This window comes from Pseudomonas sp. Au-Pse12, assembly GCF_021341665.1.
Classification (GTDB): Bacteria; Pseudomonadota; Gammaproteobacteria; order Pseudomonadales; family Pseudomonadaceae; genus Aquipseudomonas.
The window spans coordinates 112,747-224,856 of record NZ_JAJTTH010000005.1 but is presented as its reverse complement, the minus strand read 5'-3'; the positions used below and the strand labels follow the sequence as shown (position 1 = coordinate 224,856).

General features: G+C 62.8%; 108 protein-coding genes, 6 tRNA genes and 1 pseudogene (1 of these 115 only partly in view). 34 read left to right on the top strand and 81 right to left on the bottom strand.

What is annotated here, in order from left to right:
* The 6 genes from kdsB to LXM55_RS15970 all read right to left on the bottom strand — a co-directional run.
* A protein-coding gene (gene kdsB, locus LXM55_RS15995; RefSeq protein WP_233321272.1) for a 3-deoxy-manno-octulosonate cytidylyltransferase crosses the window boundary here: on the bottom strand, positions 1 to 16 show its beginning. Its footprint begins 749 nt before the window's first position; the window shows 16 of its 765 coding nt (coding positions 1-16); its start codon is at positions 14 to 16; the stop codon falls past the left edge of the window.
* On the bottom strand, positions 13 to 198 hold the full coding sequence (locus tag LXM55_RS15990; RefSeq protein WP_011060103.1) for a Trm112 family protein: 186 nt from the start codon (positions 196 to 198) through the stop codon (positions 13 to 15). Before LXM55_RS15990 ends, kdsB begins: the two co-directional genes overlap by 4 nt.
* A gap of 24 nt (positions 199 to 222) precedes the next feature.
* Positions 223 to 1,233 carry a tetraacyldisaccharide 4'-kinase gene (gene lpxK / locus LXM55_RS15985; protein ID WP_233321271.1) on the bottom strand — a complete coding sequence of 337 codons (1,011 nt, stop codon included), beginning with the start codon at positions 1,231 to 1,233 and terminating at the stop codon, positions 223 to 225.
* Positions 1,233 to 1,661, bottom strand: a complete 429-nt coding sequence (locus tag LXM55_RS15980) for an ExbD/TolR family protein (RefSeq protein ID WP_233321270.1) — start codon at positions 1,659 to 1,661, stop codon at positions 1,233 to 1,235. Before LXM55_RS15980 ends, lpxK begins: the two co-directional genes overlap by 1 nt.
* Positions 1,658 to 2,293 (bottom strand): MotA/TolQ/ExbB proton channel family protein, encoded by a 636-nt coding sequence (locus LXM55_RS15975; protein ID WP_011060100.1) that lies wholly within the window; start codon positions 2,291 to 2,293, stop codon positions 1,658 to 1,660. The genes LXM55_RS15980 and LXM55_RS15975 overlap by 4 nt, the downstream gene beginning before the upstream one ends.
* Positions 2,294 to 2,395: 102 nt before the next feature.
* Positions 2,396 to 4,627 carry a DNA internalization-related competence protein ComEC/Rec2 gene (locus LXM55_RS15970; RefSeq protein ID WP_233321269.1) on the bottom strand — a complete coding sequence of 744 codons (2,232 nt, stop codon included), beginning with the start codon at positions 4,625 to 4,627 and terminating at the stop codon, positions 2,396 to 2,398.
* A gap of 139 nt (positions 4,628 to 4,766) precedes the next feature.
* On the opposite strand from LXM55_RS15970, the gene LXM55_RS15965 reads away from it, so the two are divergent.
* On the top strand, positions 4,767 to 5,282 hold the full coding sequence (locus tag LXM55_RS15965) for a DUF2062 domain-containing protein (RefSeq protein WP_233321268.1): 516 nt from the start codon (positions 4,767 to 4,769) through the stop codon (positions 5,280 to 5,282).
* Between the two features lie 53 nt (positions 5,283 to 5,335).
* Here the strand turns inward: LXM55_RS15965 and LXM55_RS15960 are convergent, their stop codons facing one another.
* From LXM55_RS15960 to LXM55_RS15945, 4 genes are all read right to left on the bottom strand, one after another.
* Positions 5,336 to 6,115, bottom strand: a complete 780-nt coding sequence (locus LXM55_RS15960; RefSeq protein WP_233321267.1) for an ABC transporter permease — start codon at positions 6,113 to 6,115, stop codon at positions 5,336 to 5,338.
* Complete coding sequence (locus LXM55_RS15955) at positions 6,112 to 7,044, bottom strand: ABC transporter ATP-binding protein (RefSeq protein WP_233321266.1); 933 nt, start codon at positions 7,042 to 7,044, stop codon at positions 6,112 to 6,114. The genes LXM55_RS15960 and LXM55_RS15955 overlap by 4 nt, the downstream gene beginning before the upstream one ends.
* Before the next feature lie 132 nt (positions 7,045 to 7,176).
* On the bottom strand, positions 7,177 to 7,800 hold the full coding sequence (locus LXM55_RS15950) for a glutathione S-transferase family protein (protein ID WP_233321265.1): 624 nt from the start codon (positions 7,798 to 7,800) through the stop codon (positions 7,177 to 7,179).
* Between the two features lie 42 nt (positions 7,801 to 7,842).
* A complete protein-coding gene (locus tag LXM55_RS15945) occupies positions 7,843 to 8,502 on the bottom strand; it encodes a transglutaminase-like domain-containing protein (protein ID WP_233321264.1) in 660 nt (219 codons plus the stop codon).
* 214 nt (positions 8,503 to 8,716) lie between these two features.
* On the opposite strand from LXM55_RS15945, the gene LXM55_RS15940 reads away from it, so the two are divergent.
* Both LXM55_RS15940 and LXM55_RS15935 read left to right on the top strand, forming a co-directional pair.
* A complete protein-coding gene (locus LXM55_RS15940; protein ID WP_233321263.1) occupies positions 8,717 to 11,164 on the top strand; it encodes an acyl-CoA dehydrogenase in 2,448 nt (815 codons plus the stop codon).
* Positions 11,165 to 11,250: 86 nt separating this feature from the next.
* Positions 11,251 to 11,658, top strand: coding sequence for a PA2817 family protein (locus LXM55_RS15935; RefSeq protein WP_011060092.1), 408 nt, complete (start codon positions 11,251 to 11,253; stop codon positions 11,656 to 11,658).
* A 124-nt stretch (positions 11,659 to 11,782) separates the two neighbouring features.
* Here LXM55_RS15935 and LXM55_RS15930 read toward each other — a convergent pair whose 3' ends face one another.
* Positions 11,783 to 12,736, bottom strand: coding sequence for a LysR family transcriptional regulator (locus LXM55_RS15930; protein ID WP_233321262.1), 954 nt, complete (start codon positions 12,734 to 12,736; stop codon positions 11,783 to 11,785).
* Positions 12,737 to 12,825: 89 nt separating this feature from the next.
* Between LXM55_RS15930 and LXM55_RS15925 the strand changes: the two genes are divergently transcribed.
* Together LXM55_RS15925 and LXM55_RS15920 are read left to right on the top strand one after the other, a co-directional pair.
* On the top strand, positions 12,826 to 13,452 hold the full coding sequence (locus LXM55_RS15925) for an alanyl-tRNA editing protein (protein ID WP_233321261.1): 627 nt from the start codon (positions 12,826 to 12,828) through the stop codon (positions 13,450 to 13,452).
* Positions 13,453 to 13,493: 41 nt separating this feature from the next.
* On the top strand, positions 13,494 to 14,126 hold the full coding sequence (locus LXM55_RS15920) for a LysE family translocator (RefSeq protein ID WP_233321260.1): 633 nt from the start codon (positions 13,494 to 13,496) through the stop codon (positions 14,124 to 14,126).
* A gap of 121 nt (positions 14,127 to 14,247) precedes the next feature.
* On the opposite strand, the gene LXM55_RS15915 is transcribed toward LXM55_RS15920, so the two are convergent.
* From LXM55_RS15915 to LXM55_RS15890, 6 genes are all read right to left on the bottom strand, one after another.
* Positions 14,248 to 14,323: transfer RNA gene (locus LXM55_RS15915), tRNA-Gly, on the bottom strand.
* A 3-nt stretch (positions 14,324 to 14,326) separates the two neighbouring features.
* A tRNA-Glu gene (locus LXM55_RS15910) sits at positions 14,327 to 14,402 on the bottom strand.
* A gap of 104 nt (positions 14,403 to 14,506) precedes the next feature.
* Positions 14,507 to 14,582: transfer RNA gene (locus LXM55_RS15905), tRNA-Gly, on the bottom strand.
* A gap of 3 nt (positions 14,583 to 14,585) precedes the next feature.
* A tRNA-Glu gene (locus LXM55_RS15900) sits at positions 14,586 to 14,661 on the bottom strand.
* A gap of 104 nt (positions 14,662 to 14,765) precedes the next feature.
* A tRNA-Gly gene (locus LXM55_RS15895) sits at positions 14,766 to 14,841 on the bottom strand.
* A 2-nt stretch (positions 14,842 to 14,843) separates the two neighbouring features.
* Positions 14,844 to 14,919 (bottom strand) — tRNA-Glu (locus tag LXM55_RS15890).
* Positions 14,920 to 15,299: 380 nt separating this feature from the next.
* On the opposite strand from LXM55_RS15890, the gene LXM55_RS15885 reads away from it, so the two are divergent.
* Positions 15,300 to 16,058 (top strand): hypothetical protein, encoded by a 759-nt coding sequence (locus tag LXM55_RS15885; RefSeq protein WP_233321259.1) that lies wholly within the window; start codon positions 15,300 to 15,302, stop codon positions 16,056 to 16,058.
* A gap of 63 nt (positions 16,059 to 16,121) precedes the next feature.
* On the opposite strand, the gene LXM55_RS32695 is transcribed toward LXM55_RS15885, so the two are convergent.
* The 3 genes and pseudogenes from LXM55_RS32695 to LXM55_RS15875 form a co-directional block, all read right to left on the bottom strand.
* Positions 16,122 to 16,826, bottom strand: coding sequence for a methyl-accepting chemotaxis protein (locus LXM55_RS32695; protein ID WP_442799764.1), 705 nt, complete (start codon positions 16,824 to 16,826; stop codon positions 16,122 to 16,124).
* A gap of 204 nt (positions 16,827 to 17,030) precedes the next feature.
* Positions 17,031 to 17,084, bottom strand: a pseudogene (locus tag LXM55_RS32690) (hypothetical protein); the annotation flags it as partial.
* Positions 17,085 to 18,288: 1,204 nt separating this feature from the next.
* A complete protein-coding gene (locus LXM55_RS15875; protein WP_233321257.1) occupies positions 18,289 to 19,050 on the bottom strand; it encodes an SDR family oxidoreductase in 762 nt (253 codons plus the stop codon).
* A gap of 237 nt (positions 19,051 to 19,287) precedes the next feature.
* Here LXM55_RS15875 and LXM55_RS15870 point away from each other — a divergent pair, with 237 nt between their 5' ends.
* On the top strand, positions 19,288 to 20,292 hold the full coding sequence (locus tag LXM55_RS15870; RefSeq protein ID WP_233321256.1) for an NADP-dependent oxidoreductase: 1,005 nt from the start codon (positions 19,288 to 19,290) through the stop codon (positions 20,290 to 20,292).
* Positions 20,293 to 20,343: 51 nt separating this feature from the next.
* On the opposite strand, the gene pyrF is transcribed toward LXM55_RS15870, so the two are convergent.
* A complete protein-coding gene (gene pyrF, locus LXM55_RS15865; protein WP_233321255.1) occupies positions 20,344 to 21,045 on the bottom strand; it encodes an orotidine-5'-phosphate decarboxylase in 702 nt (233 codons plus the stop codon).
* A gap of 318 nt (positions 21,046 to 21,363) precedes the next feature.
* On the opposite strand from pyrF, the gene LXM55_RS15860 reads away from it, so the two are divergent.
* Entirely contained in the window at positions 21,364 to 22,128 is a 765-nt protein-coding gene (locus tag LXM55_RS15860) for a response regulator (RefSeq protein WP_233321254.1), read from the top strand.
* A complete protein-coding gene (locus tag LXM55_RS15855) occupies positions 22,128 to 23,180 on the top strand; it encodes a sensor histidine kinase (protein ID WP_233321253.1) in 1,053 nt (350 codons plus the stop codon). Before LXM55_RS15860 ends, LXM55_RS15855 begins: the two co-directional genes overlap by 1 nt.
* Positions 23,181 to 23,239: 59 nt before the next feature.
* On the opposite strand, the gene LXM55_RS15850 is transcribed toward LXM55_RS15855, so the two are convergent.
* The 10 genes from LXM55_RS15850 to LXM55_RS15805 all read right to left on the bottom strand — a co-directional run bounded on the left by LXM55_RS15850 (position 23,240) and on the right by LXM55_RS15805 (position 31,796).
* Positions 23,240 to 24,292 (bottom strand): AI-2E family transporter, encoded by a 1,053-nt coding sequence (locus LXM55_RS15850; RefSeq protein WP_233321252.1) that lies wholly within the window; start codon positions 24,290 to 24,292, stop codon positions 23,240 to 23,242.
* 70 nt (positions 24,293 to 24,362) lie between these two features.
* Complete coding sequence (locus tag LXM55_RS15845; protein ID WP_233321251.1) at positions 24,363 to 25,166, bottom strand: DUF4892 domain-containing protein; 804 nt, start codon at positions 25,164 to 25,166, stop codon at positions 24,363 to 24,365.
* 8 nt (positions 25,167 to 25,174) lie between these two features.
* A complete protein-coding gene (locus LXM55_RS15840) occupies positions 25,175 to 25,834 on the bottom strand; it encodes a glutathione S-transferase family protein (RefSeq protein ID WP_233321250.1) in 660 nt (219 codons plus the stop codon).
* Positions 25,835 to 25,884: 50 nt separating this feature from the next.
* Positions 25,885 to 26,739: an alpha/beta hydrolase gene (locus tag LXM55_RS15835; protein ID WP_233321249.1), complete on the bottom strand. Its 855-nt coding sequence runs from the start codon at positions 26,737 to 26,739 to the stop codon at positions 25,885 to 25,887.
* Entirely contained in the window at positions 26,736 to 27,530 is a 795-nt protein-coding gene (locus tag LXM55_RS15830) for an alpha/beta fold hydrolase (protein ID WP_233321248.1), read from the bottom strand. Before LXM55_RS15830 ends, LXM55_RS15835 begins: the two co-directional genes overlap by 4 nt.
* Positions 27,531 to 27,644: 114 nt before the next feature.
* Positions 27,645 to 28,088: a hotdog fold thioesterase gene (locus LXM55_RS15825; protein WP_233321247.1), complete on the bottom strand. Its 444-nt coding sequence runs from the start codon at positions 28,086 to 28,088 to the stop codon at positions 27,645 to 27,647.
* 31 nt (positions 28,089 to 28,119) lie between these two features.
* The gene (locus LXM55_RS15820; RefSeq protein ID WP_233321246.1) at positions 28,120 to 29,787 is read right to left on the bottom strand and encodes an AMP-binding protein; all 1,668 of its coding nucleotides are present in this window, start codon (positions 29,785 to 29,787) and stop codon (positions 28,120 to 28,122) included.
* Between the two features lie 171 nt (positions 29,788 to 29,958).
* Positions 29,959 to 30,408, bottom strand: coding sequence for a phosphohistidine phosphatase SixA (sixA, locus tag LXM55_RS15815; RefSeq protein ID WP_233321245.1), 450 nt, complete (start codon positions 30,406 to 30,408; stop codon positions 29,959 to 29,961).
* On the bottom strand, positions 30,405 to 30,752 hold the full coding sequence (locus LXM55_RS15810; RefSeq protein WP_233321244.1) for a DUF4389 domain-containing protein: 348 nt from the start codon (positions 30,750 to 30,752) through the stop codon (positions 30,405 to 30,407). Before LXM55_RS15810 ends, sixA begins: the two co-directional genes overlap by 4 nt.
* Positions 30,753 to 30,770: 18 nt before the next feature.
* A complete protein-coding gene (locus tag LXM55_RS15805; RefSeq protein ID WP_233321243.1) occupies positions 30,771 to 31,796 on the bottom strand; it encodes an NAD(P)H-dependent glycerol-3-phosphate dehydrogenase in 1,026 nt (341 codons plus the stop codon).
* A gap of 195 nt (positions 31,797 to 31,991) precedes the next feature.
* Between LXM55_RS15805 and LXM55_RS15800 the strand changes: the two genes are divergently transcribed.
* The 5 genes from LXM55_RS15800 to fabB all read left to right on the top strand — a co-directional run bounded on the left by LXM55_RS15800 (position 31,992) and on the right by fabB (position 38,934).
* On the top strand, positions 31,992 to 34,112 hold the full coding sequence (locus LXM55_RS15800) for a TonB-dependent receptor plug domain-containing protein (RefSeq protein WP_233321242.1): 2,121 nt from the start codon (positions 31,992 to 31,994) through the stop codon (positions 34,110 to 34,112).
* A 1-nt stretch (position 34,113) separates the two neighbouring features.
* A complete protein-coding gene (locus LXM55_RS15795) occupies positions 34,114 to 35,040 on the top strand; it encodes an ABC transporter substrate-binding protein (RefSeq protein ID WP_233321241.1) in 927 nt (308 codons plus the stop codon).
* Positions 35,037 to 36,938: an ATP-binding protein gene (locus LXM55_RS15790; RefSeq protein ID WP_233321240.1), complete on the top strand. Its 1,902-nt coding sequence runs from the start codon at positions 35,037 to 35,039 to the stop codon at positions 36,936 to 36,938. Before LXM55_RS15795 ends, LXM55_RS15790 begins: the two co-directional genes overlap by 4 nt.
* A 248-nt stretch (positions 36,939 to 37,186) precedes the next feature.
* Entirely contained in the window at positions 37,187 to 37,702 is a 516-nt protein-coding gene (gene fabA, locus LXM55_RS15785; RefSeq protein ID WP_011060067.1) for a 3-hydroxyacyl-[acyl-carrier-protein] dehydratase FabA, read from the top strand.
* An 11-nt stretch (positions 37,703 to 37,713) separates the two neighbouring features.
* Positions 37,714 to 38,934: a beta-ketoacyl-ACP synthase I gene (fabB, locus tag LXM55_RS15780; RefSeq protein WP_233321239.1), complete on the top strand. Its 1,221-nt coding sequence runs from the start codon at positions 37,714 to 37,716 to the stop codon at positions 38,932 to 38,934.
* A 120-nt stretch (positions 38,935 to 39,054) separates the two neighbouring features.
* Here fabB and LXM55_RS15775 read toward each other — a convergent pair whose 3' ends face one another.
* Positions 39,055 to 40,680: a methyl-accepting chemotaxis protein gene (locus tag LXM55_RS15775; protein WP_233321238.1), complete on the bottom strand. Its 1,626-nt coding sequence runs from the start codon at positions 40,678 to 40,680 to the stop codon at positions 39,055 to 39,057.
* A 364-nt stretch (positions 40,681 to 41,044) separates the two neighbouring features.
* On the opposite strand from LXM55_RS15775, the gene LXM55_RS15770 reads away from it, so the two are divergent.
* Entirely contained in the window at positions 41,045 to 41,461 is a 417-nt protein-coding gene (locus tag LXM55_RS15770) for an OsmC family protein (protein ID WP_233321237.1), read from the top strand.
* Between the two features lie 63 nt (positions 41,462 to 41,524).
* Positions 41,525 to 42,397: a pirin family protein gene (locus tag LXM55_RS15765; RefSeq protein ID WP_233321236.1), complete on the top strand. Its 873-nt coding sequence runs from the start codon at positions 41,525 to 41,527 to the stop codon at positions 42,395 to 42,397.
* A gap of 95 nt (positions 42,398 to 42,492) precedes the next feature.
* On the opposite strand, the gene LXM55_RS15760 is transcribed toward LXM55_RS15765, so the two are convergent.
* From LXM55_RS15760 to LXM55_RS15745, 4 genes are all read right to left on the bottom strand, one after another.
* Positions 42,493 to 43,221: a dienelactone hydrolase family protein gene (locus LXM55_RS15760; RefSeq protein ID WP_233321235.1), complete on the bottom strand. Its 729-nt coding sequence runs from the start codon at positions 43,219 to 43,221 to the stop codon at positions 42,493 to 42,495.
* Positions 43,222 to 43,292: 71 nt separating this feature from the next.
* Entirely contained in the window at positions 43,293 to 45,197 is a 1,905-nt protein-coding gene (htpG, locus tag LXM55_RS15755) for a molecular chaperone HtpG (protein ID WP_233321234.1), read from the bottom strand.
* 90 nt (positions 45,198 to 45,287) lie between these two features.
* A complete protein-coding gene (locus LXM55_RS15750) occupies positions 45,288 to 45,740 on the bottom strand; it encodes a PaaI family thioesterase (RefSeq protein ID WP_233321233.1) in 453 nt (150 codons plus the stop codon).
* The gene (locus LXM55_RS15745; RefSeq protein WP_233321232.1) at positions 45,737 to 46,213 is read right to left on the bottom strand and encodes a PaaI family thioesterase; all 477 of its coding nucleotides are present in this window, start codon (positions 46,211 to 46,213) and stop codon (positions 45,737 to 45,739) included. Before LXM55_RS15745 ends, LXM55_RS15750 begins: the two co-directional genes overlap by 4 nt.
* 158 nt (positions 46,214 to 46,371) lie before the next feature.
* Here LXM55_RS15745 and LXM55_RS15740 point away from each other — a divergent pair, with 158 nt between their 5' ends.
* Complete coding sequence (locus LXM55_RS15740; RefSeq protein WP_185700662.1) at positions 46,372 to 46,623, top strand: hypothetical protein; 252 nt, start codon at positions 46,372 to 46,374, stop codon at positions 46,621 to 46,623.
* Positions 46,624 to 46,737: 114 nt separating this feature from the next.
* Here the strand turns inward: LXM55_RS15740 and LXM55_RS15735 are convergent, their stop codons facing one another.
* From LXM55_RS15735 to sdhC, 12 genes are all read right to left on the bottom strand, one after another.
* Entirely contained in the window at positions 46,738 to 47,211 is a 474-nt protein-coding gene (locus LXM55_RS15735) for a hypothetical protein (RefSeq protein ID WP_233321231.1), read from the bottom strand.
* A 47-nt stretch (positions 47,212 to 47,258) separates the two neighbouring features.
* Positions 47,259 to 47,996 carry a DUF599 domain-containing protein gene (locus LXM55_RS15730; protein ID WP_233321230.1) on the bottom strand — a complete coding sequence of 246 codons (738 nt, stop codon included), beginning with the start codon at positions 47,994 to 47,996 and terminating at the stop codon, positions 47,259 to 47,261.
* A 165-nt stretch (positions 47,997 to 48,161) separates the two neighbouring features.
* Positions 48,162 to 49,475, bottom strand: a complete 1,314-nt coding sequence (gene brnQ, locus LXM55_RS15725; RefSeq protein WP_233321229.1) for a branched-chain amino acid transport system II carrier protein — start codon at positions 49,473 to 49,475, stop codon at positions 48,162 to 48,164.
* Between the two features lie 448 nt (positions 49,476 to 49,923).
* Positions 49,924 to 50,805, bottom strand: a complete 882-nt coding sequence (gene sucD / locus LXM55_RS15720) for a succinate--CoA ligase subunit alpha (protein WP_003223019.1) — start codon at positions 50,803 to 50,805, stop codon at positions 49,924 to 49,926.
* A complete protein-coding gene (gene sucC / locus LXM55_RS15715) occupies positions 50,805 to 51,971 on the bottom strand; it encodes an ADP-forming succinate--CoA ligase subunit beta (RefSeq protein WP_009047768.1) in 1,167 nt (388 codons plus the stop codon). The genes sucD and sucC overlap by 1 nt, the downstream gene beginning before the upstream one ends.
* Before the next feature lie 226 nt (positions 51,972 to 52,197).
* Positions 52,198 to 53,634, bottom strand: coding sequence for a dihydrolipoyl dehydrogenase (lpdA, locus tag LXM55_RS15710; protein ID WP_233321228.1), 1,437 nt, complete (start codon positions 53,632 to 53,634; stop codon positions 52,198 to 52,200).
* 103 nt (positions 53,635 to 53,737) lie between these two features.
* Positions 53,738 to 54,958, bottom strand: a complete 1,221-nt coding sequence (gene odhB, locus LXM55_RS15705) for a 2-oxoglutarate dehydrogenase complex dihydrolipoyllysine-residue succinyltransferase (protein ID WP_233321227.1) — start codon at positions 54,956 to 54,958, stop codon at positions 53,738 to 53,740.
* A 42-nt stretch (positions 54,959 to 55,000) separates the two neighbouring features.
* Positions 55,001 to 57,832 carry a 2-oxoglutarate dehydrogenase E1 component gene (locus LXM55_RS15700; protein WP_233321226.1) on the bottom strand — a complete coding sequence of 944 codons (2,832 nt, stop codon included), beginning with the start codon at positions 57,830 to 57,832 and terminating at the stop codon, positions 55,001 to 55,003.
* 263 nt (positions 57,833 to 58,095) lie between these two features.
* Positions 58,096 to 58,800, bottom strand: coding sequence for a succinate dehydrogenase iron-sulfur subunit (locus tag LXM55_RS15695; RefSeq protein ID WP_011060051.1), 705 nt, complete (start codon positions 58,798 to 58,800; stop codon positions 58,096 to 58,098).
* Positions 58,801 to 58,812: 12 nt separating this feature from the next.
* Complete coding sequence (sdhA, locus tag LXM55_RS15690; protein WP_102878886.1) at positions 58,813 to 60,585, bottom strand: succinate dehydrogenase flavoprotein subunit; 1,773 nt, start codon at positions 60,583 to 60,585, stop codon at positions 58,813 to 58,815.
* 3 nt (positions 60,586 to 60,588) lie between these two features.
* Positions 60,589 to 60,957 (bottom strand): succinate dehydrogenase, hydrophobic membrane anchor protein, encoded by a 369-nt coding sequence (sdhD, locus tag LXM55_RS15685; protein WP_011060049.1) that lies wholly within the window; start codon positions 60,955 to 60,957, stop codon positions 60,589 to 60,591.
* Positions 60,951 to 61,337 (bottom strand): succinate dehydrogenase, cytochrome b556 subunit, encoded by a 387-nt coding sequence (gene sdhC / locus LXM55_RS15680; protein WP_015634665.1) that lies wholly within the window; start codon positions 61,335 to 61,337, stop codon positions 60,951 to 60,953. Before sdhC ends, sdhD begins: the two co-directional genes overlap by 7 nt.
* A 350-nt stretch (positions 61,338 to 61,687) precedes the next feature.
* On the opposite strand from sdhC, the gene gltA reads away from it, so the two are divergent.
* The gene (gene gltA / locus LXM55_RS15675) at positions 61,688 to 62,977 is read left to right on the top strand and encodes a citrate synthase (RefSeq protein WP_011060047.1); all 1,290 of its coding nucleotides are present in this window, start codon (positions 61,688 to 61,690) and stop codon (positions 62,975 to 62,977) included.
* A 305-nt stretch (positions 62,978 to 63,282) separates the two neighbouring features.
* Here gltA and LXM55_RS15670 read toward each other — a convergent pair whose 3' ends face one another.
* The 3 genes from LXM55_RS15670 to LXM55_RS15660 form a co-directional block, all read right to left on the bottom strand.
* Complete coding sequence (locus tag LXM55_RS15670; RefSeq protein ID WP_233321225.1) at positions 63,283 to 64,941, bottom strand: cation acetate symporter; 1,659 nt, start codon at positions 64,939 to 64,941, stop codon at positions 63,283 to 63,285.
* Entirely contained in the window at positions 64,938 to 65,249 is a 312-nt protein-coding gene (locus LXM55_RS15665) for a DUF485 domain-containing protein (RefSeq protein WP_233321224.1), read from the bottom strand. The genes LXM55_RS15670 and LXM55_RS15665 overlap by 4 nt, the downstream gene beginning before the upstream one ends.
* A 191-nt stretch (positions 65,250 to 65,440) precedes the next feature.
* Positions 65,441 to 66,292, bottom strand: coding sequence for a glycine betaine ABC transporter substrate-binding protein (locus LXM55_RS15660; protein ID WP_233321223.1), 852 nt, complete (start codon positions 66,290 to 66,292; stop codon positions 65,441 to 65,443).
* 330 nt (positions 66,293 to 66,622) lie between these two features.
* On the opposite strand from LXM55_RS15660, the gene LXM55_RS15655 reads away from it, so the two are divergent.
* Positions 66,623 to 68,176, top strand: a complete 1,554-nt coding sequence (locus LXM55_RS15655) for a glycoside hydrolase family 17 protein (protein WP_233321222.1) — start codon at positions 66,623 to 66,625, stop codon at positions 68,174 to 68,176.
* Between the two features lie 32 nt (positions 68,177 to 68,208).
* Here LXM55_RS15655 and LXM55_RS15650 read toward each other — a convergent pair whose 3' ends face one another.
* Positions 68,209 to 68,574, bottom strand: a complete 366-nt coding sequence (locus tag LXM55_RS15650; RefSeq protein WP_233321221.1) for a hypothetical protein — start codon at positions 68,572 to 68,574, stop codon at positions 68,209 to 68,211.
* Between the two features lie 233 nt (positions 68,575 to 68,807).
* Between LXM55_RS15650 and LXM55_RS15645 the strand changes: the two genes are divergently transcribed.
* Both LXM55_RS15645 and LXM55_RS15640 read left to right on the top strand, forming a co-directional pair.
* Positions 68,808 to 70,106, top strand: coding sequence for a serine/threonine protein kinase (locus LXM55_RS15645; RefSeq protein WP_233321220.1), 1,299 nt, complete (start codon positions 68,808 to 68,810; stop codon positions 70,104 to 70,106).
* On the top strand, positions 70,099 to 70,887 hold the full coding sequence (locus tag LXM55_RS15640) for an MlaA family lipoprotein (RefSeq protein ID WP_233321219.1): 789 nt from the start codon (positions 70,099 to 70,101) through the stop codon (positions 70,885 to 70,887). Before LXM55_RS15645 ends, LXM55_RS15640 begins: the two co-directional genes overlap by 8 nt.
* Before the next feature lie 51 nt (positions 70,888 to 70,938).
* Here LXM55_RS15640 and LXM55_RS15635 read toward each other — a convergent pair whose 3' ends face one another.
* On the bottom strand, positions 70,939 to 71,862 hold the full coding sequence (locus tag LXM55_RS15635) for a DUF808 domain-containing protein (protein ID WP_233321218.1): 924 nt from the start codon (positions 71,860 to 71,862) through the stop codon (positions 70,939 to 70,941).
* 170 nt (positions 71,863 to 72,032) lie between these two features.
* Between LXM55_RS15635 and LXM55_RS15630 the strand changes: the two genes are divergently transcribed.
* Complete coding sequence (locus tag LXM55_RS15630) at positions 72,033 to 72,641, top strand: TetR/AcrR family transcriptional regulator (RefSeq protein ID WP_233321217.1); 609 nt, start codon at positions 72,033 to 72,035, stop codon at positions 72,639 to 72,641.
* Between the two features lie 150 nt (positions 72,642 to 72,791).
* Here LXM55_RS15630 and LXM55_RS15625 read toward each other — a convergent pair whose 3' ends face one another.
* On the bottom strand, positions 72,792 to 73,232 hold the full coding sequence (locus tag LXM55_RS15625; RefSeq protein ID WP_233321216.1) for a GlcG/HbpS family heme-binding protein: 441 nt from the start codon (positions 73,230 to 73,232) through the stop codon (positions 72,792 to 72,794).
* A gap of 269 nt (positions 73,233 to 73,501) precedes the next feature.
* Here LXM55_RS15625 and gcl point away from each other — a divergent pair, with 269 nt between their 5' ends.
* From gcl to LXM55_RS15585, 8 genes are all read left to right on the top strand, one after another.
* Positions 73,502 to 75,277 (top strand): glyoxylate carboligase, encoded by a 1,776-nt coding sequence (gcl, locus tag LXM55_RS15620; RefSeq protein WP_179597502.1) that lies wholly within the window; start codon positions 73,502 to 73,504, stop codon positions 75,275 to 75,277.
* 114 nt (positions 75,278 to 75,391) lie between these two features.
* Positions 75,392 to 76,174 carry a hydroxypyruvate isomerase gene (gene hyi, locus LXM55_RS15615; protein WP_233321215.1) on the top strand — a complete coding sequence of 261 codons (783 nt, stop codon included), beginning with the start codon at positions 75,392 to 75,394 and terminating at the stop codon, positions 76,172 to 76,174.
* 115 nt (positions 76,175 to 76,289) lie between these two features.
* Positions 76,290 to 77,183, top strand: coding sequence for a 2-hydroxy-3-oxopropionate reductase (locus LXM55_RS15610; RefSeq protein WP_233321214.1), 894 nt, complete (start codon positions 76,290 to 76,292; stop codon positions 77,181 to 77,183).
* Between the two features lie 153 nt (positions 77,184 to 77,336).
* Positions 77,337 to 78,617 (top strand): glycerate kinase type-2 family protein, encoded by a 1,281-nt coding sequence (locus LXM55_RS15605; RefSeq protein WP_233321213.1) that lies wholly within the window; start codon positions 77,337 to 77,339, stop codon positions 78,615 to 78,617.
* On the top strand, positions 78,607 to 80,022 hold the full coding sequence (gene pyk / locus LXM55_RS15600) for a pyruvate kinase (RefSeq protein WP_233321212.1): 1,416 nt from the start codon (positions 78,607 to 78,609) through the stop codon (positions 80,020 to 80,022). The genes LXM55_RS15605 and pyk overlap by 11 nt, the downstream gene beginning before the upstream one ends.
* A 111-nt stretch (positions 80,023 to 80,133) precedes the next feature.
* Positions 80,134 to 81,054 carry an urea transporter gene (locus LXM55_RS15595; protein ID WP_233321211.1) on the top strand — a complete coding sequence of 307 codons (921 nt, stop codon included), beginning with the start codon at positions 80,134 to 80,136 and terminating at the stop codon, positions 81,052 to 81,054.
* Between the two features lie 21 nt (positions 81,055 to 81,075).
* Entirely contained in the window at positions 81,076 to 81,900 is an 825-nt protein-coding gene (locus LXM55_RS15590; RefSeq protein WP_233321210.1) for an ion transporter, read from the top strand.
* A 90-nt stretch (positions 81,901 to 81,990) separates the two neighbouring features.
* Positions 81,991 to 82,992, top strand: a complete 1,002-nt coding sequence (locus LXM55_RS15585) for a sulfate ABC transporter substrate-binding protein (RefSeq protein ID WP_060838173.1) — start codon at positions 81,991 to 81,993, stop codon at positions 82,990 to 82,992.
* Between the two features lie 63 nt (positions 82,993 to 83,055).
* Here the strand turns inward: LXM55_RS15585 and LXM55_RS15580 are convergent, their stop codons facing one another.
* On the bottom strand, positions 83,056 to 83,505 hold the full coding sequence (locus LXM55_RS15580) for a RidA family protein (RefSeq protein ID WP_233321209.1): 450 nt from the start codon (positions 83,503 to 83,505) through the stop codon (positions 83,056 to 83,058).
* 147 nt (positions 83,506 to 83,652) lie between these two features.
* Positions 83,653 to 84,282 (bottom strand): DUF5666 domain-containing protein, encoded by a 630-nt coding sequence (locus LXM55_RS15575; protein WP_233321208.1) that lies wholly within the window; start codon positions 84,280 to 84,282, stop codon positions 83,653 to 83,655.
* 256 nt (positions 84,283 to 84,538) lie between these two features.
* Here LXM55_RS15575 and LXM55_RS15570 point away from each other — a divergent pair, with 256 nt between their 5' ends.
* Both LXM55_RS15570 and LXM55_RS15565 read left to right on the top strand, forming a co-directional pair.
* Positions 84,539 to 85,747: an MFS transporter gene (locus tag LXM55_RS15570; RefSeq protein ID WP_233321207.1), complete on the top strand. Its 1,209-nt coding sequence runs from the start codon at positions 84,539 to 84,541 to the stop codon at positions 85,745 to 85,747.
* Between the two features lie 72 nt (positions 85,748 to 85,819).
* Complete coding sequence (locus tag LXM55_RS15565; RefSeq protein WP_233321206.1) at positions 85,820 to 86,704, top strand: LysR family transcriptional regulator; 885 nt, start codon at positions 85,820 to 85,822, stop codon at positions 86,702 to 86,704.
* Between the two features lie 8 nt (positions 86,705 to 86,712).
* Here LXM55_RS15565 and LXM55_RS15560 read toward each other — a convergent pair whose 3' ends face one another.
* The 11 genes from LXM55_RS15560 to ccmA form a co-directional block, all read right to left on the bottom strand.
* Entirely contained in the window at positions 86,713 to 87,855 is a 1,143-nt protein-coding gene (locus LXM55_RS15560; RefSeq protein WP_233321205.1) for a hypothetical protein, read from the bottom strand.
* A gap of 126 nt (positions 87,856 to 87,981) precedes the next feature.
* Entirely contained in the window at positions 87,982 to 88,383 is a 402-nt protein-coding gene (locus LXM55_RS15555) for a hypothetical protein (protein ID WP_233321203.1), read from the bottom strand.
* A gap of 14 nt (positions 88,384 to 88,397) precedes the next feature.
* Positions 88,398 to 89,609, bottom strand: coding sequence for a c-type cytochrome biogenesis protein CcmI (ccmI, locus tag LXM55_RS15550; RefSeq protein WP_233321201.1), 1,212 nt, complete (start codon positions 89,607 to 89,609; stop codon positions 88,398 to 88,400).
* On the bottom strand, positions 89,606 to 90,076 hold the full coding sequence (locus LXM55_RS15545; protein WP_233321200.1) for a cytochrome c-type biogenesis protein: 471 nt from the start codon (positions 90,074 to 90,076) through the stop codon (positions 89,606 to 89,608). The genes ccmI and LXM55_RS15545 overlap by 4 nt, the downstream gene beginning before the upstream one ends.
* Complete coding sequence (locus tag LXM55_RS15540; RefSeq protein ID WP_011060021.1) at positions 90,073 to 90,609, bottom strand: DsbE family thiol:disulfide interchange protein; 537 nt, start codon at positions 90,607 to 90,609, stop codon at positions 90,073 to 90,075. Before LXM55_RS15540 ends, LXM55_RS15545 begins: the two co-directional genes overlap by 4 nt.
* Positions 90,606 to 92,594: a heme lyase CcmF/NrfE family subunit gene (locus LXM55_RS15535; protein WP_233321198.1), complete on the bottom strand. Its 1,989-nt coding sequence runs from the start codon at positions 92,592 to 92,594 to the stop codon at positions 90,606 to 90,608. Before LXM55_RS15535 ends, LXM55_RS15540 begins: the two co-directional genes overlap by 4 nt.
* Positions 92,595 to 92,597: 3 nt before the next feature.
* On the bottom strand, positions 92,598 to 93,053 hold the full coding sequence (gene ccmE, locus LXM55_RS15530) for a cytochrome c maturation protein CcmE (RefSeq protein ID WP_011060019.1): 456 nt from the start codon (positions 93,051 to 93,053) through the stop codon (positions 92,598 to 92,600).
* Entirely contained in the window at positions 93,050 to 93,226 is a 177-nt protein-coding gene (gene ccmD, locus LXM55_RS15525; RefSeq protein WP_016965418.1) for a heme exporter protein CcmD, read from the bottom strand. Before ccmD ends, ccmE begins: the two co-directional genes overlap by 4 nt.
* The gene (locus LXM55_RS15520; protein ID WP_233321196.1) at positions 93,223 to 93,978 is read right to left on the bottom strand and encodes a heme ABC transporter permease; all 756 of its coding nucleotides are present in this window, start codon (positions 93,976 to 93,978) and stop codon (positions 93,223 to 93,225) included. The genes ccmD and LXM55_RS15520 overlap by 4 nt, the downstream gene beginning before the upstream one ends.
* 90 nt (positions 93,979 to 94,068) lie before the next feature.
* A complete protein-coding gene (gene ccmB / locus LXM55_RS15515) occupies positions 94,069 to 94,737 on the bottom strand; it encodes a heme exporter protein CcmB (RefSeq protein WP_233321194.1) in 669 nt (222 codons plus the stop codon).
* The gene (gene ccmA, locus LXM55_RS15510; RefSeq protein WP_267924423.1) at positions 94,734 to 95,369 is read right to left on the bottom strand and encodes a cytochrome c biogenesis heme-transporting ATPase CcmA; all 636 of its coding nucleotides are present in this window, start codon (positions 95,367 to 95,369) and stop codon (positions 94,734 to 94,736) included. The genes ccmB and ccmA overlap by 4 nt, the downstream gene beginning before the upstream one ends.
* Positions 95,370 to 95,565: 196 nt before the next feature.
* Between ccmA and fliK the strand changes: the two genes are divergently transcribed.
* Together fliK and LXM55_RS15500 are read left to right on the top strand one after the other, a co-directional pair.
* Complete coding sequence (gene fliK, locus LXM55_RS15505; RefSeq protein WP_233321190.1) at positions 95,566 to 97,149, top strand: flagellar hook-length control protein FliK; 1,584 nt, start codon at positions 95,566 to 95,568, stop codon at positions 97,147 to 97,149.
* Positions 97,146 to 97,475, top strand: a complete 330-nt coding sequence (locus tag LXM55_RS15500) for an EscU/YscU/HrcU family type III secretion system export apparatus switch protein (protein ID WP_233321189.1) — start codon at positions 97,146 to 97,148, stop codon at positions 97,473 to 97,475. Before fliK ends, LXM55_RS15500 begins: the two co-directional genes overlap by 4 nt.
* A gap of 43 nt (positions 97,476 to 97,518) precedes the next feature.
* On the opposite strand, the gene LXM55_RS15495 is transcribed toward LXM55_RS15500, so the two are convergent.
* The 14 genes from LXM55_RS15495 to flhA form a co-directional block, all read right to left on the bottom strand.
* Positions 97,519 to 97,911, bottom strand: coding sequence for a DUF2802 domain-containing protein (locus LXM55_RS15495; protein ID WP_233321187.1), 393 nt, complete (start codon positions 97,909 to 97,911; stop codon positions 97,519 to 97,521).
* The gene (locus LXM55_RS15490; RefSeq protein WP_011060011.1) at positions 97,912 to 98,394 is read right to left on the bottom strand and encodes a chemotaxis protein CheW; all 483 of its coding nucleotides are present in this window, start codon (positions 98,392 to 98,394) and stop codon (positions 97,912 to 97,914) included.
* Between the two features lie 79 nt (positions 98,395 to 98,473).
* The gene (locus tag LXM55_RS15485; protein WP_233321186.1) at positions 98,474 to 99,349 is read right to left on the bottom strand and encodes a CheW domain-containing protein; all 876 of its coding nucleotides are present in this window, start codon (positions 99,347 to 99,349) and stop codon (positions 98,474 to 98,476) included.
* 84 nt (positions 99,350 to 99,433) lie between these two features.
* Positions 99,434 to 100,222 (bottom strand): ParA family protein, encoded by a 789-nt coding sequence (locus LXM55_RS15480; RefSeq protein WP_233321185.1) that lies wholly within the window; start codon positions 100,220 to 100,222, stop codon positions 99,434 to 99,436.
* Positions 100,223 to 100,272: 50 nt separating this feature from the next.
* On the bottom strand, positions 100,273 to 101,160 hold the full coding sequence (gene motD / locus LXM55_RS15475; RefSeq protein ID WP_442799763.1) for a flagellar motor protein MotD: 888 nt from the start codon (positions 101,158 to 101,160) through the stop codon (positions 100,273 to 100,275).
* Entirely contained in the window at positions 101,160 to 101,900 is a 741-nt protein-coding gene (locus LXM55_RS15470; RefSeq protein WP_016963185.1) for a flagellar motor protein, read from the bottom strand. Before LXM55_RS15470 ends, motD begins: the two co-directional genes overlap by 1 nt.
* Positions 101,900 to 103,015 (bottom strand): protein-glutamate methylesterase/protein-glutamine glutaminase, encoded by a 1,116-nt coding sequence (locus LXM55_RS15465; protein WP_233321183.1) that lies wholly within the window; start codon positions 103,013 to 103,015, stop codon positions 101,900 to 101,902. The genes LXM55_RS15470 and LXM55_RS15465 overlap by 1 nt, the downstream gene beginning before the upstream one ends.
* Before the next feature lie 47 nt (positions 103,016 to 103,062).
* On the bottom strand, positions 103,063 to 105,348 hold the full coding sequence (locus LXM55_RS15460; protein ID WP_233321182.1) for a chemotaxis protein CheA: 2,286 nt from the start codon (positions 105,346 to 105,348) through the stop codon (positions 103,063 to 103,065).
* 12 nt (positions 105,349 to 105,360) lie between these two features.
* Positions 105,361 to 106,149, bottom strand: a complete 789-nt coding sequence (locus LXM55_RS15455) for a protein phosphatase CheZ (protein WP_047284566.1) — start codon at positions 106,147 to 106,149, stop codon at positions 105,361 to 105,363.
* A gap of 30 nt (positions 106,150 to 106,179) precedes the next feature.
* Positions 106,180 to 106,551, bottom strand: a complete 372-nt coding sequence (locus LXM55_RS15450) for a chemotaxis response regulator CheY (protein WP_003183998.1) — start codon at positions 106,549 to 106,551, stop codon at positions 106,180 to 106,182.
* Between the two features lie 165 nt (positions 106,552 to 106,716).
* On the bottom strand, positions 106,717 to 107,457 hold the full coding sequence (fliA, locus tag LXM55_RS15445; RefSeq protein ID WP_011060003.1) for an RNA polymerase sigma factor FliA: 741 nt from the start codon (positions 107,455 to 107,457) through the stop codon (positions 106,717 to 106,719).
* Complete coding sequence (gene fleN / locus LXM55_RS15440; protein WP_016963180.1) at positions 107,454 to 108,284, bottom strand: flagellar synthesis regulator FleN; 831 nt, start codon at positions 108,282 to 108,284, stop codon at positions 107,454 to 107,456. The genes fliA and fleN overlap by 4 nt, the downstream gene beginning before the upstream one ends.
* Positions 108,285 to 108,402: 118 nt before the next feature.
* Positions 108,403 to 109,725, bottom strand: coding sequence for a flagellar biosynthesis protein FlhF (gene flhF / locus LXM55_RS15435; RefSeq protein ID WP_233321181.1), 1,323 nt, complete (start codon positions 109,723 to 109,725; stop codon positions 108,403 to 108,405).
* Positions 109,726 to 109,736: 11 nt separating this feature from the next.
* Positions 109,737 to 111,866: a flagellar biosynthesis protein FlhA gene (flhA, locus tag LXM55_RS15430; RefSeq protein WP_233321180.1), complete on the bottom strand. Its 2,130-nt coding sequence runs from the start codon at positions 111,864 to 111,866 to the stop codon at positions 109,737 to 109,739.
* Positions 111,867 to 112,110 lie beyond the last annotated feature (244 nt).

Here is a 112,110-nt window from a genome sequence, read left to right as displayed (position 1 = left end):
TAAAGGCGTTGCTCATTTGTCCAGACGCTCTTCGGTGGTCAGGGTGCGCGCCTCGCTTTCCAGCATCACCGGGATGCCGTCGCGAATCGGGTAGGCCAGGCCAGCGCCCTTGCTGATCAGCTCGGTCTTGTCGGCGCTGAGTTTGAGGGGACCTTTGCAGATCGGGCAGGCGAGGATGTCGAGCAGTTTGGTGTCCATGAGGAGTCCCTGGATAAAAGCGAATTAAGGCAACAGACGATCAGGCAGCAGGCGCATCAACTGGGTATCGAACCAGGCGACAAAGGCCGGCGAAGGCTGTGCATCGACCGCCAGGTACCACCAGTCGTCCGCAGCGAAGGCCCGACACTTGACCGCATCTTTCTCGGTCATCACCAGCGGCAGCGATGGGGTAAAGGCCAACGCCTGCGCACTGTATTGAGCGTGATCGGCAAATGCATGGGGAACAGGCCGCCAGTGTAGCGTTTCGAGGGTGTCGAAGAAACGCTGCGGGTTGCCGATGCCGGCCACCGCATGCAGCGCCTGACCGGAGGCAAAGTGCGCTACCGGACGACGCTCGCCACTGCGCAGGTTGACCAGCGCCGAAGGCTTGAGGTGAAAGGCAAAACCGTCGTCACGGTCGTCGAGGGCGCCGTTGTAGAGCACTGCGTCGACGCTTTGCAAACGCTCGGCCGGCTCGCGCAGAGGCCCGGCCGGCAGGCAGCGGCGATTACCCAGGCCACGGGCTGCATCGATCAGCACCAGCTCCAGATCACGGGCCAGGCGGTAATGCTGCAGGCCGTCGTCGGAAAGGATCAGGTCCAGCGGTTCAGCGGCCAGCAGGGCCTGCACCGCGCGGCTGCGATCCGGGTCGATCATCAGCGGCACGCCGCAGCGCTGAACGATCAGCAGCGGCTCATCGCCGGCCACTTCGGCAGAGTCCTCGGCACTGACGCGCCAGGGCAGGTGCGCCGGCTTGGCGCCGTAGCCGCGGCTGACCACCCCGACCCGCAGCCCGAGGCGCTGGCAATGTTGCACCAACCACAGGATCAACGGCGTCTTGCCGGTGCCACCGACGGTGATGTTGCCCACCACGATCAGCGGCACCGGGGGCTGATAGATCGCCCCCTCGCCCGCGAGAAAACGCTGGCGCTTGCTCATCACTACCCGGCGATACAGGTATTCCAGAGGCTGCAGCAGTTGCAGCGCGGGATGGCCGTTGTACCAGGCGGCGAGCAGGCGATCGGAAAGTGCCATCAGGGTGCCGGGTCCGCCTCGACGGTGGTCATGCGCAGGTGGCTGAAGCCGAGCTTGCCGGCCGCATCCATGGCAGTGATCACCGCTTGATGTTGAGTCTTGCCGTCGGCGCTGATGGACAGCGGCAGGTGGGTGTCGCCCGCCGATTCCTTCTGCAGGGCCTCGATCAGGCTCGCCAGGTCGCTCTTGGGCAGGACCTGGTTGTTCACCGAGAACACCCCGTCGGCGCTGATGGCGATGTCCAGTTGCTTGACCTGCTGATCCTCGGCCGGCGAGCCACTGACCGCTTCCGGCAGGTCGACCCGCAACTCGGTTTCCCGGGTGAAGGTGGTGGTGACGACGAAGAACAGCAGCAGGATGAACACCACGTCGATCAGTGACGCCAGGTTGATGTCCACGGTTTCCCGGGGCTTGCGACGGAATTTCACGCTTTGCCCTCGGCCAGGTCGACATCGCGGTCACCCTGGATCACTTCCACCAGCTTGATCGCCTCCTGTTCCATGCCGACCACCAACTCGTCAACCCGGCGTTGCAGGAAGCGGTGGAAGAACACCGAAGGAATGCCCACCATCAGGCCGGCAGCCGTGGTGATCAGGGCCTTGGAAATACCGCCCGCAAGGATGTGCGCGTTGGTGGTCATGCCCGAGCCCATGAACGAACTGAAGATGTCGATCATGCCCAGCACCGTGCCCAGCAGGCCCAGCAGCGGCGCCATGGCGGCGATGGTGCCAAGGGCGTTGAGGTAGCGCTCCAGCTCATGGATAACCCGGGCCGCGGCTTCTTCGATGCATTCCTTCATGATCTCGCGACCATGCTTGGAGTTGGCCAGGCCCGCCGCCAGAATCTCGCCCAGGGGCGAGTCGGCGCGCAGTTCCTTGAGCTTTTCCTTGTTCAGCTGTTTGTCCTTGATCCAGCGCCAGACCTGCCCCAGCAGGTGAGGCGGGGTAACGCGGCTGGCGCGCAGGGTCCACAAACGTTCGGCAATGATGCCCACCGCAGCGATGGAGCTCAGAATGATCGGCAACATCATCCAGCCGCCGGATTTGACCAATTCCCACACAGTGACAGCCCCCTCAAAAAAGTGCGCCACTCTAACATAGGGGCCGGACGCACCGAAGACCGTGATGTCGCATGCTCACAGGCTTTAATAACTCACGGTTATTTAAGGGCTTGCAGGCGGCTCACGCCAGAATCGCCGCTGCCCGCGCAGGCTTTGCACCGTCCCGAAAGCCCCCAGTTGCACCTTCAGCGCACCGTGTTCGGCGCTGTCATAAACCGCCATGTTCAGCCGCTGGTAACGTGCCAGCACCTGGGGATGAGGGTGGCCAAAGGCATTGCCCCGCCCACGGGAAATCAGCACCGCGCTGGGCGCCAGCCGTTGCAGCAAGGCCATCGACGAAGAGGTGCGGCTGCCGTGATGGGGCGCCTGCAGCCAGTGCGTTCGCACCGCCAGCGGGCTGTCGAGCAAGGCCCGTTCGGCGCGGGCGTCGATATCCCCGGTGAGCAGCAGGCGCTCGCCGGCAGCCTCGACCTGAAGCACGCAAGAGGCCTGGTTGCCATCCGTGGCCGCCGCCCATTGCCACTGGCGAAAGCGCACGCCATTCCAGGTCCAGCTCAGCCCACTTGCGCAGGGCCCGGCTTGCAGCGCTGCGGGCAACGCATCAGGCTCGCCACTGCGCACCTCGGCCACCGGCAACCCGCGCTGCACCGCCAGGGCCCCACCGGCGTGATCGTTGTCGGCATGGCTGAGCAACATCAGGTCCAGGCGACGGATGCCAAGCCGGTGCAAGGTCGGCAGCACCACCCGTTCTCCCAGGTCGAACTCGGCGGTCCGCGCTCCCGCGTCATACAGCATGGCGTGATCACGGGTACGCAGGACGAATGACAAACCCTGGCCGACATCCAGTTGCCAGACCTCCACCTCACCCTCCGGCACGCGGGTTTGTGGCGGCCAGACCACCAGCAGCAACAGAGGCCAACCCAGGACCCGCATCGGCATGCCCGCGGGCAACAGCAGCAACAGGCAGCCCAGGCCGCTCATGCCCCACAGCCAAGGGGATACCTGCGGCGCCAGCCACGCTGGCCACCCAACGGCAATCACCGCCAGCAAGCGAAACAGCCCGTCCAGCAGCCCGCCTGCCAACCACAGCAAGCCCTCCCCCACATGTGGCACGGGTAGCAGCAGGCTGCCGAGCAAGGCAGGCGGTAGCACCAGAAAGCTGACCCAGGGCACCGCCAACAGATTGGCCAGTGGCCCACTGAGGCTGACGGGCAAGCCCAGGGCCAGCAGCGGCGGCAACAGGCCAATGGCAATCAGCCATTGGGCCCGGGTCCAGCCCTGCCACCAGCGCCACGCCCCGAGGCGCCCGGCAAAGGTCAAGATCAGGATCGCCACCGCCGCAAACGACAGCCAGAACCCGGGCTGCAGGCTGGCCAGGGGCTCGGCCAGCAACACGGTGTTCAGAGCCAGCAACAAGGGCCACCAGGCCCGTAGAAAACGAAAGCGCAGGCGCCAGAACAGCACCAGCGCAACCATCACACAGGCCCGTTGCACCGGGACGTCGAACCCCGCCAGCAGGCCGTAGCCCAGCGCCCCGAGCCAGGCCAGGGCACAGGCCCAGGGTAACCATGGCAGGCGTGCAGGCCAGGCACCGTAGCGGGCCAGGCCGGCCACCGTGAAATAGATCAGCCCAGCCAACAAGCTGATGTGCTGCCCGGATATCACCATCAGGTGGACAGTGCCGGTGTCCTGCAACAGCTGCCAGTCTTGCCGCTTCAGGCCCGAACCGTCCCCCATCACCAAGGCCGCCAGCCCTGCGCCGCGGCCATGCGCCTCGACCTCCAGCAAGCGCTGGCGCAGCCCTTCGCGCCATGCCTGGCGAGACGGCGCCAGCCGCTCCCCGGCCTTGACCGTACCGGTCGCGCCAATGCGCCGCGCCAGCAGCCAGGCCGGGTAATCGAACCCCTGGATATTCAACAACCCCGCTGGCCGGCGAAGCGTGACCGCCAACCGCCAGCGCTCGCCGCTCTTGAGCGCCGGGCCATCGCGCCAGGCCAGGCGCATGCGCCGTGGCAGGCGCTCACGACGGGCCTGGGCATCTTCCAGCTCAAAGCGCACGACACCCGCGCCCTGCTCCGGCAAGCCGCTTACCCGCCCCTCCAGCCAGCGGGTCTGCGCGTCCAGGCGAGGGGCCAGGCGATCATCCAGGGCCGACTGTGCGGACACACAGGCCCAGCAGAAACCAAAGAGGAAAAATGCCACCGGATGTGTACGAAACGGCAACAGCATCAAGGCCAGTATCGCCATCGACAGCAGCAGCCAGCCGGGTGGCAAGGCCGGCAGAAAACCCAGCGCCAGCAGCCCCGCAGCCAGCGCCAGCATTGCGCTACGCATCAGCCTGCCCATCCTTGGAAGTTCATACCCTTGGCTTAGCCGAGGATCAGCGGTGCGGCTTTATCATTTGTCACAATGTCTGAATTTTCGCCGACTAGAATCCGGTCATAATCGTCGCCTGTCCCGACCGAGAAGCCTTATGCCCCGGCGCTTATTCAAACGTTACATGCCTGATCCGACCAGCATCCGGGAACACAAATCCTTACGCTTTCTCGGCACCTTGCTGCATGACGCCAACCTCTGGCACCTCAATCGGCACTCGGTGGCCCGAGCCATGGCCATCGGTCTGTTCGCCGCCTTTATTCCGATCCCGATGCAGATGCTGCTGGCGGCGGTACTGGCCATCTGGTTGCGCGGCAACATGCCCATCAGCGTCAGCCTGGTCTGGCTGACCAACCCGATCACCATGCCTCCGGTGTTCTTCTGCACCTACCAACTGGGGGCCTGGTTGATGAATGTGCCGCCGCGCGCACTGCCCGACGAATTGACCTGGGAATGGATCAGCGGCCAGCTGGCCACCCTGTGGCAGCCCTTCCTGCTCGGTTCGGTGGTGGCGGGGTTGGTGCTGGGCGCCACCGCCTACTGCCTGACCATGCTCTATTGGCGCTGGTGGGTCGCTCGCCAGTGGTCCCGGCGTAAGCTGCAACGGAGGTGACCAACGAAAACGGCCTCCCGAGGGAGGCCGTTTTCATTACGCACTAAAGGCTTCTACTGACGCATGCCGCGCCCACTCACCAGCAGCCGCACACAACCGATGTACAGCACCAGCGTGGCCACCAGCATGAAGGTAATGGCGATGCTGATCTTGATATCCGAAACCCCGAGGATGCCGAAACGGAAGGCATTGACCATATGCAGCACCGGGTTGGCCAGCGACACCGTCTGCCAGAACGGCGGCAGCAGGTTGATCGAGTAGAACACCCCGCCCAGGTAGGTCAGAGGCGTCAGCACGAACGTCGGGATGATCGAGATATCGTCGAAGTTGCGCGCGAACACCGCGTTGATGAAGCCCAGCAGCGAAAAGATCGTCGCGGTCAGCACCACCACCAGCACCGTCACCCCGAGGTGATGCACCTGCAGCGTGGTGAAGAACAGCGACAGCAGGGTCACGATGATCCCCACCATCAGGCCCCGCAGGACGCCGCCCAAGGTGTAGCCGATGAGAATGGTGTGGGGCGACAGCGGTGACACCATCAACTCCTCGATCGAGCGCTGGAACTTGCTGCCGAAGAAGCTCGACACCACGTTGCCGTAGGAGTTGGTGATCACCGACATCATGATCAGCCCCGGGACGATGTACTCCATGTAGGTGAAGCCACCCATGTCGCCGATCTGCCGGCCAATCAGGTTACCGAAGATGACGAAGTACAGAACCATGGTGATGGCCGGGGGCAGCAGGGTCTGCGGCCAGATCCGGGTGAAGCGCCGGACCTCGCGATAGACGATGGTGTTGAGCGCCACCAGGTTGGCTTTGAACTCCGAACTCATACCGCCACCTTCGACAGATTTTTCTCCACCAGGGACACGAACAACTCCTCAAGTCGGTTGGTTTTGTTACGCAGGCTCAGCACCTCGATGTTCTGCAGGGCCAACTGGCCGAACAGCGCGGTGATGCCCACGGCCTTGTCCACCTGGACTTCCAGGGTGTGGCTGTCCACCAGTCGGGTCGGGTAACCGGCCAGTTGCGGCGCCACGCTCAGGTCGTTTTTCAGGTCGAGGAGGAAGGTTTCCACATGCAGCTGGCCGAGCAGCTGACGCATGCTGGTGTTCTCGACAATGGTGCCGTGATCGATGATGCCGATGTTGCGGCACAGCTGTTCAGCCTCTTCCAGGTAGTGCGTGGTGAGGATGATGGTGATGCCTTTCTGGTTGAGCTCGGTGAGGAAGCTCCACATCGACCGGCGCAGCTCGATGTCGACCCCGGCGGTGGGTTCGTCGAGGATCAGCAGGCGCGGCTCGTGCACCAGCGCTCGGGCGATCATCAGGCGCCGCTTCATGCCCCCGGACAGCGAGCGCGAAGGCACATCGCGCTTGTCCCACAGGCCAAGCTGGGTCAGGTACTGTTCGGCGCGCTGCTTGGCGATCTTCGCCGGAATGCCGTAGTAGCCCGCCTGGGTCACCACGATGTCGAAGGTCTTCTCGAACTGGTTGAAGTTGAATTCCTGCGGCACCACGCCAATGCAGCGCTTGAGCGCCGCCGGCTCTCGATCCAGGTCGTGGCCGAAGACATTCACCGTGCCGCTGGTCTTGTTCACCAGGGTCGAGAGAATGCCGATGGTGGTGGATTTACCGGCCCCGTTAGGGCCGAGCAGGGCAAAAAAATCACCTTCGGCGACGTCCAGATCGATACCACTCAGGGCCTGGAAACCGTTGCCGTAGGTTTTGGTTAGCTGCCGGATGGACAGAGCGGAACTCATATCGGATTCATGCACCAAGAAGGGGGAATTTTATAAGTAAGGGCGGCCCGGCCGGATTGCAACGACGCTGGACGCCCGCCATGTTGCGTGCCGGCGTCGTGCAAGTACAGTCACGCATATCGATAGTGGTTATTAAGTCAACGCGGTCATCACCGCCCGGCGATAGGCCGGACGCTGTTTCAAGCGTTCATACCAGGCGTGCAGATGGGGCATCGCAGGGCGCTCGATGGGCATCTCGAACCAGGCGTAGATGAAACTCCCCAGGGGAATATCCCCCACGCCGATTTCCGGCCCGGACAGGTAAGGCTGGTCGGCCAGCGCCTGATCGACCCGAGCCAGCAGTTCGGCGCAGGTGGCCTTGGCGGCATTGATCTGCGCCCAGTCCTGCTGCTCGGTCGGGGTGCGCAACACGCCCCAGAACAGATGCCGGAAAGGCTCGGCAAAGGTCGAGGTGGTCCAGTCCATCCACTTCTCGGCACTGGCCCGGGCCTGCACATCGGCCGGGTACCAATGGGTGTTGGCGGCATGTCGGGCCGCCAGGTAACGGACGATGGTGTTGGATTCCCAGAGCACGAAATCGCCGTCTTCAATCAAAGGGATGCGGCCATTGGGGTTCAGCGCCCGGTATGCCGGGGTATCCACCACGCCAAAGGCGCCACCGGCGTCCAGGGACTCATAAGCGAGCCCCAACTCCTCCGCGCACCACAGTGCCTTCCTGACGTTCGACGAGTTCTTGCGACCCCAGATCTTCAGCATGACCATCCCTCAGTAATGAATGCCGGGGCAGTCTACGCCGGATCAGCGGCGACTCAAATCGCCGTGCGTGTCAGCCGGCAGCCCGGTTTGCTGCGCATGAAACAGATGCGGATAGGACTTTTCCAAATGGGCAAAGAAGAAGGCTTCCGGCACGTCGGCAAACTGCCCGTGGTCCACCAGGTATTCCATCGACTGTTCGCCCTGGCGATTGAACGGCTGGAACACGCTGTCCTCCAGGCCGTTGAAATCCAGGGGCGCCACATCGAACAATTCGCACAATTGCCGGTTGAACGCTGGCGTGGCCTTGACCCAACGCCCCTGCAGATGGAACTCGGTGTAGCCGTGCATGGCGAACACATCGCTGCGCAGCAGCTCCAGCAGCCTGGGGGTGGATAGATGATTGCGCACGTCGGCCAGGCCGATGCGCGCCGGAATCCCGCAGTGCCGGGCGCAGCCGGCGAGCAAGGTGGCCTTGGGCACGCAGTAGCTCTCGCCGGCGGCCAGGGCGTGGCTGCCGCGCAAGGTCAGGGGATCACGACTGAAGCTATAGAAGTTGTAGCGCACGGCTTCACGTACCGCGTAATACAGGCTGACAGCTTGCTGCAGAGGATCGCGGCTGGCACCGCGATGAGTTTCGGCGAACTCCACCACCGCCGGGTGGTCACTATCGATGAAGCGGCTGGGACGCAGGTACTCGTGCATGGGCATGACCTCCGAGAGGAAGCCTGAGTCTATCGAGGCGTCCAGCCCAGTGATAACGACATATTGGCCAAAGATCATGGCCTCACCGATCAACCGGGCCTGGCCCTCACCACAAAGACTTGCGCTGCATCCGCACGGCCCTGATCACCCGCACCGGCGAAGGCCGACTACGCTCTGAGGGTGGTTTCACCCCTGGCTTCATGGAGGATTGAATATGCTGTTGTTGTGGATACTGGTTCTGGTGCTCGGCATCGCCTACCTGGCTCACCGGCGCACCGCCCCCCTGCCCGCCCTGAGCGTGGTCGCCATCTACCTGCTGGCCATGGGGGCCTTCAGCCGCGCGCCCGGCTGGCTGCTGCTGGTTTTCTGGGTGCTGCTAGCGGCGGTTGCCGCGCCCCTGCTGCTGCCCGACCTGCGGCGCAAATACTTCAGCGCACCGCTGTTCAGCTGGTTCCAGAAGGTCTTGCCGCCGATGTCCCAGACCGAGCGCGATGCCATCGATGCCGGCACCGTCTGGTGGGACGGCGAACTGTTCAGCGGCCGTCCGGACTGGAACACCTTGCTGGCCTACCCCAAGGCGCAACTGACCGAGGAAGAACAGGCGTTCATCGACGGCCCCACCGAGGAACTCTGCGCCATGGTCAGCGACTGGCAGATAGGCCAGCACATGGACCTGCCCGCCGAGGCCTGGGCCCACATCAAGGAGCACGGTTTCTTCGCCCTGATCATTCCCAAGGAGTTCGGCGGCAAGGGTTTCTCCGCCTATGCCCACTCCCAGGTGGCGATGAAGCTCGCCACCCGCAGCGGCGACCTGGCCTCCACCGTGATGGTGCCCAACTCCCTCGGCCCGGCGGAACTGCTGCTGCACTACGGCACCGACGAGCAGCGCAATCACTACCTGCCGCGCCTGGCCCGCGGCGATGACATCCCCTGCTTCGCCCTCACCGGCCCCCTGGCCGGCTCCGACGCCGGCGCCATGCCCGACACCGGTGTGGTCTGCAAAGGCCAATGGGAAGGCAAGGAAACCCTCGGCCTGCGCCTGAACTGGGAAAAGCGCTACATCACCCTCGGCCCGGTCGCCACCCTGCTTGGCCTGGCGTTCAAGGCACACGACCCGGACCATCTGCTGGGCGAGCAGGAAGACCTGGGCATCAGCCTCGCGCTGATCCCGACCGATACCCCCGGCGTGGAAATCGGGCGCCGCCACCTGCCCCTGGGCGCCGCCTTCATGAACGGCCCGAACTCCGGCAAGGACGTGTTCATCCCCCTGGACTTCCTCATCGGCGGCCAGGAAATGCTCGGCAAGGGCTGGATGATGCTGATGAACTGCCTGTCGGTGGGCCGTTCGATTTCCCTGCCAGCCGTCGGCACCGGCGCCGCCAAGTTCACCAGCCTGGTGACCGGCCAGTACACCCAGGTGCGGGAACAGTTCAACGTGCCCCTCGCGGCCTTCGAGGGCATCCAGGAAGCCCTGGCCCGCATCGGTGGCAATGCCTGGCTGATGGACAGTGCGCGCATGCTCACCGCCAATGCCGTGGACCTGGGGGAAAAACCCTCGGTGCTGTCGGCGATCCTCAAGTACCACCTCACCGAGCGCGGCCGCGAGTGCATCAGCCACGCCATGGACGTGCACGGCGGCAAGGGCATCATCATGGGGCCCAACAACTACCTGGGTCGCAGTTGGCAAGGCGCCCCGATCTTCATCACCGTGGAAGGCGCCAACATCCTTTCGCGCAACCTGATGATCTTCGGCCAGGGGGCCATCCGCTGCCATCCGTTCGTACTCCAGGAAATGGCCCTGGCCGGCCGTGAAGACCACGGCCAGGCCCTGCAGGAATTCGACGCCCTGCTGCTCAAGCACATAGGTTTTGCCGTGAGCAACGCGGCCAGCACCCTGGTCCTGAACCTCGGCCTGGGCCACTTCGAGCAGGCTCCGGGAGACAAGCTCAGCCAGGGCTATTTCCGCGCCCTGAACCGCCAGGCCGCCGCCTTTGCCCTGCTGGCGGACTTCTCCATGATGCTGCTGGGTGGCGAGCTCAAGCGCCGCGAACGGCTGTCGGCGCGCCTGGGGGATGTCCTCAGTCATCTGTACCTGGGGTCGGCAGCGCTCAAGCGCTACCACGACCTGGACTCCCCGGAATACCTGCGGCCGCTGCTGACCTGGGCCCTGGAGGAAAGCCTCGGGCATGCCGAACGGGCCCTGGATGAATTGCTCAGCAACTTCCCCAACCGCGTCTTCGGCTGCCTGCTGCGGGCGCTGGTGTTCCCCTTCGGCCGTCGCCATACCGGGCCATCGGACCGGCTGGATGCCGAAGTGGCAGCCATCATCGGTCGCGCCCAGGGCGATCCGGCGCTGGAAGCGGTGCTCGCCGGCTGCTATCGCCCGCAATCCACAGACGATCCGGTGGGCGCCCTGCAACACGCCAGTAACCTGCTGAGTGCCGTGCATCCGCTGCACAAGAAGCTCCACGAAGCGCTGAAAAGCGGCCAGGTGAAGCCGGCTGCCGGTGAGTCGGCCATCGATGCGGCGCTGGAGGCTGGCGTGCTGCAAGCGGCTGAAGCACAAAGCCTGCACGAGGCTGAAGCGGCGCGGCGCAACGTCATCGACGTGGATGATTTCGCCAAGGAAGAACTGACCCTGAGCGAGGGCAAGACCCGCTAGACGACCGCCCTCGGGGCAGGTCGATTATGAAACCGGGCGCGGGAGCTATATACTCCCGCGCCCGTTTTGCTCTTGAGGACCCTGTCATGTCCAACATCGTCGCCGATCATCTCGTCCTGCTGGACCACCTGCGCAGCATCCTGGTCGCCGTAGGTGAAGCCGAACAGGTGCCCGAGGAAAGCCACGCGCTGTTCCTGGAGCGTTTCGACGAACTGCGCGCCTCGCTGCCGATCGATCCGATCGAAAGCCAGTACCTGGGCCAGGACCTGCTGTGCCAGATCATGCAGCGCTACCCGCAGATCGCCCACCTGGTGCCGCGCGACCTGCTGTGGTTCTTCGCCGGTGACTGCCTGCACTACATGCCCGATGAAGAAATCGACCTGTATCAGGCCCTGGAAGAGCGGCGCTTCGAAGCCGAGCAGAACGATGAGCCGTTCGACTGGAACCAGGAAAAGCAGCTGCTGGCGCTTTCCGCCCAGGACAGCAAGCACTGATCGCTGCGCCCGCCGCAGCCATGGCCCGCACGGTTCGCCCGGCGGGCTTTTTTTATGCGCGCCTTTTCGCTGCCTGTTGCCGGCGCAATCGCTCTGGCGGCCTCATTCGCCGGCAAGCCCGCGCCTACAGGGGACGCTCCACTTTGCCCGGGCGGTTGAGGGTCGGCTCCTTGGCCAGGCACTCCACCAGGTAGTCGATGAACACTCGCAGCTTGGGCGGCAGGTAGCGGGTCGGCGAGTGCAGCAGCCAGGCGCCACCGTGATAGGAGGCCAGGAAGGTCCATTCCGGCAGCACCTGGACGATCAACCCCTGCTCCAGGGCATGGCGCGCGGTGAAATACGGCAGGCTGCCGATTCCCAGGTGTTGCAGCACCGCATCCAGGCGCACCCCGGTGTGGTTGGCCGCGTAACGCCCACGCACCCCGACCGTCACCGCCTTGCTGCCCTGGGTGAACTTCCAGCGCGCATCGCTGGGGGTCTCCCCCAGATAGATACAGCTGTGCTGACGCAAGTCCTGGGGGTGGACCGGCGTACCGTGTTCCGCCAGGTACTGGGGGGTGGCGCAGAGCAGATGATCGATGCGCAGCAACTGCCGGCCAACCAGCCCGGGCGGCGGTCGATCGGTAATGCGGATCGCCAGGTCGACGTTGTCATCGATCAGGTCGACATCGCGGTCTTCGTGCAGCAGTTCGACATCGACCTGCGGATAGCGCCGCAAGAATTCCGGCATGTGCGGATGCACCACGAAACGCCCCACCGCCTTGGGCACGCTGACCCGCACCACGCCTTCGGCCTCATGAGTGAACTGGCCGCTGATCTCCATCACCGACCGGGCCGCGCTGACCATTTCACTGCAACGCTTGAAGACTTCCTCGCCACCGTCGCTCAATCGCAACTTGCGTGTGGTGCGCTGCAACAGGCGCGTGGCCAGGGCCTTCTCCAGACGCGAGATGCTGCGGCTCACCGCCGAAGGCGACGAACCCAGCTGGCGCGCCGCTTCGGAAAAGCTACCGGTCTCCACGACCCTGACGAAGATGGCCATTTCTGCCAGCAAAGGCAGGGGTAGATTTATGCTCATGACGCAATAGTCCATTGAGTTTCGAACGGATTATCACGCAATTACCCAGGCCGCATAATAAAAAAACACTGAATTCCAGGGTAAGAGAAATGACGCTGCGCCTGTATTACGACAACGCCCCACTACAGACCTCGGTCGAGGTCCTGAGCTGCATTGCCCACGAGCAGCAGTTCGCGGTCACCCTCAACGCCACGCCCTTTCACCCCCAGGGCGGCGGCCAACCCAGCGATATCGGCTGGATCGGCTCATCAGAAGTTCTGCGAGTGGCTCAGGAAGGCGAGCAGATCGTGCATTACCTAACCCAGCCCGTGGAGCCCGGGGTTGTGGAGGCCCGGGTCGATGAAGCCACTCGCCTGTTCAACAGTCGCATGCATTCCGCCGGGCACCTGATCGGCCACTTCGTGCAAAGCCAGGGCTGGATGCCGACCAAGGCCCATCATTGGCCGGGCGAAGGACGGGTGTCGTTCAAACCGGCGGAACAGCCCCGGGAGATCGACTGCGCCAGCGTGCAGGAGGCAATTGCGCAATGGATAGCGGCAGACCTTGAACGCAACACTTCGACGGTGGACAGCTTGCGCCAGATCAGCTTTGGCCATTTGCCGGCCTATGGCTGCGGCGGTACCCACGTCCCCCATCTGCGGCAGTTGGGCGCGGTACTGATCACCGCGGTCTCGCTCAAGAAAGGCACCCTAACGGTCAGCTACGACCTCGACTGAAAACGCCCTGTCCCTCAAACACCCTGATTTGCGGAGCCCGCATGCTGTCCAATTATCTCGGCGAGTTTCTCGCCCTGGCCCTGGTTCACTTTCTCGCGGTGGTCGCCCCCGGGCCGGACTTCGCCGTGACCATCCGCCAAAGCGTACGCTTCGGCCGCACGACCGGGGTCTGCACCGCGCTGGGCATCGGTGCCGGCATCTCGGTGCATGTGCTCTACACCCTGCTGGGCGTGGGCGCGCTGATGCACGCCACGCCCTGGTTGCTGAGCGCGGCCAAACTGCTGGGGGGCGCCTACATTCTCTACCTGGGCATCAGCCTGCTGCGCAGCAAGGCCAAGACCAGCATTCCCGGCGATGCGCCCACCGACGAGCCGCAACAGACCTTGCTGCGAGCCTTTACCACCGGCTTCCTGACCAACGCCACCAACCCCAAGGCGACTCTGTTTTTCCTGGCGATCTTCACCACCCTGGTCAGTGCCACCACCCCACTGGGCATCCAGGCCCTGTATGGCGCCTGGATGTGCCTGGTGAATGCGCTGTGGTTCGTTATCGTCGCGCTGTTTTTCTCCAGCACCCGGGTGCGTTTGCTGTTCATGCGCCTGGGGCACTGGTTCGAGCGCTGCATGGGGCTGATCCTGGTGCTGTTTGCCGGTCGGCTGTTGCTGTCGCTGTAGACCCGCCAACGACAATGGCCCGCACAGGTGAACTGGCGGGCTTTTGGGGCTTGGCGATACCGGCGGCCTTGAATCGCAGACAAACAAAAACGCCGCTCATTGAGCGGCGTTCTTGTGAATTTGGAGCGGGAAACGAGACTCGAACTCGCGACCCCGACCTTGGCAAGGTCGTGCTCTACCAACTGAGCTATTCCCGCAAATGGCGTCCCCTAGGGGACTCGAACCCCTGTTACCGCCGTGAAAGGGCGGTGTCCTAGGCCACTAGACGAAGGGGACACGCTACCCGGAACACATGGTGTGTGTTTCGGTGTCCAGCTCCGCATCCGAAGACTTGGTGCTGGTTTCACTCGGCTTCGCCCGAAAGCGCTGCCGTTTAAAATTGGAGCGGGAAACGAGACTCGAACTCGCGACCCCGACCTTGGCAAGGTCGTGCTCTACCAACTGAGCTATTCCCGCAAATGGCGTCCCCTAGGGGACTCGAACCCCTGTTACCGCCGTGAAAGGGCGGTGTCCTAGGCCACTAGACGAAGGGGACACGCTACCCGGAACACATGGTGTGTGTTTCGGTGTCCAGCCCCGCATCCGAAGACTTGGTGCTGGTTTCACTCGGCTTCGCCCGAAAGCGCCGCCGTTTAAAATTGGAGCGGGAAACGAGACTCGAACTCGCGACCCCGACCTTGGCAAGGTCGTGCTCTACCAACTGAGCTATTCCCGCATTGGCGTCCCCTAGGGGACTCGAACCCCTGTTACCGCCGTGAAAGGGCGGTGTCCTAGGCCACTAGACGAAGGGGACACGCTACAACATTCACTTCCTTCAACGTTTTGCCAATTTGCTTTCCGTTGAAAGTGGCGCGCATTCTATGGATGCTTTGGGAGGTCGTCAACCCCCAGATATAATTTTATTTAAATCAATAACTTCGGAGCTGTTTCAGGCCTGCTTCAGGGTTTTCTGCCGTCCGTGCTTTGACGCCTATATTCTGGCACTCGACAAGGCGCTATAGTCCTCCGCAGCCGGTGATGGCAATTTGGACTCCTGGTTCTTCCACGGCAATTGCCACCTATATAAGCAGCACAATCCATGCCCGGCTCGTCGAGCGGCGCTATGCGTCTAAATGCCAAGCCACTACACTCGCACGCGAATCCTATAACGAGGTTTTAACGGTGACACCACTCATGATCACCCTGCTGGTAATAGCCGGGATCGCACTATTGATCGCCATTGGCTACATGAACCATGTGGTGGAAAACAACAAACTGGAAAAGGCCCGCACCAAGGTCGAACTCAATGATCGCCTGCGTCGTTGTGGCGAGATCACCGAAACCTTCCCCGGCCAGTTCATGTCGCCGGCCCTCAAGCTGCTGCTGACACGCCTGGAACTGAATGTCGTGCAGCGCATGCTCAACCTCGACAAGACCGACAGCGCTCTCAAGGGGCGCCTGGCCGAGCTCAACAAACTGGTGGGTCAGGGCGAATCGATTCCGGTGAACAACCCGCCGGCACCGATCCAGACCGAAGCCAAGGCCAAGGACGTGCGCTTCCTGCTGGAGGCCATGCACGGCCAGGTAACCCGCGCCGCCCATGATGGTTTCCTGCAACCCAACGAGGCCAAGCGCTGGATCAAGGAAATTCGCCACATCCTGGTGCTGCTGCACATCGAGTTTTTCAACAACCTCGGCCAATACGCCCTGCAGCAGAACCAACCGGGCCAGGCACGCCTGGCGTTCGAACGTGGCGTGCAATACCTGCGCAAGCAGCAGGACCCTGCGGTCTACAAGGAACAGCTGGAGTACCTGGACAAGCTCCTGGCCCGGGCCAACGCCATGGTGCTGTCGACCCTGGAACCTGCGCCAGACGAGGACAACCAGTTGACCCAAGGCCTGAAGACCGTGGAAGCCGACGCCGACTGGAAGAAGAAAGCCATCTACGACTGACAGAAAAAACCCTTGCCCGGAACACCCGGGCAAGGGTTCGACAACGCCGCGCCCTCCTCGCCGCTACAGGCGGAAATGCCCCACCATCCCCTTCAGCTCCACGCCCAGTTGCGCCAGCTCGATGCTCGACGCGGCGTTGCCCTGCATCGCCAGGGAAGACTGATCGGCACTGGCGCGAATGCTGGTGACACTGCGGTTGATCTCTTCGGCCACGGAGCTCTGCTGCTCGGCCGCCGCGGCGATCTGCTGGTTCATCTGTTGAATCAATGACACCGCCGCGGCAATGCTGCCCAGGGCGCTCTCCGTCTGTAGCGCATCGCTGACCGCCAGCTTCACCAACTCGCCACTGCTCTGGATCTGCTGCACCGAAGCGTCGGCAGCAGCATGCAGCGCCGTCACCAGCCGGGCGATCTCTTCGGTGGACTGTTGCGTACGCTTGGCCAGGGCCCGCACTTCATCGGCCACTACCGCGAACCCCCGGCCCTGCTCACCGGCCCTGGCGGCTTCGATGGCCGCATTGAGGGCCAGCAGATTGGTCTGCTCGGCCACGCTCTTGATCACATCCAACACGCTGCCGATGTTGTCGATCTCCGCGCTCAGGCTCTCGATACCGCCGCTCGCACGGCTTGCGGAATCCGCCAGTTGCTCGATCCGCTGCATGCTCTGGCGTACCACCTGCTGGCCGCTTTCGACCTTGTCGTCCGCCGCCTGGGCCGCCTGGGCCGCTTCCTCGGCATTGCGCGCCACATCGTGCACGGTGGCCGTCATCTGGTTCATGGCCGTGGCCACTTGTTCGGTTTCTTCCTTCTGGTTGCTGACTTCCAGGTTGGTCTGCTCGGTGACCGAGGACAGCGACTGAGCGGAACTGGCCAGTTGCTCGATCCCCGCCTGCAGGCCACTGACGATGCCGCTCAGGCCGCTGCCCATCTGCTGCATGGCCTGCATCAACTGGCCAATCTCGTCGCGCCGGGTGACGGCAACGCTCGCGGTCAGATCGCCGGCGGCGATCTGCTGGGCCACATGCATCACGCTGCGCAACGGACGGACGATCAGCCGGGTGATGCTCAAGGACGCCAGCAGCCCCACCAGCAAGGCCAGAGCCGAGGAGCCGATGATCAACAGCGAGTTCTTGTGCAGATCGTGCTGCATCGACTGGTCCTGAGCCAGATAGGCTTGGTCGACCCGCGCCATTACCTGCGCGGCGCGCTCATGCAGCTTTTGATAGACCTGCTTCTCCTGGGCCAGCAGGCCGGTGTATTCGTTGAGCTTTTCACCGAAGTTCGCGATGTGCCCCGACACCTCGTTGAGCACCGTCTGGTAGCCCGCATCCTTGACCGTGGCTTTCAATTGCTCGGCCTGGGCCAGGGCCTGGTCGGCCTGCTCGATCTTGCCCTGTTCGGCGACCTCCTGGTCGCCGCCCTTGCGATTCTGGTCCAGACGCACCCGAGCCTCATTCATGGCCTGCAGCATCAAGCGCGAGACCTGACTGATCTGGTTGGCCTGCTCGATGAACTCCGCGCCCTCCTTGCCCTGGGACTCCTTGAGCGTATAGGCACCGTCATCCGCCAACCCGGCCTGCAGCACATCCAGGTTATTGGCCACGCTGGACACCGACCAACTGGCCATTTCCAGGGCCAGGTCCTTGGCCTGGGTCAGCTCGACGAACTCGTCGAAGGCCTTGCGGTAGTCCGCCAGCGCCACTTCGACATCGCCCATCGCCATCTGGTTGGCCGCCGACTGACCCTTGAGCTGCTGAGCCAGGGCCAGCAGGCCGTCCAGGCTCTCGTGCAGGCTGTCCACGGTCTTGCTGTCGCCATGCAACGCGTAGTCCTGCTCCAGCAGCCGCACCTTGAGCACGCCGCTGTTGAGCTGGGACATCTGTTTGAGGCCATCGAAGCGCTGGCTGATGGTCTGCAGGGACCAGACACCGATTCCGGCCACCAGCGCCGTCAGGAGCAACACCAGGGCGAACCCGATACTCAGTTTCTTTGCCATGCCCAGGTTGGCAAAACGTCCACTTGCGGCCGAAGTCATGGTGCGCAGTCCCCTTCCAATCCCCAATGGCAATAGGGCCATCTTGTCTTGACGAAGGGTCGCAACGGCGTGCACCGGCGCACAAGTCTCTGACGTCGGAATAATGGCAAAAAGCTACGCAGAGGTCGTTTTCAGGACGCTGGAGGTCGATTCCACTCGCCTCCAGCCATCCCCCCTCCCCCGGCGCCCGCCGGGCTCAGATCGCCGTGGCGCCACCGTCGACCGCCAACGCATGGCCGGTGGTAAAGGCGGCACCATCGCTGCACAGGTAGAGCACCGCGCTGGCGATCTCCTCGACCTTGCCGATGCGCCCCACCGGGTGCATGGCCGCGGCGAACTCGGCCTTCTTCGGGTCTGCCTCGTAGGCACGGCGGAACATGTCGGTATCGATCACCGCCGGGCATACCGCGTTCACGCGGATTTTCTTCTTCGCATACTCGATCGCCGCCGACTTGGTCAGGCCGATCACCGCATGCTTGGACGCCGCATAGATGCTCATCTTCGGCGCCGCGCCCAGGCCCGCCACCGAGGCCGTGTTGACGATCGCCCCGCCGCCCTGGGCCAGCAGCAGCGGCAACTGGTACTTCATGCACAACCAGACGCCTTTGACGTTGACTCCCATGATGGCGTCGAATTCGTCCATCGAGCCCTCGGCCAGACGGCCTTTCTCGATCTCGATCCCGGCGTTGTTGAAGGCATAGTCCAGGCGGCCATAGGCCTCGATGGTGCGGGCCATGAGGTTCTGCACATCGGCCTCCCGGGTGACGTTGCAGGGCACGAACAGCGCCTCGCCGCCGGCCTCGCGGATCAGCGCCACCGTACCCTCGCCCCCGGCCGCGTCGAGGTCCGCCACCACCACCTTCAAACCTTGTGCGGCGAACGCCTGGGCGGTCGCCCGGCCAATGCCATTGGCCGCACCGGTCACCAGGGCCACCTGGCCGGAAAACGTCATGCCCATTGCAAAGATCCTCGATCAAGTTCGGGTCAGCTATCCGGGCCAATCTAGCCACAGCCGGCGCGGCTGGCGTCAGCATTATCAGAAGCCCGGTTGGACGCTTATGCATCCGGGTGATGAACCTGCCCTGGCCTTTATCAAGACAATGGATTGCCCCCCATTCGCTGGACCGGCAAACCTTGCGGTAGCAGGCCCAAGGGTCTATCAACTAAGGCTTCATTCACCCCTTGAGTGCCTGCCATGACCGCCCTGACCAATCGCCAGTTCCTGCTCGCCAAACGCCCCGTCGGCCCGGCCACCCGCGACACCTTCACTTACCAGCAGGTGGCGGTAGGCGAGCCCGCCGCCGGGCAGATTCTGGTGAAGAATGAATACCTGTCCCTGGACCCGGCCATGCGCGGCTGGATGAACGAGGGCAAATCCTATATTCCGCCGGTGGCCATCGGCGAAGTCATGCGCGCCCTGGGCGTGGGCCAGGTGATCGCCTCCAGCAACCCCGGCTTCGCGGTGGGCGACTACGTCAATGGCGCGCTGGGCGTGCAGGACTATTTCCTCGGCGAGCCCCGGGGTTTCTACAAGGTCGACCCCAAGCTGGCACCGCTGCCGCGCTACCTGTCGGCGCTGGGCATGACTGGCATGACCGCCTACTTCGCCCTGCTGGATGTCGGCGCGCCCAAGGCCGGCGACACCGTGGTGCTGTCCGGCGCCGCTGGAGCGGTGGGCAGCATTGCCGGGCAGATCGCCAAGCTCAAGGGCTGCCGCGTGGTGGGGATTGCCGGTGGCCAGGACAAGTGCAAGTTCCTCATCGACGAACTGGGCTTTGACGGCGCCATCGACTACAAGAGCGAGGATGTCCAGGCCGGGCTCAAGCGCGAATGCCCGAAAGGCGTCGACGTGTATTTCGACAACGTCGGCGGCGACATCCTCGATGCCGTGCTCAGCCGCCTGAACTTCAAGGCGCGGGTGGTGATCTGCGGCGCCATCAGCCAATACAACAACAAGGAAGCGGTCAAGGGGCCGGCCAACTACCTGTCGCTACTGGTCAACCGGGCGCGCATGGAGGGTTTCGTGGTCATGGACTACGCCGCGCAGTTCGCCGAAGCCGGGCGGGAAATGGCCGGCTGGATGGCCACGGGGCAGCTCAAGAGCAAGGAGGATATTGTTGAGGGCCTGGAGACCTTCCCGGAAACGCTGGGCAAGCTGTTCAGCGGCGAGAACTTCGGCAAGCTGGTACTGAAAGTCTGAACCTGCTGGAGCCGGCGCATCGCGGTGCGCCGGCTCCAGCAAGGCCTGTTTTTACAGGGCCAGTTCGGCCACTACGTCGGCCAGGGCCTTGGCCGGATCGGCCGCCTGGCTGATAGGACGACCGATCACCAGATAGTCGGAGCCGGCATCCAGGGCCTGGCGCGGGGTGAGGATCCGCCGCTGGTCGTCCTGGGCGCTGCCTGCCGGACGAATACCCGGGGTTACCAGTTGCAGCGACGGATGGGCGCTCTTCAGCGCCTGGGCTTCCAGGGCCGAGCACACCAGACCGTCCATTCCGGCTTTCTGCGCCAGGGCGGCCAGGCGCAACACCTGCTCCTGGGGCTCGATGTCCAGGCCGATACCGGCCAGGTCTTCACGCTCCATGCTGGTGAGCACGGTGACGCCGATCAGCAGCGGCTTGGGGCCGGTACGCTGATCAAGCACGTCGCGGCAGGCAGCCATCATGCGCAGGCCACCGGAGCAGTGCACATTGACCATCCACACGCCCATTTCCGCGGCGGCCTTGACCGCCATCGCGGTGGTGTTGGGGATGTCGTGGAACTTCAAGTCCAGGAACACTTCGAAACCCTTGTCCCGCAGGGTCCCGACAATCTCGGCGGCGCAGCTGGTGAACAGCTCCTTGCCGACCTTGACCCGGCACAGTTTGGGGTCCAGTTGATCGGCCAGTTTCAGTGCGGCGTCACGGGTGGGAAAATCCAGGGCGACGATGATAGGAGTCTGGCAGGCGGACATGAAGGGGCTCTCAGGCAAGTCGAAATCGGCGCGGATTGTAGCGCAAGCCGCGCCGCTCCGGGACCCGATCAACGGTAAATCCTCCTCAACGGTGTCCAAGCCACCTGAACACCCCGGCCAATCCCCGGCGACGCAACGGCATTTGTATCAACGCCGATACACTGACGACACGCCGGCAACAATCCCCGGCGCTACCCTCGCCCGCCGCAACACCTTCGAACAGCACTTCCAGCCCCAGGGCCGGACGCCTATGCTGAAGCCACAACCTCGCCGTCGCCTCCTGATGGCCGGCAGCCTACCTGGCAGATGAACGCACCCATGCATAACACTCCAGCCCCTCTGAACGACGACTCCAAAGCCGTGGCCAATGGCGACGACAAGCGCTGGAACACCCGGGCCCTGATCGTCGATGACGACGTGCCGATCCGCGAACTGCTGATCGACTATCTGGCGCGCTTCAACATCCACGCCAGCGGCGTCACCGACGGCGCGGCAATGCGCCAGGCCCTGCAGACCGAGCACTTCGACGTGGTGGTCCTGGACCTGATGCTGCCCGGTGAAGACGGCCTGTCCCTGTGCCGCTGGCTGCGTACCGAATCGGATATCCCGATCCTCATGCTCACCGCTCGTTGCGAACCCACCGACCGCATCATCGGCCTGGAGCTGGGCGCCGACGACTACATGGCCAAGCCCTTCGAGCCGCGGGAGCTGGTGGCACGGATCCAGACCATCCTGCGCCGGGTGCGCGACGATCGCAGCGAACAGCGGGCCAATATCCGCTTCGACAACTGGCGCCTGAACAGCGTCCTGCGCCAGTTGATCTCCGCCGATGGCCTGGTGGTGCCGCTGTCCAACGCCGAGTTCCGCCTGCTCTGGGTATTCATCGAACGCCCGCGCCGGGTACTGAGCCGCGAACAACTGCTGGACGCCGCTCGCGGCCGTTCCATCGAAGCCTTCGATCGCAGCATCGACCTGCTGGTGTCGCGCCTGCGGCAAAAACTCGGCGACGACCCGAAATCGCCACAGCTGATCAAGACCGTGCGCGGCGAGGGCTACCTGTTCGACGCCCGGGATATCGGCTGATGCGAGGGCGTTTCGATACGTTGTTCGGCCGCCTGTTCGGTGTCTTGCTGATCGCGATCGTACTCGCCCATCTGCTGGCGTTTTTCTGGTTTCACCACTACGGACCGCCCCCTCCGCCGCCACCGCCTCCCGGCTCGGCGGAGCTGATCAACGGTCAGCGCCCGGGCCCGCCTGCGCCTTATCCAAGACGCCCACCGCGCCCCTGGTTCGGCGGCCCGCTGGTGCCCCTGACGTTCCAGTTCATTTCCCTGATCATTGCCGCCTGGTACGGCGCCAAGCTGTTGTCGCGGCCGATCCAGCGCCTGAGCGCGGCCGCCGAACGCTTGAGCGAAGACCTCAACAGCCCGCCCCTGGAAGAAGTCGGCCCACGGGAAGCACGCCAGGCGGCCAGCACCTTCAACCAGATGCAAAAGCGCATCCGCGAACAGGTCCAGCAGCGCGGACGCATGCTCGGCGCCGTCTCCCATGACCTGCGCACACCGCTGTCACGCTTGAAACTGCGCCTGGAACAGATCGAGGACAGCAAACTGCAGGGGCAGATGCGCCAGGACCTGGATGACATGATCAAGATGCTCGACGCCACCCTCAGCTATCTGCATGAACAGCGCACCAGCGAAGCCGAGCAATGGATGGACGTGCAGGCACTGGTGGAATCGCTGTGCGAAAACGCCCAGGACCAGGGCGCCGATGTCCAGGCCCAGGGCCACTGCGCGCCCTTGCTGGTCCAGCCCATGGCCTTGCAATCGTGCATCAACAACCTGCTGGACAACGCCCTGCGCTATGCCGGCCAGGCAACCCTGGCCCTGGAAGACAACCGCGAGCACTTGCTGATCCGGGTCATCGACCACGGCCCGGGGATTGCCGCCGACAAGCGCGAAGCAGTGTTCGAACCCTTCTTCCGCCTGGAGGGCTCGCGCAATCGCAACTCCGGCGGTGTCGGCCTGGGCATGACCATCGCCCGTGAAGCCGCCGAACGCATGGGGGGGCAACTGCGGCTCGAGGAAACCCCCGGCGGTGGCCTGACCGCGGTACTGCACCTGCCACGCCCCTGAGCGCCTTGTGCAGCGGCAGGTACAAACCGCCAATACCCAGGACAACTCCCCCCCAAGGATCAGCGCGGTTCCTGGGTCCGGGCCTGGCTGGCGCTCCAGTCCAGCAACAGGCTATAGGCCACCGCCAGCAGGGTCGGGCCGATGAACAAGCCGATAAAACCGAAGGCAATCAGGCCACCGAACACCCCGAGCAGCACGATCACCAGCGGCAGGTTGCCACCGCGGCTGATCAGGTACGGCTTGAGCACGTTGTCCACGCCACTGATGATGAACGTGCCCCAAATCCCCAGGAACACGGCCATGCCGTACTCGCCTTTCCAGGCCAGCCAGGCGGTCGCAGGAATCCATACCAGGGGCGGGCCCATGGGAATCAGGCTGAGCAGGAAGGTGACGATGCCCAGCACCAGCGCCCCTGGCACGCCGGCAATCAGGAAGCCGATCAGCGCCAGCAGGCCCTGGGCTGCGGCGGTGCCAATCACGCCGTTGACCACCCGCTGCACGGTGCCTGCCACCAGGTCGATGTAGTAGCCGGCACGCTCGCCGATCAGGCGCTCCAGCAGCTTGTGCACGAACAGCGCCAGGCGCGGGCCGTCGCGGTAGAAGAAAAACACGAAGACAATGCTCAGGGTCAGTTCGAGAATGCCCCCGCCGATCTGCGCGCTACGGGCCAGCAACCAGTTGCCCACCTGCCCCAGATAGGGCTTGACCGCAAGCATCAGCGCCGCGCCCTGCTGATCGATGCTGTTCCACCAGCCCACCAGGCGCTCCCCCACCAATGGCAGGTTCCCCAGCCACTCCGGAGCGGCGGGCAGGCCATCGACCTGCACATCCTTGATGAAGGCCGTGGCGTCACGCACATGGTCCGCCAGGTTGAGGCCGAGCCAGACCAGCGGCGCAGCCACCAGCACCATCCAGCCCAGCGTCAGCAGGGCCGCGGCCAGGGATTCGCGGCCATTGAGCCAGCGTGTCAGCAGGCGCATCAGCGGCCAGCTGGCAAACGCCAGCACCGCGCCCCAGAACAGCGCCGACCAGAAAGGCGCCATGACCCAGAAGCTGGCACCGAACAACACCAGGAGCAGGATCTGCACCAGCAGGCGATCGTTATTGGGCATGAAATGTCTCGCGCAAGAATAACCAGTGAAGAGTAGGCGAACCCGCGATCGCGGGTTGCCCAAAAAGAACTTAACGCAGCAGTTCGAAGTGCAGACCCAGCGCTTCGGTGTTGCCGGTTTCCATCCGCGTGGCCAGCACGCCTTGGCCGATCAGCGCCTGACGCCAGGCTTCGGCCTGTTTCCCAGACAGGCTGACGCGCATCGTGGTGTCCAGGTTCAGCCCGCGCGACAGCAGAGTCAGCCAGGTGGGCTGGGGCTCGGCGAGTTTGGGCAGGTCCAGCTTGCCGGTGTCCTTGAGCTGGCGCAGCAGGGTCGCCGACGTCGGCAACAGGTCCCCAAGCGGAGCGTTGGCGTCGAACTGCTCCACATGCAAGTAAGCCCGGCGGTTACCCCGGGTGATGCCGTACAGGGCTACCAGTGAGTTGTCCTGGGGCGCCGCCAGCCGCAGCAGCAGGTAGGCCTGCTGCTCATCGGCGCCAAACAGCTTGGCGTTGCCGAACACCTCGTTGGCCCACAGGCTGCTTTCGCCACAATCACGCGCCTGGCACCAGAACAGCAGCTCGGCGCCCTGCTTCTGCAGGGCTTCCCTGGCCAGGGTAAAGGCTTCGTTGGAGGTGCGCTCCGCGGGCAACTGGTAGGTGATGGCGGTGAGCTTGCCGCGGGCATTGACCTGGCCGTCGAAACGCAACTGACCGCTGATCCTGCGGATTGAACCCAGGGGGTAGACGCGCTCCTGCTCCACTTCGGGACGGTAGTCGACGATCTGTGCATCGGTCAGGCGGGGTACCAGGGGCAAGTCGTGACTACCCGGCAGATCGGCGGCCAGTGCCAGGGCACTGGCCAGGGACAGGCTCAGAATACTGATTGAACGCATGGAAACTCTCATCGGATAAGCATGGCCTGGGCGCCCTTGACGACGCTGGCATCGTCACTGCGTTGCGGAACCTGCAAGCCACGCTGCACCGCAGGGCGTGCCTCCAGGGCCGCCATCCAGCGCTGCAGCGCCGGCAGGCCTTGCACCGAAACCCCGGACCATTCATGGCCGCGCACCCAGGGGAAGGTGGCGATGTCGGCAATACTGTAGTCACCGGCCAGGTACTCGGCCTGTTGCAGGCGCGTGTCGAGCACTTCGTACAGGCGCCGGGTCTCGTGTTGATAACGGTCGATGGCGCCCTGCAGCTTTTCCGGGAAATAACGGAAGAATACGTTGGCCTGGCCTTGCATCGGCCCGATCCCACCTATCTGGAACATCAGCCATTGCATGACCCGCGAACGGCCCTTGGGGTCGGCCGGCAGCAGTTGGCCAGTGCGTTCGGCCAGGTACACCAGGATCGCGCCGGACTCAAACACCGGGAAATCACCATTGTCGCGGTCGACGATGGCCGGAATACGCCCATTGGGATTGATCTTCAGGAACGCTGGGGCTTTTTGCTCCTTCTTGTCGAAACTCAAGGCATGCACCTCATAGGGCAGCCCGAGTTCTTCAAGCAGGATGGAAACCTTGTGACCATTGGGGGTCGCAGCGGTGTACAGATCTATCATGGTTGTCTCCCATTTCAACCCGCCCAGCCTCGACAGTTGACCCCGTCAAGTCAAGGAACGGCGAAAAACCGATTGAAACAGTCTGCGACAAAGGTTGCACCGGCCTCATCGTTGAGGTGCAAGTGGTGCCCGCCCGGCAGCTGCTCACGGCTGAAGGGTAGACGCTGCAACAAAGCCTGGTGCTTGGCCAGCATGCCGTCGGCGGCCACCACCAGTTGTGTCGGGCAAGCAACCCGCTGGACAAAGGACATGGCCTGCTCCTCGGTCAGACGCAATGGCGAGGCCAGGGTCAGACGGCTGTCGCTGCGCCAGGTATAGCCGCCAGGCACCGGCATCAGGCCGCGCTGGGCCAGCAGTTCGGCGGCCTCGCGACTGACCGCCACCAGGCCCTTCATGCGGGCCTCGATAGCTCGCTCCAGGGTGGCGTACACCGGCTTGCTCTTGTTCTGCAGGTTCAGTTGCGCCTGCAACGCCATGCCCAGGCGCTCCGCGGCATCCTCGCCATTGGCCGTCGGCGGTATCACCCCGTCGATCAGGGCCAGGTGGCTGACCCGCTCCGGCAGGGCCGCCGCCAGCACCAGCGAGACGATCGCCCCGAGGGAATGGCCAAGCAGGGCAAAACGCTTCCAGCCCAACTGCTCGGCGGCTTGCAGCACGTCATAGACGTAGTCCCACAGGGCATAACCAGCCCCTGCCGGGCGATGCCCGGAATGACCGTGGCCGGCCAGGTCCAGGGCAACGATGCGCAGGCCTTCGAGCTTGGGCGCCAGCCGGGCAAAACTGTTGGCGTTATCCAGCCAGCCATGCAGGGCGATGACCGGCAGACCGTCCTCGGGCCCGAACAGATGGGCCGCCAGTTCAATATGCGGCAGGTTCAGGCGGACTTCTTCGACGGCGTGGCTCATGCAGGGCTCCGTTGCCAGCGAGTGAACAGGTCCTTGAGCAGCGCCGCGGTGTCCTGGGGACGTTCAAGGGGAAACATGTGGCCGCCGGGCATGGTCAGCGACTCGCCCAGGGGCATGCGCCCCACCGCGCTGGTGTGGTGGCGCATCACTACCCGGCTCTGCTGCCCACGCACCACCGCCAACGGCACCTTGAGCTGGCGCGCGCTGCCCGGGCTGGTGTGGGGCACACCACGGTAGATGCTGATTTCCGTGGCCGGATCGAAACGCAGGCGCAAGCGGTCGCCCACTTGCTGCAGGCCATGCTGCAAGTACGCGTCCAGGCAATCGGGGTCGAAGGCTCGGAACAGCGTCTTGCGGGCAAAGTAACTGCGTGCGGATTCGATGTCGGCAAACTCCTCGCGGCGCCCCAGGGTTCGTCCGGCGGGAGTCAGACGGTCGATGAAACCAAAGCGCTTGGCGGCGCGGATCACCCACTGGTCGGCCCGGGTCAGCACCGGCGAATCGAGCATCACCACCCCCCGATACAGCTCCGGGCAGCGCAGGGCCGCGTGCAGATGCAGCACGCCCCCCAACGAATGCCCCACGCCCCACACCGGCTGCGCCTGCTGTTGCAGGTGGTGGATCAGCTCATCCACCAGGCTCTTCCAGTTGTCGTCCACCGGAAAGCGCGGGTCGTGGGCATGCTGTTGCAAATGAGCCACCTCGAACTCCGGCGCCAGGGCGGCAAACAGCTTGCCGTACGTGCCGGAGGGAAACCCATTGGCGTGAGCGAAAAACACCTGTTGCGACATACCGACCTATCCATCCACCAAACCAACACCGATTGTCCGCAGGCCCTTGCACCAGGGCAATGACCGTAACGGACAGGAATACTGACACCCAGGCTCAGCCTATGGCGCGCTCACTCATTGCGCCGGCGGCGTTTGCCCCAGAGGCACCACGGCCATGGTCAGGCGCGAAATACAACTGGCCTTGCCTTCATCGCTGCTCAGGCGGATATCCCAGACATGGGTGGTGCGCCCAATATGAATGGCCCTGGCCACCGCCGTGACCCGGCCACTGCGCAAGCCGCGCAGGTGATTGGCGTTGATCTCCAGCCCCACGCAATAGAACTGGCTGGCATCGATACACAGGTAGCTGGCCATGGAGCCGACGGTTTCCGCCAGCACCACCGAAGCCCCGCCATGCAGCAACCCGTAGGGCTGGTGGGTGCGATGGTCGATGACCATGCTTGCGCTCAGCGATTCCTCATCAAACGACTCGAAGCGAATATCCAGCACTTCGCCGATGGTGTTCTTCTGTGCCGCGTTCAGTTGCTCGATGTTTGGAGTGGTACGCCATAGGCTCATCGCTGCTTCCCTTCTGGGTGGTTATTGTCGATCAATCCTGCCACAGCACTGCTTCGCCGCGCTCGCTCCAGCGTTGAAAACTGCCGCCATAGGTGGACTCGATCACATTGCGCTTGATCTTCAGGGTCGGCGTCAGAAAGCCGTTCTCCACGGCCCAACTGTCCTTGACCACCACCAGCCGATGCAGCCGCTCATGCTTGTCCAGGTCTCCATTGACCTGGGCCAGCAGGCTTTCCAGGCTATGGTGCAAACCTTCCCGGGCGCTGCCTGCCGCGGCCTGCCAGCCCGCCGCCGACAGCACGCACAGGCCCAGGGGCGCCGTCAGCCCGTCACCCACCACGCACACCTGCTCGATGTGCGCATGCACCGCCAGGCGGTTCTCGATGGGCGCCGGGGCCACGTACTTGCCCTTGCTGGTCTTGAAGATTTCCTTGAGCCGGCCGGTCAGGCGCAGGTTGCCGGCGGCATCCTGCTCGCCCTTGTCGCCGGTGCGCAGGAAACCGTCCTCGGTGAGGGTCTCGGCGGTCTTCTGCGGGTCCTTGAAATAGCCCTGCATGGTGGCCCCGCTGCGTACCTGAACCTCCCCCGCCTCATCGATACGCACTTCGACCTCCGGGCAGGGGCGGCCAATCCAGCCGGGCACATGCTCCCCGGAACGACCGATGTGGGAATAGCCGCAGCTCTCGGTCATGCCATACACCTCCAGCACGTCCAGGCCCAGGCGCCGATACCAGTGCAACAGGGTCTGGGGCACCGGTGCCGCGCCCGACAGCGCAACCCGCAGCGCGTCCAGCCCCAGCCCGGCCAGCACCTTGTGGCCGACACGCTTGCCGATGAAAGGCAGGCCCAGGAGGAAATCCAGGCGCTTGGCCGGCACTTTGCTGTAGACCCCCATCTGGAACTTGGTCCAGATCCTCGGCACGCCAAACAGCGCAGTCGGCCGGGCCCGCTGCAGGTCGGCGAGAAAGGTATCCAGGCTCTCGGCGAAGAACACCGTCTGTCCGGTATAGATCGCCGCCATTTCGACGAACATGCGCTCGGCCACGTGACACAGGGGCAGATAGGACAACAGCCGGTCCTGCGGGCCGAGGCCGAAAAGCCGGGTCCCATGGCTGGCGGCAAAACCCAGGTTGCCGAAGCTGTGCATCACCCCCTTGGGCAGGCCGGTGGTGCCGGAGGTATAGATGATGGTCGCCAGCTGATCTGCCGGCGGGCTCGGGTTGTCCTCGACCGCCGTGCAACCTTGCAGGTCGTCCCAGCTGAAATCGAAATGCCCTGCAGGAGCCAGAGGCAAGCGAATGGTCGGCAGCCCGGGCTTGATGCCAGGCGCCATTGCCGGCCAGTCGTCGAGCTTGCCGATGAACACCAGGGCCGACTCGGAATGCTCCAGTACCTGGGCCACCGAATCGGCGGTGAGATTGGGATACAGCGGCACCGAGACATGCCCGGCAATCCAGATTGCCAGATCGGCAATGATCCAGTGCGCGGAGTTCTTGCCGATGATTGCAATGTGGCTACCGGCTGGCAGCTGGCGCTCGCGCAACCACTGTGCCGCACGCCGGGCCTGCTGGCCGACCTCAAGCCAGCTCAGTTCCTGCACCTGCCCGCCGGCACTGGGCTGAACCAGAAAACGTTGCTGGGGATGACGAGCCTCGCGCTCGTAGAACACTTGCAGGGGCAAACGAAAAGCAGCAGACATGACTCGCTCCTTTGTTTTTATTCTGTTCGTGAGACCAACCAAGCACTTGCTCGGTCGACTATTCCACGCACAAAGGAGCGCTGCAAGCGAAGAAATGTAGCGGATCGCAACCAGGTATCGGTGGGGGCGACGCGACAACGGCGACCGGGACAGGCCCGGCCGCCGGGCCCATCAAGGGTGGGTCACAGCATTCAAGGTCATCAGCCCCGCCAGTGGCCAATCGCCTTCCAGCTCCGCCAGGCTGGCGGTATTCATGGGCTGGGGATCACGCAGGTGGCCGTGCTGCAGCAAGCCGATCAGGTTGCCGACCAGAGGCTGATGGCTGACCAGCAGCAGGTTGTCGGCACTTTCCAGTCGCTCCAGCACCTGCAGTGGATTGGCCTCGGGCGTGAGCCAGGGCACGGTGCGGATCTCCCCTGCGAAACCCAGGGCCTCGCGCACCAGGTGCGCGGTCTGCTGGGCACGCACATAAGGGCTGGCAATGATCGCGTCGATGGGTTTGCCGATCAGTTGCGCAGCGCTGCCCAGCACTTCCTCGCGGCCATGGACGGTGAGGTTGCGCTCAGCGTCGGTAGCGGCATGGGCCTCGGCCTGGCCATGACGCAGTACCCACAGCTTCACAGCTTGGGCTCCTCGTCACGCACTGGATGCGGTGCCGGCGCAACACTATGGGGCGCTTCGCCTTCAGGCGCCCGAGGCGTCGGCCAATCGGCGAACGGCCAGGGTTTCTGTTCGGTGTGGAAGCTGCCGAAACGGCCGATCTGCGCCAGGAACTGGCTAAGGCTGTCGCCAAAGTTCATCAGCCCGGCATTCGGTGCGCCGTAGATCAGGCGATAGATCAGTTGCACCAGGACCAAAGCGCCCAGAAGAAACTGTGCCACCTGCCACACCAGCACGAACACCAGCATCCACAGCACGCGCAGGAGGATGGACTCGTATTTGGCTTCGGATTTCATATCGTTCATGTCTGGCTCCTGTGCTGCTCAGTTGAATCCGCTGGTGGAGATAAAGTCGACGTCGGTTTTCGGCTCGCCGCGCATCAGCAGCTCGATCACCTGATTCAGCGTACGCCCTTCGAACAGGATCGCATGCAGCCCCGCTACCAGCGGCATATAGACCCCCAGCTCCTGGGCCTTGGCCTTGAGTACCTTGAGGGTGTTGACGCCCTCCGCCACTTCGCCCAGGCGGGTCACCGCCTCTTCCAGGCTAAGGCCCTGGCCGAGGGCGAAGCCCACCTGGTAGTTGCGGCTCTTGGGCGAGGAGCAGGTGACGATCAGGTCACCAACCCCGGCCAGGCCGAGGAACGTCATGGGGTTGGCCCCCTGGCTCACGGCAAAGCGGGTCATTTCCGCCAGCGCGCGGGTGATCAGCATGCTCTTGGTGTTTTCGCCCATGCCCAGGGCCACCGCCATGCCGGCGATGATCGCGTAGACGTTCTTCAAGGCGCCGCCCAGTTCCACGCCAAAGCGGTCGGCACTGGCATAGACGCGGAAGGTGCGGCCATGCAGCGCAGCCTGGACCCGCTGGCAGAGCTCTTCGTCTTCGCTGGCGACCACGGTAGCGGTCAGGGCGTGCTCGGCCACTTCCCGGGCCAGGTTGGGGCCAGAAAGTACGCCGATCCGCGCTTGCGGGGCTATATCCTCGAGGATCTCGCTCATCAGCTTGAAGGTCTGGGCTTCGATACCCTTGGTCAGGCTGACCAGGAACTTGCCACTGAGCAGATCGGCGTGGGGCGCCAGCACCGAGCGCAGGGCGCTGGAAGGCAAGGCGACAAAGCACAGGTCACTGCCATTGAGGGTGGCCAGCAGGTCGGTGACCGGCTCCACCGCCGGATGAATCTTGATGCCCTTGAGATAACGCGGATTCTCGCGATTGACCCGAATGGCCTCGGCCTGCTCGGGGTCGCGCATCCACTGCCGCACCGAGTGGCCGTTCTCGGCCAGCAGATTGGCCACGGCGGTACCAAAACTTCCGCCTCCCAGGACCGCAATAGGGCGCTGTTGTGTCATATGCAATCCGTTTATCCATAGCAGTGGCGATGGCGGCATTATACGGGGCGGTTTTCTCACCACCAGCCCCAGGGACCATTCAGGCAACCTGTCGGGAACACGTGGAGTCATTCGGGGAATGTCGGGCTTATCGACTGGAAAACTCGACTATCTCGGTTAACATGCGCGCCATTCATCTAGATTCAAGGCTGTGTCGTGTCTGCTGGCCCCTCACCTCTTCGTCTGTCACTGCTGCTGGGCATGCTGTTCGGCCACCCGGTGCTGGCCGACGATCTGTTCCTGGACGGCAATGCCCTGCCCGAGGTGTTGACCGCCACGCGCCTGAAACAGTCCCCCGCCGCGGTCCCCGGCAGCATGACGGTGCTCGACAATGAGCTGATCAAGGCCAGCGGTGCCCGGGACATCAGCGAGCTGCTGCGCCTGGTGCCTGGGATGATGGTCGGCGCCATCAGCGGCAACCAGGCCACGGTCAACTACCACGGCACCAACGCCAGCGAAGCCCGGCGCATGCAGGTGCTGATCGACGGGCGCTCGGTGTATCGCGCGGGCCTGGCGACCGTGGACTGGAGCGATATTCCGGTGGCCATGGAAGACATCGAGCGCATCGAGGTGTTCCGCGGGCCCAATACCGTCAGCTACGGCGCCAATGCGCTGATGGCGGTGGTCAACATCATCACCCGCGCCCCGGCCAACAGCCACGGCACGCGGGTCAAGGTGACCCGCGGCCAGCGCGGCATCAGCGACTGGTACGCCAGCCAGGGCAGCGGCTGGGAAACCGGCGACCTGCGCCTGTCGCTGTCGGGGCAGGAGGATGATGGTTTCGACAAGAATCGCCTGGGTGCCGACTACCGTGACAGCAAGCGCTTGAACCGCTTCAGCCTGTCGGTAAGCCAGATGCTCAACGAACAGCAGAGCATCGACTGGCAGTTGAATGCCAAGGAAGGCACCAACCAGCGGCCTTATACCTATCTGCCGGTGTTCCATGGGGTAACCCAGCAAGGCAACAACTCCGATGTGGTGGCCAAGGACTACGCCGGGTCACTGCGCTGGAACCTCGAGCTCAATCCGCAGCACAGTCTGTATGTCCAGGGCTCGGCCCAGCACTGGGACCGCCAGCAGACCTGGCGCGCCTGTGACGCGGCGATTTCCTTCAGCCCCGAGCTGACACGCCTGTGGCAACTCAATCCGAATTACGCCGAGCGGTTGGCGCGGGGCATAAACCGCTATCCGACGGCCCCATCAGGAACAGCCGCAGAGGAAGCTCTCGCCAGCCAGGTCCTCCAACAATGGAATAACGGAGGCGGTAACAAAACCGTCTGCGGCAACATCGACCAGAGCTCTCGTGAAACCCGCTACGACCTTGAACTGCAGGACACCCTGAGCCTCAGCGATAACCTGCGGCTGGTCAGCGGCATGAACTATCGTTACGACCGGGCCGACTCCGAAACCTACTTCAACGGCACCCTCGACGACACCACCTGGCGCCTGTTCGGCCAGCTGGAATGGCGGGCCAGCGAGCATTGGCTGATCCAGGGCGGGGCTATGTACGAAGACACCCAGCTGACCGGCAACTCCCTGACCCCAAGGATTGCGGTCAACTACCTGATCAACCCGCGCCACGGCTTGCGGGCGGTGTATTCGGAAGCCATCCGTTCCCCGGACATGTTCGAGAACAACGTCAACTGGAGCTACCGGGTCACCGGCCTGAGCGCCCCGGTCTACGGCCAGACCAGTGCCCAGTACTTCGTCAAGACTCGCGGCCCCGGCAACCTCGACCAGGAACGCATGCGCTCGCGCGAACTGGGCTACAACGGCTATTTCGTCGATCAGGCGCTGAACCTCGACATCAAGCTGTTCTACGACGAAATCAGCGGAATGATCAGCGAACCGCTGCGCAACAACCAGTACATCGCCAGCAACAGCAACACCTCACGCTTTTCCGGCACCGAGAGTCAGCTGGACTGGCAACTGAGCCGCGCCGACCGCCTGCGGCTGACCTACGCCTACGTCCACGCACAAGCCAGCAACCGCCTGGACCAGCGCCTGACCGCCAGCAACAGCGGCTCCGCCGGCTGGCTGCGCAATTGGGGCCAGGGCTGGTCCAGCGCACTCTTCTACTATGGCGACAGCGCCCTCAACGGCTACCGCTTCGAACGCATCGACACCCGCCTCGCCAAGCGCCTGGCCCTGGGCAATGCCAGCCTGGAACTGGCCGGCACCCTGCAACAGCGTCTCGACCACCAGCCCACGACCTACGCCGACAACCTCTACGACTCACGCCATGTGGTCTATTTCAGCGCCGAGCTGGAGTTCTGACATGGGCCACTGCCGGCCCTGGAAGGCCCTGCGCGCGTACCGAAACCTCAGCCTGTGCCTGGCACTGGGCATGCTGCTGGGCAGCCCGTCGTGGGCCGCCGATGTGCTGCTGACCGCCAGCGAGGATAACGGCAGCGTGCACACCTTCACCCAGGAACTGGCCACTCAGCGCCCCCAGGACCAGGTACGCTTCGTGCCCCTGAGCCAACTGCCACCACCGGGCCAGTTACCCAGCAGCACGCGCTTGATCCTGCTGGACCCGCAAAGCCTCGACTGGCGCCTGCAGGACCCGCAAGGCCCGCCGACCCTGGTCCTGCGCATCAGCCGCCTGCAGGCCGAACAGCGTCTGCAGGGCAGCCCTCACCCGCGGCTGAGCCTGCTCTGGAGCGACCCGCCCCTGGACCGCCAATTGCGGTTGATCCGCAACGTCCTGCCCCAGGTACGCCGGGTGGGAGTGCTGTACAGCGCCGACAGCCAGTTCCTGCTCAAGGAACTGCGCCAGATGGCGCAAGCCCTGGACATGGAAATCATCGCCGAGCCCTGGGACAGCACCAGCGACAGCCGCCCATTGCAAAACCTGCTGCGCAACAGCGAGGTCCTGCTGGGCCTGGATGACCCGCGGCTGTACAACCCGAAAACCGTGAAGAACCTACTGCTCAGCACCTATGCCCGGCAACAGGCGCTGATCGGCCCCAACGCCGGCTTCGTTCGCGCCGGCAGCCTGGCCAGCACGTACAGCGACCAGCAGGACTGGTTGCAGACCCTGGACAACCTGCTCGACCAACCGCCGGCTCGCTGGCCCCGTACGCTGTACCCGGCGGCCTTCAAGGTACTGAGCAACCCACAGGTGGCACGCTCCCTGGGTCTCGAGGAAATCGACCCGCAAGCGGTAGCCCGCCAGTTGAGTGAAGGAGAGAAACACCCATGACATTGCGTCGCCGATGGGATATCCAGACCCGCACTCAGCTCATCAGCCTGGGCCCCGCGCTGCTCCTGACCCTGCTGTTGATCAGTTTCTTTACCTTCGTGCGCATCCAGGATCTGCGCCAGGAGCTCAACCACACCGGGCAATTGATCGCCAACCAGCTGGCACCGGCCACCGAGTACGGGGTGATTTCCGGCAATAACGAAGGCCTGGAAAGCCTGCTGCAGGCCACCCTGGCCACGCCCCATGTGCACTTCCTGGAAGTCCAGGACAGCGCCAACAACATCCTGGTGTATGTCGAGCAACCCTCGGCCAGCCATAACCACGCGCAGCAGATCAAGGTCTTCCAGGCCCCGGTGCGCCTGCAGCGCATTCAGGTACACAACGACTTCCTGCAGAACGACCCGGCCAGCCTGGCAACCCAGGGCGACGGCTACCTGGGCCGCGTGATCGTCGGCATGTCCAACGACGCCTTCAGCCAGCGCCAGCAGGAAATCCTCCTCAAGGCCGCGATTCTCGCGCTGTTCGCCCTGCTGTTCACCTTCCTCCTGGCCCGACGCCTGGCGACCGGCCTGGCACAGCCCATCCGCGCCATGGGCGATGCGGTCAAGGCGATCCAGGAAGGCGACTTCAAGACCCCGCTACCGGTCGTCGACGACGGTGAACTGGGCAACCTGGCCCGTCACATCAACAACCTCGCCGCCGGCCTGGAACTGGCCAGCCGCGAGCAGCATCAGGCCATGTCCCAGTTGATCCAGACCCGGGAAGAGGCGGAACGGGCGAACAAGGCCAAATCGGATTTCCTGGCGATGATGAGCCATGAGCTGCGCACTCCGATGAACGGCGTGCTGGGCATGCTGCAGTTGCTGGAAACCACCGAGATGACTCAGGAGCAGAGCGAATACGCCGCCCTGGCTTCGGAATCCACCGAACACCTGCTGAAGGTGATCAACGACATCCTCGATTTCTCGCGTATCGAACGCTCGGCCCTGGAGCTGGAACACATCCCGTTCAACCTCGCCGAGCTGATCAGCAGCTCGGCCCAGGCCTTCCAGCACAGCGCCCTGCAACGCGGCCTGGACCTGCAACTGCGGCTGCCACCCGGCATGGAGTCGCTGCAGGTCAAGGGCGACCCGACGCGAATCCGGCAGATCCTGGTCAACCTGATCGGCAACGCCCTGAAATTCACCGAACAAGGCAGCATCACCATCGAGCCGCAGTGGCAGGCCCTGGACCACGAGCTGCTGTGGTTCACCTGCGCGGTACGCGACAGCGGGATCGGCATCAGCCCGGCCAGCCTGGAACTGATGTTCGACGCCTTCCAGCAGGCCGACAGCTCGATTTCCCGACGCTACGGTGGCACGGGCCTGGGCCTGCCCATCGCCCGCACCCTGGCCGAGCGCATGGGCGGCACCCTGCGGGCGCAGAGCGAGGAAGGCCGCGGCTCGGTGTTCACCCTGGAAATCCCCCTGGCGCTGTTCCAGCAAAGCCTGCCGGTACTGGCGCCACGGGTGAACAGCCATCAGAGCTCCGGAGAGGGGCGCAACGTGCTGCTGGTGGAAGACAACCCGGTGAACCAGACCGTGATCCAGGCCATGCTGCGCAGCCTGGGGTTCACCGTGAGCATCGTCACCGACGGTGCCCAGGCGGTTCGCAGCGCCGAAAGCCTGATCTTCGAGGCGATTCTGATGGATTGCCGGCTGCCGCTGGTCGACGGCTATGAAGCCACCCGGCAGATTCGCCAACTGCCCGGTTGTGCCGATTTACCCATCATCGCCCTGACCGCCAACGCCTTGCAGGGCGACCGCGAAGCCTGCCTGGCCGCGGGTATGAACGACTACCTGGCGAAGCCTTTCAAGCGCGCGGATCTGCAGCAAATTCTCCAACGTTGGGTGCAGTAACAGGCTATTTTCGAGCATCTGCGACTGGCGTCATGGGCGAAAGTGCGGCAGTCTTAGGCACCCGACGGGGCCCTGAAAAGGCCCTCAAAAAAAATTTCAGTGCACAAGTGTACATTCATGCCCTTTGCGCTGTGACTTTCACTACAACGCAATAGTCTATGAGTAGGCTGCCGGCTCGAGGCATGAACGCTTCGATCGGCCGGGAAGATTTGCCCAACCCTGCCGCACGGGACTATTGAGGAGCTCGCATGACCAAACAAAACGCCTTTACTCGGGAAGACCTGCTGCGCTGCAGTCGCGGTGAGCTGTTCGGCCCAGGTAACGCGCAACTGCCCGCCCCCAACATGCTGATGGTGGATCGCATCACCCATATCAGCGAAGAGGGTGGCAAGTACGGTAAAGGTGAATTGGTCGCTGAGCTGGATATCACTCCAGACCTGTGGTTCTTCGCTTGCCACTTCGAAGGCGACCCGGTGATGCCAGGCTGCCTGGGCCTGGATGCCATGTGGCAACTGGTCGGTTTCTTCCTCGGCTGGCAAGGCCTGCCGGGCCGCGGTCGTGCCCTGGGCTCGGGAGAGGTAAAATTCTTCGGTCAAGTCCTGCCGACCGCGAAAAAGGTGACCTACAACATTCATATCAAGCGCGTGCTCAAGGGCAAGCTGAACATGGCCATCGCCGATGGCTCGGTCAGCGTTGACGGCCGCGAAATCTATACCGCCGAAGGCCTCCGGGTCGGCGTGTTTACCTCAACTGACAACTTCTAAGGGTTATCCGCATGCGCCGCGTCGTTATCACTGGTCTGGGCATTGTTTCGTGCCTGGGCAATGACAAAGAGACCGTCTCCGCTAACCTGCGTGCAAGTCGCCCTGGCATCCGCTTCAACCCGGAATATGCCGAAATGGGTCTGCGTAGCCAGGTTTCCGGCTCCATTGACCTGCCCCTCGAAGAACTGATCGATCGCAAGATCTATCGCTTCGTCGGCCACGCGGCGGCTTACGCCTACCTGGCCATGAAAGACGCCATCGCCGACTCCGGCCTGAGCGAAGAACAAGTGTCCAACCCGCGTACCGGCCTGATCGCCGGCTCCGGCGGTGCTTCGACCCTGAACCAGATGGAAGCGCTGGACATCCTGCGCGAGAAAGGCGTCAAGCGCGTTGGCCCATACCGCGTCACGCGGACCATGAGCAGCACCGTTTCCGCCTGCCTGGCCACGCCGTTCAAGATCAAGGGCCTGAACTACTCCATCGCCTCTGCCTGCGCCACCAGTGCTCACTGCATCGGTACCGCCATGGAACAGATCCAGATGGGCAAGCAGGACATCGTCTTCGCCGGCGGCGGTGAAGAAGAGCATTGGAGCCAGTCGTTCCTGTTCGACGCCATGGGCGCCCTGTCCAGCCAGTACAACGACACCCCGGAAAAGGCCTCCCGCGCCTACGACGCCAAGCGTGACGGTTTCGTCATCGCCGGCGGTGGCGGCATGGTGGTCGTCGAGGAGCTGGAACACGCTCTGGCCCGTGGTGCCAAGATCTACGCGGAAATCGTCGGCTACGGCGCCACTTCCGACGGCTACGACATGGTGGCCCCAAGCGGTGAAGGCGCGATCCGCTGCATGCAGATGGCCATGTCCACCGTCGACACCCCGATCGACTACCTGAATACCCACGGCACCTCGACCCCGGTCGGCGACGTTGCGGAAATGAAGGGCGTGCGTGAAGTGTTCGGCGACAAGGCTCCAGCCATCAGCTCCACCAAGAGCCTGTCGGGTCACTCCCTGGGCGCCGCCGGCGTTCACGAAGCGATCTACTGCATGCTGATGATGGAAGGCAACTTCATGGCCGGTTCGGCCAACATCGACGAGCTGGATCCGGAAGTGGCCGACATGCCGATCCTGACCAAGACTCGCGAAGACGCCACCATCAACACCGTGATGAGCAACAGCTTCGGCTTCGGTGGCACCAACGCCACCCTGGTGCTGAAGCGCTGGCAGGGCAAGTAAGCCCCGCCGCTGCTGCGGATGAAAAAGCCCCGACTGGTTCGGGGCTTTTTTTCGCCTGAAATTCCCCCGCCAGCCAGGCCCGAGGAAACCCGCAAGAGCCGCGTGGCCGGCGCGAGAAGCTCACACCGAAAAACGCGCCACCATGGTGTTCAGGTCCACCGCCAGCCGCGACAACTCCTGGCTGGCAGCACTGGTCTGATTGGCTCCGGCTGAAGTCTGCAAGGCCAGATTGCGGATGTTCATCAGGTTGCGATCCACTTCGCGCGCCACCGCCGCCTGCTGCTCGGAGGCGCTGGCAATGACGATGTTGCGCTCATTGATCTGGGTGAACGCCGAAGCGATTTCCTCCAGCGCCTGCCCCGCCGCCTTGGCGACCTCCAGGGTCGAATGAGCGCGGCTATTGCTCTGCTGCATGGAACTGACGGCCTGGTCGGTGCCCTGCTGGATACCGCCGATCATCTGTTCGATCTCCTGGGTCGACTGCTGAGTCCTGTGGGCCAGGGCCCGCACTTCATCGGCCACCACCGCAAAGCCGCGCCCGGCATCGCCAGCGCGCGCCGCCTCGATGGCCGCGTTCAAGGCCAGCAGGTTGGTCTGCTCGGCAATCGAACGGATCACCTCCAGCACCCGGCTGATGCCGTAGACCTTCTGCGCCAGCTCTTCCACCTGGCTGGCATTGGCCGTCACGTCCTGCGCCAGCGACTCAATCGACAGCACCGTCTGCTGCACCTGCTCGCGCCCATGCTGGGCGATGCGATCAGACTCCCGCGAGGCCTCGGACGTGGCCACGGCATTGCTGGCCACCTCCTCCACCGCCGCGGTCATCTGGTTCACCGCCGTGGCCGCCTGATCGATTTCCAGGCTCTGTTGATGCAACCCCCGGGTCGCATCCTCAGTGACACAGCTGAGTTCTTCGGAGGCCGAAGCCAACTGGCTGGATGAATCGGAGATGCGCCGGATGGTTTCCCGCAGGCTGTGCTGCATGGCCTTGAGTGCCTGCAGCAGGCGCGCCGGCTCGTCCCTGCCAGTCACGGTGATATCGCCGGTCAGATCGCCACCAGCCACCACCTCAGCGACATTCAGCGACTGCGCCAACGGCAGGACGATACTCCGGGTCAGCAACAGCGCCAGGCCGATAGTCACCAGCGCCGCCAGGGCAATCATGCCGATCACCCATACTCGGGACTTGCTGAACACCGCCTGAGCCAGATCGGTGGCATGAGTGGCGCTCTGCTTGTTCAACTCGATCAGGTCGTGCAGGGTCGCTGCCATTTCGTCGGCCAACTGGTTCATTTCACCGTTGACCACCTTGACCGCTTCTTCCAGCTGATTCGCGCCGGAGAGCTGCATGACCCGCTCCTGCCGCTGCAGGTACTGCTTTTCGGTGGTTTTGAAACGATCGAACAGAACCCGCTCCTGGGGCAGCAGGATCAGGGATTCGTAGCGCCCCTGGGCAACCCCGAGGGCACTCTTGATCTCGTTGATCTTGTTTTCGTTCTGGACGATCGCCTGCGGGTCGCGATTGATCAGCAACCGCAGGGTCAGGGCGCGAATGCGCAGCAGGTCCTGGCTCATTTCACCAACGGACATCACGCTGGGCAGCCAATTGCTTTCGACTTCATCGGACTGCTGGCGCATGTTGCCCATCTGCATCAAGGCGAATGCCCCGAGAGCAAACACCATCAGCGCCAGCAAGCCAAAACCCAGGCTCGCGCGTAGCGCAATGTTGAGACTTCTAAGGCTCATTCCTCTGGCTCCTTCCTAGAGCGCTGCAAAAACTTGCAGCAGGGTGCTCTTAGACGGTATCGGGCCTCTGGAAAATTGCGTAAGACAAAAACGTGATATCAAAACGCCCTAGCACTCCGATACCTAGAAATGAAGCGATTCAGCACCTCGAAAATCGCGGTTATGCCAACAAACGGTCGCCCTGGAAGGTCATCAAGCCGCCAGCGCAAGGTTATCGATCGGCGCTTGGCGCGGAGCCGCATCGACCGCGGCGCCGAGTCGCAGGCGCAGGCGCAGAAAAAGGGGAACGCCGGCGCCTCGATATGCTCTATAACTCCAGCACCTTCACAGCCTGATCCTTATTCATCACTGCCTGAGGTTTGCCATGACCATCACCGTCAACACCGAGTCCAGCGAAAGTTTCCGCCACAGCATCCAGGTCGACGACCATCAATTGTTCACCGACCTGCCCACGTCCGCCGGAGGCGAGGGCACCGCCCCCGAGCCCCACGACTACTTCGACGCAGCCCTGGGCGCCTGCAAGGCCCTGACCCTCAAGCTCTATGCGCAGAAGAAGAACATCCCGCTGACCGGGGTCACGGTGGAGATCAAGCACGACAACAGCGAAGAGCAGAAAGGCAAATACGGCCTGCACGTCAAGCTGACCCTCAAGGGCGTGCTCACCGATGCCCAGCGCGAAGAGCTGCACCGGGTGGCCGACCGTTGCCCGATCCACAAGCTGATGACCAGCAGCGAAGTCAGCATCGAGACCCACCTCTCCGAAGGCGCCTTCAGCCAGTAGCGGCAAGGCGGACAGCTGGGGGTTATGCTGACGGGCATAACCCCGACCAGCCTGGAATCCGCCATGAACTCGCCCCTAGTGATCCGTCCCCGCGTCGAGGACGTCGAAGGCCAGCCTATCCTCCGCCCCCTGCCTTCGGCACAGTGCCGCAGCGTTGGGCCTTTCGTGTTCTTCGACCACATGCTGCAAACCCGCTACCCAGCGGGCAAAGGCATGAATATCCGCCAACACCCGCATATCGGCCTGTCCACCCTGACCTACCTGTTCAGCGGGCAGATCCAGCACAAGGACAGCCTCGGCTCGGACCAGATCGTCGACGCCGGGGACGTCAGCTGGATGACCGCCGGCAGTGCCATCGCTCACGTCGAGCGCACGCCTGCGGCCTTGCTGGGCGAGGATTTCGCGATGCATGGCTTGCAGGTCTGGCTGGCCTCGCCCAAGGAACATGAACAGGGGCCCGGGCACTACAGCCATCACCCCGCCGTCACGCTGCCGGTGAGTGACAACCTCGGGGTCACGATCCGCATGATCGCCGGCAGCGGCTTCTGCCTGGAATCGCCAGTGCCGGTGCTCTCCCCGACCCTGTATGCCGAGCTGCACCTGCGGACCGCCACCAGCCTGTTGATTCCCACCGAGCATCAGCAGCGCGCGCTGTATGTGTTGGACGGTGAGGCACAGCTGGACGGCGAGCCAGTGCCCCAGCACTCGCTGGTGGTGTTGCCGGAGGGAGAAAACGCCACGCTGTTCGCCGAGAGCGACTGCCATGCGGTACTGCTCGGCGGTGCGCCTCTGGACGGGCCGCGACGGATCAACTGGAACTTTGTCGCCAGCGACCCACTGCTGATCGATGAAGCACGCAGACGCTGGGCGGCCGGGGACTGGCCGCAAGTGCCGGGAGAAAGCGAGCGCATCGAACTGCCCTCCTCCCGCCACTGACCCGCAGGAGCCGGCCTGCCGGCGAACAGGCCCGTGAGCTTTGCGTTGCTCACTGGCGCCTTTGCTGGCACGCCAGCGCCTACGGGATCAGCGGGTCAGCCCTGGAACACTTCGTCCAGCAGGTAGTGCATGGTGGCGAAGGCCCGAGCGGAAGTCTTGGCGTCGTACATCATCTTGCCCGGCAGGTTGGCGTGGGTATCGGTGAAGGAATGCACCGCGCCGCCGTAGCTGACCAGCTGCCAGTCCACCCCCGCCGCATCCATTTCCGCTTCGAAGGCCGGCAGTTGCTCCCTGGCCACGAACGGATCGGCCGCGCCGTGCAACACCAGGACCGAACCCTTGATGTTCTGCGCGTCAGCCGGGGTGGGCGTATCCAAGGTGCCGTGGAACGATACCGCGGCCTTCACCGGCGCCCCGCTGCGGGCCAGCTCCAGCGCGCAGCAGCCGCCAAAGCAGAAGCCGAAGGTCGCCAGCTTCGAAGTGTCCACCGCGGCCTCGGCCTGGCTCTGCAGGGCGCTGAAGGCCGCCTGCATGCGCTTGCGCAACAGCGCCCGATCCTCCTTGAGCGGCATCATCGCGGCCCCGGCCTGGCTGGCATCGCCGGGGCGCAACGACTGGCCATACAGGTCGGCGATCAGCACGACATACCCCTTGGCCGCCACCGACTCGGCGAGCTTCTCCGCGCCGGCGCTGACACCCATCCAGTTCGGCGCCATCAGCAGCCCCGGGCGCGCATCTTTATGGGTTGCATCGAAGGCCAGTCGGCCTTCATAGGGCTGGCCATCGATCTGATAGACCACGGAACGCACGGTGATTTGACTCATGACTTATCTTCTCCAGTAGGGGGACACCAGAATGAAAAAACCCGCCGAAGCGGGTTTTTCCTGCAACCTGGTTAAACCGACAGTTCAACCAGCAGCTTGTTCAGTCGGCGCACATAGGCCGCCGGGTCTTTCAAGCTGTCACCGGCCGCCAGGGCCGCTTGATCGAAGAGGATGTGCGATAGGTCGCCAAAGCGCTCTTCGCTCTGCTCGCCGTCGAGTTTCTCGATCAGCGGGTGGGTCGGGTTGAACTCGAAGATCGGCTTGGAATCCGGAACCTTCTGCCCGCTGGCTTCAAGGATCTGACGCATTTGCAGCCCCAGGTCCTGCTCGCCGATGGCCAGGATCGCCGGCGAGTCGGTCAAGCGGTGGGAAACCCGCACTTCGCTGACGCTCTCGCCCAGGGCGGTCTTGATCCGCTCAACCAGGCCTTCCTTGGTCTTGGCGACTTCCTCGGCAGCCTTCTTGTCCTCTTCCGAGTCCAGGTTGCCCAGGTCCAGGTCGCCACGCGCCACGTCGACAAAGCTCTTGCCGTCGAATTCGTTGAGGTAGCTCATCAGCCACTCGTCGATACGGTCGGTGAGCAGCAGCACTTCGATGCCTTTCTTGCGGAAGACTTCCAGGTGCGGGCTGTTCTTCACCTGCGCGTAGGATTCGCCGGTGAGGAAGTAGATCTTGTCCTGACCTTCCTTGGCGCGGGCCAGGTAGTCGGCCAGGGAAACGTTCTGCTCGCCGTCATCACCCTGGGTGGAAGCGAAGCGCAGCAGGCCGGCAATCTTCTCCTTGTTGGCGAAGTCTTCGGCCGGGCCTTCCTTCATCACCTGACCAAAGTTCTTCCAGAAGCCCTTGTATTGCTCAGGCTCGTTCTTCGCCAGTTTTTCCAGCATGTCCAGCACGCGCTTGGTCAGCGCCGACTTCATCGAATCGATGATCGGGTCTTTCTGCAGGATTTCCCGCGAGACGTTCAGCGACAGGTCGTTGGAATCCACCACGCCCTTGATGAAGCGCAGGTACAGCGGCAGGAACGACTCGGCCTGGTCCATGACGAACACGCGCTGGACGTAGAGCTTGAGGCCCTTCGGCGCTTCACGCTGGTACAGGTCGAACGGTGCACGAGCCGGTACGTAGAGCAGCGAGCTGTATTCCAGCTTGCCTTCGACCTTGTTGTGGCTCCAGCTCAGTGGGTTCTCGAAATCGTGAGCGATGTGCTTGTAGAACTCCTGATATTCCTCGTCCTTGATCTCGGTACGCGGACGGGTCCACAGGGCACTGGCGCGGTTGACGGTTTCCCACTCCAACGCCGGTTTCTCTTCGCCTTCAGCAGCAGCGGCCTCTTTCGGCAGCTCGATCGGCAAGGCGATGTGGTCGGAATACTTCTTGATGATGTTGCGCAGGCGCCAGCCATCGGCGAATTCGTCTTCACCGGACTTCAGGTGCAGGACGATGCGGGTACCGCGTTCGGCCTTGTCGATGGTCGCAACCTCGAACTCGCCTTCGCCCTTGGACGACCAGTGCACGCCTTCGCTGGCCGGCAGGCCGGCACGACGGCTGAACACTTCAACCTGGTCGGCAACGATGAACGCGGAGTAGAAACCCACGCCGAACTGACCGATCAGGTGCGAGTCCTTCTTCTGGTCGCCGGTGAGGTTCTTCATGAAGTCGGCGGTGCCGGACTTGGCGATGGTCCCCAGGTGGGTGATCACATCTTCGCGGTTCATGCCGATACCGTTGTCTTCGAGGGTGACGGTCTTGGCGTCCTTGTCGAAGCTCACACGGATTTTCAGTTCGGCGCCACCTTCCAGCAACTCGGGCTTGGACAGGGCTTCGAAACGCAATTTGTCGACGGCGTCAGAGGCGTTCGAGATCAATTCGCGAAGGAAGATTTCCTTGTTGGAATACAGCGAATGGATCATGAGGTGCAGCAGCTGCTTCACCTCGGTCTGGAAGCCCAGGGTTTCCTTTTGAGTTTCCACACTCATGGTCATCAAACTCCAATCAGATGGCTGTGGCCGCGTTCCGGGAGCGGAGGGCGGCGGGATGACATGAAAGTGGGGGTCGCTCGCTGGATTTCAAGGGGCGAGGCTCTCTTCAATCTTGAAATGTGCCCTGGCGGTAGCAATTGGCTCGTCGGCGGTGCTCTGCCAGGCGGTGATGGCAACGTTGGCCACCCTCCTCCCCTGACGACACACCTGGCAACGGGCGAAGGTGTCGCGAAATTGCCCGGCGCGCAGGTAGTCGAGGGAAAAGTCGATGATCTTCGGAACCCCGGGCGAGCCCGTGAGAATCAGCAGGTGCAGGGCCGCCGCCAGCTCCATGAAGCCGGCGATCACCCCGCCGTGCAGGGCCGGCAGCAAGGGATTGCCGATGTTGTCCTTGTTGGCTGGCAGGCGAAACAGCAAGTCATCCCCCAGGCGGGTGCATTCGATACCGATCAAGTTGGCGTAGGGAATCTGCTCCAGCAATGCCTTGAAATCGCCCTGCTGGCGAGCCTGATCCAGTAGCGCTCGAAGGTCCACGCTCATGCCTGCTCTCCCTTGAGGGCGCTGGCGAAGCCGCGACTCCCCTTGAGCCCCTTGCCCATGCGCATGAAGGTGCCGACGACGTGGGCCACCGGTCGCTCTGGATCGTCCTGGTAGGCAAAGCCGCGGGTGAAGATCACATCGGTGGTGACCCGGTAACACTGGGCAAAACCATGCACATCGTGATGAGGCACCGCCGGGTGCATATAGTCTATGCGCAGGTCCAGGGTCGGACACACCTCGAACTCCGGCAGCACACAGAGCGTGGCCATGCCACAGGCACTGTCCATCAGCGTGGTCAGGGCACCGCCATGAATGATCCCGCTTTGCGGGTCACCGACGATCTGCGGGCTATAGGGCAAGGTCAGGGTCAGGCCTTCTTCGCAAGCGCTGTGCACCCTGATGTTCAGCACCTGACAGTGGCGCAAGGCTGAAAGAAAGCGCGTCGCACGCTCGAAAACAAGGTTTTGCACCATAAGACTTATCTCTTTTTATTGTCAGGAATGAGCATTTAATCAAGCTGGAAAAAGTTCCGTGAAACAAACACTTAATATATCTGTGAGCCTCAAGGAACTTAAATCACAAGGCCATGATCGAAAGGCCAGTAGATATCTTCACTCAGGAGAAACACCCCATGCGTAAGACTTTAGCTATTGCCCTGATGCTGACCGCTTCCCTCGGTCTGGCTGCCTGCGACAAAAAATCCGAGGACAAAGCTCAAGATGCCAATCAACACGCTGAGCAAGCTCAACAGAAAATGAACGAAGCTCAGGATAAAGTGAACGAAGCGGCGAAAGAAAACGCCGAAGCAGCCAAAGATCAGGCTGAATCCAACAAGGCCGCTGTTGAAGAAAGCGCCAAGGAAGCAGCCCCTAAGACCAACTAAGTCTGTCTTAGCGCAATACAGAACAAAGCCCGCCAAGTGCGGGCTTTGTTCTGTGCGCAAACAGCACCTATACAACGCTGCTTAGTTGCCGGTTAAGCAACTAAGCATCGAGGTTCAGGAGCCTGGGCTCAGGAACACTTCATCCGGGCGCGGTTCGGCTTGCAGCACACTGGCCGCCATGGAAGGGTTCTGCGCCGCCTGCGGCGCATAGCGCAAGGCACTGGAGGCAGGCAACAACCTGATGGGGAAGTCGTAGTTGGCGGTAAAGGGCGCCACCCACTGGCGAGTCTGGTAATCCGCCGCGGCAATACTCATGGCGCAAGGGTGCGGGGTGTCCCGTGGCGAGCGACCGGCCAGTAGCATCACCCACTCCCAATCCGTTGCCGGATCAAGCTTGAAACTGCCGTCCTCAGCGGTCAGGAACTCCCCGCCACACAACGTGCCCCTGGCGCCGGCGATCGGCAGGCCACTCAATGCATCCACCACCCGGCCCCGCGCTTCACCATTCAAATACAGGGTTTGCATCCGGCAGCCCGACAACAGCAAGAACGACAAGCACAAATACTTCAGTACACGTGAACGGTTCATTGGCCACTTCCTTTTAACCGGGCAACAGGTCACTCAGCCCTCGCCGCTCACGCGGGATCTTTGCCGCTATCGACCAGGGGGTGTTCCGTCGGGGTATAAACCATGACCTCAAGTACGTCGGAATGAAACTCCCGGCGATACAGGACAAACACCACCCCCGCACTCATCAGCATGAATAGCCAGGGGCTGACGAACCAGGCCAGCATGGTCATGCCGAAATAATAGGAACGCAAACCAAAGTTGAACTGGTTGGCCGCCATGGAGATCACCCGCGCGGCGCGGGAGGCAAAGGCCTTGCGCTCCTGTTCGGACACATGCCGTTCGCCGATCATCGGCGCCGACCCCACCAACACCGCGGCGAAGTTGTACTGGCGCATGCACCAGCTGAAGGTGAAGAAGGCATAGACGAAGACCAGCGCCAGGCACAGCAGCTTGATCTCCGACATGCCCTGGGATGCCTGCTGGACCATGGGAATGTCCGCCAGCAACGACACCGCACGTTCCGAGGCGCCCAGTACAGTGAGGATGCCCGCCAGGATGATCAATGTGCTGGAGGCGAAGAACGAGGCATTACGCTCCAGGTTGCCGATGACGCTGGCATCGGCGATGCGGTTGTCGCGCAGCAGCATGCGGCGCATCCAGTCCTCGCGATACAGGTGCAGGACACTGGCCAGGCAGGCTGTATCCCGGCCTTTCCAGCTGGCGTAGCGGGTGTAGCCCCCCCAGCAGACGACGAACCACAGAGCCGCCAGTAGATGGAGCAGGTTGGCTTGGACGAACGACATGCAAATTCCTGTAAGGCGTTGGCAGAAGACAAAGGACATTGCTTCGACGCCCCACCGAGGAAAAAGACACCGCCCCACGCCCATAAAAAATGCCCCGCATCGATGGATGCGGGGCATTTTTCCTGGTGTTCATGGGCCGCTTGTGGCGACCCCGAACAAACAGCGTCAGGCCAGCGCTTCGCTGCGCTTGCCCAGCAGACGGTCGCAGATCACCGCCACCGCCAGCACGATCACCGAAGGCACCAGCCACGCCAGGCCCTGCTCGCTCAGCGGCAGGTGCGACAACTCGGTTGGCATCCAGCCGGCCAGGCCCGCGCCCTTGAGGGCATCGATCAGACCAAAGATGAAGGACACCAGCATGACCGGGCCGACGATACGGCGCTGGTCCTGCCAGAAGTCCTTGCAGAAGCTCAGGGCCACCAGGGCGATGCACGGCGGATAGATGGCGGTCAGCACCGGGATCGAGAAAGCGATCAGCTTGGTCAAGCCCAGGTTCGACACCAGCAACGAAAATGCCGCGAGGATCACCACCAAGGTCTTGTAGGACAGCGGCAGCACACGGCTGAAGTACTCGGCGCAGGCACAAGTCAGGCCCACGGCCGTCACCAGGCAGGCCAGGGAGATCAGCACCGCCAGGAAGCCACTGCCCAGGGAGCCGAAGGTGTGCTGCACGTAGGCGTGCAATACCGCGGCGCCGTTGGTAGCGCCAATGGCCACTTCGTGGCTGCCTGCGCCCAGGCGGAACAGGCTGATGTAGACCAGCGCCAGGCCGACCCCGGCAATCAGGCCGGCGATTACCGCATAACGGGTGATCAACCGAGGTGACTCGACGCCACGGGAACGGATCGCATTGACGATGACGATCCCGAACACCAATGCGCCCAGGGTATCCATGGTCAGGTAACCATTGATGAAGCCCTGGGAGAACGGCGCCGCGACGTACTCGGCAGTGGCGGTGCCGATGTCGCCGGCAGGCAAGGCGAAGGCGGCAATGCCCAGTACGGCCAGGGCGATGATCTTCAGCGGCGCCAGGAAGCGCCCGACGGTATCCAGCAGGCGGCCCGGGTACAGCGAGATGAAAAACACCAGCAGGAAGTACACGGAGCTGTAGAGGAACAGCGCCAGCGGGCTTTCGCCGGTCAACGGCGCCAGGCCCACTTCAAAGGACACGGTGGCGGTGCGCGGCGTGGCGAACAGCGGGCCCACCGCCAAGTAGCAGACCGCCGCCAACAGGCCGCCGGCCACTTTGCCGATAGGTGTGCTCAGTGCATCCATGGCGCCGCCGACCTTGGCCAGGGCAACCACGGTGATCACCGGCAGACCGACTGCGGTGATCAGGAAGCCCAGCGCCGCCATCCAGACATGAGGTCCGGACTGCAAGCCGACGATAGGCGGGAAGATGATGTTGCCAGCCCCGACGAACAGGGCAAAAGTCATAAAGCCGAGTGCCAGAATGTCCTGGCCTTTCAACACTTTCATTAAGGAAATACCACACTACTGAATCGGAATTTAGAGAGGGATTTCCCTTATGGGTGAGGGAAATGCTGTCAATCCGTATAAGACTGACCCGTTTAGCGCGCCGATACCTTGTGGGCAGCAGACGCATAAAGAGGCGGCTAGCCTACCGAATCCGCAAGACGAACGCACCGGCGCAATGCGAATTTTCTGATATGCGACATTGGGATGTCGCATTTTTGAAATTATATTTCCACCGGACTAAATCCCCCCCGCGCAGCCACTGCCCTGCTGGCGCCTGCCTTGCGCAGCACCCGTTCGCTGGAGTGGGCTCGCGCAAGAGCAGGCTGGACGGCAAAGGCCTCGGCAAGGACAACATCCCGCCCAGAGGCTCGCCGGCTCATACGCCAGAAAGCACAAAGGCCACCCGAAGGTGGCCTTTGCTGGAAGAGTTGCAAGCTAAGCGCGAGGCTTACTTGACAGCCCAACCGGTCAGCTCGGCCAGGGCCTTGCCGATGTCTGCCAGCGAACGCACGGTTTTCACGCCTGCGTCTTGCAGAGCAGCGAACTTCTCGTCTGCAGTGCCTTTGCCGCCAGAGATGATTGCGCCAGCATGGCCCATGCGCTTGCCCGGAGGAGCAGTCACACCAGCGATGTAGGAAACAACTGGCTTGGTCACGTGAGCCTTGATGTAGGCAGCCGCTTCTTCTTCAGCCGAACCGCCGATTTCGCCGATCATCACGATCGCTTCGGTCTTCGGGTCTTCCTGGAACAGCTTCAGGATGTCGATGAAGTTCGAACCCGGGATCGGGTCGCCACCGATGCCGACGCAGGTGGACTGACCGAAACCGGCGTCAGTGGTCTGCTTCACAGCTTCGTAGGTCAGGGTGCCGGAACGGGAAACGATACCGACCTTGCCTGGCAAGTGAATGTGACCTGGCATGATGCCGATCTTGCATTCGCCTGGAGTGATCACGCCTGGGCAGTTAGGGCCGATCAGGGTAACGCCCAGCTCGTCGCACTTAACTTTAGCGTCCAGCATGTCCAGGGTAGGAATGCCTTCGGTGATGCAGACGATCAGCTTGATGCCGCCGAAAGCAGCTTCCAGGATCGAGTCCTTGCAGAAAGGAGCTGGAACGTAGATCACGCTGGCGGTGGCGCCAGTGGCAGCTACTGCGTCTTTCACGGTGTTGAACACTGGCAGGCCCAGGTGCTCGGTGCCGCCTTTGCCCGGAGTTACGCCACCAACCATCTTGGTGCCGTATTCGATGGCTTGCTGGGTGTGGAAACTACCTTGCGAACCGGTAATACCCTGGCAGATAACTTTGGTGTCTTTATTGATCAGGACGCTCATTATTTGCCCTCCGCAGCTTTGACAACTTGTTGAGCAGCGTCGGTCAGGCTGGTAGCAGCGATGATGTTCAAGCCGCTTTCTGCCAGTACTTTAGCGCCCAGTTCAGCGTTGTTACCTTCAAGGCGAACAACAACCGGGATTTTCACGCCGACTTCTTTCACGGCGCCGATGATGCCTTCGGCAATCATGTCGCAGCGAACGATGCCGCCGAAGATGTTGACCAGTACTGCAGCGACGTTGGTGTCGGACAGGATGATCTTGAAGGCTTCGGTCACGCGCTCTTTGGTAGCACCACCACCTACGTCGAGGAAGTTGGCTGGCTTGCCGCCGTGCAGGTTGACGATGTCCATGGTACCCATGGCCAGGCCGGCACCGTTGACCATGCAGCCAATGTTGCCTTCCAGGGCTACGTAGTTCAGTTCGAACTTGGCAGCGTGAGCTTCACGTGGATCGTCCTGCGACGGATCGTGGAAGGTTTTCAGCTTAGGCTGACGGTACATGGCGTTGGCGTCGATGTTGATCTTCGCGTCCAGGCAGTGCAGATCGCCGTCCGCCTTGATCACCAGCGGGTTCACTTCCAGCAGGGCCAGATCGTGATCCTGGAACAGTTTGGCCAGACCTACGAAGATCTTGGCGAACTGGGCAACTTGCTTGCCTTCCAGGCCCAGTTGGAAAGCCAGCTCGCGGCCCTGGAATGGCTGAGCGCCAACCAGTGGATCGATAGTGGCTTTGAGAATTTTTTCTGGAGTGTCGTGAGCGATCTTCTCGATGTCCACGCCACCTTCGGTGGAAGCCATGAACACGATGCGACGGCTCGAACGGTCAACGACAGCGCCCAGGTACAGCTCTTTAGCGATATCAGTGCACGATTCAACCAGGATCTTGGTGACAGGCTGGCCATTGGCATCAGTCTGATAAGTCACCAGACGCTTGCCCAACCACTGTTGAGCGAATGCTTTAGCGTCTTCTTTGCTGCGAACCAGCTTAACGCCGCCCGCTTTACCGCGACCACCTGCGTGGACCTGGGCTTTAACAACCCACTCCGAACCGCCGATCTTGTCGCAAGCTTCTGCTGCTTCTTCGGGGGTGTCTACCGCGTAGCCTTTGGATACTGGCAGGCCGTACTCAGCGAACAGCTGCTTACCCTGATACTCGTGAAGATTCATGCTTTTTACCGTCTTCGTTAGGTACTGCGCATTCGGCGCTGCGCTCATGATGAGTGCCGCGCCACCTGTGACCGCTACTCTCAAACCAGTGCCACACCTGAACCCGGAGCCTGGGCTCCGGTCCAGAATGTGGCACTACCTCAAGAGGTCGAGTCCAGCGGAGATTCCGCGGTGAGTCTTGCTCGCAAGGCTCACGACGGGCAATCCGCCGTGGTTTCTTATTGTCTTAACGCTTTTTGCGGTTGGCGATGTGAATGGCGCCGCCATTCACTGCCAGTGCAGCTTCGTGCAGGGCTTCGGACAGGGTCGGATGGGAGAAGACCATCATGCCCAGGTCTTCGGCGCTGGTGCCGAATTCCATGCCGATTGCACCTTGCTGAACCAGTTCCGCAGCGCTTGGGCCAATCACGTGGACGCCCAATACGCGATCTGTCTTGGCATCGGCGATGACCTTGACGAAACCGCCGGTGTCGTTGGCTGCCATGGCACGGCCGCTGGCGGCAAACGGGAAGGTGCCGACGTTAACTTCAACGCCTTCAGCTTTCAAGGCCTGCTCGGTTTTACCAACCCATGCAATTTCCGGGTGAGTATAAATAACCGATGGGATCAGGTCATAGTTCATCTGGGCTTTGTGGCCCTTGATGCGCTCGACGACCATGATGCCCTCTTCCGAAGCCTTGTGAGCCAGCATCATGCCGCGCACCACGTCGCCGATGGCGTAGACGCCCGGTACGGTGGTGGCGCAGTGATCGTCAACGTGCACGAAACCGCGCTCGTCGAGGGTCACGCCGCAATCGGCAGCCAGCAGATCGGTGGTCACCGGACGGCGACCAACGGCTACGATCAGCTTGTCGAAAGTGATGGTCTGTTCGCCATTGGCGTCGGTGTAGGTCACCACGACTTCTTCGCCGTTGACCTTGGAGCCGGTCACGCGAGCGCCCAGCTTGATGTCCAGGCCTTGCTTGGTCAGGGTTTTCAGCGCTTCCTTGGAAACAGCGGTGTCGGCTGCCATCAGGAAAGTGTCCAGGGCTTCCAGGACGGTCACTTGCGCGCCCAGGCGCGACCATACCGAACCCAGTTCCAGACCGATCACGCCAGCGCCGATCACGCCCAGACGTTTTGGTACGGCTTGGAATTCCAGAGCGCCAGTGGAGTCGACGATCACATTCTGGTCGACCGGAGCCGGTGGAATGTCGATCGGACGCGAACCTGGAGCCAGGATCACGTTTTCAGCTTCGATCACTTCAACCGAACCGTCCGGCTTGGTGACTTCGACTTTCTTGCCAGCCAGCAGCTTGCCGTGGCCCTGGATCGAGGTCACGCCATTGGCTTTGAACAGGGTGGCAACACCGCTGGTCAGGCCTTTGACGATGTTGGCCTTGCGACCCACCATGGCCGGTACGTCCATGGTCACGCCAGCGTGCTGGATACCGTGGATGGCAAAACCATCCTGGGCTTCGTGGAATTTCCAGGAGCTGTCCAGCAGCGCCTTGGAAGGAATGCAACCGACGTTCAGGCAAGTACCACCCAGGGCCAGCTTGCCCTCTTTGTCGGTGTACTTCTCGATGCAAGCAGTCGTCAGACCAAGCTGTGCAGCCTTGATTGCAGCTACATAGCCGCCAGGGCCGGCGCCAATCACTACCACGTCGAATTTCTGAGTCATAAAAAGGTTCCTTTTAGCGGCAAGCTAGAAGCCGCAAGCTGCAAGCTTGAAGCCCCTAGCCCTAGGGGCTTGGAGCTTGTCGCTTGCAGCTTGCAGCTGCTTTTTAGATGTCCAGGAGCAGACGCGCTGGGTCTTCCAGCAGGTTCTTGATGGTCACCAGGAACGTCACGGCTTCTTTACCGTCGATCAGGCGGTGGTCATAGGACAGCGCCAGGTACATCATCGGGCGGATCACTACTTGGCCATTGATTGCCATAGGGCGCTGCAGGATGTTGTGCATGCCCAGGATCGCGGCTTGCGGCGGGTTGACGATCGGGGTCGACATCATCGAACCGAAAGTACCACCGTTGGTGATGGTGAAAGTACCACCGGTCATCTCTTCCATCGACAGCTTGCCGTCACGAGCCTTCTTGCCGAAGGTAGCGATGCCGCCTTCGATTTCGGCCAGGCTCATCAGTTCGGCGTTACGCAGAACCGGAACCACCAGGCCACGGTCGCTGGAGACCGCAACACCGATGTCGGCGTAGCCGTGGTAGACGATGTCGGAACCGTCGATCGAGGCGTTGACCGCAGGGAAACGCTTCAGCGCTTCGGTGGCGGCCTTGACGAAGAACGACATGAAGCCCAGGCGTACGCCGTTGTGGGACTTCTCGAACAGGTCCTTGTACTTCGAACGCAGCGCCATGACTTCGGTCATGTCGACTTCGTTGAAGGTGGTCAGCATTGCCATGTTCGACTGGGCTTCAACCAGACGCTCGGCAACCTTGGCACGCAGACGGGTCATAGGTACGCGCTTCTCGACGCGATCGCCGGCAGCGAAGACCGGAGCAGCAGCGGCAGGAGCCGGAGCCTTGGCTGGCGCGGCAGCTGGAGCGGCTTTCTTCGCGGCAACAGCAGCCACCACGTCTTCCTTGGTCACGCGACCGCCTTTGCCAGTACCGGCAACGGAGGCGATGTTGATGCCGTTTTCTTCAGCCAGCTTGCGCGCGGCAGGAGCAGCGATTGGATCCTCTTCGCCGTCAGCGGCAGCCGGGGCGGCAGCGGCAGCGGCCGGAGCAGCGGCAGCAGGAGCAGCCGCAGCGGCGCCGCCTTCAACGATGGAGCCCAGCACTTCGTCGGACAGAACGGTATCGCCTTCGTTCTTGACGATAGCGCCCAGTACGCCGTCGGCGGTGGCCAGAACTTCCAGCACGACCTTGTCGGTCTCGATGTCAACGATCAGCTCGTCACGCTTGACGGCGTCGCCCGGTTGTTTGTGCCAGGTGGCAACGGTGCCATCGGCAACCGATTCCGGGAAAGTGGGGGCTTTGATCTCGATAGCCATTATCTGTGGTTCCTTAAATTCGGTTTCAGGTGCGCGAAGGCGTTAAACAGTAAAGGCATCTTGCAGCAGTTTTTCCTGCTGCTCAGCGTGCATCGATGCATAACCACAAGCTGGGGCAGCAGAAGCGTCACGGCCCGCGTACTCGAGTACGAGCGACTTGTTGTGACCGCTGATGATGCGACGCATGTGATGCTGGCTGCAGTACCAGGCACCCTGGTTCATCGGCTCTTCCTGACACCAAACGATGTGTTTGACGTTTTTGTACGGAGCCAGGACTTCGATCAGGTCGTCCTCAGGGAATGGGTACAGCTGCTCGATACGCACGATGGCGATGTCGTCACGACCTTCGGCACGGCGTTTTTCCAACAGGTCGTAGTAGACCTTGCCGCTACACAGAATGATGCGACCCACGTCTTTTGGATCCTGGGCATCGATTTCCGGGATAACGGTCTGGAACGAACCTTCCGCCAGATCTTCCAGGGTCGAGATGGCCAGTTTATGACGCAGCAGGGATTTCGGTGTCAGCACGACCAGCGGCTTGCGCAGCGGGCGAATCACCTGGCGACGCAGCAAGTGGTAGATCTGAGCCGGCGTAGTCGGTACGCACACCTGGATGTTGTGCTCGGCGCACAGCTGCAGGTAACGCTCCAGACGAGCCGAGGAGTGCTCAGGGCCCTGACCTTCATAACCGTGTGGCAGCAGCATGGTCAGACCGCAGAGACGGCCCCACTTGTGCTCGCCACTGGTGATGAACTGGTCGATCACCACTTGTGCACCGTTGGCAAAGTCGCCGAACTGGGCTTCCCAGATCACCAGCGCATTCGGCGTGGTGGTCGAGTAGCCGTATTCGAATGCCAGTACCGCTTCTTCGGACAGGAACGAATCGTACAGGTCGAAACGTGGCTGGCCGTCGTACAGGTGCTGCAACGGAATGTAGGTACCGGCGTCCTTCTGGTTGTGCAACACCGCGTGACGGTGCGAGAAGGTGCCGCGGCCGATGTCCTGGCCGGTCATGCGGATCGGGTGACCTTCGAACGCCAGGGTCGCGTACGCCATGGTTTCAGCGTAACCCCAGTTGATCGGCAGGCCGCCGGCTTGCATCTTCTGACGGTCTTCGTAGATCTTCGCGACCTGACGCTGAACCACGAAGCCTTCTGGAATTTCCAGCAGCTTGGCAGACAGCTCTTGCAGGGTCTTGAGGTCGAAGGTGGTGTCGTGGCGCGCGGTCCAGGTGTGGCCCAGGTATGGACGCCAGTCCACGAACAACTCTTTGTTCGGCTCCTTGACCAGGCTCTTCACTACGTGCAGACCGTTGTCCAGCGCGTTGCGGTATTCGTCGACTTTCGCCTGAACACGCTCGGCGTCGAGCACACCGCTCTGGGTCAGACGATCAGCATACAGCTCACGGGTGGTGCGCTGCTTGGTGATCTGCTGATACATCAGTGGCTGGGTGCCGCTTGGCTCGTCGGCCTCGTTGTGACCGCGACGACGGTAGCAGACCAGGTCGATCACCACGTCGCGCTTGTACTGCATGCGGTAGTCGATGGCCAGCTGGGTCACGAACAACACGGCTTCCGGATCATCGCCATTCACATGGAGGATCGGTGCCTGGATCATCTTCGCAACGTCGGTTGCGTACTCGGTGGAACGCGAGTCCAGCGGGTTGCTGATGGTGAAACCAACCTGGTTGTTGATCACGATGTGCACCGTGCCGCCGGTACGGAAACCGCGGGTCTGGGACATCTGGAAGGTTTCCATCACCACGCCCTGACCGGCGAACGCCGCGTCACCGTGGATCGAGATCGGCAGAACCTTGTCGCCGGTCTGGTCATTGCGGCGGTCCTGACGGGCGCGCACCGAACCTTCGACCACTGGAGAAACGATTTCCAGGTGGGACGGGTTGAACGCCATGGCCAGGTGAACTTCGCCACCGGTGGTCATCACGTTGGACGAGAAGCCCTGGTGATACTTCACGTCACCGGAACCCAGCTCGACCTTCTTCTTGCCTTCGAACTCATCGAACAGCTCGCGCGGGTTCTTGCCGAAGGTGTTGACCAACACGTTGAGACGGCCACGGTGGGCCATGCCGATCACAACTTCCTTGGTGCCGTAGGAGCCGGAACGCTGGATCAGCTCATCGAGCATCGGAATCAGGCTTTCGCCACCTTCCAGACCGAAACGCTTGGTGCCCGGGTATTTGGTACCCAGGTATTTTTCCAGGCCTTCGCCGGCGGTGACGCGCTCGAGCAGGTGGCTCTTGATGTCGGCGGAATAGGTCGGACGGCCGCGTACGCTTTCCAGACGCTGCTGGAACCACTGACGCTGCTCGGAATCGGTGATGTGCGTGAATTCAGCGCCGATGGTGCGGCAATATGTCTGCTGCAACGCTTCGTGAATTTCGCGTAGGCTCGCTTCCTCTTTGCCGATGAACAGGTCGCCGGCACGGAAGGTCGTATCAAGATCGGCATTGGTCAAGCCGTAATGATTGATCGACAGGTCTGCAGGTGCAGGACGCTGCCACAGCCCCAGCGGGTCCAGCTGGGCTGCCTGGTGGCCACGCATCCGATAGGCCTGGATCAATCGCAGCACTTCAACTTGCTTCTTCTCGTGCTCACTGCTCACGCTACCGGCGGATACCGGTTGGGCGCGGCGCTGGTTCTTTGCCAGCAAGACGAAATGATCGCGGATTGTCGAGTGCGAAACATCGATGGCAGTGCTGCCGTCGGTAGGCAACTTCTGAAAGTAAGTGCGCCACTCTTCTGGCACAGCGTTAGGGTCGTGCAGGTAGAGCTCGTAGAGCTCTTCCACATAGGCAGCGTTACTACCGGATAGGTAGGCGCTGTTCCACATGCGCTGCATCACGCTTTCTTGCATGCTTGGTCACCCTCGGTTAGGGGAACACCACCGGCGACGACACCGAGCAAGCTTGCAGAAGTCCGAATGCAGCGACCAAAACAAGCCACTTAGGATCACGCTGATAGTCCGGGTACCAGCCCGGATGCCCCTGCTTGTCTCATTTCTTCAAAAATAAGAGCAGCCACTTTGTGAGCTGCTGCTCAGGTTAGAGCCATGACGCGGGTTGAAGCCCGCGCCTTGGCTTTTACGGGTACAGCGGTCCTACGGGTACAACAGCTGAATCACACGCCACTCTGCAGCAGCATGTTACGAATGTGACCGATGGCCTTAGTCGGGTTCAGGCCTTTCGGACATACGTTGACGCAGTTCATGATGCCCCGGCAGCGGAATACGCTGAACGGGTCATCCAGCGAAGCCAGACGCTCGGATGTCTTGGTGTCACGGCTGTCTGCCAGGAAGCGATAGGCTTGCAGCAGGGCAGCTGGACCCAGGAACTTGTCCGGGTTCCACCAGAAGGATGGGCAGGAGGTCGAGCAGCAAGCGCACAGGATGCACTCGTACAGACCGTCGAGCTTCTCGCGCTCTTCCGGGGACTGCAGACGCTCGATGGCCGGAGCCGGCGTATCGTTCTGCAGGAATGGCTTCACCTTCTCGTATTGCTTGTAGAAGATGCTCATATCGACGACTAGGTCACGGATAACCGGCAGACCTGGCAGCGGACGAACAACCAACTTGTTCTTCTTGACCACGGCAGACAGCGGCGTGATGCACGCCAGGCCATTCTTGCCGTTGATGTTCATGCCGTCGGAACCGCAAACGCCTTCACGGCAGGAACGACGATAGGAGAAACCTTCGTCCTGCTCTTTGATCAGCGCCAGCACGTCCAGCACCATCAAATCCTTGCCACCGGTGTCGACCTGGAAAACCTGGGTTTTCGGCGCCGAGTCGGTGTCAGGGTTGTAACGATAAACTTCAACTTGCAACATATCGATCACCCTTTAGTAAGTCCGGACTTTTGGTTCGAAAGTCGGAACAGTCTTCGGCGAGAAGTTGACCGCACGCTTGGCAACGCGCTTCTCACCCGGGAAGTACAGGGTGTGGCACAGCCAGTTTTCGTCGTCACGGTCTTCAAAGTCTTCACGGGCGTGAGCGCCGCGGGACTCTTTACGCACTTCGGCAGCGATGGCGGTGGCTTCGGCCACTTCCAGCAGGTTCTGCAGCTCAAGTGCTTCGATACGCGCAGTGTTGAAAGCTTGAGACTTGTCGTTGATCTTGACGTTGGCGATACGCTCGCGCAGCTCAGCCAGCTGGGCGATACCCTTCTGCATGTATTCGCCAGTACGGAATACACCGAAGTAGTTCTGCATACAGTTCTGCAGCTCGCGACGCAGGGTTGCAACGTCTTCACCGGTGGTGCGCTCGTTGAGCTTGGCCAGACGGTTCAGGGCTACATCGACGTCGGTGTCGCTGGCGTCGCGGTACTCGATACCGTCGGTCAGGGCTTTTTCCAGGTGCAGACCAGCCGCACGGCCGAACACCACCAGGTCCAGCAGCGAGTTGCCGCCCAGACGGTTGGCGCCGTGTACCGATACGCAAGCCACTTCACCCACTGCGAACAGGCCAGGGATGATGGTGTCTTCGCCAGCGGCGTTCTGAGTGATTGCCTGGCCATGAATGTTGGTGGCAACGCCGCCCATCATGTAGTGGCAGGTAGGAACGACCGGAACCGGAGCAACGACCGGGTCAACGTGGGCGAAGGTCTTGGACAGCTCGCAGATACCAGGCAGGCGGCTGTGCAGCACTTCCTCACCCAGGTGGTCGAGCTTCAGCATCACGTGGTCACCGTTAGGGCCACAGCCGTTACCGGCGATGATTTCCTTGACCATGGAACGCGCAACAACGTCGCGGCCAGCCAGGTCTTTGGCGTTCGGAGCATAACGCTCCATGAAACGCTCGCCATGCTTGTTGATCAGGTAGCCACCTTCACCACGGCAACCTTCGGTTACCAGTACACCGGCGCCGGCAATGCCGGTCGGGTGGAACTGCCACATTTCGATGTCTTGCACCGGAACGCCAGCACGCAGCGCCATACCAACGCCGTCACCGGTGTTGATCAGGGCGTTAGTGGTGGAAGCGTAGATACGGCCTGCACCGCCAGTCGCCAGAACGGTGGCTTTGGAACGGATGTAGGTGGTTTCGCCGGTTTCGATGCAGATAGCGATCACACCAACGAAGGCACCATCCTGGTTCTTCACCAGATCGACCGCGTACCACTCGTTGAGGAAGGTGGTACCGGCTTTCAGGTTGCCCTGATAAAGGGTGTGCAGCAGCGCGTGACCGGTACGGTCGGAAGCGGCGCAGGTACGAGCAGCCTGGCCACCCTTACCGTAGTCCTTGGACTGACCGCCGAAAGGACGCTGGTAGATGCGGCCGGTTTCGGTACGGGAGAACGGCAGACCCATGTGGTCCAGTTCGAAGACCGCAGCCGGGCCTTCCTGACACATGTATTCGATAGCGTCCTGGTCACCGATGTAGTCGGAACCCTTGACGGTATCGTACATGTGCCAGCGCCAGTCATCGTTCGGGTCCGCCGAGGCGATCGCGCAGGTGATGCCGCCTTGGGCAGACACAGTGTGCGAACGGGTCGGGAACACCTTGGTGATCACGGCAGTCTTGTGACCACCCTGGGCCAGCTGCAGTGCGGCACGCATGCCGGCGCCGCCGCCGCCAATGATGATGGCGTCGAAAGAAATGGTTGGAATGTTAGCCATGAATCAGATACCCCAGAGAATCTGCACACCCCAGACGAAGTAAGCGAACATCGCAACGCCGCATACTGCCTGGAAAAGGAAACGCACTGCTGTCGCCGACTTGCCCAGCGCCATCGGCGTCAGGTAGTCAGTCGAGATGGTCCACATGCCGACCCAGGCGTGAGCGCCCAGGGCCACCATGGCCAGCAGACTGAAGATACGCATCCAGTTGTTTGCGAACAGGCCATGCCACTGGGTGTAGTCAATGCCCGGATTCGCTACGAGGTATCCGATCAGGAAAATGAAATAAGCCGCGAGAACGACCGCAGACACACGTTGTGCCATCCAGTCATAAAGGCCCGAACGCGACAGGTTCGTAACGCTGGTTACCATATCCAAACTCCCGCCAGAACGATTACCACCACGGATACGGCGATAACGATTTTCGAGCCCAGCTTGCCGCCTTCCAGCGTCTCACCGATGCCCATGTCCATGATCAGATGGCGTACACCGGCCACCAAGTGATACAGCAAGGCGGACAGGAGGCCCCATGCAACGAATTTGGCCAGCGGACTGGTCAAGCACGCCTTCACCTCGGCATAGCCTTCCTCGGAGCCCAGGGATTTGCTCAATGCATAAAGCATGATGCCGATGCCCAGGAAGAGGATGATGCCGGAAACACGGTGAAGAAACGACGTAACGCCGGTGATGGGGAGTTTGATGGTCCTTAGGTCTAGGTTTACAGGTCGTTGGCTATTCACGGCTTTTTTCACACTGAAGAGCCCCTAACAATCAGGGCAAAGTTGTTGGGGAGTGCACTGGTCAGGTAACCACTACCCAGGGAGTGCGACCCCCAATAAAGCGGGCCCAGAAGCCTACGGAGGTCGGTGGCCGAGTATAGACAGTTAGGCTACTAATGACAACGCAAACGCCTTCCCCTAATAGCTGATTGCGTTAGCCTTATAAAAGGCGTAAATGGCGCTGAATTTCGCTAAAAAATCGGCCCCAAAGCCTTCTGGGACAAGACTTTAGGCAAATTGACATTCAGATTTATCTCACTATAGTGGTGCGGGCCCTGCGTGGGGGGTCTGTCTGATGATTTCAAGCATAAATAGGAGGCCACATGGCTGACAAAAAAGCGCAGTTGATCATCGAGGGCGCAGCCCCCGTCGAGCTGCCCATTTTAACCGGCACCGTTGGTCCCGATGTAATCGATGTTCGGGGTCTGACGGCCACGGGCCGCTTCACTTTTGACCCGGGTTTCATGTCGACCGCCTCCTGCGAGTCGAAAATCACCTACATCGACGGCGACAACGGCATCCTGCTGCATCGCGGCTACCCGATCGAACAGCTGGCCGAGAAATCGGACTACCTGGAAACCTGCTACCTGCTGCTCAACGGTGAATTGCCCACCGCCGAACAGAAGGCCCAGTTCGTCAGCACCGTGAAGAACCACACCATGGTTCACGAACAGCTGAAGAGCTTCTTCAACGGTTTCCGTCGCGACGCCCACCCAATGGCGGTGATGTGCGGCGTAGTCGGCGCCCTGTCGGCGTTCTACCACGACTCCCTGGATATCAATAACCCGCAGCACCGCGAGATTTCCGCCGTGCGCCTGGTGGCCAAGATGCCGACCCTGGCAGCGATGGTTTACAAGTACTCCATGGGCCAGCCGATGATGTACCCGCGCAACGACCTGTCGTACGCGGAAAACTTCCTGCACATGATGTTCAACACCCCGTGCGAGATCAAACCGATCAGCCCGGTACTGGCCAAGGCAATGGACCGGATCTTCATCCTCCACGCCGACCACGAACAGAACGCCTCGACCTCCACCGTGCGTCTGGCAGGCTCTTCGGGTGCCAACCCGTTCGCCTGTATCGCAGCCGGTATCGCGGCACTCTGGGGCCCTGCCCACGGCGGCGCCAACGAAGCCGTACTGACCATGCTCGACGAAATTGGCGATGTCTCGAACATCGACAAGTTCATCGCCAAGGCCAAGGACAAGAACGATCCGTTCAAACTCATGGGCTTCGGTCACCGCGTGTATAAAAACCGCGACCCGCGCGCCACCGTGATGAAGCAGACCTGCGACGAAGTTCTCAAGGAACTGGGCATCAACAACGATCCGCAACTCGAACTGGCCATGCGCCTGGAAGAGATCGCCCTGACCGACCCGTACTTCATCGAACGCTCGCTGTACCCGAACGTCGACTTCTACTCGGGGATCATCCTCAAGGCAATCGGCATCCCAACCAGCATGTTCACCGTGATCTTCGCCCTGGCGCGGACCGTCGGCTGGATCTCGCACTGGAAGGAAATGCTCTCCAGCCCGTACAAGATCGGCCGCCCACGCCAGCTGTACACCGGCTACGAGTCGCGTGACATCACCAAACTGGAAGACCGCAAATAAGACCTGCCTTGCGCACGCGTCTTAGCTGCACCGGATACGGCCTCTAACAGAGGCCGTATTTGTTTCTGCCCTCCCCGCTCCCCGCCCACACCTCGCAGGAGCCGGCTTGCCGGCGAAAAACTCCGCAAGCCTTGCATCCCCAGCCCCCAAGTACGCCCTCGTCGACAAGCCAGCTCCTAGGGGCTTGCGTCGACAGCCAGATGCATCCGGACAGGGTGGACAGGCATAAAAAATGCCCCGGTCTCTCGACCGAGGCATTTCGCCATTACGCAGCTTCTATATAGAAGCCGATGCATCCATCCGGCTTAGTGCGACACCGCCCCACTGGCGCCAAGGCCGGTCTGCGAACGCACGAACTGCGGGAAGAACAGGGCCCGCTCATTGGCCGCCGAGGCCGACTTGTCGGTGATGGAGAAGAACCAGATACCGATGAAGGCAATCATCATCGAGAACAACGCTGGGTACTCGTAAGGGAAGATCGCCTTCTCGTGATGCAGGATCTGCACCCAGATGGTCGGCCCCAGGATCATCAGCGCCACGGCACTCACCAGGCCCATCCAGCCGCCAATCATGGCGCCACGGGTGGTGAGCTTCTTCCAGTACATGGAAAGCAGCAGAACCGGGAAGTTGCAGCTGGCGGCGATAGAGAATGCCAGGCCCACCATGAACGCGATGTTCTGGCTTTCAAAGAGAATGCCCAGACCGATCGCCAACACACCCAGAGCCACCGTGGTGATCTTGGAAACGCGGATCTCATCCTTCTCGTTGGCCTTGCCCTTCTTGATCACGCTGGCATACAGGTCGTGGGACACCGCCGAAGCGCCTGCCAGGGTCAGGCCTGCAACCACAGCCAGGATGGTGGCGAAAGCCACTGCCGAGATGAAGCCGAGGAACACGCTGCCACCCACCGCGTTGGCCAGGTGCACCGCCGCCATGTTGTTGCCGCCGAGCAAGGCGCCTGCGGCGTCCTTGAAGTCCGGGTTGGTGCTCACCAGGAGGATCGCGCCAAAGCCGATGATGAACGTCAGGATGTAGAAGTAGCCGATGAAACCTGTGGCGTAGAGCACGCTCTTGCGGGCTTCCTTGGCATCACTGACGGTGAAGAAGCGCATCAGGATGTGCGGCAGACCGGCCGTACCGAACATCAGTGCCAGCCCCAGGGAGAAGGCCGAGATCGGATCCTTCACCAAGCCGCCCGGGCTCATGATGGCTTCACCTTTGGGGTGAACCTTGATCGCTTCGGAGAACAGCGTATTGAAGTCGAAGTTGACGTGCTTCATCACCATCAGCGCCATGAAGGACGCGCCGGACAACAGCAGCACTGCCTTGATGATCTGCACCCAGGTAGTGGCCAGCATGCCGCCGAACAGCACATACAGGCACATCAGGATCCCCACCAGGATCACCGCCACATGGTAGTCGAGGCCGAACAGCAGCTGGATCAGCTTGCCGGCACCCACCATCTGCGCGATCAGGTAGAACGCCACCACCACCAGCGAACCGCAGGCCGACAGGGTGCGGATCTGGGTCTGCCCGAGGCGATAGGACGCCACGTCGGCAAAGGTGTACTTGCCCAGGTTGCGCAGGCGCTCGGCGATCAGGAACAGAATGATCGGCCAGCCCACCAGGAAGCCGATGGAGTAGATCAGGCCGTCATAGCCGGAAGTGAACACCAGCGCGGAAATCCCCAGGAAGGAAGCCGCGGACATGTAGTCACCGGCAATTGCCAGACCGTTCTGGAAACCGGTGATCTTGCCGCCTGCCGCGTAATAGTCGGCAGCCGACTTGTTGCGCTTGGAGGCCCAGTAGGTGATGCACAGTGTGGCCCCGACGAAGACCACGAACATCGCAATCGCCGAGACATTGAGGGGTTGCTTGTGAACTTCACCCGTCAAGGCGTCTGCAGCCCAGAGGGCGGGAGCGAAAGCGGCAAGACCGAGTGCTGCGAATAGACGTCGGATCATTGCTGAGCCTCCTTCAGGATCGCGTTGTTCAGGTCGTCGAACTCACCGTTGGCGCGGCGTACATAGATGGCCGTCAGGACGAAGGCCGAGACAATCAAGCCGACACCAATGGGAATGCCCCAGGTGATGGATGAGGTAGGACTGATTTTGGCTCCCAGGATCTGGGGCCCGTAGGCGATCAACAGAATGAAAGCCGAGTAAAGCCCAAGCATGATCACCGAGAGAATCCAGGCGAACCGCTCTCGTTTGCTGACCAGCTCCTTGAAGCGCGGGCTGTTTTGAATCGAGAGGTAAATGCTGTCGTTCATTGTTTTTATCCTCGCAGCACAGATTTTAGGTGGAACGTAATCCACTCTATGCGGCTATGGAGCAGGTTCCAGACGACCTTAGTATTAGAACGACATTAGGCCCGGCGCCGAGTTTTTTCCGCAGAAATTACAAGGCCGCCCCCCGTTTCCAGGGGGGCGGCCTGAAGAAGCCTGAACTAGACGCTTCGCGACTATTTAGCCGTCCACTCGGCAACCCGCTCCGGGTGCTTGCTCACCCACTCCTTGGCTGCCGCATCGGGCTTGGCGCCATCCTGAATGGCCAGCATCACCTCGCCAATCTCATCCTTGGAGGCCCACTGGAATTTCTTCAGGAACGCTGCCACCTCCGGCGCTTTTTTCTCCAGGCCCTTGCTGCCGATGCTGTTGACGGTTTCAGCAGCGCCATACACGCCTTTCGGGTCTTCAAGGAAGCGCAGTTTCCACTTGGCGAACATCCAGTGCGGCACCCAGCCGGTCACGGCGATGGATTCCTGTTTTTCCTCGGCACGCGTCAATTCAGCGATCATCGCCGCACCGGAACTGGCCTGCAGCTTGTAGTCCAGGCCGTAATCCTTGATCGCCTGGTCGGTCTTGAGCATCACCCCTGAACCGGCGTCGATGCCAACGATCTTGTTCTTGAAGGTGGTGTCGGCCTTGAGGTCCTCGATGGACTTGGCCTTGACGTACTCGGGCACGATCAGGCCGATCTTGGCGTCCTTGAAGTTGGGGCCGTAGTCGACAACCTTGTCCTTGTTCTTGGTCCAGTACTCGCCGTGGGTCACCGGCAGCCAGGCCGAGAGCATGGCGTCGAGCTTGCCGGTGGCCACGCCCTGCCACATGATCCCGGTCGCCACCGCTTGCAGCTTGACGTCATAACCGAGCTTCTGCTTGATCACCTCCGCCGCCACATAGGTGGTTGCCACGCTGTCGGACCAGCCGTCGACGTAGCCGATGCTCAGGGTCTTGCTGTCGGCACTGGCCAGAGTGGAACTGACGGCAAGTACCAGTGCGGCACCTGCGCCTAAGAGTCGTCGCATCTTCATCGTTACTTCCCCGAAAAGTGCAGTGCCGGGCGGCTGCCAGGCACATCAACGTATGGTTATGGTGCTCAGCGCCCCCTTCACGCCTCACCGCGAACGCGTTAGTTCATCAGCGGAGTACTGACACTTCGATCATCAACCCGCGACCGACCACGACCTGCTCTGCCTGCGACCTCAAGGCAGCCAGCAGCGACATCAGATAGCCAGTAACCAACGGCCTGCATCACCCGGACAGCGGCCCCGCCCGAACTTTGCATGTCAAAATCATGCAGCCCACCAAGCTGCGGGCAAATGCGGGTAAGATGCCCGGCTTTGTTCCACGACGGCCCGATCATGCCCGCCACCCCACGCTTCCCCGTTCTGCCTTATCTGTTTGCCTGCCTGCTCGGGCTGTTGGCCCTCTGCGGCTACTGGTACGGCCTTGGCCGGCCGGTGCACTTGCCAGACGTGGCCAGCGCCAGCCACAAACTGCAATGCGCGTCCTACACCCCGTTCGACAAGGACCAGTCGCCCTTCGACCAGCCGTTCAAGTTGCGCCCGGAGCGCATGGACGCCGACCTGGCGCTGCTGGCGACCCGTTTCGAATGCATCCGCACCTATTCCATGAGCGGTCTCGAAGCACTGCCGGAACTGGCGCGCAAGCACGGCCTGAAACTGATGATCGGCGCCTGGGTCAACAGCAACCCGGTGGACACCGAAAAGGAGGTCGACCTGCTGATCGCCTCGGCCAACGCCAACCCGGACGTGGTCAGCGCCGTGATCGTCGGCAACGAAGCGCTGCTGCGCAAGGAAGTCACTGGCGCGCAGCTGGCGCGGCTGATCCTCAAGGTCAAGGCCGGGGTCAAGCAGCCGGTGACCTACGCCGACGTCTGGGAGTTCTGGCTCAAGCACCCGGAAATCGCCCCGGCGGTAGACTTCCTGACCATCCACTTGCTGCCGTATTGGGAAGATGACCCGTCGAACATCGACGCGGCCCTGAACCACGTGGCCGAGGTACGCCAGGTATTCGGCAACCGCTTCGCGCCCAAGGACGTACTGATTGGCGAGACTGGCTGGCCCAGCGAAGGCCGGCAGCGGGAAACCGCCCTGCCAAGCCGGGTCAACGAAGCCAAGTTCATCCGTGGTTTCGTTGCCCTGGCCGAGCAGAACGGCTGGCACTACAACCTGATCGAGGCCTTCGACCAGCCCTGGAAGCGCGCCAGCGAAGGCGCAGTCGGTGGTTACTGGGGTCTGTTCGATGCCGATCGCCAGGACAAGGGCATTCTCGCCGGCCCAGTCTCCAACCTGCCGTACTGGCCACTCTGGCTGGGCCTTGGCGGGTTGATCCTGCTCGGCACCCTGGTGCTCGGCGGCCGGGTCCGCGACAACCGCACCGCCCTGCTGCTGCCCCTGTTGGGAGCACTGGCGGCTTGCGCCATCGGAACCTGGGGTGAGTTGGCACGGGTGACCAGCCGTTTCGCTGGCGAAGGGTGCTGGGCCGCTCTGCTGCTGGGGCTGAACCTGTTGGTGCTGGCCCACGCCGCCCTGGCCTTGAGCCCTCGCGAAGGCTGGCGCCTGCGGGCCTTCAACGCCCTGGAACAACGTGCCGGCTGGTTGTTGGCGGCAGCCGGCTTCGCAGCGGCGGTGATGATGCTGGAACTGGTGTTCGACCCGCGCTACCGCAGCTTCCCCAGCGCTGCCCTGTTACTGCCGGCACTGGTCTACCTGTGTCGCCCGGTGCGGGTGCCGCGCCGCGAGATCGCCTTGCTGACCTTTATCATCGGTGCCGGCATCGCCCCGCAGCTGTATCAGGAAGGCCTGGCCAACCAGCAGGCCTGGGGCTGGGCCCTGGTCAGCCTGCTGATGGTCGCCGCCCTTTGGCGCAACCTGCGGGCCCGCCGCGCCTGACCCCGAGCGACCGCCGGTAGCGGCTGGCGCGGCTAGCGGCGACCGGCGCGCACCAGGCGCAAGCCGGCAATGACCACCGCGAACACCGCCAGCGTGGTGTTGTACAGGGCCAGGGCCGGGATGCCGAGCAGCAGCGCCAGCACGCCCAGCCCCCAGCCAGCCCGCCCGGGAATGACAAAGCCCAGCAGCGCCACGGCCACTGCGCTCCAGCCCAGCACCTTGAAGTGAATCATCCAGCCCAGGTTGGAGCGCAGCCCGCACTCCCAACGGCTGGCCGCCTCGACACAGGCCCCCACCCAGCGAGCATCCTCCATAAAGCCGTAGCGCAGGCCATAACTGGCGGCGAGCCACAGCGGCAGGACCACAAGCAGCAGAATCAGGGGAAGGCGGCGGGACATGAAACACTCCGAACAATCAAAACGGCGCCCAGCATAATCCCCCGAGAACGCTTGGCAAGCGCCAGGCGCAGATATCTGCCATGCAAATGGCGGCAAAGTGTATCGTCCGGCTACTATCACCCCCCGATACGCCTGTCGCAGCCGTTATTTGTGCCCAACCATGGCACTTCGGCAGCAGCGCGGTGGTCATAGCCTGCGAACCTCATTCGGTACCTTCTTCTAGGGATTCAGTCATGCTTCGTTCCTTGCGCTTCGCTGCCCTGTTTGGCGGCCTTATTCTGAGTGCGTCCGCGCTGGCGGTCGACGTCGACGCAGCCAGCTATGGCTACCCGTTGACCAACCCCTTCGAAGCCACCATCGCCACCACGCCACCGGAGTTGCGCCCGGAACTGCCCGCAAGCGACGACATCCACCAATCGGACTACAGCCTGACCCTGCGCCCGGAACGCGAGTTCATCCTCCCGGACAATTTCTGGGCGGTGAAGAAGCTCACCTACCGCATCGCCACCCAGGACCACACCGCACCGCTGATCTTCCTGATTGCCGGCACCGGCGCACGCTACGACAGCAGCCTCAACGAATACCTGAAGAAGCTCTACTACAAGGCCGGCTACCACGTGGTGCAGCTGTCCTCGCCCACCAGTTTCGACTTCATCAGCGCCGCCTCGCGCTTCGCCACCCCCGGCGTGACCCAGGAAGACGCCGAAGACATGTACCGGGTCATGCAGGCGGTGCGCGCCCAGCACCCCAAGCTGCCAATCAGCGAGTTCTACCTCACCGGCTACAGCCTCGGCGCCCTGGACGCGGCATTCGTCAGCAAGCTGGATGAGACCCGGCGCAGCTTCAACTTCAAGAAAGTCCTGCTGCTCAACCCGCCGGTCAACCTCTACACCTCGATCACCAACCTCGACAAACTGGTGCAAACCGAGGTCAAGGGCATCAACAACAGCACCACCTTCTATGAACTGGTGCTGGGCAAGCTGACCCGCTACTTCCAGCAGAAAGGCTATATCGACCTCAACGACGCCCTGCTCTATGACTTCCAGCAGTCCAAGCAGCACTTGAGCAATGAACAGATGGCGATGCTGATCGGCACCTCATTCCGCTTCTCGGCGGCGGACATCGCCTTCACCTCGGACCTGATCAACCGTCGCGGCCTGATCACCCCGCCCAAGTACCCGATCCGCGAAGGCACCAGCCTCACGCCGTTTCTCAAGCGCGCCCTGCAATGCGACTTCGACTGCTACCTGACCGAGCAGGTGATCCCCATGTGGCGCGCCCGTACCGATGGCGGCAGCCTGCTGCAACTGATCGACCAGGTGAGCCTCTACGCCCTGCAGGACTACCTCAAGGCCAGCACGAAGATCGCCGTGATGCACAACGCCGACGATGTGATCCTCGGCCCTGGCGACCTGGGTTTCCTGCGTAAAACCTTTGGCGACCGCCTGACCGTCTACCCCCATGGCGGCCACTGCGGCAACCTCAACTACCGCGTCAACAGCGACGCCATGCTGGAGTTCTTCCGTGGCTAAACATCTCCTGCTTATCGCTGCGTTGTTCTGCGCAGGCTATGCCCAAGCCGACAACAGCAAGGCCAACACCCCGGTCACGCCCGATCCCGACGGCTTCACCGAGCCGTTGAAGAGACTCAAGTTCAACCCGGGGCTGGACCAGCGCGAATTCGAGCGCTCAACCCTCAACGCACTGAATGTCTATGACCCGCTGGAGTCTTGGAACCGTCGCGTCTACCACTTCAACTACCGCTTCGATCAGTGGGTGTTCCTGCCAGTGGTGGACGGCTACCGCTACGTGACCCCGGGCTTCCTGCGCAGCGGGGTCAGCAACTTCTTCAACAACCTGGGCGACGTGCCCAACCTGGTCAACAGCCTGTTGCAGTTCAAGGGCCAGCGCTCGATGGAAACCACCGCGCGCCTGCTGCTCAACACCACCCTCGGTGTTGCCGGCCTGTGGGACCCGGCGACCAAGATGGGCCTGCCGCGACAAACCGAAGACTTCGGCCAGACCCTGGGCTTCTACGGCGTACCCGGCGGCGCCTACCTGGTGTTGCCGATTCTCGGCCCGTCGAACCTGCGCGACACGGCCGGGCTGGCGGTGGACTACACCGCCGAATCGGCGATCAATTTCCTCAACGTCTCGGAAGTCAGCAGCAACCACCCGGAAATCTGGGCCCTGCGCGGCGTCGACAAGCGCTACCAGACCAGCTTCCGCTATGGCCAGCTGAACTCACCGTTCGAGTACGAAAAAGTGCGCTACGTGTACACCGAATCGCGCAAGCTGCAGATCGCCGAGTAACCTCCTGCGCCGGTTGCCCGCCGCAACAGCGGCAACCGGCTGACTCGGGCCTCAGCCACGCAGCGCTCGCCAGCCCTTGCCGAGCACACTCACCGCCAGCAGCACCACGGCCCCGGCAATGACACCAGCCACTGCACTGAGCAGGGTCGGCATGACCACCGAGGCGCCGCCGATGAACCCGGCGCTGCGCTGGGCCAGGCCTTCGATCAGATGATGCACGGCAGGCACGCCGTGGGTGAGGATGCCGCCGCCGACCATGAACATCGCCGCCGTGCCGATCACCGACAGGCTCTTCATCATCCATGGCGCTGCCCGCAAAATAGCGCCGCCGATGCGCCTGGCCAGGGCGCCCGGCTTCTGCGCCAACCACAGTCCCAGGTCGTCCAGCTTGACGATGCCGCCCACCAGGCCATAGACACCAATGGTCATGATGATCGCGATGCCCGAGAGCACCACCACCTGCTGGCTCAGGGAAGCGCCCGCCACCGTACCCAGGGTAATGGCGATGATTTCTGCGGAGAGGATGAAATCGGTACGGATCGCGCCCTTGATCTTGTCCTTTTCAAAGGCCACCAGATCCACCTGCGGATCGGCCAGGGCTTGCAGGCTCTGCTCATGCTCGGCCGCGTCATCGGCATGCGGCAGGTATTTGTGCGCCAGCTTCTCGAAGCCTTCGAAACACAGGTAGGCACCACCGACCATCAGCAACGGCGTCACCAGCCAGGGCGCCAGGGCGCTGATGGCCAGCGCCGCAGGCACCAGGATCAACTTGTTGCGAAACGAGCCCTTGGCCACCGCCCAGACCACCGGGATCTCGCGCTCGGCACGCACCCCGGAAACTTGCTGGGCGTTGAGCGCCAGATCATCGCCCAGCACTCCGGCGGTCTTCTTCGCCGCCATCTTGGTCATCAAGGCCACGTCATCGAGTACCGCAGCGATGTCGTCGATCAAGACCAGCAAACTGCTTCCTGCCATGAACCAGGCTTCCCTGCATGAAAAATAAGGCGCGCAGCATACCGTGCCGCTGGCAGGACAGGCGAGATGTCCGAAGCAGGAAAACCGCGGCCGCCGGGCATTCTTGAGCGTCGCGCGACGCCGGTGCTACCATGCGCAACCGCCCGAACAGGCAAGGAATCCCCTGGTTTATGAGCACCATCCGCGAGCGTAATAAAGAACTGATCCTGCGGGCCGCCAGTGAAGAGTTTGCCGACAAGGGCTTTGCAGCGACCAAGACCAGTGACATCGCCGCCAAGGCCGGGCTGCCCAAACCCAACGTCTACTACTACTTCAAGTCCAAGGAAAACCTCTATCGCGAGGTGCTGGAAAGCATCATCGAGCCGATCCTCCAGGCCTCCACCCCGTTCAACGCCGACGGCGTGCCCAGTGAAGTGCTCAGCGGCTACATCCGCTCGAAGATCCGCATCTCCCGCGACCTGCCGTTCGCCTCCAAAGTGTTTGCCAGCGAGATCATGCATGGCGCACCGCACCTGAGCGCGGACCAGGTGGAACAGCTCAACGCCCAGGCCAAGCACAACATCGAGTGCATCCAGACCTGGATCGATCGCGGCCTGATCGCCCCGCTCGACCCCAACCACCTGATGTTCAGCATCTGGGCCGCGACCCAGACCTACGCTGACTTCGACTGGCAGATCTCGGTGGTCACCGGCAAGACCAAGCTGGACGAAGACGACTACGAAGCCGCCGCGCAGACCATCATCCGCCTGGTGCTCAAAGGCTGCGAACCGGATCGCTGATCGCGTTTGTGCCCCTTCCCGTGCATTTCTGTTGTTGCTGCAAACTGCGCGCAGAAATATCAAGACACCAGCAAGGTCCTGCGGACCTTTTCGCAGCCTCGCGGGCTCGGCAGCGGCTACAGGCCGGGGCCAGGCCCGCAAGGTTGAGGACTACGCGCTGACGCCGGCATCCGCCGCCAGGCCCTGAGCCTCGATCGCGCTGATTGCGCATTGCTCGTCGATGTCAGAGGTATCGCCACTGATGCCGATCGCTCCCAGCACCGTCCCCGCCTGATCACGAATCAACACCCCGCCCGGCGCGGGCACCACGCTGCCCTGCCCCAGGCCATTCAGCGCACCGATAAACGCCGGGCGCTGCTGCGCATCCAGCGCCAGCAGGCGCGAGCCCTTGCCCAGGGCCACCGCGCCCCAGGCCTTGCCGATGGCGATCTGCGGACGCAACAGGCTGGCGCCATCCTCCCGCTGCAAGGTCACCAGATGCCCGCCGGCATCCAGCACCGCGATGGCCAACGGGGCCGCGTTGATCTTGCGCCCTGCATTGATGGCCTGGTTGGCCAGGTTGACTGCGACTTTCAAGGTTAAAGCGCTCATGGGTGCCGTCCTTATCTTGTTATTGAGAAAGCCTGGGGGAAGCTTCTTGTAGGAGAAGTCCGATACAGCAAATAGAACACAATGAATTTCTTTTTTGTATACAATAATTCTCGAAAGGTAGCCCATGCGACAAAAGGACGCCGGTTTAAAGGGGCTCTGGCGAAAGCCGCTACCGTTCAAGAAAATGGATTGACCTGCGCCACCCGCCGTGAATACACTTTGTTGAAAGCCACTTGTATACAATTACAAAACGTAAGAGGCACAAAACCATGAGCAAAATGAGAGCAATCGAAGCCGCCGTTCTGGTGATGCGCCGCGAAGGGGTCGATACCGCTTTTGGCATCCCGGGTGCCGCCATCAACCCGCTGTATTCCGCGCTGCAGAAGGTCGGTGGCATCGATCACGTCCTCGCTCGCCACGTTGAAGGCGCCTCGCACATGGCCGAGGGCTACACCCGCACCAAGGCCGGTAATATCGGTGTGTGCATCGGCACTTCGGGCCCCGCCGGCACCGACATGGTCACTGGCCTGTACAGCGCCTCGGCCGACTCGATTCCGATTCTCTGCATCACTGGCCAGGCACCGCGGGCCCGCCTGCACAAGGAAGACTTCCAGGCCGTGGACATCACCAGCATCGTCAAGCCGGTGACCAAATGGGCCACCACCGTGCTGGAACCGGGCCAGGTGCCCTACGCCTTCCAGAAAGCCTTTTATGAAATGCGCTCCGGCCGCCCCGGCCCGGTGCTGATCGACCTGCCGTTCGACGTGCAGATGGCGGAAATCGAGTTCGACATCGACGCCTACCAGCCCCTGCCCCTGGCCAAGCCCGCGGCAACCCGCTTGCAGGCGGAAAAGGTCCTGGCCCTGCTGGACCAGGCCGAGCGCCCGTTGCTGGTGGCCGGTGGTGGCGTGATCAACGCCGACGCCAGCGAGCTGCTGGTGGAATTCGCCGAACTGACCGGCATTCCGGTGATCCCGACCCTGATGGGCTGGGGCACCATCCCCGACGATCACCCGCAGATGGTGGGCATGGTCGGCCTGCAGACCTCGCATCGCTACGGCAACGCCACCCTGCTCAAGTCCGACACGGTACTGGGCATCGGCAACCGCTGGGCCAACCGCCACACCGGTTCGGTGGACGTCTACACCGAAGGCCGCAAGTTCATCCATGTGGACATCGAACCGACCCAGATCGGCCGGGTATTCACCCCGGACCTGGGCATCGTTTCCGACGCCGGCAGCGCCCTGACCGTGCTGCTGGAAGTGGCCCGCGAGTGGCAGACCGCCGGCAAGCTCAAGGACCGCAGCGCCTGGTTGCATGACTGCCAGCAGCGCAAGGCCAGCCTGCACCGCAAGACCCACTTCGACAACGTACCGGTCAAGCCGCAGCGCGTGTACGAAGAGATGAACCAGGTGTTCGGCAAGGACACCTGCTACGTCAGCACCATCGGCCTGTCGCAGATTGCCGGCGCGCAGTTCCTCCACGTCTACAAGCCACGCCACTGGATCAACTGCGGCCAGGCCGGCCCACTGGGCTGGACCATTCCAGCGGCGCTGGGCGTGGTCAAGGCCGACCCGAATCGCCAGGTGGTGGCCCTGTCCGGCGACTACGACTTCCAGTTCATGATCGAAGAACTGGCGGTGGGCGCACAGTTCAACCTGCCGTACATCCACGTGGTGGTGAACAACTCCTACCTGGGGCTGATCCGTCAGGCCCAGCGCGGTTTCGACATGGACTACTGCGTGCAGCTGTCCTTCGACAACCTCAACGCGCCGGAACTCAACGGCTACGGCGTCGACCACGTGGCGGTCGCCGAAGGCCTGGGCTGCAAGGCCCTGCGGGTGTTCGAACCCAAGGACATCCAGCCGGCCCTGCGCCAGGCCCAGGAAATGCTCCAGACCTACAAGGTGCCGGTGGTGGTGGAAATCATCCTGGAGCGCGTGACCAACATTTCCATGGGCACCGAAATCAACGCGGTCAACGAGTTCGAAGACCTGGCGCTGGTGGGCAACGACGCCCCGACCGCAATTTCCCTGCTCGACTGATACCCCCGGCCGCTGGCACCGGCCGGGCACCGCGCGCAACTTCCCGCCAGAGGTTGCGCAGCGCCTGCCCGCTGGGTGCCAGCCACAGGCTTGACCGATCTACAGGAGACCACCATGCCGCGTTTTGCTGCCAACCTGTCCATGCTGTTCACCGAACAGGACTTCCTCGCCCGCTTCAAGGCGGCCGCCGATGCCGGTTTCAGCGGCGTCGAATACCTGTTCCCGTACGAATTCAGCTCCGCCGAAATCAAGGCACAACTTGATGCCCACGGCCTGAGCCAAGTGCTATTCAACCTGCCAGCCGGTGACTGGGCCAAGGGTGAGCGCGGCATCGCCTGCCTGCCCGACCGGGTCGAGGAGTTCCGCGCCGGGGTCGACCTGGCCATCGCCTACGCCCAGGTCCTGGGCAACACCCAGGTCAACTGCCTGGCGGGCATCCGCCCACAGGGCGCCGATGAGGCGCTGCTGGAAAAGACCTTCGTCGCCAACCTCAAGTACGCCGCCGACAAGCTCCAGGCGGTGGGCATCAAGCTGGTGATGGAAGCCATCAACACCCGCGACATCCCAGGCTTCTACCTCAACAACACCGCCCAGGCGCTGTCGATCCGCGAACAGGTGGGCAGCGCCAACCTGTACCTGCAGTACGACATCTACCACATGCAAATCATGGAGGGAGACCTGGCGCGGACCATGGCCAACCACCTGGGCCAGATCAACCACATCCAGCTGGCGGACAACCCCGGGCGCAACGAGCCGGGCACTGGCGAGATCAACTACCGCTTCCTTTTCGAGCACCTGGACCGCATCGGCTACCAGGGCTGGGTCGGCTGCGAGTACAAGCCGCTGACCACCACCGAGGCTGGCCTTGGCTGGCTGAAAACCCACAACGCAATCTGAACCCGCACGCCTGTAGAAGCCGGCGAACGGGCCGGCAGGCACGGCACGCCCCTGAAGACCGCCTTCACTGGCCAGCCAGCTCCTACAGGGTCCGTCTGAATAGAGGATTTTCATCATGGCTAAAATCGGATTTATCGGCACCGGCATCATGGGTCACCCAATGGCCGCAAACCTGCAGAAGGCCGGCCACAGCCTGCTGCTCTCGGAACACCACGGCAAGGCCCCGGCCGACCTGATCGCCGCCGGCGCCGTGGCCCTGGCCTCGCCCCGGGACGTGGCCCAGGAAGCCGAGTTCGTCATCATCATGGTGCCCGATACCCCGCAGGTCGAAGACGTGCTGCTGCGCGCCGACGGCGTTGCCGCCGGGATCGGCAAGGGCAAGATCGTCATCGACATGAGTTCGATCTCGCCGACCGCGACCAAGGCCTTCGCCGCCAAGATCAACCAGACCGGCGCGCAGTACCTGGACGCCCCGGTATCCGGCGGTGAAGTCGGGGCCAAGGCCGCGACCCTGAGCATCATGGTCGGTGGCGACAGCCAGGCCTTCGAACGCGCCCTGCCGCTGTTCCAGAGCATGGGCAAGAACATCACCCTGGTGGGTGGCAACGGTGACGGCCAGACCGCCAAGGTGGCCAACCAGATCATCGTTGCCCTGAACATCCAAGCGGTGGCCGAAGCCCTGCTGTTCGCCGCGAAGAACGGTGCCGACCCGGCCAAGGTGCGTGAAGCGCTGATGGGCGGCTTCGCCTCCTCGAAGATCCTCGAAGTGCACGGCGAGCGAATGATCAAGGGCACCTTCGACCCGGGCTTCCGCATCAACCTGCACCAGAAGGACCTGAACCTGGCCCTCAGCGGTGCGCGCGAGCTGGGCATCAACCTGCCCAACACCGCCGGCACCCAGCAAGTGTTCAGCACCTGCAGCGCCATCGGTGGCGCCAACTGGGACCACTCGGCCTTGATCAAGGGCCTGGAACACATGGCCAACTTCTCGATCCGCGAGAAACAATAAGCAGCATCCGTAGCCGCTGCCGCAGGCTGCGCCAGGGTTCGCAGGAAACGCCTCACGGCGGGCCAGGGACAGGCCCTGCTGACCCTGGTGCCGCCTGAGGTGGCGGCTACACCCGTTTCAAGCCCCCCATAACAAGAAATCCGGGAGCCCGCCATGTCGGTCGATCCGCAACAATTCCTCCGTGAGCTGTTCGCCACAGCCATCGACGCCGCCCATCCGCAACAGGTTCTGCAAGCCCATCTACCCAGCGATCGCAACGGCCGCGTGATTGTCATCGGCGCCGGCAAGGCGGCCGCGGCCATGGCCCAGGTCGTGGAGCGCAACTGGCAGGGTGAAGTCAGCGGGCTGGTGGTGACCCGCTACGGCCACGGCGCCCCCTGCAACAAGATCGAAGTGGTCGAGGCCGCCCACCCGGTGCCCGACGCCGCCGGCCTGGCCGTGGCCAAGCGGGTGCTGGAGCTGGTCAGCAACCTGTCGGAACAGGACCGGGTGATCTTCCTGCTGTCCGGTGGCGGTTCGGCCCTGCTGGCCCTGCCCGCCGCCGGCATCACCCTGGCGGACAAGCAAGCCATCAACAAGGCCCTGCTCAAGTCCGGCGCCACCATCGGCGAGATGAACTGCGTGCGCAAGCACCTCTCGGCGATCAAGGGCGGGCGCCTGGCCAAGGCCTGCTGGCCGGCCACGGTCTACACCTATGCGATTTCCGATGTTCCCGGCGACCTGGCCACGGTCATCGCCTCCGGCCCCACCGTGGCCGACCCGAGCACCTCGGCCGAAGCCCTGGCGATTCTCAAGCGCTACGACATCGACGTCCCGGCCACGGTGCGCAACTGGTTGCAGAGCCCCGAGTCGGAAACCGTCAAGCCCGGTGACCCGAGCCTGGAGCGCAGCCACTTCCAGCTGATCGCCCGGCCCCAGCAATCCCTTGAAGCCGCGGCAGTCAAGGCCCGCCAGGCCGGCTTCAGCCCGCTGATCCTCGGCGACCTGGAAGGCGAATCCCGCGAGGTGGCCAAGGTCCACGCCGGTATTGCCCGCCAGGTGGCCTTGCACGGCCAGCCGCTGGCCGCGCCCTGCGTGATCCTTTCCGGCGGTGAAACCACGGTCACCGTGCGCGGCAATGGCCGTGGCGGACGCAACGCCGAGTTCCTCCTGAGCCTCACCGACAGCCTCAAGGGCTACCCGGGCATCTATGCCCTGGCTGGCGACACTGACGGCATCGACGGTTCCGAGGACAATGCCGGGGCCATCATGACCCCGGACAGCTATGCCCGCGCCGCGGCCCTGGGCCTGAGCGCCAGTGACGAGCTGGACAACAACAACGGCTACGGTTACTTCGCGGCACTGGGCAACCTGATCGTCACCGAACCGACCCGCACCAACGTCAACGACTTCCGCGCCATCCTGATTCTCGAGAACCCCAAACATGACGCCTGACAAGAAGGTCAAGATCCTCGCCACCCTGGGCCCGGCCATCGACGGCATCGAGGATATCCGTGAGCTGGTACAAGCCGGGGTGAATATCTTCCGGCTCAACTTCAGCCACGGCGCCCACGCCGACCATGCCCAGCGCTTTGAGTGGATCCGCCAGGTCGAGCGCGAGCTGAACTACCCCCTGGGCATCCTCATGGACCTGCAAGGGCCGAAACTGCGGGTCGGCACCTTCGCCGAAGGCAAGGTGCAACTGGTGCGCGGGCAAGCCTTGCGCCTGGACCTCGACCCGACCCCGGGCAACGCCCAGCGGGTCAGCCTGCCGCACCCGGAAATCATCGCCGCGCTGGAGCCGGGCATGGACCTGCTGCTGGACGACGGCAAGCTGCGCCTGCGGGTGATCGCCAAGCACGCCGACGCCATCGAGACCACCGTGCTCAATGGCGGCGAGCTGTCGGACCGCAAAGGGGTCAACGTGCCCCAGGCCGTGCTCGACCTCAGCCCGCTGACCAGCAAGGACCGCTGCGACCTGAGCTTCGGCCTGGAACTGGGGGTGGACTGGGTGGCCCTGTCCTTCGTGCAGCGCCCGGAAGACATCCGCGAAGCCCGTGCGCTGATCGGCGACAAGGCCTACCTGATGGCCAAGATCGAGAAACCTTCGGCCGTCACCCAACTGCGGGAAATCGCCGCGCTAAGCGACGCAATCATGGTGGCCAGGGGCGACCTGGGCGTGGAAGTGCCGGCGGAAAGCGTGCCGCAGATCCAGAAAAACATCATCAGCACCTGCCGCCAGCTGGGCAAGCCGGTGGTGGTGGCCACGCAGATGCTCGAATCCATGCGTTTCTCCCCGGCGCCGACGCGGGCCGAGGTCACCGACGTCGCCAACGCCGTGGCCGAAGGTGCCGACGCGGTGATGCTGTCGGCGGAAACCGCTTCCGGCGAATACCCGCTGGAAGCCGTGCAGATGATGAGCAAGATCATCCGCCAGGTGGAATCGGGCCCCGATTACCAGACCCAGCTCGACGTCAGCCGGCCCCAGGCCGAAGCCACCGTCTCGGACGCCATCAGCTGCGCGATCCGCCGGGTGTGCAGCATCCTGCCGGTGGCGGTGCTGGTGAACTACAGCGAATCGGGCAGCTCGACCCTGCGCGCCGCCCGGGAACGCCCGCCGGTGCCGATCCTCAACCTGACGCCGAATCTGCAAACCGCTCGCCGCCTGAGCGTGGCCTGGGGCGTGCACTCGGTGGTCAACGACCGCCTGCGCCAAGTGGACGAGGTGTGTGCCACGGCCCTGGAAATTGCCCAGGCCCAGGGCCTGGCCAAACGCGGCGACACGGTGGTGATCACCACCGGCGTGCCGTTCGGCCAGCCGGGCACCACCAACTCGCTGCGCGTCGAAACCCTTCTCTGACCCGCAGCCCATGGCGCCGCTGCGCCGCTGACCGGCACAGAGCCTCCCGCAGAGGAGGCCTGGCCGCTCAAGCGCAGCGGCGGCCAAAGGCCGCATCCACTGACTAGCACCATGCCTTCACCGTCTTTCAATGCCTTCTGCCCCGACTGGGCCACTGCCCTGCTTAACGGCTTCAGTCAGATCTTCCTCCAGCGCCATCCGCTGTGCGGCCTGCTGTGCCTGCTGGCGATCCTGGTCAGCGCCCCTGCGCTGCTCGGTGGCGCCCTGCTGGGCGCCCTGGCCGGGCTGTTGACCGCGCAACGCCGCGGGTATGCCAAGGCCGACCGGCAAGCCGGACTGTTCAGCTACAACGGCGTGTTGCTGGGCCTGCTGCTGAGCCTGTACCTGCCCTGGTCGGTGCTGCTGCCGCCGCTGATCATCGCCGCCGGCGGCCTGAGCGCGATCATTACCCAGCAATGGCTGAAACGGGCGCGCCAGCGCGCCAGCCTGCCGGCCTACACCGCGCCTTTCGTCGGCCTCGGCTGGCTGTTGCTGAGCCTGGCCGAACCGCTACCGGGCGCTGCCCAGCTCGCGCCTGGCCTGTCCCCCGTGAACCTGTTGGGCGGCCTGTTCCAGGGCCTGGGGCAGATCATGTTCCTCGCCCAGCCCCTGGCCGGCCTGCTGATTCTCCTTGGCCTGCTGCTGGCCAGTCGGCGCGCGGCGGCCTGGGCCGTGTTCGGTTCCGCCTGTGGCCTGGCGTTCACCCTGGTGCAGCACGAGCCCGCCCAGGCCCTGCAAGGCCTGGGCGGCTACAACTGCGCCCTGGTGGCCCTGGCCCTGGGCCAACAGGCGCGGTGGCCATGGCGACCGCTGCTGGGAATGCTGCTGGCGCTGCTGATCACCCCGGGCATCGTCGCCCTGGGCCTGGCGCCCCTGACCGCACCTTTTGTCCTCGCCTGCTGGCTGGTGCATGCCGTGGATCGGGCCGTGGGCCGCACGCCCCAGGGCGACGCGCCTTGCGCTGGGCCGGCAAATCCCCCTAGGCTTCGCTGATCTTTGATTCAGGCGACTCCCATGGGTAACAGCGACAACTGGCGGCAGCGCCTCTACGTAATGATCTTCCAGACCGATACGGTGGCCGGAAGACGCTTTGACACCACCTTGCTGCTGATCATCCTCGCCAGCCTGGTGATCGTGATTCTCGACAGCATCGACGAGGTACACAGCAACTACGCCAACGTCCTGGCGTACATCGAATGGGGTTTCACCCTGATCTTCGCCGTCGAGTACGGGCTGCGCCTGTACTGCTCGCCCAAGCCGCTGCGCTACGCCTTCAGTTTCTATGGCCTGGTGGACCTGCTGGCCATCGTCCCCGGCATCCTCGCCCTGTACTACAGCGATGCGCAGTACCTGCTGATCATCCGCATCATCCGCATGCTGCGGATCTTCCGTGTGCTCAAGCTGGCGCCCTACCTGAAACAGGCCCATTACCTGCTGGACGCGCTGCGCGGCAGCAAGCAGAAGATCCTGGTGTTCCTGCTCAGCGTCTGCACCCTGGTCACGGTGTTCGGCACCCTGATGTACGTGGTCGAAGGCCCGGAGCACGGCTTCACCAGCATCCCCAAGGGCATCTACTGGGCCATCGTCACCCTGACCACCGTGGGCTACGGCGATATCGTGCCCAAGACCGTGATCGGCCAGATGATCTCGTCGATGGTGATGATCACCGGCTACTCGATCATCGCCGTGCCCACCGGGATCTTCACCGCAGAACTGGCCAGCGCCATGCGCGGCGAGCAGCTCAAGCACGACTGCCCGGTGTGCCGCAAAAACAGCCACGAACCGGCCGCGGCCTTTTGCTCGCGCTGCGGTAACGCGCTGTTCAAGAAGCTGGAATAAGCAAAGTACTTTTTAATCTTTAAAGAGATATAGCGCCCCGGCTATAGTCGGCGGCAAATTGCCTTCACTCTCGAACAAAAGGAATGTGCAGTGAAAAAACTCTTCAGCGCCTCGCTACTGGCCGCCGGCTTGGCTCTGGGCAGCGTCGCCCAGGCCGCACCGACCCTGCTCAACGTTTCCTATGACGTGATGCGCGACTTCTACAAGGACTACAACGCCGCCTTCCAGAAACACTGGAAAGCCGAGCACAACGAGAACATCACCCTGCAGATGTCCTTCGGCGGCTCCAGCAAACAGGCACGCTCGGTGATCGACGGCCTGCCGGCGGATGTCATCACCATGAACATGGCCACCGACATCAACGCCCTGGCGGACAACGGCAAACTGGTCCCGGACAACTGGGTGACGCGCCTGCCGGACAACAGCGCACCCTTCACCTCGGCCACCGTGTTCATCGTGCGCAAGGGCAACCCCAAGGCGCTGAAAGACTGGCCGGACCTGCTCAAGGATGGCGTGCAAGTGATTGTGCCCAACCCCAAGACCTCGGGTAACGGCCGCTACACCTACCTCTCGGCCTGGGGTTATGTGCTGAAGAACGGCGGCGACGAGAACAAGGCCAAGGACTTTGTCGGCAAGCTGTTCAAGCAGGCGCCCGTGCTCGACACCGGTGGCCGTGCCGCCACCACCACCTTCATGACCAACCAGATCGGCGATGTGCTGGTGACCTTCGAGAACGAAGCGGAAATGATCGCCCGCGAGTTCGGCCGCGATCAGTTCGAGGTGATCTACCCGAGCGTGTCCGCCGAAGCCGAGCCGCCGGTATCGGTGGTGGACAAGGTGGTGGAGAAGAAAGGCACCCGCGCCGCGGCCGAGGAATACCTGAAGTACCTGTGGTCGCCGGAAGGCCAGGAAATCGCCGCCAACAACTACCTGCGCCCACGGGACCCGAAGGTGCTGGCCAAGTACACCGACCGCTTCCCGAAAGTCGACTTCCTCTCGGTGGAGAAGACCTTCGGCGACTGGCGCAGCGTGCAGAAGACCCACTTCAACGACGGCGGGATCTTCGACCAGATCTACACCAACGCCAAATGACCCCTCGCGGGTGAATGAAAAAAGCGACCCTGGCGGTCGCTTTTTTTATGCCTGATGGCGAGTTCAAAGCGCCCGTGCCGGATTGAACAACGCCGCCGTGACCACCTGATGCTGCTCCTCCAGCACCGCCTCGGCCTCGACCTCGATCAGCCACTCGGGCAGCGACAGCCCGCTGACGATGATCCACGAAGACGCCGGTGGCTGGCTGGCAAAGCGCTCCAGCAATACCGCGCTGATGTGCTCCTGCTGGTCGCGGGCGACTTCGGCGATGTAGATCCGCAGCATCACCACATCCGTCATCTGGCCGCCTGCTGCGGCCAGGACGCTTTCGATATTGTCGAAGGCCTGCTCGGTCTGCTCCCGCAGGTCGGGGCCGACCGTCCGCTCCTGCTCATCCACCCCCACCTGGCCGGAGAGCAGCAGGCGTCGGCCGCCCCGCACTTCCACCGCCTGGCTGAAACCGTATTGCAGCGAATTGAACACACTGGCTGGGTTGAACGTCGACTTTTCCATAAGGCACTCCCGGCGCATTGAACGACCGGAAACCGTAAACCAAGGCCTTGGTGACTTCCACTGCAACCCGCGTGCTGCAACATTTGGCAATGCAAGCCTGGGCACCGCAGAGCCGGAACGGAATATTCCACCCCGCAGACAACGGCTTTACATGGGCGGAGCCACGCCATCCTTGCCGGCGGAAATCGACTGCGCGGTGAGTTTGCCGTCGGCGCTCTGGGTAACGAACATCACCACCTTGACCCCGGCCTTGAGCAGGCTGCGATCCCCGGGCGTGAGGTTGACGATGGGGACATCGTCCGGCACCAGGATCTTCTGCTGCCCGCCCTTGTAGTTGACGGTCAGGGTGCGGCCGTTGCTCACCACCAGATCACCGACGCTGCCGTTGGTCATGCTGCTGCCCTTGGCCAGGTCGAAGGGCCGATGACCATCCCCGGTACCGGCCATCTGCGCGGGAAAGACATGCACTTCCAGGGCCTTGAGAGTGCCGTCGGCCATGGGCATTGCCGCTGACCCGATGTAGCTGCCCGGCTTGATGTCCTCGATGTTGGCCAGGGTCACCCCGCGCACCTGGGTCTGTGGGGTCAGCTCGACGCTGACGTTTTCACCGCTGTTGACATGCACCCGCACCAGGTCACCGCTGATCCCGGTGATCTCGCCGCGCACGCCCATGCGCATGCCCGGAGCGTCCTGGGCGCGGGCCGCAACGCCCACCAGGGTGAACACCAGAACAACGCCCTGAGCGGCGCACAACCAACCACGCAAAGACCGATTCATGGGATGGATTTCCTCTGTTGAAAAGGGGGCTCGGGCCACTCCGGGGCGAATGGCGAACCTGAGCATGCTATCGAACAAGATGTAAGTAAATGTATCATCAGCCCTCGTCAGCGGCATCCGTCGCGGCTGGCAGCGCAACGCCTTGAATCAGTCATTTATTCCCCCCAGGAATGAATGCTATTGCCCCGCCCTCTCTACTGCGCTACCGCGTCGCCTCTTAACCTTGCCCCACCTTTTCGCCGCCAAGAGAATTCCGATGAGCTCAACGACCCAGGCGCTGCCCCTGCGCAGCGTGACAATGACCCGAGGCATGGTGCTGCTGTTCGCCTTCTGTTGCGGCGCCATCGTCGCCAACATCTACTACGCACAACCCATCATCGAGCTGATCGCCCCGGACCTCGGCCTGTCCAGCGCCCTGGCCAGCCTGATCGTGTCCCTGACCCAGATCGGCTATGCCCTGGGCCTGTTCTTCCTGGTGCCCCTGGGAGACTTGCTGGAAAACCGCCGACTGATGGTGATCACCACCCTGGTGGCCATCGCCAGCCTGCTGGGAGCGGCCTGGACCCAGCAGCCCAACGTCTTTCTCCTGGTGTCGCTGCTGATCGGCTTCAGTTCGGTGTCGGTGCAGATCCTCATTCCCCTGGCAGCGCACCTGGCCCCGGAAGAGTCCCGCGGCCGAGTGGTGGGCGGGATCATGGGCGGCCTGCTGCTGGGGATTCTCCTGGCCCGTCCAGTGTCCAGCGTGGTGGCCGATCTGTTTGGCTGGCGCGCGATGTTCATTGCCGCCGCCGTGCTGATGGCGGCCATCAGCCTGGTCCTGATGCTGACCATGCCCAAGCGCCAACCGGCCCACAGCGCTACCTACGGCCAACTGCTGCGCTCACTGGGGGGCTTGCTGCGCCGGCAACCGGTCTTGCGCCAGCGTGCCTTCTACCAGGGCTGCATGTTCGCCAGTTTCAGCCTGTTCTGGACCGCGGCCCCCCTGGAGCTGGCACGGCAGCACGGCCTGTCGCAGAGCCAGATCGCAATCTTCGCCCTGGTAGGCGCCATCGGGGCCATCGCCGCCCCCATCAGCGGACGCCTGGCGGATGCCGGCCACACCCGTATCGCCTCGCTGCTGGCCATGCTCCTGGCGGCCCTGAGCTTTGTGCCGACGCTGATCCATCCCGCCTACAGCGTGATCGGCCTGGCGGTGACCGGGGTGGTCCTGGACTTCTGCGTGCAAATGAACATGGTGCTCGGACAACGGGCGGTGTATGCCCTGGACGCTCACAGCCGCAGCCGCCTCAACGCGCTGTACATGACCAGCATCTTCGTCGGTGGCGCCTTCGGCTCATCGATTGCCAGTGCGGTGTACGAACACAGCGGCTGGCTGGGGGTGGCGCTGGTGGGCAGCGCCTTTCCTCTGCTGGCCCTGCTGCGTTTTCTGCTGGTGGCGGACAACCGCCGAGCAGAGCGTGCCTAGGCAATTCGGGCTGAACCCGCTGATAGTGTCGGCGCCCGGGGGCCGTGCTCCCCTCTCCTGCAAGGACAACCGATGGACCGCCTAGCCGCGATGGAAACCTTTGTGCATGTGGTGGAAAGCGGGTCCTTCTCCGCTGCCGCCCGACGCCTGAACCTGGGCCAGCCTGCCGTATCGAAAAGCATTGCCCAGTTGGAGGCGCATCTGCAGGTACGGCTGTTGTTGCGCTCCACCCGCGGCTTGACCCCCACCGAGGCCGGCCTGGCCTATTTCGAACGGGCCCGGCGCACCCTGGAGGAGGCCTGCGAGGCGGAAAATGCCGCTCGCGGGTCGGCAGCGGCATTGCGCGGCACCCTGCGCATCGGCGCCGCGGTGACCTTCGCCCGCCTGCACATCGTGCCCCATCTGGGGGCCTTTCTCGATCGTCACCCCGGACTGCAGATAGACGTGGTGCTGGACGATCACCACATCAATCTGGTGGAAGCCGGGGTCGATGTGGCGCTGCGCATGGGCAGCCTGGCCGACTCGACCCTCACCGCGCGCAAAATCGCCGAATGCCCTCGCCTGCTGCTGGCCACCCCGGAGTACCTGGCCGCACACGGCGAGCCCCGGCATCCGGCCGATCTGAGCGAGCACCAGGCCCTGATCTACAGCCGGAGGCCCGGTCACTTCTGGCACTTTTTCCAGGGCGACCAAGAGCAGCAAGTGAGTGTCAGCGGCAGGATTCGGGTCAATGCCGCGGAAGGCTTGCGTGCTGCGGTCCTGGCACATCAGGGCCTGGCAACCGCCTCGCAATGGATGTTCGCCCCGGAGTTGGCCAGCGGCGCGGTCAAGGCGCTGCTGACCGACTGGCAGCTGCCACGGCAGCAACTGTGGGCGGTGTTTCCCGGCGGGCGCCTGGTGAGTGCCAAGGCCCGGGCCTTCATCGAGTACGTGGAGCAGTTGCTGGAGCGACTCTGAAACGCGCTTCAGATGCGCTCGCGGACCAGTACCTCGATGTTCAGCGCCTCGCCCCAGCGCCGCAGGCGCTCGATCAGGCCCTGATCGGTTTCACCCACCAGGTAGAGGGTGTCGATGGTCTGGGTCGCGGCCCATTCGACGAACTGACTGCTGTCGAAGTCGGCCAGGGTGGCCAGCTGGAATTCATTTTCATAAAAACCCGGGGCGACCGCTATCGGGGTGTCCTGGGGACCGGGCGCGCCGATGAAGTCGCAACCCAGGTGCACCACGCCCCAACGGGCAACCCGCCAGTTGCCCAGGGCTTCGTCCAGCCGGGCCCGGGCACCACGGGCAAAGCCCAGGCCATCGATGACCACGCGGCGGTTGACGATCAGCCACAACTTGCGCCGCCGCGGCGCCTTGAGCAGTACTTCGCCGGTGACCTTGGAGGCGCGCAATGCCAGGGCGATCACCAGCAGCAAGGGCACGAAGTAGCTGTAGAGCTTCTCGGTATCGCTGACCGCCACCAGGCCATTCAGGCGATGCACCTCGGCCCGCTGCCGTTCCAGTTCCTTGATGCTTTCACTCAGGCTCTGCAGCCACTGGCTGATGGGGGGCGCCGTGTATTCGCCGCGGATATCCCCCAGCGCCTGCTGCACCTTGATCACCGCCAAGGCCGAAAGGCGCCCGTCGGCGGTGCGTTCCAGCGCCGCAAAACGCTCGCACAGGCTCATGACCTGGGCCGCATCCTGGGGTTCGTAGCGCTCCACTGCCGCCTTGCAGTGCTCGCCGCCCAGCATGTCGTCGATCTCTGTGGCCACGCGCCGCTGCAACCCGGCCTGGGCCTGCTGGGCCAACTGGTAGTCGGTCTGGTACCAGTCCACGCGCACCGCCTGGGTGGCGCTGATCAGGGCCAGCGAGGCCAGCAGCAGCCAGCCGTAGTCCACACGCTTCCAGCCGATCTCACCCAGGCGCCAGACCGAAATGAAGCTCCAGCAGAAGAAGTAGTACATGAAGGCGAACGCCACCAGCAGGCACACCGGCTCCAGTGACAGGTAGATCAGCTCCGGCACCTCCGCCGGGCCGAAGCCATACATCAGCGCCAGCACACAGATCAGCGCTAGCCAAAACACCATCGGCGCAAAATAGGGTTTGTTCAGGTCATTCTTCATCGGGCGCTCAACGGCTGATACTCGGGAACACCCCGCTGTATCGGCCAGGCATCCCGAGGCTTAAATAATCCACCCCGGGCGCGGGCTCTGGCCTGCGCCTCTGCGGTTATCCGGCAGGCGCCGGAATTATTGGAACTGGCGGCCGAGGCCGGCGGGAACACCGTGGATATCGGTGTCTTCCCAAGGCCCGTCGGGGCTGATGGAGCGGCTCCAGCCATTGTTCCAGCGGTAGTAGGTGCGCTGGCGATAAAAGGTATTGCTCTGGTTATCCAGCACATAGACCCCAAGCCGCGCATCCCAGTGGCTGTGCCCGCCTGGCGGCGGTGCGAAGCTGGCGGAAGTGCGTGGCAGGGGCTTGGCGGCGGGAATCGGCGCACTGGGCTTGCCCGGGGCCGTGGACGGAGCCGGGCGTGTGCTCGGCCCCGCGGGCGGAATGGGCTCAGAGGAAGTTGGCGCCGGCCGCTGGACCGTACATGCGCTCAACCCCAGAACCAGTGACAACAGGGTAATGCGAGCGATGGCGGTCATGGCGGTTTCTCTGGTTATTGATCCGGGCTGTCGATGGTCAGCTGCTGGGCAGCAGTGGTGCTGCTGGCCAGGGGCTGGCTGCGCCCGACCCACTCGCCGGCCGTCGGCTGGCCAGCGCGGGATACGCGCGCAACCAGTTGGACTTCAGGGAAGTTCGACAGTTTCAACTGCGGCATCATTGCGTCGGCATCCGCCAGCTCGACGGTCGCCGGCAGGTCGGCCACGGTCAAGCGCTTGGCCGCCAGTGGCGCCGGCGGGCCCTGGGTGGCGCGGGCGAAGATGAATACGCTGTCACTCGGCTGGACCTTGGCCTTGAGCTCCGCTGCCAGGTCGACCCGGACCTTGAGCACCGCGCCCTTGGCCTGGGCCTTGGCCACAGGTTCGCTGGCAACCTTGCCGCCACCGGCCACCAGCTTCTCGCTGGCACGATCGATACCGCCCTGCAACGCGGCGCGGGAGTTGTCGTCCGGTGGCAGTTGCGCCTGCAGGCGCTTCCAGTAATCGATGGCTTCCTGGAAACGCCCGCCTTCGAAGGCGGCAATCCCCAGCAGCCCGAGGCTGGTGACTTCATTGGGGTCGGCTTTCAACGCTTCGTCGGTCAGGCCCTGGACCTTGTCCGACCATTGCTTGTTGTCGGCGAAGTACTGCGCCTGGGCCCATTGCCCCAGCAATTCGGGCTGGCGCCCGGCCAGGGCCACGGTGCGCTCGAAGATCTTCGCCGCGTCCGCCGGCCGGTCCTGGGCCATGTAGGTGCGCCCGAGGAAATACAGGCCTTCGGCGGAGTCCGGCTGGGCTGCCACCGCGCGCTCCAGGCGCCAGGTCATCTCTTCCATGGACTGCGGTGCCTGGGCGAATTCGCGGGTCAGCTCGACCTTGTCGCTGGCCCCGAAGTGCAGGTACAGACCCAGGCCCAGCAGCGGTACCAGCAGCGCCGCCAGCAACGGCAGTGGCTTGCCCAGGCGCGAGGTGCGCACGGCGCCGCTGCCTTCGGTGTCGGCCAGCAGTTCGCGGGCGGCTTCGGCACGCCCCGCGTCCATCTGCTCGGCACTGAGCACGCCTTCCTGCTGCTGGCTGTGCAGCTCGGCCACGCGCTCTTCATAAAGCGCCACGTTCAGCGCGGTACGATCCTCCTCGCGCTGAGCGCGACGCTCACGCAAGACCGGGATCAACAGGAAACTCAGGGCAATCAGGAGCAGCAGGCCTGCCGCAAGCCAGAAATCAATCATGGGTGGTTTTTATCCAGCAGTTGGTCGAGGCGCTGACGCTCTTCGACGGAAAGCGTGTTCGGGCTGTCACTGCGCTCCACGCGCCGACGCCGGACAATCACGACAATGATCACCAGACCGCCGAGCAACAGCCCGGCGGGGCCGAACCAGAGCAGCGCGGTCTTGCCGGTGAGGGCCGGTCGGTAGCGCACGAAGTCACCGTAGCGATCGACCATGAAGTCGATGATCTGCTGGTTGTCCTTGCCCTCGCCGAGCATGCGGAAAATCTCTTTGCGCAGGTCAGCGGCGATCGGTGCGTTGGAATCGGCGATGTCCTGGTTCTGACACTTGGGGCAGCGCAGCTCCTTGGTCAGCTCGTGAAACCTTTCACGGTCGGCATCGTTGGCGAACTGATAGGTGTCGATGGCGGCCTGGGCCACCCCGACAATGCTCAGGCCGAGGATGGCGGCGGCTAACCAGCGCTTCATGGCTTGGCCTCATCGACCAGGGCCTGGTACTTGGCGGCCAGTTGCTCGCGCCACACCACTTCGTCGATCACCCCGACGTACTTGTCGCGGATGATGCCCTTGGCATCGATGAAGAAGGTTTCCGGGGCGCCGTAGACGCCGAGATTCAGGCCCAGGGAGCCCTCCTCGTCGCGCACGTCCAGCAAGTAGGGGTTGTGGAACTCGGCCAGCCACTTCAGGGCGTCGGCGTTGACGTCCTTGTAGTTGATGCCGTAGATCACCACGCCCTTCTCGGCCAGCTTGTTCAGCACCGGATGCTCGACCCGGCAGGAGATGCACCAGGTGCCCCAGACGTTGACCAGCGCCGGCTTGCCCAGCAGGTCGGCACGGGTCAGGGTCTTGTCGCCCTGCACCGACGGCAGGGAAAACTCCGGGAACGGCTTGCCGATCATCGCCGACGGCAGCTCGGCCGGGTCCAGGTACAACCCGCGATAGAGGAACACCGCCACCACCAGGAACACCGCCAGGGGCAGCATCATCATCCAGCGTCTCATGCCGTAGCTCCTGTCATGCCCAGCGCTTCGCGCACGCGGCTTTTAACCTTGACCCGATAACGCCGGTCCATGGCCGCCAGCAAGCCACCGAACCCGGTGAGCAGGCCGCCGAACCAGATCCAGCGCACGAATGGCTTGACGTGCACCCGCACCGCCCAGGCGCCTTCACCCAGGGGTTCGCCCAGCGCCACATACAGGTCACGGGTGAAACCGGCATCGATCCCGGCCTCGGTCATCATCGAGCTCTGCACGGTGTACAGGCGTTTTTCCGGATGCAGCACCGCCACTTCCTTGCCATTGCGCACCACACGCACGGTGCCCTTGTCGGAAGTGAAGTTCGGCCCTTCGAAATGCTTGGCGCCCTCGAAGATGAAGTGATAGCCGGCCAGCTCCATGGACTCGCCCGGCTCCAGGCGCAGGTCGCGCTCGGCGCTGTTCTGGCTCGACAGCACCACGCCCAGGGCACAGACGGCGATGCCCAGGTGCGCCAACTGCATGCCCCAGTAGCTGCGGGTCAGGCTGGGCAGGCCCTTGATCAGGCCCTTGTGCCGGGTCTTGTCGACAATGTCGCGCACCCCGGCCAGCAGCACCCAGGCCGCCAGGAGGAAGGTCGCCAGCACCGCCCAGTTGAAGTCGCCGTAGGCGATGCCCGCGACCACCGCCAGGGCCACGCTGCCCAGCAGCACCGGGCCGAGCATGCCCACCAGCCATTTCACCGGGGTGTCTTTCCAGCGCACCAGCACGCCCACCGCCATCACCACCATCAGCAGGGCCATCAGCGGAATGAACAGCGCGTTGAAGTACGGCGGGCCCACCGACAGCTTGGCGCCGGTCAGGGCGTCCAGCACCAGCGGGTACAAGGTGCCGAGCAGAATCATCGAGGCCGCCACCACCAGCACCAGGTTGTTACCCAGCAACAGGGTTTCCCGCGACCAGAGGTTGAAGCCCACCTGGCTCTTGACCACCGGCGCGCGCAGGGCGAACAGGGTCAGCGAGCCCCCCACCACGAACAGCAGGAAGATCAGGATGAACACGCCGCGCTCAGGGTCTGCGGCAAAGGCGTGAACCGAGGTCAGGACCCCGGAACGAACCAGGAAGGTGCCCAGCAGGCTCAGGGAGAAGGCAGCAATGGCCAACAGCACGGTCCAGCTCTTGAACACCCCGCGCTTTTCCGTGACCGCCAGGGAGTGGATCAGCGCCGTGCCCACCAGCCAGGGCATGAACGAGGCGTTTTCCACCGGGTCCCAGAACCACCAGCCGCCCCAGCCGAGTTCGTAGTAGGCCCACCACGAGCCCAGGGTGATACCGATGCCGAGGAAAGCCCAGGCAACGATGGTCCAAGGCCGCGACCAGCGGGCCCAGGCAGCATCCAGGCGACCGCCGAGCAAGGCGGCGATGGCGAAGGCGAAGGCCACCGAGAAACCGACGTAGCCCATGTAGAGCATCGGCGGGTGGACGATCAGGCCGATGTCCTGCAGCAGCGGATTGAGATCACGGCCGTCGGCAGGCACCTGAGGCAGGATCCGCGCAAACGGATTGGAGGTAACGATCAGGAACGACAGGAAGCCGGTGCTGATCATGCCCATTACCGCCAGTACCCGGGCCAGCATCACCTGCGGCAGTTGCCGCGAGAACACCGACACGGCGAAGGTCCAGCCGCCGAGGATCAGCGCCCAGAGCAGCAGCGAACCTTCGTGAGCGCCCCAGACGGCGCTGAACTTGTAGTACCAGGGCAAGGCGCTGTTGGAGTTGTGGGCCACATAGGCCACCGAGAAGTCATCGGTCATGAAGGCGTAAGTCAGGCAACCGAAGGCGAACACCAGGAACGCGAACTGCCCCCAGGCCGCCGGCTGGGCCAGGCTCATCCACAGCCGATCGCCACGCCAGGCGCCGAGCATCGGCACCACGGCCTGGACCAGGGAGAAGCACAGGGCGAGGATCATCGCCAATTGGCCGAGTTCAGGAATGAACAGTGCGGAACTCATGGCTTAACCCTCTTTCGCTGGCGTCGGTGCCGACTGGCCGCTGTCTTTCAACGCCTTGGTGACTTCCGGCGGCATGTATTTCTCGTCGTGCTTGGCCAGCACTTCATCGGCCACCACCACGCCATCGGCATTGAGCTTGCCCAGGGCGACAATGCCCTGCCCTTCGCGGAACAGGTCCGGGAGGATGCCGCGGTAGGTGATGGTCACCGACTTGTTGAAGTCGGTGACCACGAATTTCACGTCCAGGGAATCGGCGGAACGCTGCAGCGAACCGGCCTGGACCATGCCTCCGGCGCGAATCCGCGTGTCCAGCGGCGCTTCGCCATTGGCGATCTGGGTCGGGGTGTAGAACAGGTTGATGTTTTCCTTCAGCGCGCTGAGGGCCAGGCCGACGGCAATGCCGACGCCCACCAGGATCGCCAGGATGATCAAAAGACGCTTTTTACGCAGCGGATTCACTTACCGTTCTCCCGGCGCAGACGACGCGCCTCCTGTTGCAGATAACGCTTGCGGGCCAGGATCGGCTCCGCCACGTTGATGGCCAGGACCGCCAGGCAGATGCCATAGGCCGACCAGACATACAGGCCGTGATGGCCCATGGCGAGAAAGTCGCTGAAGGATGCAAAGCTCATCGAACGGTCTCCAGGCAACCTTGTACTTCGGCCTTGACCCAACTGGCCCGGGCTTCGCGCTTGAGCACTTCCAGGCGCATGCGCAGCAACAGCACGGCGCCGAAGAAGCAATAGAAGCCCAAGGCGGTGAGCAGCAGCGGCAGCCACATTTCCACCGGCATCGCCGGTTTCTCCGTGAGGGTGAAGGTGGCGCCCTGGTGCAGGGTGTTCCACCACTCCACCGAGTACTTGATGATCGGGATGTTCACCACGCCCACGATGGCCAATACCGCACAGGCCTTGGCGGCGCTGTCACGATTGCTGATAGCGTTGCCCAGGGCAATCAGACCGAAGTACAGAAACAGCAGGATCAACATCGACGTAAGTCGTGCATCCCAGACCCACCACGAGCCCCAGGTCGGCTTGCCCCAGATGGCCCCGGTCACCAGCGCCACGGCGGTCATCCAGGCGCCGATCGGCGCCGCGCATTGCAGCGCCACGTCCGCCAGCTTCATCTTCCATACCAGGCCAACCACGCCGCAGACCGCCAGCATCACGTAGCAGGACTGCGCCAGCATCGCCGCCGGGACATGAATATAGATGATGCGAAAGCTGTTGCCCTGCTGGTAGTCCGGCGGCGCGAAGGCCAGGCCCCAGACCACGCCGACAGCGATCAGCAACACCGCGGCGATGCTGAGCCAGGGCAGCATTCTGCCGCTGATGCCATAGAACCATTTAGGCGAGCCGAGCTTATGAAACCAAGTCCAGTTCATTCACTGTTTCCATCACGGGTGCTTTTCGTGGTCGAAAAGCCTGGGTCTTTTCTTGAACAGAAGTGATCAAAAAATGATCAGACCTCATTATTATTCGCCGACGCTGATCTTCAGGCCAGCCGCTATTGCAAAGGGTGTCAAGGTTACTGCCAGGGCGGTCAGGCTCCCAAGCCACAGCAGGTAACCGGTAGCCGGCATGCCCTGCAATGCCGCCTGCAGGGCGCCACTGCCGAGAATCAAAACCGGGATGTACAACGGCAGGATCAACAGCGCCAGCAACAGGCCGCCACGCTTGAGCCCCACCGTCAACGCCGCACCCACCGCGCCCAGCAGGCTGAGCACCGGGGTGCCCAGCAACAAGGACATCAGCAGCACCGGCAGACAGGCGGCAGGCAGCCCGAGCATCACCGCCAACAAGGGCGCGAGCAAGACCAGTGCCAATCCGGAGAACACCCAGTGTGCCAGCACCTTGGCCAGAACCAGAAGAGCCAGGGGGTGCGACGAAAGGACCCACTGCTCAAGGGATCCGTCCTCGAAATCACTGCGAAAAAGCCCGTCCAGCGAGAGCAGGACGGACAATAGGGCCGCTACCCAGACCAGCCCCGGAGACAAGGTTTGCAACAATTGTGTCTCAGGTCCCACGGCCAACGGGAACAGTGCGACAACGATTGCGAAAAATACCAGGGGGTTGGCCAGTTCCGCCGGACGCCGACACAACAGGCGCGCTTCACGGGCCACCAACAGGGCAAAGACACTCATGCGGCCCACCGTCCCAGGTCGATATCGCGGTAACCCGAAGGCATGCGGCTCAGGCTGTGGTGGGTGGTCAGGACCACCATGCCACCCCGCTCGCAATGGCCGGCCAGGTGTTCTTCAAGCTGGGCCACACCCTGCTTATCGAGCGCGGTGAAGGGTTCATCGAGGATCCACAGCGGCGGGCTGTCCAGGTACAGGCGCGCCAATGCCACGCGGCGCTGCTGGCCGGCGGACAGGGTATGGCAAGGCACGTCCTCGAAACCACGCAGGCCGACGGCGGCCAGGGCCTGCCAGATCGCCTCGCGCTGGGCGGGCTGGTGCAGGGCACAAAGCCAGCTGAGGTTTTCCTCGGCGGTCAACAGGTCCTTGATCCCGGCGGCGTGGCCGATCCACAACAGGTTGCGCGCCAGTTCGGCGCGCTGGGCGTGCAAGGGCTGGCCATTGAGCAGGACCTGACCGCCGGTGGGTTGCATCAACCCGGCCAGCAGTCGCAACAGGCTGGTCTTGCCGCTGCCGTTGGGGCCGCTGATCTGCACCATGTCTCCGCCTGTCAGACGCAACTCGAGGTGTTCAAACAACATTCGCCAATCGCGCTCACAGGCGAGTGCTACGGCTTCGAGAAGAGGGCTGGTCAAGGGATAGGGGGCCTTTACGGGTTCAAGTCGGCAATGGAGCGGCCGTTAAAGAGATGCAGGATAAATGCATTGGCGGCCTGTTCTAGAGAGCTGCGTCAAACATTTGCAATGTTTTCACCACTCCCCCAAAGACGGGCGGCATTATACATGCGAAGCCCTACTCTCAAGAGGGCTAATTTCCACAGGTTGTGTCCGAATGACAGGCGAAATGAACATCCTGCCGCTGCCCCAGGCGCCCGCTTCCGGCACCTCGCGCCCTCAGCCGATCAGTGGCGAACTGCTCAAGCTGGTGCCACCGCTGGAGGGTTTGATTGCCGCCGGCCAGAGCGCCAAGGCCGAAGTCCTTTCGCTCAAGCAGACCGACCAGACATTCCAGCTGCTGCTCAAGGTCACCCTGGACAACGGCCGGCAAACCACCTTGCAGGCCACCAGCAACCAGCCCTTGCCCCAGGGCACCAGCCTGGCGGTCACCCAACCCTCGGCTGGCAACCTGGCGATCACCGTGCAGCAAGCCATCGCTTCCAGTGTCGCCGCCCTGACCCGCCTGGACACCAGCCAACTGCCCCCGGGCACCCTGCTGCAGGGCAAGGTGCTGACCAGCCAGATGCTGCCCCAGGGCGCCAGCCAACCACTGGTCTACCGTTCGCTGGTGAGCCTGCTCAACACCGCGCAAAGTGGCGCCACCCTGAGCATCGACAGCCCACAGCCGCTGCGCATCGGCAGCCTGCTGAGCGCACAGGTCAGCGATGCACAAACCCTTAACTTCGTGCCCTTGAGCAGCCGCCAGGAACAACTGGCGATTGCCGCTCAACTGGCCAGCCAGCAAAGCCGCCAGGGTTCGCTGAGCGGCTTGATCAACGCCTTGCAGAACCTGCCCGCCGACAGTGCCCCCTCCAGCCTTTCCGCCGACCTGCGCGCCGCCGTCGAGCGCCTGCTGGCCGGCCTGCCCGACGTGCAACAGTTGAGCAGCCCGCGCGGCGTGGCCCAAGCCTTGCTGGGCAGCGGCCTGTTCCTGGAGGCCCGGTTGCTGGCTGGGGCCAATCCGGGGCAGGTGCCGGACATGAAGGCCGACCTGCTACGGCTGATCGCTCAGCTGACCCCGAACCTGCCCTCCTCCACCCAATTCAACGCGATCCTGGCCGCCAACACCCTGGCCCAATCGCTGCCGAGTTTCGTGCGCAGCGCCCTGGGCACCCTCGGCCAGGTCAGCGCCAAGGCCTCGCCCACTGGCTTTCCGCTGCCCGAGCGGCTGCTGCAGAGCCTGGAAGGCGAAGGTGACCTGGAACAATTGCTGCGCCTGGCCGCGGCGGCCGTGTCGCGCTTGCAGAGCCATCAATTGTCGAGCCTGGAACAAAGCGGCCTGACCGATGACGGCCGGCTGCTCAGCACCTGGCAGCTGGAAATTCCCATGCGCAACCTGCAGGACATCGTGCCCTTGCAGGTCAAGCTGCAACGGGAAGAGGCGCCGGAACCGGAGCCGCAGCAGAAACGCGAAGAACGCGAACCCAAGCAGGCCTTGTGGCGGGTCGACCTGGCCTTCGACCTGGAACCCCTGGGGCCGCTGCAGGTCCAGGCGCAACTGATCCAGGGCCGGCTATCCAGCCAGCTCTGGGCCGAACGCCCCTATACGGCGAGCCTGATTGAAAGCCACCTGGGCAGCCTGCGCGAACGCCTGCTGGCCTCGGGGCTGAATGTCGGCGACCTGGATTGCCATCTCGGTATCCCGCCCCGGGGCCCGCAAACCCGATTGGAACAACGCTGGGTCGACGAAACCGCATGAAGCACACTCCGCCACCACGCCAGGCCATCGCGCTGAAATACGATGGCCAGCAAGCCCCGACCCTCACCGCCAAGGGCGATGACGAACTGGCCGAAGCCATCCTCAAGATCGCCCGCGACTATGAAGTGCCCATCTACGAGAATGCCGAGTTGGTGAAGCTGCTGGCGCGACTGGAGCTGGGCGAGAGCATTCCGCCGGAGCTGTACCGCACCATCGCCGAGATCATTGCCTTCGCCTGGAACCTCAAGGGCAAGTTCCCGGTGGGGCATGATCCGCAACAGGCGGAAGGGGAGAAGGATGTCACAGAGGGCAGCTACAAGCTGTAAGCCGCAAGCTTCAAGCGGGAAACTTGCGGCTTGCGGCTGATGTTCAGCCTTTGTGCAGCTTGCTGACCAGTTCCGCTTCGGCCTGGGTCAGGCCACAGGACTGGGTCAGTTCGTCGACGCTGGCGCCCATGCCCACCAGGCGCGCAGCCTGGGCGAAGGACAGGCTGGAGGGGTCGCGCTGTTCCAGCTGGGCCAGCTTGTCCGGCAATGGCGCCACCACCGCCCGCAGCTCATGCAGATCCTCGCCCATGCGCACGGTACCGTTCTGGTAATGGTCAACGCGCTTGGCCAGCTCCTTGATCCGCTGGTCACGCAAGGCATCGCCCTCAGCCTGCTGGGCGGCAATCTGCCGCTGGTTGCGGGTGTAGGACAGGAACAGCGCCAAAGTGGCGACCCAGAGGATCGCCAGGACAATTACCGCTACCTCGAGGATCAATCAGATACTCTCCAGTTCCGACCATTCCTCTTCGCTCATCATCTTGTCCAGCTCAACCAGAATCAGCAGTTCGCCGTTCTTGTTGCACACGCCCTGGATGAACTTGGCCGACTCTTCGTTGCCGACGTTCGGCGCGGTCTCGACTTCCGACTGACGCAGGTAAACCACTTCGGCGACGCTGTCGACCATGATCCCGACCACTTGCTTGTCGGCCTCGATGATGACGATGCGGGTGTTGTCGTTGACTTCGGTCGGCACCAGGCCAAAACGCTGGCGGGTGTCGATCACGGTCACCACGTTGCCGCGCAGGTTGATGATCCCTAGCACGTAGCTGGGTGCGCCCGGCACCGGAGCGATCTCGGTGTAGCGCAGCACTTCCTGGACGCGCATCACGTTGATGCCGTAGGACTCGTTATCCAGCTTGAAGGTGACCCATTGCAGGATCGGATCTTCGGAACCCTGTGCAGACGACGACTTATTCATACCCTGACCCCTCAAATAACCGTTGGAAACGGCGTGTGTTCTGTGTGGCGACGCCCGACGGACGCCGCCTGTTGTTGGTTTACTTCGGCTTGTGGGCCGCTTGACTGATAGCCATCTGCTTGGCACCGCCGGTGGCGATCAACTCCGCCAGTTCGGAGACATCAAGCAAGGCACACATATGCTCGATCACGGTACCGGCCAGCCAAGGCCGTTGGCCACGGTGGCTGCGCCACTTGATTTCATTGGGGTCCAGGCGCAACGAGCGGCTGACCTGATGCACCGCCAGCCCCCACTCATAGCCCTGAACCGAGATGACGTACTGCAGGCCCTGCCGGAAATCATCGCGGTAGCGATCAGGCATGACCCAACGCGCGGTATCCAGGACCTTCAGGTTGCCGGCCTGGCTCGGCAAGATGCCGAGGAACCACTCCGGCTGGCCGAACAGCGGCGTCAGTTCCTGCCCGGCCAGGGAATAGATCGACCCCAGGCACACCAGCGGCACCGCCAGGGTCAGGCCCGCAACATCGAACAACAGACACTCGAACGGCTCCGCCGCCCAGCTCGGCCGATCACTGCCAGCGACCGGAGGTGGCGGATTGCTCGGTGGCAAATGCACTTCCACCACGGGCGGCACCAGGGCCTGGAGCATCGGCACCACGGGCGAAAGCGTGCTTGGCATGGGCGCGGGCGCTTCCAATACCGGCGCCACCACTGGCGCAGGTGCGGCAACCGCGGGCGCCGCGTGCTGCTGGAGCTGGGCGTCACGCGCCTGTTCTTCCAGAACGGCGGCCTGGAACTCATCCAGCACTTCGCCGGACGCTTCGACGACCACAGGTGGGGCCACCGGAACGGGTGGCGGCGCCAACTCCTCGTCGGTGGCGTCCTGCAGCAACGCGTCCAGATACGACTGCAGCGCCAACTGCGGCCGGCTCTTTACATCCAGAGGACGGTTCATGAGGATGCCCACGCTAAAACCCCGACACAGTGACCTGTAGGGGTTATCGGCCGGGCTGCCTGGCGACTTGAATAACGCTTCACGTCAAGCCACCTGTGCCACGAGTTGTTGGGCCAGCAGGTGCTTGAGCAAGGCCTTGTAGGCCAGTACCCCGCGACTCTTGCCGTCAAACTGCGAAGGCGTGACCCCGGCCCGGCTGGCGTCGCGCAAACGGGTATCCACCGGAATGTAGCCTTGCCAGATTTCCTCGGGGAACTTGTCCCGCAGGACCCGCAGGGTACCCAGGGAAGCCTGGGTCCGGCGGTCGAACAGGGTTGGCACGATGGTGAACGGCAAAGGTTGCTTGCGCGAGCGATTGACCATGGCCAGGGTGTTGACCATGCGTTCCAGGCCCTTGACCGCCAGGTGTTCGGTCTGCACCGGAATCACCAGCTGCTGGCTGGCCGCCAGGGCGTTGACCATCAGCACCCCGAGCAGCGGCGGGCTGTCGATCACCGCGTAGTCGAAATCCTGCCACAGCTGCGCCAGGCTCTTGGCGATCACCAGGCCCAGGCCGCTCTGCCCCGGCGACTGGCGCTCGAGGGTGGCCAGCGCGGTGCTCGACGGCAACAGGGAAATACGTTCATGGCTGGTGCCCAGCAACAGCTGGCCCGGCAGGTCCTGGGGCACGTTGCCCTTGTGCAGGAACAGGTCGTAGCTGCTGTGCTCCAGGGTGTCCGGGTCATAACCGAAGTAGCTGGTCATGGAACCGTGGGGGTCGAGGTCGACCACGACCACGCGCTTGCCCGCCTCGGCCAGCAACCCGGCTAAAGCGATGGAACTGGTGGTCTTACCGACACCACCCTTTTGATTGGCAACTGCCCAGACTCTCATTCGGTTTGTTCCTCCCGCCCGGCCACAGCGGGGCGAGACATAGCGCTAAGTTATAAAGCAGGTGACGGAGAATTGACGGCGCTTCCCTGTACCGGCGTTTTGACCGGGGTTGGTGCAGTTTGTGTGCCAGCACGCTTGAGCGCCGCATCCGGCTTCGCATTGGCGGTTCCGGTACCGGTCAGGCTGCGACGCACATCCAGGTTGCGCGACACCACCAGCACCACCCGGCGATTGCGTGCCCGCCCTTCGGCGGTGGCATTGTTGGCCACCGGCTGGAACTCACCGTAGCCCACCGAAGCCATGCGTGCCGGGTTGACCCCCTGCATTGCCAGCATGCGCACGATGCTCGCCGAGCGGGCCGAGGACAGCTCCCAGTTGGTCGGGTACTGCGCCGTCTGGATCGGCTGGTTATCGGTGAACCCCTCGACATGGATCGGGTTGTCGAACGGTTTGAGGATCTTCGCCACCTTGTCGATGATGGTGAACGCCTGATCGCTGGGCATGGCATCGCCACTGCCGAACAACAGGCTGGAGTTGAGTTCGATCTCCACCCACAGCTCATTGCCGCGCACGGTCATCTGATTGGAGCTGATCAGGTCGCCAAAGGCCGCGCTGATGTCATCGGCGATGCTCTTCAACGGGTCGCTGCCACCGGAGATACCGGCATCGGTCTGATCGCTGTCCTTGACCAGCGGCTTGGCCGGGGTCACGGTCTTGGGCCGCTCATCGCCAATCGGAATCGGCTTGAGGCTGCGATCGGAGTCGGTAAAGACCCCGATCAAGGCTTCGGAAATGACCTTGTACTTGCCCTCGTTGATCGAGGAAATCGAGTACATGACCACAAAAAACGCGAACAGCAAGGTGATGAAGTCGGCGTAGGAAACCAACCAGCGCTCATGGTTGACGTGTTCTTCTTGCTGGCGACGACGGGCCATAATCAGTCCATGAAGCCTTGCAGCTTCAGCTCGATGGAGCGGGGGTTTTCGCCTTCGGCAATCGACAGGATGCCTTCAAGGAGCATTTCCCGGTAACGCGACTGGCGCAGGGCAATGGATTTCAGCTTGGCGGCGATCGGCAGCAGCACCAGGTTGGCACTGGCCACGCCGTAGATGGTGGCGACGAAGGCCACGGCGATGCCGCTGCCCAGCTGGGAGGGATCGGCCAGGTTGCCCATCACGTGGATCAAGCCCATCACCGCACCAATGATGCCGATGGTCGGGGCGTAGCCGCCCATGCTCTCGAAGACCTTGGCGGCCTCGATATCACGGCTTTCCTGGGTGTAGAAATCCACTTCGAGGATGCTGCGGATGGCTTCCGGCTCGGCGCCGTCCACCAACAGTTGCAGGCCTTTGCGCGAATAGGTGTCCGGCTCGGCGTCCGCCACGCCTTCCAGGCCCAGCAGGCCCTCCTTGCGCGCGGTCAGGCTCCAGTTGACCACCCGATCGATGCCGCCCGGCAGATCGACCCGAGGCGGAAACAGGATCCACACCAGGATCTGCATGGCTCGCTTGAACGCGCTCAACGGTGACTGCAGCAAGGCCGCGCCGATGGTCCCGCCGAGCACGATCAGCGCGGCCGGACCATTGGCCAGAGCCGACAGGTGACCACCTTCCAGGTAATTGCCGCCAATGATGGCGACAAACGCCATGATGATCCCGATTAGGCTGAGCACATCCATCAGAGACAGGCCTCGACCAGGTGCCGGCCAATGTCGTCCAGGCTGTACACCGCATCCGCCAGGTTGGCTTTGACGATGGCCATGGGCATGCCATAGATCACGCAGCTGGCTTCATCCTGGGCCCAGACCGCGCTGCCGCCCTGCTTGAGCAGGCGCGCACCTTCACGACCGTCGGCACCCATGCCGGTGAGAACCACCGCCAGAACTTTGTCGTTGTAGGACTTGGCCGCAGAACCAAAGGTGATATCCACGCATGGCTTGTAGTTCAGGCGCTCGTCGCCGGGAAGAATCTTCACCGCGCCACGACCGTCGATCATCATCTGCTTGCCGCCAGGCGCCAGCAGCGCCAGGCCCGGACGCAGGATGTCACCGTCCTCGGCTTCCTTGACGCTGATCCGGCAGAGCTTGTCCAGGCGCTCGGCGAAGGCCTTGGTAAACGCCGCCGGCATGTGCTGGATCAGCACGATAGGGGCCGGGAAGTTGGCCGGCAGCTGGGTCAGGACCCGCTGCAGTGCCACCGGACCGCCAGTGGACGTACCAATCGCCACCAGCTTGTAGGCCTTGCGCTTGGGCGCTGGCGAATTCGCGCTGGCAGCCGGTGCCGCAGCCCGGGCCGGAGCTGGCGCTGGCGCCGGGCGACTGCCACCAAAGCTCGACGGCGCCGGCGCCGGAGCAGCCGGTTGTGGCGCCGGGGCGCTGTAGCTGCTGAAACGCCGATTACTGCGCGAGATGCTGTGGACTTTCTCGCACAGCAGTTGCTTGACCTTCTCGGGGTTGCGCGAGATGTCTTCGAAATTCTTCGGCAGGAAATCCACCGCCCCGGCATCCAGCGCATCGAGGGTCACTCGGGCGCCTTCGTGGGTCAGGGAAGAGAACATCAGGACCGGCGTCGGGCAGCGCTGCATGATGTGCCGCACTGCGGTGATGCCATCCATCATCGGCATCTCGTAGTCCATGGTGATCACGTCCGGCTTGAGCGCCAGAGCCTGATCGATCGCCTCTTTACCGTTGGTCGCCGTACCGACGACCTGGATATTCGAATCCGCTGAAAGAATTTCCGAGACGCGGCGGCGGAAAAAACCCGAATCGTCCACCACCAGGACTTTGACTGCCATAAACACTCCGTTAGGTGGGGCGAGGCCAACCGCCCCTCCCCGCCGAATCAAATACGCCGTGCGGCGTAACGCTTGAGCATGCTCGGAACATCGAGGATCAGAGCGATGCGGCCGTCACCGGTAATGGTGGCGCCGGACATGCCCGGGGTTCCCTGAAGCATTTTGCCCAAGGGCTTGATGACCACTTCTTCCTGGCCCACCAGTTGATCGACGACAAAGCCGATCCGCTGGGTGCCCACCGAAAGGATCACTACGTGGCCCTCGCGCTGCTCTTCATGAGCGGCGGAACTGACCAGCCAGCGTTTGAGGTAGAACAGGGGCAACGCCTTGTCGCGCACGATCACCACTTCCTGGCCGTCCACCACATTGGTGCGCGACAGGTCGAGGTGGAAGATCTCGTTGACGTTGACCAGCGGGAAGGCGAAGGCCTGGTTGCCGAGCATGACCATCAGGGTCGGCATGATCGCCAGGGTCAACGGCACCTTGATGACGATCTTCGAGCCCTGGCCCTTGGTCGAGTAGATGTTGATCGAACCATTGAGCTGGGAAATCTTGGTCTTCACCACGTCCATGCCCACGCCACGGCCGGAGACGTCGGAAATCTCGGTCTTGGTGGAGAAACCCGGGGCGAAGATCAGGTTGTAGCACTCGGTATCGCTGAGGCGGTCGGCGGCATCCTTGTCCATCACGCCGCGCTTGACGGCGATGGCGCGCAACACGTTAGGGTCCATACCCTTGCCGTCATCGGAGATCGACAGCAGGATGTGGTCGCCTTCCTGTTCCGCCGCCAGAACCACCTTGCCGCCACGGGACTTGCCCGAGGCTTCACGTTCTTCCGGCGATTCGACACCGTGGTCCACCGCGTTGCGCACCAAGTGCACCAGCGGGTCGGCCAGGGCCTCTACCAGGTTCTTGTCGAGGTCGGTTTCTTCCCCCACCAGCTCCAGGTTGATCTCTTTCTTGAGCTGCCGGGCCAGGTCGCGAACCAGGCGCGGGAAGCGCCCGAAGACCTTCTTGATCGGCTGCATGCGGGTCTTCATCACCGCGGTCTGCAGGTCGGCCGTTACCACGTCAAGGTTGGACACCGCCTTGGACATGGCTTCGTCGCCACTGTTCAGCCCCAGGCGCACCAGGCGGTTACGCACCAGCACCAGTTCGCCGACCATGTTCATGATTTCGTCCAGGCGCGCGGTATCGACCCGCACCGTGGTTTCCGCTTCGCTGGCCGGCTTTTCTGCCGGTGCCGCAGCCGCCGCGCGTGCCGGAGCCGCAGCAGCAGGAGCGGCTGGAGCAGCGGCAGCCTTAGGCGCCTCGGCCTTGGGCTCGGGCTTCTTCGCTGCCGGTTTGGCGACGGCTGCAGCGGCCGCCGCAGCCGGGGCCGGGGCCGCAGTCACCGCGGCAGGCTGGGCCGTACCTGGGGTTTCGGAAAACTTGCCCTTGCCGTGCAACTCATCCAGCAGGGATTCGAATTCGTGATCCGTGATCAGGTCGCTGCCGGCGGCCGCGGCCGTCGGGGCTGGCGTCGCGGGGCTCGCGGCCACCGCCGATTCCAGTGCGTCCACGGCAAAGTTGCCCTTGCCATGCAACTGGTCCAGCAGGGCTTCGAATTCGTCGTCGGTAATTTCGTCGCCACTGGCAGCGGTGCCTGTGGCGGTACTGGCGGCGGCCGGTGCTACGGCATCCGGGGCAAACTGGCCCTTGCCGTGCAACTGGTCCAGCAGGGATTCGAACTCGGCATCGGTGATTTCATCGCTGGCCGGCTCGCCCTGGGCCACTGGTGCGGCGGCAGGCGCGGTCTCGGCTTCAGCCTTGGCGGCGTTCAGCGAGTCGAGCAGCAGCTCGAATTCGTTATCGGTGATATCCCCTGCCGGGCTTTCATCAGCCACAACCTCGGCAACCGGCTCGACCACTTCTTCCACCGCAGGTGCTGCGGGCTCGGCACCGGCAGGCTCGGCCAGGCGCGCCAAGGCGGCCAGCAGTTCCGGGGTCGCGGCAGTGATTTCGGTGCGCTCACGGACCTGGCCGAACATGCCGTTCACCGCGTCCAGAGCCTCAAGCACCACGTCCATCAGTTCCGAGTCGACCCGCCGCTCACCCTTGCGCAGGATGTCGAAGACGTTCTCGGCGATGTGGCAGCACTCCACCAGCTCATTGAGCTGGAGGAAGCCGGCGCCCCCTTTAACAGTGTGAAAACCGCGAAAAATTGCATTGAGCAGGTCCGCATCATCCGGTCGGCTTTCCAGCTCGACCAGTTGTTCGGACAGTTGCTCTAGAATCTCGCCGGCCTCAACCAGGAAATCCTGAAGGATCTCTTCATCGGCGCCGAAGCTCATTAATGGGTGCTCCTAGAATCCAAGGCTGGAAAGCAAATCGTCTACATCGTCCTGACCGGACATAACGTCTTCCCGTTTATCGGCATGAATCTGCGGACCTTCACCCTTGGCGAGATGTTTTTGCGGATCTTTTTCAGCGAGGATCGATTCACGGTCATGTTCGATGCCTGCGAAACGATCGACTTGACTGGCCATCAAGACCAGTTTGAGCAGATTGCTTTCGACTTCCGTGACCAACTGGGTCACACGCTTGATCACCTGGCCGGTCAGGTCCTGGTAATCCTGCGCCAGCAGAATGTCGTTGAGGTGGCCGGAAACGGTACGGGTTTCCTGTTCGCTGCGCGTCAGGAAACTGTCGACCCGGCGCGCCAGCTCGCGAAACTCTTCAGCACCGACCTCGCGTCGCATGAAGCGACCCCAGTCTGCGCTCAAGGCCTGGGCTTCAGTGCTCAGGCCGTTGACCAGCGGGGTGCTGCTCTCCACCAGGTCCATGGTGCGGTTGGCTGCGGCTTCCGTCAGCCGGACCACATAGGACAGGCGCTCAGTGGCATCCGTGATCTGTGAAACTTCCTCGGCTTGCGGCATGTGCGGGTCAATCTGGAAATTGACGATCGCGCTATGCAACTCGCGGGTGAGCTTGCCCACTTCCTGGTACAGGCCGCGGTCACGGGTCTGATTGAGCTCATGGATCAATTGCACCGCTTCGCCGAACTTGCCCTTTTCCAGGCTCTCGACCAGTTCCAGCGCATGTTTTTTCAGGGTCGACTCAAAGTCGCCCAGTGAAGATTCGTTATGCTCCATAGCTCCCCCGTGGCGGAATGGCTACGCACCTCAACCGATGCGTTCAAAGATCTTTTCGATCTTCTCTTTCAACGCCTGGGCCGTGAATGGTTTGACGACATAGCCGTTTACGCCGGCCTGGGCAGCTTCGATGATCTGCTCGCGCTTGGCTTCCGCGGTCACCATGAGTACCGGCAGGTGCTTGAGTTTTTCATCGGCACGCACGTGGCGCAGCAGGTCGATACCGGTCATGCCCGGCATGTTCCAGTCCGTTACCAGAAAGTCGATGCTCCCGCTGTTGAGTACCGGAATGGCAGTAGTGCCATCGTCGGCCTCGACCGTGTTGGTGAAACCCAGATCACGCAACAGGTTCTTAATGATCCGCCGCATCGTTGAAAAGTCATCAACGATGAGGATTTTCATGTTCTTGTCCAATTCGACCTCCAAGCAGTCTTAAACGCATCCAGCACCTGAACGCGCCATTCAATCAATCCGGCATAACACACAACGACTGCATGGAGCACATACTGCAAGACCGGTGCAGCGCTTGCTTCACCGGCCCTGAACGCAGTGTCCCCACACTGCCTGTCAGCGCGCTCGCCACTCCCCCAAACGCCCCCGCAAACGGGCTGCGCACTGGCTGTGTAACTGGCTGACCCGCGACTCGCTGACCCCCAGGACCTCACCGATTTCCTTGAGGTTCAGCTCTTCGTCGTAGTACAGCGCCAACACCAGTCGCTCGCGCTCCGGCAAATTGGCAATCGCATCCGCCAACGCGGCCTGGAAGCGTTCATCCTCCAGGTCCCGTGACGGCTCGAGATGAGCACTGGCGCCATCCTCATGCAGCCCTTCATGCTCGCCGTCCTGCAACAGATCGTCGAAACTGAACAGGCGGCTGCCCAAGGTGTCGTTCAAAATCCCGTAATAATCGTCGAGACTCAATTGAAGTTCGGCCGCAACTTCGTGATCTTTAGCGTCACGACCGGTTTTAGCTTCAATTGCGCGAATCGCATCACTGACCATGCGCGTATTACGGTGCACCGAACGCGGTGCCCAGTCGCCTTTACGAACCTCGTCGAGCATCGCCCCACGGATACGAATACCCGCGTAGGTTTCGAAACTCGCGCCCTTGCTCGCGTCGTATTTGGTCGACACTTCGAGCAAACCGATCATCCCGGCCTGAATCAGGTCTTCCACCTGAACACTGGCCGGCAACCGCGCCAGCAGGTGATAGGCAATACGCTTGACCAGGGGCGCATAGCGCTCGATCAGTTCGTACTGGCTGTCACGCGCCGACTTCTTGTAGAGGTTGTAGCCACTGGCAGTCATAGCACCGGTCCCGCTGTTTGATGCACTAGCCGCTCGACAAAAAATTCCAGGTGCCCGCGTGGGTTCGCCGGCAACGGCCAGGTATCAACTTTTTGCGCGATGGCCTTGAACGCCAATGCACACTTCGAACGCGGAAAGGCTTCATAGACCGCACGCTGCTTTTGCACGGCCTTGCGTACGCTTTCGTCGTAGGGAACTGCACCGACGTATTGTAAAGCCACGTCCAGAAAGCGATCCGTGACCTTGGTCAATTTTGCAAACAGGTTGCGCCCTTCCTGGGGGCTCTGGGCCATGTTGGCCAGGACCCGGAAACGGTTCATGCCGTAATCGCGGTTGAGCAACTTGATCAGCGCGTAGGCGTCAGTGATCGAAGTCGGTTCGTCGCAGACCACCAGCAGCACTTCCTGGGCCGCGCGGACAAAGCTGACTACCGAGTCACCAATACCCGCAGCGGTGTCGATCACCAGCACATCGAGGTTGTCACCGATGTCGCTGAAGGCCTGGATCAGGCCGGCATGCTGTGCGGGACTCAGGTGCACCATGCTTTGGGTGCCCGAGGCGGCCGGCACGATACGGATGCCACCCGGCCCCTGGAGCAGCACATCGCGCAGCTCGCAGCGCCCCTCGATGACATCGGCCAGGGTACGTTTGGGGGTCAGGCCCAGCAGGACATCGACATTGGCCAATCCCAGGTCGGCATCCAGCAGCAAGACCCGCCGGCCGAGCTCAGCCAGAGCCAGGGACAAGTTCACTGACACATTAGTCTTGCCGACGCCACCTTTGCCGCCGGTCACCGCAATCACCTGTACGGGATGCATGCTGCCCATGTTCTTTCTTTACCTTGTCTTACTTAGACGGGGCCACATAACTGGCTGCGCGTTCACCATTGGAACAATGCATGGCAGACCATCAATGTAGATACACTGCAATCTATTCATGATTACCTCAGCCAACCCGCTTGGACGGGCTGTGGTAAAGGTCAGCGAACATGTCGGCCATGGCTTCCTCACTGGGTTCTTCCTGCATCTGCACGCTCACTGCGCGGCTCACCAGTTGATGCCGGCGAGGCAAGTGCAGGTCGTCAGGAATCCGCGGGCCATCGGTGAGATAGGCAACCGGCAGTTCATGACTGATGGCCAGGCTCAACACCTCGCCAAGACTGGCTGTTTCATCAAGTTTAGTCAGGATGCAGCCCGCCAGACCGCAGCGTTTGTAGCTGTGGTAGGCAGCGGTCAGCACCTGCTTCTGGCTGGTGGTCGCCAGTACCAGATAGTTCTTCGCCCGAATGCCACGACCAGCCAGGCTCTCCAGCTGCATGCGCAACGCCGGGTCGCTGGCCTGCAGGCCGGCGGTGTCGATCAGCACCACGCGCTTGCGCAGCAGCGGGTCCAGGGCCTGAGCCAGGGACTGGCCCGGGTCGACGTGGGTCACCGATACATTGAGGATGCGCCCCAGGGTCTTGAGCTGTTCCTGGGCGCCGATGCGGTAGCTGTCCATGCTCACCAGGGCAATGTTCTGCGCCCCGTACTTGAGCACATAGCGCGCCGCCAGCTTGGCCAGAGTGGTGGTCTTGCCCATGCCGGCAGGGCCGACCATGGCAATCACGCCCCCCTCTTCCAGAGGCTCGACTTCCGGGGTCTGGATCATCCGAGCCAGGTGCGCCAGCAACATGCGCCAGGCCTGACGAGGTTCGTTGATGTCGGTAATCAGCGCCAGCAGATCGCGGGCCAGCGGGCCGGACAAACCGATGCGCTGCAAGCGGCGCCAGAGGTTGGCCTGCTCCGGGCGGCTGCCTTGCAGCTGGCTCCACGCCAGCGAGCCCAGCTGGACTTCCAGCAGTTCGCGCAGGCCGTTGAGTTCGAAGCGCATCGAATCCAGCGCCCGGGTATCGGCTACTGGCGCGACAGGCGCCGGGGCCGGGCGCGGACGCTCGGTCAGGGTGGGTTCGATCAGCGGTTCCGCCGCCGTCAGGGGCAGGCCGGCGAACAACTGGCGATTGGTGATCGAGGTGCTGTCGCCCTCGCCCCGCAGGCTCAGTTCGGCCTGGGCGGTGACAATCCGCGATTGGGTCTTGCGCAGCTCGTCTTCGAGTTCCATGTTCGGAACCCGTGGCGACAAGGCCGACAATTTGTAATCCAGCGCAGCCGTCAGCTCGACACCCCCGGCGATCCGCCGGTTGCCGATGATGGCAGCTTCAGCGCCCAACTCATCACGAACCAGTTTCATGGCCTGACGCATATCGGCGGCGAAAAAACGCTTAACTTGCATAACCCACTACCTCAGCCGTTGGGGCCTACTGTCGCAACGATGGTCACTTGCTTGTTGTCCGGAATTTCCTGGTACGCCAGCACATGCAAACCCGGGACGGCGAGACGGCCGAACCGCGAGAGCATGGCGCGGACCGGACCCGCTACCAACAGAATCACCGGTTGACCTTGCATCTCTTGACGCTGCGCCGCATCGATCAGCGAACGCTGCAGCTTCTCTGCCATGCTTGGCTCGAGCAGAACGCCTTCTTCCTGGCCTTGTCCTGCCTTCTGCAGACTGCTGAGCAAAATTTGTTCCAACCTTGGCTCCAAGGTAATCACAGGCAGCTCAGACTCAGTGCCTACAATGCTTTGGACGATGGCGCGAGACAATCCGACGCGCACCGCTGCAACCAAAGCGGCAGTATCTTGACTCTTGGCGGCATTGTTGGCGATGGCCTCGGCAATGCTGCGGATGTCGCGCACCGGCACCTGTTCGGCCAGCAGCGCCTGCAACACCTTGAGCAACTGCGACAGCGACAGCACGCCTGGCACCAACTCTTCCGCCAGCTTCGGCGAACTCTTGGATAGCACTTGCAGCAGTTGCTGGACTTCTTCGTGACCGATCAGCTCGCTGGAGTGCTTGTACAGAATCTGGTTCAAGTGGGTAGCCACCACGGTACTCGCATCCACCACGGTGTAGCCCAGGGACTGCGCCTGGGGCCGCTGGCTGATCTCGATCCACACCGCCTCCAGGCCGAAGGCCGGGTCCCGGGCGGAGATACCATTGAGCGTGCCGTAGACCTGCCCCGGGTTGATCGCCAGCTCGCGATCCGGATAGATCTCCGCCTCGGCCAGGATCACCCCCATCAGGGTCAGGCGATAGGCGCTCGGCGCCAGGTCCAGGTTGTCGCGGATGTGCACGGTAGGCATGAGAAAGCCCAGGTCCTGGGAGAGCTTCTTGCGCACCCCCTTGATCCGCGCCAGCAGCTGTCCACCCTGGTTGCGATCCACCAGGGGAATCAGCCGGTAACCGACTTCCAGGCCGATCATGTCGATCGGGGTAACGTCATCCCAGCCCAGCTCCTTGGTTTCCAAGGCGCGTGCCGGGGAAGGCAGCAGGTCCTGCTGACGTTGAACTTCTTCCAGGGCCTTGACCTTGACCTGGTTCTGTTTCTTCCAGACCAGGTAAGCCGCGCCGCCCGCCACGGCCGCCAGGCTGAGGAAGGAGAAGTGCGGCATGCCGGGCACCAGCCCCATCACCGCCATCAGGCCAGCAGCCACCGCCAGCGCCTTGGGCGAAGCGAACATCTGCCGATTGATCTGCTTGCCCATCTCCTCGGAACCCGAAGCCCGGGTCACCATGATGGCCGCTGCGGTGGACAGCAGCAGCGAAGGCAATTGCGCCACCAAACCGTCACCGATGGTCAGCAAGGCGTAGACCCTGCCCGCATCGCCAAAGCTCATGTTGTGCTGGAAGATACCGACGGCCATGCCGCCGATCAGGTTGATGAACAGAATCAGCAAACCGGCGATGGCGTCACCGCGAACGAATTTGCTGGCACCGTCCATCGAACCGTAGAACTCGGCCTCCTGGGCCACTTCCAGGCGGCGCAGCTTGGCCTGGTTCTGATCGATCAGGCCGGCGTTCAAGTCAGCGTCGATAGCCATCTGCTTGCCGGGCATGGCGTCCAGGGTGAAGCGCGCGCTCACCTCGGAGATGCGCCCGGCACCCTTGGTCACCACCACGAAGTTGATGATCATGAGGATCGCGAAGACCACGATACCGACCACGTAGTTGCCGCCGATCACCACCTCACCAAAGGCCTGGATCACCTTACCGGCGGCGGCGTGGCCCTCCTGACCGTGAAGCATCACCACCCGCGTCGAGGCGACGTTGAGCGCCAGACGCAGCAAGGTGGCCACCAGCAGGATGGTCGGGAATACCGCGAAATCCAGCGGCCGCAGGGCGTACACGCACACCAGCAGGACCACGATCGACAGGGCGATGTTGAATGTGAAGAACACGTCCAGCAGGAACGCCGGGACCGGCAACATCATCATGGCCAGCATGACCAGCAACAGCACCGGTACCCCCAGGTTGCCTCGACCGAGGTCAGCCAGGTTACTGCGAGCTGTGCTGATTAACTGAGAGCGATCCACCGATTTACCCCGTTCCGTAAAGCAAACTTTTGACGCCTGAAGCGGCACGGGGCTGCTACTGCAAGAAACCTTCCAACTTTGCCGGAGCCCGGGAATCACCCCGCCTACAACCAACAGCGGGAGCCCCCTTGCTGGCGAACGCGATCACCTGGACGCCCTCAGCGGCCAGCGGGCTCCTGCAAGGACAATGATAGCGATTAGCCATTTTACTGGCGCAACGCACGTCACCCTCGGCCCCGCTGCA

Bases quoted from the DNA above. Each gene is read 5' to 3' on its own strand.
- ccmD (WP_016965418.1), bottom strand. From the start codon at position 93,226: ATGAGCTTTGCATCCTTCAGCGACTTTCTCGCCATGGGCCATCACGGC.
- LXM55_RS32695 (WP_442799764.1), bottom strand. From the start codon at position 16,826: ATGACGGCCACCGTGCACGATGTGGCGCGCAATGCCGAGGAAGCGGCC.
- LXM55_RS15940 (WP_233321263.1), top strand. From the start codon at position 8,717: ATGCTGTTGTTGTGGATACTGGTTCTGGTGCTCGGCATCGCCTACCTG.
- gltA (WP_011060047.1), top strand. From the start codon at position 61,688: ATGGCTGACAAAAAAGCGCAGTTGATCATCGAGGGCGCAGCCCCCGTC.
- LXM55_RS15545 (WP_233321200.1), bottom strand. From the start codon at position 90,076: ATGAAGCGCTGGTTAGCCGCCGCCATCCTCGGCCTGAGCATTGTCGGG.
- LXM55_RS15790 (WP_233321240.1), top strand. From the start codon at position 35,037: ATGACATTGCGTCGCCGATGGGATATCCAGACCCGCACTCAGCTCATC.
- sucD (WP_003223019.1), bottom strand. From the start codon at position 50,805: ATGAGCGTCCTGATCAATAAAGACACCAAAGTTATCTGCCAGGGTATT.
- LXM55_RS15465 (WP_233321183.1), bottom strand. From the start codon at position 103,015: ATGGCAGTCAAAGTCCTGGTGGTGGACGATTCGGGTTTTTTCCGCCGC.
- LXM55_RS15795 (WP_233321241.1), top strand. From the start codon at position 34,114: ATGGGCCACTGCCGGCCCTGGAAGGCCCTGCGCGCGTACCGAAACCTC.
- LXM55_RS15740 (WP_185700662.1), top strand. From the start codon at position 46,372: ATGCGTAAGACTTTAGCTATTGCCCTGATGCTGACCGCTTCCCTCGGT.
- fabB (WP_233321239.1), top strand. From the start codon at position 37,714: ATGCGCCGCGTCGTTATCACTGGTCTGGGCATTGTTTCGTGCCTGGGC.
- LXM55_RS15765 (WP_233321236.1), top strand. From the start codon at position 41,525: ATGAACTCGCCCCTAGTGATCCGTCCCCGCGTCGAGGACGTCGAAGGC.
- ccmB (WP_233321194.1), bottom strand. From the start codon at position 94,737: ATGAGTGTCTTTGCCCTGTTGGTGGCCCGTGAAGCGCGCCTGTTGTGT.
- LXM55_RS15925 (WP_233321261.1), top strand. From the start codon at position 12,826: ATGACGCTGCGCCTGTATTACGACAACGCCCCACTACAGACCTCGGTC.
- lpdA (WP_233321228.1), bottom strand. From the start codon at position 53,634: ATGACTCAGAAATTCGACGTGGTAGTGATTGGCGCCGGCCCTGGCGGC.
- odhB (WP_233321227.1), bottom strand. From the start codon at position 54,958: ATGGCTATCGAGATCAAAGCCCCCACTTTCCCGGAATCGGTTGCCGAT.
- LXM55_RS15560 (WP_233321205.1), bottom strand. From the start codon at position 87,855: ATGAAGAATGACCTGAACAAACCCTATTTTGCGCCGATGGTGTTTTGG.
- LXM55_RS15990 (WP_011060103.1), bottom strand. From the start codon at position 198: ATGGACACCAAACTGCTCGACATCCTCGCCTGCCCGATCTGCAAAGGT.
- pyk (WP_233321212.1), top strand. From the start codon at position 78,607: ATGACGCCTGACAAGAAGGTCAAGATCCTCGCCACCCTGGGCCCGGCC.
- LXM55_RS15660 (WP_233321223.1), bottom strand. From the start codon at position 66,292: ATGAAGATGCGACGACTCTTAGGCGCAGGTGCCGCACTGGTACTTGCC.
- LXM55_RS15930 (WP_233321262.1), bottom strand. From the start codon at position 12,736: ATGAGCATAAATCTACCCCTGCCTTTGCTGGCAGAAATGGCCATCTTC.
- LXM55_RS15860 (WP_233321254.1), top strand. From the start codon at position 21,364: ATGCATAACACTCCAGCCCCTCTGAACGACGACTCCAAAGCCGTGGCC.
- LXM55_RS15500 (WP_233321189.1), top strand. From the start codon at position 97,146: ATGAAGCACACTCCGCCACCACGCCAGGCCATCGCGCTGAAATACGAT.
- LXM55_RS15885 (WP_233321259.1), top strand. From the start codon at position 15,300: ATGATCACCCTGCTGGTAATAGCCGGGATCGCACTATTGATCGCCATT.
- LXM55_RS15835 (WP_233321249.1), bottom strand. From the start codon at position 26,739: ATGAGCCACGCCGTCGAAGAAGTCCGCCTGAACCTGCCGCATATTGAA.
- LXM55_RS15810 (WP_233321244.1), bottom strand. From the start codon at position 30,752: ATGAACGATATGAAATCCGAAGCCAAATACGAGTCCATCCTCCTGCGC.
- LXM55_RS15650 (WP_233321221.1), bottom strand. From the start codon at position 68,574: ATGTCCCGCCGCCTTCCCCTGATTCTGCTGCTTGTGGTCCTGCCGCTG.
- LXM55_RS15830 (WP_233321248.1), bottom strand. From the start codon at position 27,530: ATGTCGCAACAGGTGTTTTTCGCTCACGCCAATGGGTTTCCCTCCGGC.
- LXM55_RS15960 (WP_233321267.1), bottom strand. From the start codon at position 6,115: ATGAGTTCGGAGTTCAAAGCCAACCTGGTGGCGCTCAACACCATCGTC.
- LXM55_RS15875 (WP_233321257.1), bottom strand. From the start codon at position 19,050: ATGGGCATGACGTTTTCCGGCCAGGTGGCCCTGGTGACCGGTGCGGCC.
- LXM55_RS15870 (WP_233321256.1), top strand. From the start codon at position 19,288: ATGACCGCCCTGACCAATCGCCAGTTCCTGCTCGCCAAACGCCCCGTC.
- LXM55_RS15770 (WP_233321237.1), top strand. From the start codon at position 41,045: ATGACCATCACCGTCAACACCGAGTCCAGCGAAAGTTTCCGCCACAGC.
- LXM55_RS15480 (WP_233321185.1), bottom strand. From the start codon at position 100,222: ATGAGAGTCTGGGCAGTTGCCAATCAAAAGGGTGGTGTCGGTAAGACC.
- flhF (WP_233321181.1), bottom strand. From the start codon at position 109,725: ATGCAAGTTAAGCGTTTTTTCGCCGCCGATATGCGTCAGGCCATGAAA.
- hyi (WP_233321215.1), top strand. From the start codon at position 75,392: ATGCCGCGTTTTGCTGCCAACCTGTCCATGCTGTTCACCGAACAGGAC.
- ccmI (WP_233321201.1), bottom strand. From the start codon at position 89,609: ATGATTGATTTCTGGCTTGCGGCAGGCCTGCTGCTCCTGATTGCCCTG.
- LXM55_RS15840 (WP_233321250.1), bottom strand. From the start codon at position 25,834: ATGATAGATCTGTACACCGCTGCGACCCCCAATGGTCACAAGGTTTCC.
- LXM55_RS15665 (WP_233321224.1), bottom strand. From the start codon at position 65,249: ATGAACGACAGCATTTACCTCTCGATTCAAAACAGCCCGCGCTTCAAG.
- LXM55_RS15450 (WP_003183998.1), bottom strand. From the start codon at position 106,551: ATGAAAATCCTCATCGTTGATGACTTTTCAACGATGCGGCGGATCATT.
- gcl (WP_179597502.1), top strand. From the start codon at position 73,502: ATGAGCAAAATGAGAGCAATCGAAGCCGCCGTTCTGGTGATGCGCCGC.
- LXM55_RS15670 (WP_233321225.1), bottom strand. From the start codon at position 64,941: ATGATCCGACGTCTATTCGCAGCACTCGGTCTTGCCGCTTTCGCTCCC.
- LXM55_RS15850 (WP_233321252.1), bottom strand. From the start codon at position 24,292: ATGCCCAATAACGATCGCCTGCTGGTGCAGATCCTGCTCCTGGTGTTG.
- sdhD (WP_011060049.1), bottom strand. From the start codon at position 60,957: ATGGTAACCAGCGTTACGAACCTGTCGCGTTCGGGCCTTTATGACTGG.
- LXM55_RS15820 (WP_233321246.1), bottom strand. From the start codon at position 29,787: ATGTCTGCTGCTTTTCGTTTGCCCCTGCAAGTGTTCTACGAGCGCGAG.
- LXM55_RS15470 (WP_016963185.1), bottom strand. From the start codon at position 101,900: ATGGATGTGCTCAGCCTAATCGGGATCATCATGGCGTTTGTCGCCATC.
- LXM55_RS15555 (WP_233321203.1), bottom strand. From the start codon at position 88,383: ATGACCGCCATCGCTCGCATTACCCTGTTGTCACTGGTTCTGGGGTTG.
- sdhA (WP_102878886.1), bottom strand. From the start codon at position 60,585: ATGGCTAACATTCCAACCATTTCTTTCGACGCCATCATCATTGGCGGC.
- LXM55_RS15580 (WP_233321209.1), bottom strand. From the start codon at position 83,505: ATGGAAAAGTCGACGTTCAACCCAGCCAGTGTGTTCAATTCGCTGCAA.
- LXM55_RS15700 (WP_233321226.1), bottom strand. From the start codon at position 57,832: ATGCAAGAAAGCGTGATGCAGCGCATGTGGAACAGCGCCTACCTATCC.
- brnQ (WP_233321229.1), bottom strand. From the start codon at position 49,475: ATGAAAGTGTTGAAAGGCCAGGACATTCTGGCACTCGGCTTTATGACT.
- LXM55_RS15570 (WP_233321207.1), top strand. From the start codon at position 84,539: ATGAGCTCAACGACCCAGGCGCTGCCCCTGCGCAGCGTGACAATGACC.
- pyrF (WP_233321255.1), bottom strand. From the start codon at position 21,045: ATGTCCGCCTGCCAGACTCCTATCATCGTCGCCCTGGATTTTCCCACC.
- LXM55_RS15750 (WP_233321233.1), bottom strand. From the start codon at position 45,740: ATGAGCGTGGACCTTCGAGCGCTACTGGATCAGGCTCGCCAGCAGGGC.
- LXM55_RS15775 (WP_233321238.1), bottom strand. From the start codon at position 40,680: ATGAGCCTTAGAAGTCTCAACATTGCGCTACGCGCGAGCCTGGGTTTT.
- lpxK (WP_233321271.1), bottom strand. From the start codon at position 1,233: ATGGCACTTTCCGATCGCCTGCTCGCCGCCTGGTACAACGGCCATCCC.
- LXM55_RS15630 (WP_233321217.1), top strand. From the start codon at position 72,033: ATGAGCACCATCCGCGAGCGTAATAAAGAACTGATCCTGCGGGCCGCC.
- LXM55_RS15460 (WP_233321182.1), bottom strand. From the start codon at position 105,348: ATGAGCTTCGGCGCCGATGAAGAGATCCTTCAGGATTTCCTGGTTGAG.
- sucC (WP_009047768.1), bottom strand. From the start codon at position 51,971: ATGAATCTTCACGAGTATCAGGGTAAGCAGCTGTTCGCTGAGTACGGC.
- LXM55_RS15540 (WP_011060021.1), bottom strand. From the start codon at position 90,609: ATGAGACGCTGGATGATGATGCTGCCCCTGGCGGTGTTCCTGGTGGTG.
- LXM55_RS15625 (WP_233321216.1), bottom strand. From the start codon at position 73,232: ATGAGCGCTTTAACCTTGAAAGTCGCAGTCAACCTGGCCAACCAGGCC.
- LXM55_RS15590 (WP_233321210.1), top strand. From the start codon at position 81,076: ATGGGTAACAGCGACAACTGGCGGCAGCGCCTCTACGTAATGATCTTC.
- LXM55_RS15945 (WP_233321264.1), bottom strand. From the start codon at position 8,502: ATGCACGAGTACCTGCGTCCCAGCCGCTTCATCGATAGTGACCACCCG.
- LXM55_RS15760 (WP_233321235.1), bottom strand. From the start codon at position 43,221: ATGAGTCAAATCACCGTGCGTTCCGTGGTCTATCAGATCGATGGCCAG.
- LXM55_RS15965 (WP_233321268.1), top strand. From the start codon at position 4,767: ATGCCCCGGCGCTTATTCAAACGTTACATGCCTGATCCGACCAGCATC.
- LXM55_RS15655 (WP_233321222.1), top strand. From the start codon at position 66,623: ATGCCCGCCACCCCACGCTTCCCCGTTCTGCCTTATCTGTTTGCCTGC.
- LXM55_RS15605 (WP_233321213.1), top strand. From the start codon at position 77,337: ATGTCGGTCGATCCGCAACAATTCCTCCGTGAGCTGTTCGCCACAGCC.
- LXM55_RS15745 (WP_233321232.1), bottom strand. From the start codon at position 46,213: ATGGTGCAAAACCTTGTTTTCGAGCGTGCGACGCGCTTTCTTTCAGCC.
- LXM55_RS15970 (WP_233321269.1), bottom strand. From the start codon at position 4,627: ATGCGTAGCGCAATGCTGGCGCTGGCTGCGGGGCTGCTGGCGCTGGGT.
- LXM55_RS15825 (WP_233321247.1), bottom strand. From the start codon at position 28,088: ATGAGCCTATGGCGTACCACTCCAAACATCGAGCAACTGAACGCGGCA.
- LXM55_RS15535 (WP_233321198.1), bottom strand. From the start codon at position 92,594: ATGAGTTCCGCACTGTTCATTCCTGAACTCGGCCAATTGGCGATGATC.
- LXM55_RS15490 (WP_011060011.1), bottom strand. From the start codon at position 98,394: ATGAATAAGTCGTCGTCTGCACAGGGTTCCGAAGATCCGATCCTGCAA.
- LXM55_RS15520 (WP_233321196.1), bottom strand. From the start codon at position 93,978: ATGAACTGGACTTGGTTTCATAAGCTCGGCTCGCCTAAATGGTTCTAT.
- fleN (WP_016963180.1), bottom strand. From the start codon at position 108,284: ATGGGCAGCATGCATCCCGTACAGGTGATTGCGGTGACCGGCGGCAAA.
- htpG (WP_233321234.1), bottom strand. From the start codon at position 45,197: ATGAGTGTGGAAACTCAAAAGGAAACCCTGGGCTTCCAGACCGAGGTG.
- LXM55_RS15595 (WP_233321211.1), top strand. From the start codon at position 80,134: ATGCCTTCACCGTCTTTCAATGCCTTCTGCCCCGACTGGGCCACTGCC.
- fliK (WP_233321190.1), top strand. From the start codon at position 95,566: ATGACAGGCGAAATGAACATCCTGCCGCTGCCCCAGGCGCCCGCTTCC.
- LXM55_RS15935 (WP_011060092.1), top strand. From the start codon at position 11,251: ATGTCCAACATCGTCGCCGATCATCTCGTCCTGCTGGACCACCTGCGC.
- LXM55_RS15635 (WP_233321218.1), bottom strand. From the start codon at position 71,862: ATGGCAGGAAGCAGTTTGCTGGTCTTGATCGACGACATCGCTGCGGTA.
- LXM55_RS15575 (WP_233321208.1), bottom strand. From the start codon at position 84,282: ATGAATCGGTCTTTGCGTGGTTGGTTGTGCGCCGCTCAGGGCGTTGTT.
- LXM55_RS15645 (WP_233321220.1), top strand. From the start codon at position 68,808: ATGCTTCGTTCCTTGCGCTTCGCTGCCCTGTTTGGCGGCCTTATTCTG.
- LXM55_RS15920 (WP_233321260.1), top strand. From the start codon at position 13,494: ATGCTGTCCAATTATCTCGGCGAGTTTCTCGCCCTGGCCCTGGTTCAC.
- LXM55_RS15845 (WP_233321251.1), bottom strand. From the start codon at position 25,166: ATGCGTTCAATCAGTATTCTGAGCCTGTCCCTGGCCAGTGCCCTGGCA.
- LXM55_RS15805 (WP_233321243.1), bottom strand. From the start codon at position 31,796: ATGACACAACAGCGCCCTATTGCGGTCCTGGGAGGCGGAAGTTTTGGT.
- fliA (WP_011060003.1), bottom strand. From the start codon at position 107,457: ATGACTGCCAGTGGCTACAACCTCTACAAGAAGTCGGCGCGTGACAGC.
- LXM55_RS15485 (WP_233321186.1), bottom strand. From the start codon at position 99,349: ATGAACCGTCCTCTGGATGTAAAGAGCCGGCCGCAGTTGGCGCTGCAG.
- LXM55_RS15955 (WP_233321266.1), bottom strand. From the start codon at position 7,044: ATGAGTTCCGCTCTGTCCATCCGGCAGCTAACCAAAACCTACGGCAAC.
- fabA (WP_011060067.1), top strand. From the start codon at position 37,187: ATGACCAAACAAAACGCCTTTACTCGGGAAGACCTGCTGCGCTGCAGT.
- LXM55_RS15695 (WP_011060051.1), bottom strand. From the start codon at position 58,800: ATGTTGCAAGTTGAAGTTTATCGTTACAACCCTGACACCGACTCGGCG.
- LXM55_RS15735 (WP_233321231.1), bottom strand. From the start codon at position 47,211: ATGAACCGTTCACGTGTACTGAAGTATTTGTGCTTGTCGTTCTTGCTG.
- LXM55_RS15855 (WP_233321253.1), top strand. From the start codon at position 22,128: ATGCGAGGGCGTTTCGATACGTTGTTCGGCCGCCTGTTCGGTGTCTTG.
- LXM55_RS15565 (WP_233321206.1), top strand. From the start codon at position 85,820: ATGGACCGCCTAGCCGCGATGGAAACCTTTGTGCATGTGGTGGAAAGC.
- LXM55_RS15950 (WP_233321265.1), bottom strand. From the start codon at position 7,800: ATGCTGAAGATCTGGGGTCGCAAGAACTCGTCGAACGTCAGGAAGGCA.
- LXM55_RS15730 (WP_233321230.1), bottom strand. From the start codon at position 47,996: ATGTCGTTCGTCCAAGCCAACCTGCTCCATCTACTGGCGGCTCTGTGG.
- LXM55_RS15610 (WP_233321214.1), top strand. From the start codon at position 76,290: ATGGCTAAAATCGGATTTATCGGCACCGGCATCATGGGTCACCCAATG.
- LXM55_RS15455 (WP_047284566.1), bottom strand. From the start codon at position 106,149: ATGGAGCATAACGAATCTTCACTGGGCGACTTTGAGTCGACCCTGAAA.